Below are 109186 nucleotides of genomic sequence, written 5' to 3' on the forward strand. Positions count from 1 at the left end.
GGGCGCCGTCGTGGCCACCGCCGCCGTGGGCAGTTCCACCCACATCAGCGTGCCGTGGCCCGGCCCTTCGCTTTGCGCGCCGACGTCGCCGCCGTGCAGGTCCACCAGGTGCTTGACGATGGACAGGCCCAGGCCCAGGCCGCCGTGGCGGCGGTTGCCCGGCGAGTCGCTCTGGGTGAAGCGGTCGAACAGGTGCGGCAGGAAATCGGGCTTGATGCCGGCGCCGAAGTCGCGCACCGTGAGCCGCAGGCGATCGCCCCGGCGGTGCAGGCCGACCTGCACGACGGCGCCCTCGGTCGAGAACTTGATGGCGTTGGTCATCAGGTTCCAGAAGATCTGCTGGAAGCGGGCGGGATCCAGCCACGCCTCCTCGTGCGCCGACTCGACGTCGGTCTCCACGCGGATGCGCTTCTCGTCGGCCGCCAGGCCGAGCGCGCCGATCGAGCTCTTGACCAGGTCCGCCGGGTCGATCGCCTGGCGGTCCAGCTGCAGCTTGCCGGAGTTGATGCGCGAGACGTCCAGGATGTCGCTGATGATGCGCGCCTGCGTCTTGACGTTGCGCTCGATGGCGTCCAGCCCCTTCATGCCCTCGGGCGTGGTGCCGCGGCGCTTGAGGATGTGCACCCAGCCGATGATGGCGTTGAGCGGCGTGCGCAGCTCGTGCGACAGCACGGCGATGAAGTCGTCCTTGGTGCGGCTGTGGCGCTCGGCCTGGGCGCGCGCGGCCTGCTCGCGCTCGAGCACCTCGCGCCGGCGCTGGTCGAGCTGGTGCCGCTCCGAGACGTCGATGCCGGTGGCGATGCGCGTGCCGCGGCCCACCTGGGGCGACAGGCTCCACTGCATGTGGACGCTGCGGCCGTCGGCGGCCAGCAGCGGGAACTCGCCGCGCCACGCGTCCTGGGCGGGCGTCGCCAGCGCCGCGTCGACGCCCTCGCGCGCGTCCTCGGGCACCAGGTCGCGCAGCGGGCGGCCGATCACCTGGTCGCGCGGCACCCCCAGCATGTCCAGCATGGCGGGGTTGGCGTCGACGAAGCGGCCGAGCCCGTCGAGCACGGCGATGCCGCTGTGCGCCTGGTCGTAGATGGCGCGAAAGCGCTGCTCGCTGCGGCGCAGTTCGTCCTCCGCGGAGCGGGCGCGGATCAACGCCTGCAGCGTCGCCACCAGCACGGCCGGCTCGACGGGGTGGACCATGTAGCCGTCGGCCCCGGCGTTCAGGCCGGTGACATGGTCCTCGTTCTTCACGTAGGCGGCCGACAGGTGCACGATCGGCAGCAGCTGCGTGGACGGGTCGGCGCGCAGCCGGCGGCAGACCTCGAAGCCGTCGATGTCGGGCAGGTGCACGTCCAGCACGACGGCCGAGACGCCCTTGCGGCAGATCTCCAGCGCCTGGCCGCCGGTGCCGGCTTCCTCGGTGCGGAAGCCCGCGGCGCGGATCACGCGCGTGGTCGAATAGCGCGTGGCGGGGTTGTCGTCCACCACGAGCACGGTGTGGGCCGCGCGGTCGATCGTGCTGTGGATCGACGCGGCGCTACTCATCCGCGCTGCCCTCGACCCGCACGGGGATGGTCAGCGAGAACACCGAGCCCTTGCCGACTTCGCTTTGCACCTCGACGCTGCCGCCCAGCAGCGCCGAGAGGCGCTTGGACAGCGCCAGGCCCAGGCCGGTGCCGCGCACGCGCCGCTGCAGCGGAGTCTGCACCTGCGAGTAGTCCTCGAAGATCGCCTGGTGGTGCTCGGGCGGGATGCCGATGCCGGTGTCCGCCACCGAGAAGGTGATGCGGCTGCCCTCGCAGCGGGCGCTCACGCGCACCTCGCCCTCGGGGGTGAACTTCAGCGCGTTGGAGATGAAGTTGCGCAGGATCTGCGACAGCTTGCGGTCGTCGGTGTACAGCTTCGGGATGCCGTGCGGCTCCTCGAACACCAGGTTCACCTCGGGGTTCGTGAGCACCGGCTTGAACATGCCGCGCAGGGCCGAGAACAGGTCGACCATCTCGAACCAGGCGGGCGAGATCTCCACCCGGCCGGCTTCCACCTTGGCCAGGTCCAGCAGGTCGTCCACCATCTCCGCGAATTCGGCGGCGGTGGTCTGGATGAAGGCCACCTGGCGCTCCTGCTCGCCCGTGAGCGGGCCGTCCACGCGGTCCATCAGCAGCCGCGCGATGCTGCGGATCGCGTTGATCGGGGTGCGGAACTCGTGGCTCATGTAGGCGAGGAACCGGCTCTTGAGCTCGGTGGCCTCGCGCAGCTGCTCGGCCTGCGAGTCGAGCTCGGCGTACAGCGCGAGCACGCCGCGATTGGTTTCCTCCAGCTCCTCGCGCAGGCCCTGGGCCTCGCGGCGCGCGGCTTGCAGCGCCTGCGCCAGGTCGGCGGCGGAGGTGTTGCCGTCCATCTCTTTCATTCCTTTCGGCGCAGCACGGCGACGGTGGCGTCGTCGCGTCCACGGCAATGATCGCGCAATAGCAAGGCGGCGGCGATGGCGGGGTCACGGCCGAGCACGGGATGCAGCAGCTCCGGCTTCCAGCGGCTCTCCACGCCGTCGCTGAAGACGACCAGCAGCGCGTGCGGCGGCCAGTCGACCGTGGTTTCGGCCGGCGCGCGGATCGTCACGCCGACGGTGCCGTGCTGGCCCAGCAGGGTGCGGTCCTGCACGCCGGAGACGACGCGGCCCATCACGTTGCCGGCGCCGGCCAGGCGGATCGTGCCGCTGCCGGCGTCCGCCTGGACGAGCGTCAGCGCGGCCCCGCGCGTCATGCGCAGCCGCGCATGCGAGCGCTCGAGCAGCTGGCGCGGCGCGGCCAGCGGATCGTCCCGGAACACCGACACGGCTGCCTCCGCCGCCTCGGCGGCGTTCGGCCCGTGCCCCAGGCCGTCGGCCACCAGGACCGAGGCGCGGCCCTCATCGAGGGCGAACGCCCATGCGTCGCCGCAGACGTGCTCGCCGGGGGCGGCCAGCGACACCGCGCCGGTGCTCACCGCCACGGCGGCGCCGCGCGGCGCGGCGGCCGAACGCAGGCGGGCCAGCACGATGGTGCCGGCGGGCACCGAAGTGTGGATGTCGAAGTCGTGCGCGAGCCGGCGCACGGCGCCCAGGCCCGTGCCCGGCGTGCCGCCGGTCGAATAGCCGTCACCCAGGCAGCGGTCGAGGTCGGGGATGCCCGGGCCGCGGTCGAGGGCGATCACCTCGACTTCGCGCCGCGCCGGGCGGGCCGACAGGAGCAGGCGGCCGTCGCGCGCGTGGCGCAGCAGGTTGGTGCACAGCTCGGTGACGACGATGGCCAGCTGGCCGGCCTCGGTCTCGTCCAGCCCGCACTCCGCCGCCAGCTCGGCGGCGTGGCGGCGCGCCTCCCCGATGCGGCTGGCGTCGCCGATCGGGAAGTCGGCATGGAAGCGGCCGGTGATCACTTCCACCGGGTGATGCTCACGCAGGTGCCCTGCCCGGGCGTGGAGCGGACATCGAATTCGTGCACCAGGCGCTTGCTGCCCGGCAGGCCCAGGCCCATGCCGGTGCCGGACGTCCAGCCGTCGGTGAGGGCCAGGCCCAGGTCGGGGATGCCCGGGCCCTCGTCCTCGAAGTGCAGGCGCAGGCCGCGCCGCACGCCGTCCTCCAGGAGCTCCCAGCGCATCTGGCCGCCGCCGCCGTGGATCAGCGTGTTGCGCGACAGCTCGCTGGCCGCCGTGATCATCTTGGTCTGGTCCACCAGCGAGAACTTCAGCTGCTGGGTGAGGGCGCGCACCTTCTGGCGGCTGGCGACGATGTCCTCCTCGGAGCGCACCGGCACGCACCCTTGCTGTTCGTCAACGGACAAGCGCATTCTCCTTGCGGGTCTGCGCGAGCAGCTCCATGCCGCGTTCGACGTTCAGGGCGGTCCGCACGCCTTCCAGCGACAGGCCCAGTTCGACCAGCGTGATGGCGACGGCCGGCTGCATGCCGACGACGACGGTGGTGGCGTCCAGCACGCGCGAGATCCCGGAGATGCTCGCGAGCATGCGGCCCACGAACGAATCGACGATCTCCAGCGCGCTGATGTCGATCAGCACGCCCTTGGCGCCGCTGTCGGCGATCTTGTTGGCCAGGTCGTCCTGCAAGGCCAGGGCCATCTGGTCCTGCATGTCGACCTGGATGGTCACCAGCAGCGTCTGGCCCATCTGCAGGATGGGGATGCGGTACATCGTGTCAGGCCGCCCGCGTGATGGTGTAGCCGCGCTGGTGCAGCGCGAGCGCCAGGGCGTCGGCCAGGTTGGCCTTGGACGCGATGCTGCCCAGGTCGATGCCCAGGTGGACGATGGTCTGCGCGATCTGCGGCCGGATGCCGCTGATGATGCATTCGGCGCCCATCAGGCGGATGGCGCTGACGGTCTTGATCAGGTGCTGCGCCACCAGCGTGTCCACGGTGGGCACGCCGGTGATGTCGATGATGGCCAGCGTGGCGCCGGTCTCGACGATGCGCTGCAGCAGGGTCTCCATCACCACCTGCGTGCGGCTGGAATCCAGGGTGCCGATCATGGGCACCGCGAGCACGCCGTCCCACAGCTTGATCACCGGCGTCGACAGCTCCAGCAGGTCCTGCTGCTGGCGCCGGATGATGTCCTCGCGCGTCTGCTGGTAGGTCGTGACGGTCCACTGCGCCATCTTGTCCACCAGGGTCGACAGCGCCCACACCGTGGCCATCAGGGCCTGCGGGTCGGCCGTCGTGCGCTGCAGCACGTTGAACAGCGGGCGCTTGAGCGCGAGCACGAACACGCTGGTGTCGCCCGCGCTCTGCCCCTGCGCGGCGCGCGAGCGGGACAAGGCCTCGAGCACGTGGCGCACCGGCGCCCAGGCGGGGCCCTGGAAGGCCTCGGGGTCGGCGCCCGCGTGCAGCGCCTCGCGCAGTGCACGCAGCAGGTCGCTGCCCTCGCCCTGCATCGCCCGCCGGGCGGCGTCGCTCATGCGGCCGGACGCGGCGCCGGCTTCGTGCAGCCACTCGGAAACGATGTGCTCTTCATGCTGGGACAGCAGCCCCAGCATGGCTTGGCCTTGTTGTGTCATGGGAAAGGTGTGGGAGTGGGAGATCGCCCTGGAAAGGGCGTCGGCCATTCTAGGGACGAGCTTCACTGTCGGGTGTAGGACGGGTCTGACGTGCGGATTGCGCGGCGAGGCTCGATCGCTCTCTTGTCGCGCTCCCGAAACGCCGCCGGCCGCCGACAATCGCCGGTTGCCCTCCCGGTTGTGGCCCGGCCCTGCAAGTCCCGGCCTTCTCCCTTCCTTCGATGCAGTCCCTCCTTCCCGCCGGCCCGCTGGGGCCCGAAGCCCTCGCTGCCTATGACCTGCTGCCCGCCGGCGTGTGCATGGTGGCGCCCGACGGCCGCTTCCTGGGCGCCAACGCCTTCTTCTGCCGCTACGTCGGCTACCCGCTCGACGAACTGCGCGGCCTGCGCGTGCACGACATCACCCACCCCGACGACCGCGACCGGGAAGGCGCCGCCCTCGACCAGCTGATGCGAGGCGATGCGCCCGCCTACTCGGGGCAGAAGCGCTACGTCCATCGCGACGGCCACGTGCTGTGGCTGGACCTGTCCGTCACGCTGGTGCGCGATGCCGACGGCCAGGCGCTGCATGCGATCGCGGTGCTGCGCGACATCGCCGACCTCAAGGCCGCCCAGCGCGAGCTGGACAGCCACGAGGCGCGCTTTCGCACCATCACCGACGCGATGCCGCAGATGGTGTGGTCCACCCGCCCCGACGGCTTCCACGACTACTACAACCAGCAGTGGTACGACTTCACCGGCGTGCCGCAGGGGTCGACCGACGGCGAGGGCTGGAACGGCATGTTCCACCCCGACGACCAGGCGCGCGCCTGGGCCGCGTGGCGGCACAGCCTGGCCACGGGCGAGAGGTACGAGATCCGCTACCGCCTGCGGCATCGCAGCGGCGAGTACCGCTGGGTGCTGGGACGGGCGCTGCCCGTGCGCGATGCCGCCGGCCACGTCGAGCGCTGGATGGGCACCTGCACCGACATCCATGCGCAGAAGCTGGTGGAGGACGAACTGCGCAGCAGCGAGGCGCACCTGACGGCGCTGTTCGAGCAGAGCGCCGCGGGCGTCGCCGAGACCGACCTCGACGGGCGACTGCTGGTGGTGAACGACCGCTACTGCGAGATGACCGGCCGCACGCGCGAGGAACTGCTGGGCATCCCGGTTCGCGCGCTCACGCATCCGGACGACCTGCCGCGTAGCGAGGCGCTGCTCGACCGCGCCGCGCGGGACGGCAGCCAGTTCGAGATGGAAAAGCGCCTGCTGCGGCCCGACGGCACGTCCGTGTGGGTGAATGCGGCGGTCAGCGTGATCGTGCCCGAAGGTGGCGGCGAGCGCAGCATGCTGGCGATCCTGCTGGACATCAGCGAGCGCAAGCGGATCGAGGAGGCGCTGCAGAGCACCGACCGCAAGAAGGACGAGTTCCTGGCCATGCTGGCGCACGAGCTGCGCAATCCGCTGGCGCCGATCGGGGCGGCGGCGGCGCTGCTCAAGAGCGGCCGGCTCGACGAGCAGCGCACGGCGCACGTGAGCGAGGTGATCTCGCGCCAGGTGCAGCACATGACCGGGCTGGTCAACGATCTGCTGGACGTCTCGCGCGTCACGCGCGGCATCGCCACGCTGGAGATGGCAGCGGTGGACGCGCGCCGCGTCGTCGCCGACGCGGTCGACCAGGTGCGGCCGCTGATGGAGGCGCGCCGCCACGCGCTGCACGTGCAGGCGCCCAACACGCCCACGATGGTGCTGGGGGACCCCAAGCGCCTGGTGCAGGTGCTGGTCAACCTGCTGAACAACGCCGCCAAGTTCACCCGCGAGGGCGGCCGCATCCGCCTGGACATGGAGGTGCACGGCGGCCAGCTCGAGTGGGTCGTCTCGGACAACGGCATCGGCATGGACGGCGAGCTGGTGGTCCGGGCCTTCGAGCTGTTCGCGCAGGCCGAGCGCACCGCCGACCGCTCGCAGGGCGGGCTGGGCATCGGGCTGGCCCTGGTGAAGAGCCTGGTCGAGCTGCATGGCGGCGAGGTGCTCGCGCGCAGTGCCGGCCCGGGGCAGGGCAGCGAGTTCCGCGTGCGGCTGCCGCTGGCCGAGCCGCTGCCCACCCACGACCAGCCGCCCGCTGGCGAGGCGCCGGCGCAGCCGGACGCGGGCCTGCGGCTGCTGGTGGTGGACGACAACGTGGACGCCGGCATGCTGCTGGGCATGGTGCTGGAGGACCTGGGCCACGAGGTCATCGTCGAGCACGACTCGCATCGGGCGCTGCAGCGGGCCGTACTGGCGCGGCCGCAGGTGTGCCTGCTGGACATCGGCCTGCCGGACATCGACGGCAACGAGCTGGCCCGGCGCCTGCGCGCGATGCCCGAGACGCGCGAGGCGGTGCTGATCGCCGTGACCGGCTACGGCCAGGACCGGGACCGCGAGCAGAGCGCGGCGGCCGGCTTCGACCACCACTTCATGAAGCCGGTGGACCCGGCCGACATCGCCGCGGTGCTGGCGTCGATCGAGGCCGAGCGCGAAGGCGCCTGACCCCGCATTGCGTGCAGCCATCGCGGCTGCGATGGCTCACGGCTGCGCCTAGAATATCGGCCGTTTCCCGCCCGGGGCACCCGTGCCAGGGCGAGAACGCAGGGCAGCGGCGCTGGCCGGCCTGCCTCGTCCCGGTCAGCGCCGGCCTTCAATTTCCCCTGCCCGACCAGGCTCGTCGCGCACGATCAGCGCCAGCCGGACCGGACCGCGGGACCGGCCGCCACCGGGTTGCGGAACCGGTTGGAAGGACGGACATGGCCAAGGAAGAACTGATCGAAATGCGCGGGCGCGTCGAGGAAGTGCTGCCCGACTCGCGCTATCGCGTCGTGCTCGAGAACGGGCACACCCTCGTCGCCTACAGCGGCGGCAAGATGCGCAAGAACCACATCCGCATCATCGCCGGCGACTATGTGACGCTGGAGCTGTCGCCCTACGACCTGAACAAAGGCCGCATCATGTTCCGCCACCTGCCGCCCCGCGGCAGCGAAGGCAACCCGGCGCCGATGGGCGGCCAGCGGCGCTGAGGCGCTGCCCGGGCACGCGCAACGCGCGGTGGCGTGGGACAGCGGCCCCGGCGTGCCGAATCTGAATTCCGCAAGCGAGCGCAGTCGCTGCTTTGCTCCCTGGCGTCCAGGGCGAGGCTGCAGGGGGTGGGCGCCGGGGCGCATGCGCGGCGCCTCGTTGGCATCCGGGGTGGCGCGGCAGGCGGCGCCTTCCAGGGCCTCATGCAGGGCCGGTTCCGTGCTCCGGCCTGCGGCCTTTCGCACAGTCACAGCGCCCGCTTCCACGGGGCCGGCGCGCACGCGGTCGAACTCGCTGCGCCTGCGGCTCCGCTCAAACACCGCCCGCGAGTCAGAAGCTCAAACGGACTTCGCTCCCGCTGGTCGCTCGCTGCGCGCCGGCCCCGTTCGCGGTGCCGTCCCTGAAATCGGCCCCGGCAGGCACCGCCTGCCGCGCGGAACCGGCGGTGCGGGCCCGGGCACGCGCCCCGCTCTGACTCGTCATTCCCGCGAAGGCGGGAATCCAGTCCGCCGCGCGCAGCGCGGCTTCGTGCGAGCACAAGCTCAGAGTTCGTTTGCGGGAACGACACTGGTCGCGAGCGTGCGTCGAACGTGCGTCGGACGCACAAAGCTCGGTCAAACCCTGCCAGGGAGGCGCACTGCGTCCAAGGCTGCAGGGGGTGGGCGCCGGGGCCGATTTATTGAGGCCGAGTGACGCGCGCGGGTGCGCACCCCTGCGCGCAGCCGCAGGCTGCCAAGCTCGTCGTGAACCACTGACTCGCGGGCCGTGTTTGAGCGGAGCCGCAGGCGCAGCGAGTTGGACCGCGAGGGGTGCGCACCCGCCAAGCACAGCGCGACTGTGCGAAAGGGCTGCCAAGCCCGGAGCACGGAGAGGCCGGGCATGAGGCCCCGGCGCCCACCGCCTGCGGCCTCGCCCTGGACGCCAACGGGCAAAGACAGCCCGGCGAAGGATCGGCGCGGCGCTCAGCGCCCGGCCGCTTGCTCTGCCGGCGGCTGCGTCCAGCCGCCCCCCAGCGCCCGGTACAGCAGCACCTGGTTCTGCAGGCGCGCGAGCCGGGTCTGGACTTCGGCCTGCCGGGCGGTGAAGAACGAGCGCTGCGCATCCAGCAGGTCGAGCGAGCTGGACACGCCGGCGTCGTAGCGCATCTGCGAGAGCTTCAGCCGCACCGACTCCGCCTCGGCGACGCGGCCCTGGGCCTGCAGCTGGTCGGCCAGCGTGGCGCGGCCCGCGAGCGCATCCGAGACTTCCTTGAACGCCTGCTGGATCGATCGCTCGTACTGCGCGATGGCGACGTCGCGCGAGACGTTGGCCGATCGCAGGCCGGCCTCGTTGCGGCCGAAGTCGAAGATCGGCAGCAGCAGCGACGGCGCGACCGTGTAGGCCCACTTGCCGCCGCCGTCGAACAGGCCCGACAGCTGGCTGCTCGCGCGGCCCACGCTGGCGGTGAGCGAGATGCGCGGGAAGAACGCAGCGCGCGCGGCGCCGATGTTGGCGTTGGCGGCCTGCAGCAGCTGCTCGGCCTGGCGCACGTCGGGACGCGCGGCGAGCACCTCGGACGGCACGCCAGCGGGGACGTCGGGCAGCGTGATCGCAGCCAGCGTCGTGCCGGTGGTGAAGTCCGCCGGCACGGCCTGGCCGACCAGCAGGCCCAGCGTGTTCAGGTCCAGCGCGCGCTGGCGCTCCAGCTGCGCCAGCGAGGCGCGGGCCGACTCGGCCAGCGACTGCGCGAGGCGGAAATCCAGCTCGGAGGACACGCCCTGGTCGAAGCGCAGCTTGGTCAGGCGCAGCGACTCGTCGCGGGTGGCCAGCGTCTGGCGGGTGACCGCGAGCAGTTCCTCGTCGGCCACCACGCCCAGCCAGGCATTGGCCACCGACGCCACCAGCGAGACCTGGGCCGCCTTGCGGCCTTCCTCGGTGGCGAGGTACTGGTTGACGGCGGCTTCGCCCAGGCTGCGCAGGCGGCCGAAGAAGTCGATCTCCCAGGCACTGACGGCCAGGCCGGCCTGGAAGCTGTTGACCTGGTTGCCGTTGGACGGGTTGGGCGAGCGGCTGGCATTGAGGCCGACACCGACCGTGGGGAAGAGGTCGGCGCGCCGGATGTCGTAGGTGGCCCGTGCCTGCTCGATGTTGAGCATGGCGACGCGCAGGTCGCGGTTGTTGGCCAGCGCGGTCGCGATCAGCCCGCGCAGCTTCTCGTCGGCGAAGAAGGCCTGCCAGTCGACCGACGCGGCGGTCGCGCCCTCGGTGGCGGACGGGTACGCGAATGCCGCGGGCACGGGCGCGGCGGGTCGCTCGTAGGTGGGGATGAAGGAACAGCCGGCGAGGGCCGCGGCCGCGGCGCCCGCGATGGCGAGGTGGCGCAATGTCGTCATACCTGGTCCCCCCGCGTCGCGCCGGCCGGCAGTTCGCGTTCCAGTTCGTGGGCGTGCAGGCGGCGCTGCCGCTCGCTGCCCGGGAAGAGGCCGCGCACGACCACGAAGAAGATCGGCACGAAGAACACCGCCAGGCCGGTGCCGGTGAGCATGCCGCCCAGCACGCCGGTGCCGATGGCACGCTGGCTGGCCGAGCCGGCGCCGGAGGCGATCGCCAGCGGCAGCACGCCCAGGCCGAAGGCCATCGAGGTCATGACGATCGGGCGGAACCGCAGGTGCGCGGCGGCCAGCGCCGATTCGACCACGCCCTTGCCCTGCGCCTGCAGGTCCTTGGCGAACTCGATGATCAGGATGGCGTTCTTGGCCGACAGGCCGATGATGGTGATCAGGCCCACCTGGAAGTACACGTCGTTGGCGTAGCCGCGCAGCAGCGTGGCCAGCAGCACGCCCAGCACGCCCAGCGGCACCACCAGGATCACCGCCAGCGGGATCGACCAGCTCTCGTACAGGGCCGCCAGCGCCAGGAACACCGCCAGGATGGCGAACCCGTACAGGATCAGCGCCTGCGAGCCGGCGAGCTTCTCCTCGCGCGACTGGCCGGTCCACTCGAACGCGAAGCCGGGCGGCAGCTGCGCCGCCAGGCGCTCCATCTCGTCGAGCGCGGCGCCGGTGCTGGAGCCGGGCGCGGGCGCGCCGGAGATGCGCATGGCCGGATAGCCGTTGTAGCGCACGGTCTGCATGGCGCCGGTGACCCAGCGCGTGGTGGCGAACGCCGACAGCGGCACCGGCTTGCCCTGGCTGCTGACCACGTTCAGCCGCAGCAGGTCGTCCGGCTGCATGCGCGCGGGGGCGTCGGCCTGCACCACGACGCGTTGCAGGCGGCCGCGGTTGGGGAAGTCGTTGACGTAGGCCGAGCCCAGCGCGGTGCCCAGCGTGGCGTTGATCGACTCGAAGCCGACGCCCAGCGCCTGCGCCTTGTCGCGGTCGATGTCCACCTGCAGCTGCGGCGCGTCCTCCAGGCCGTCGGGGCGCACCTGCGACAGCAGCTTGCTCTGCGACGCCAGGCCCAGCAGCTGGTTGCGCGCGGCGACCAGCGCCTCGTGGCCGTGGCCGCCGCGGTCCTGCAGGCGGAAGGTGAAGCCCGAGGCCTGGCCCAGCTCGGGGATCGGCGGCGGGCTGAGCGGGAAGATGAAGGCGTCGCGCACGCCCATCAGCGCGCCGAACGCGCGACCGGCGATCGCCTGCGCCGAGTGCTGCTCACCCTTGCGCTCGTCCCAGGGCTTGAGCGTGACGAAGGCGAGGGCGGCGTTCTGGCCCTGGCCGGAGAACGAGAAGCCCAGCACGCCCACCATGCTCTGCACCTCGGGCTGCTTGAGGATGAAGGCCTCGACCTGCTCCATCACCTTGCCGGTGCGCTCCAGGGTCGCGCCCGGCGGCAGCTGCACGTTGACGATCAGGTAGCCCTGGTCCTCCTGCGGCAGGAACGAGGTCGGCAGGCGCGTGTAGAAGAAAGCGGCCGTCGCGGCGATCACCCCGTAGAGGATCAGCCAGCGAGCGGCGCGCCGCAGCAGGCGCGCCACCACGCCCTCGTAGCCGCCCGCGGTGCGCCGGAACCCCCGGTTGAAGGCGCCGAAGAAGCCGGCCTTCTCCACGTGGTGCCCGGCCTCGACCGGCTTGAGCAGCGTGGCGCACAGCGCCGGCGTGAGCGACAGGGCCATGAAGGCCGAGAACGCGATCGACGCGACCATCACCGCCGCGAACTGGCGGTAGATGTTGCCGGTGGAGCCGGCGAAGAAGGCCAGCGGCACGAACACCGAGATCAGCACCACCGTGACGCCGATGATGGCGCCCTGGATCTGGCCCATCGCCTTGCGCGTGGCCTCGCGCGGGGGCAGGCCCTCCTCGCTCATGATGCGCTCGACGTTCTCGACCACCACGATGGCGTCGTCCACCACGATGCCGATCACCAGCACCATGCCGAACATGGTCAGCACGTTGATCGAGAACCCCAGCGCCAGCAGCGCGCCGAACGTGCCCAGCAGGGCGACCGGCACCACGAGCGTCGGGATGATGGTGTAGCGCCAGTTCTGCAGGAACAGGAACATCACCAGGAACACCAGCGCCACGGCCTCCAGCAGCGTCTCGACCACCTGCTTGATCGAGATGCGCACGAAGCGCGAGCTGTCGTACGGGATGTCCCACTTCATGCCGCGCGGAAAGTAGGGCGCCAGCTCGCCCATGCGCTTGCGCACCGCGTCGGCGGTGGCCAGCGCATTGCCGCTGGGCGACAGCTGCACGCCGATGCCGGTGGAGGGCTTGCCGTTCAGGCGCGCGGAGCTGGCGAACGACTGCGCGTTCAGCTCGATGCGGGCCACGTCCTTCAGCCGCACGGTCGAGCCGTCGGTGTTGGCGCGCAGCACGATGTTGCCGAACTGCTCGGGCGTGGACAGCTGGCCGCGCACGACCACGGTGGCCGAGATCTGCTGGCCCGGCACGTTGGGCAGGTCGCCGATGGTGCCGGCGGACACCTGCGCGTTCTGCGCCCGGATGGCGCTGTTGACCTCGGCCACCGACAGGTTGAAGCCCACCAGCTTGTCCGGGTCGATCCAGATGCGCATGGCCGCCTCGGTGCCGAACAGCTGCGCCTGGCCGACGCCGGGCAGGCGCTGGATCTCGGGCAGCACGTTGCGCGAGGCGTAGTCGCCCAGGTCCACCGGCGTGTAGTTGGGGTCGTCCGAGGACAGGATGGTGAACAGCAGGAAGTTCGAGCGCGCCTTTTCCACGCGCACGCCCTGCTGCGTCACGGCCTGGGGCAGGCGCGGGGTGGCGCGGGCCAGCCGGTTCTGCACGTCCACCTGCGCCAGGTCGGCGTTGGTGCCCGGCTCGAAGCTGATGGTGATGGAGCCGACGCCGTTGGCCTGCGTCACGGACTCCATGTAGATCAGGCCGGGCGAGCCGTTGATCTCCTGCTCGATGACGGTGATGACGCTTTCTTCCAGCGTGCTGGCCGAGGCGCCGGGATAGACCGCGGTGACCACGATGGTCGGCGGGGCGACCGGCGGGTACTGCGCGATCGGCAGCTTGGTGATCGACACGCTGCCGACCACGATCAGGAACAGCGCGATGACCCACGCGAAGATGGGCCGGTCGATGAAGAACTTGGCCATGCGGCGTGGCCCCCGTCAGGACTTCTTGGCCGCGGACGCGCTCGCGCGCGGGGCCGAGGCGCCGCCGGCCGGGGCGCTGGCCGCCCCAGCGGCCGCCGGGGCGTTGCCGCTCCAGGGCACCGGCTTGACGGGCGCGCCGGGCCGCATCTTCTGGAAGCCGTCGACGATCACCTGCTCGCCGGCCTTGAGGCCGTCCAGCACCACCCACTTGCCGTCCTGCGAGCCGCTGATCTTGACCGGGCGCGGCTGCACCTGGCCGTCGGCGGCCACGACCATGACGCTGTCGCCCTGGCCCGAGCGCGTGACGGCCTGCTGCGGCAGCAGGATGGCGTTGCTGGCCTTGGCCTGCTCGAGCCGCACGCGCACGTACATGCCGGGCAGCAGCAGGCCCTGGCCGTTGGGGACCTCGGCGCGCAGCGAGACCTGGCCGCTGGTGGGATCGACCGTCAGGTCCGAGAACAGCAGGCGCGCGGGCTGCGGGTACTCGCTGCCGTCTTCCAGCAGCAGCTTGACCGCCGTGCCGTCCCGGCCGGCCTGCTTCAGGCGGCCCTGCGCCATCGCGCGGCGCAGGTTCAGCAGCTCGGTGGACGACTGCGTGATGTTCACGAACAGCGGGTTGATCTGCTGCACCACGGCCAGCGGCGTGGCCTCGCCCTGGCCCACCAGCGCGCCCTCGGTGACGAGCGCCCGGCCGATGCGGCCCGAGATGGGCGACGTCACCAGCGCGTAGTTCAGGTTGATCTGCGCGGTCTTCACCGCCGCCTGGCCGGCGGCGACCTCGGCCTCGGCGGCCTTCTCGGACGCCACGGCATTCGCGAATTCCTGCTTGCTGATCGCGTTGGCCTCGACCAGCGGCTTGTAGCGTTCGGCCAGCGCGCGCGCCTGGCCCAGGTTGGCCTGCGCCCGCGCGAGCGTGGCCTTGGCGGTGGCCTCGGCCGCCTGCAGCTGCGCCGGGTCGATGCGGAACAGCGGCTGCCCCGCCTTGACGTCGCTGCCTTCGCGGAACAGGCGCTCCTGCACGATGCCGGCGGCGCGCGCGCGCACCTGCGCGATGCGCGAGGCCTCGAGCCGGCCAGGCAATTCGGTGACCAGGCCCACGTCGCCCACCGACACCGTCACCACGCCGACTTCCGGTGGCGGCATGCCGCCGCCCGGGCCGCCTTGCGCCGCCGCGGCGTTGTCGGACTGCTTGCCGCAGGCGGCCAGCAGCAGGCTGGCGACGACGACGAGGAGGGGCAGGGGTGAGCGCGGGCGCAGGTCGGCCATGGTGCCTTGGACGGTGGGGGCAAAGCGCCGCAGTATACGAATCCGGTGCGTCTCGGGAGTGAGGAGGGACACTCACCGGAACGGGGCGCGCACGCTCTTCATTGGTGCCCGCTCACCGCGGTCTCGGCACCTGCGTGCCACAATCGCCCGCGCCCCGACCGGGGCCGACGCCGCCCCTCGCGTGGCGCGACGCACGCCGTCAGACCGGCGGCGCGGATCTCCGGCCGGCCGCGCAAGGAGCAGGAAGCATGAGCGACACGCTGCAGCGCGTGCTGTACGTCGAGGACGATGCGGACATCCGCACCATCGCGGGACTCGCGCTGGAAACCGTGGGCGGGCTCACGCTGCAGGCCTGCGCGTCCGGCGCCGAGGCGCTGTCGGTGGCCGAGCGGTTCGCGCCCGACCTGCTGCTGCTGGACGTGATGATGCCGGGCATGGACGGCCCGACGACGCTGCAGCGCCTGCGCGGGCTGCCGGCCATCGCGCAGGTGCCGGTGGTGTTCATGACGGCCAAGGTGCAGGCCGGCGAGGTCGAGCAGTACAAGGCGCTCGGCGCCATCGGCGTCATCACCAAGCCGTTCGACCCGATGACGCTGGCCAGCCAGGTGCAGGCGCTCTGGCGGCAACGCGCGGGCGGCCGCTAGGCCGCCCGGCCCATCACGATCACTCCTTCTTGGAGCCGTCCGACTTCTTGTAGTTGCCGTAGGCCTGGTCCATCCGCTTCTGGCGGTCCGTGCCGGCGACCGGCTTGTCGCTGTCGCTCGCGGCCGGGGCGCCCATGGCGCGGGTGTCGCGGTCCTTGTCGGTGTCGGTGCGGGCCTGGTCGGCCTTGTCCTTGGCCTTGTCGTCGCCGCGGTGGAAGGCGTTCTTGGTCGCCTCGCCCATGCGGTGGAAGGCGCTCTTGGCCTTGTCCACGAGCGAGGGGCCCGAGGATTGCTCGGTGGTGGTCGTGGTGGACGTCGTCTTGCCGGCATCCTGCTGTGCCAGGGCGCTGCCGCCGGCCAGGGCGAGGGCGCAGCCGAGTGCGATGAGGGATCGTTTCATGGAGGACTCCTTTCGTTGGTTCTGCCGATGCCCTGATCTGATCGCCTGCAGCCTCGCTGAGCTTGTCGGACACGGTTGGCAGTGTGCGTAGGGCGCACGGGGACGCCTGGCGCGTTCTGCGTTAAGGTGCGATGGCAACCACTGCCATAGCCCGCCCATGACCACTGCCTTCGACCTGTCCGAAGTTGTCCGCGGCCTGCGTGCCGCCCGCGACGACTGGCGCGCCGCCCACCACCGCCAGGGCGAGGTGCGCGGGCGCGAGCTGCCCTCGCCGCAAGCGGTGGAGTCGCTGGTCGAACAGCTCAAGGGCGCGCTGTTCCCGATGCGGCTGGGCCCGGCGCACCTGCGCCAGGACGGCGAGGACTTCTATGTCGGCCACACCCTGGACGCCGCGCTGCTGGCGCTGTTCGGCCAGGCCGTGCTGGAGCTGCGGCACGCGAGCCGCGACGCGCCGGCGGCCGCGACCGAGCGCGAGGCGAACGAGCAGGCCACGGCCGTGGTGCGCGATTTCGCCAACGGCCTGCCGGCGATCCGCCGCGTGCTCGACACCGACGTGCTGGCCGCCTGGCAGGGTGATCCGGCCGCGCGCAGCGTGGACGAAGTGCTCCTGTGCTACCCCGGCGTGCTGGCCCTGATCCACCACCGGCTCGCGCATGCGCTGTACCGGCTGGGGCTGCCGCTGCTGGCGCGCATCGTGGCCGAGATCGCGCACAGCCGCACGGGCATCGACATCCATCCGGGCGCCCGCATCGGCGCGGGGTTCTTCATCGACCACGGCACGGGCGTCGTCATCGGCGAGACCGCGGTGATCGGCGAGCGCGTGCGGCTGTACCAGAACGTCACGCTCGGCGCCAAGCGGTTCCCGGTCGCCGAGGACGGCACGCTCGCCAAGGGCCTGCCGCGTCACCCGATCCTGGAGGACGACGTCGTGATCTATGCCGGCGCCACGGTGCTCGGGCGCGTGACCATCGGCAAGGGCGCGACGATCGGCGGCAACGTCTGGCTCACGCACGACGTGCCGGCGGGCGGCAGCGTGTCGCAGGCCAGGACGAGCGAAGGGCAGGGCGTGGCCTGAGCCGCGCCGGCGTTCAGCGGCGTGGCCGCGCCGCCGCCCGCAGGCGGCTCGAGTGCATCAGCCGGATCTGGCACTTGCCCAGCACCGCCAGCAGCGCCTCCTTCGGGTCGTCGAAGGGCCCGGCCGAGACCTTGCGCAGCACCTCGCCCGCATCCCACACGGAGGCCGGGCGGTCCACGCAGACCTTGGCGTAGCCGAAGTGGCCATCGGACGTGGCGACGGTGTAGCAGGCGAGGTGGAAGCCGTGCACGGGGCCGATGATCTTCTCGACGTCGGTGGCGACGGGATTCATTCGAGGGGTCCCGGGCGGGTGTTGCGGCCTTGGCGCAGGTACGGGCCGATGCTGTCCGCACCCTCGCCGCTGCGCTCGCCGGGCGGCGGCAGGGGATCCGGGTCCGCCTTGCGGGTCTTGACCTTGCCCAGCAGTGTCCGGATCAGTGCACTCGGCGTCAGCCTGCTCATCGTCGCTGCCCGTTTGCCTCGCATTCGCTCTCCCCACGCTCCCACGTGTGTTCCGATTGGCTGAGCTTCGTGGCTTGGCCGGCCGCAATCAAGGCGGCAGGTGCAACACGCGTAACTCGGCCGTTACGGGGCGAGGGGAGACGGGGCGCGCGCGAGGCGCGTCGCGCGTCAGGCGCGGGCGCGCTGAACCCAGGTGGTGGTCGGCGCGTGGCGGCGGAAGGCCCAGCGCAGGCCGATGCGCAGCAGCCAGGCGAGCACCAGTGCCGTGCCGAGCGCCAGCGCGCTGTGCAGCATGCTGGCCATGCGGCGCTGGACGGGCGCGTCGCCGGCGGCGGGGGCGGCCCGGTCGGGGTGGATCGCTTCGGCGGCGGTGCAGGACTCGGCCACGACCGTCTGCAGCTGCCGGCCGGACAGGTCACGCACCGTGACGCGGCAGCCTGGCGGCTCGGCGGCGTCGCTGGCATGCAGCAGCGACAGCGCATAGTCCGGCGCCGTGCCGCTTGGCAGCCACGGCGCGATCGCGATGCGCAGCGCCACGACCAGCAGCACCAGCGTGCAGGCGGTCCAGGTGCCGGCGTAGGCGGCAAAGCCGCGCGGCGTCATGGCCTTGCGCGTCGTTCGCTGGGCGCGGCAGGTGCCGCACGCGGCCACCCCGGCCGCCACCGGCGAGTGGCAGATCGGGCAACGGAGCGCGCGGGTGTGGGGCACGGTTGGCGATCATGCAGCCTCCAACGGCCGAGTCAAGGCGCGGCGAACGCGACCGTGCGCGCGTGAGGCGCCGTCCTACACCCATCCGTGGCGCAGGGTGCGGACAATGCCCTGCATGAGAGACGGACGATGTGAACAGGGCGAGCAGGTCCAGCAGGACCGCGGCGGCGCCGTGATGCAGGTGGTGATCAGCGGCGCCACCCACGCGTACTGCGAGTGGTACGTGGGCGGCCGCAAGCAGCACAGCGTGTTCCGCCACGAGCAGCTGGTGCCCTACCGCCCCGTCGACCGCAGCCGCCGCGCCAGCGGCAGCGAGCGTCCCGCGAGCTAGGCCCCGCGGCCAGGGTCCCCGGCCGGCGCGTCGCGCGCCTCGTCCCCTTCTTCCACGTCGTCGGTGTCCTCCAGCTGCTGCAGCTGGTAGAGGCGCTGGTAGATGCCGCCGTCGATGGCCATCAGCGCATCGTGCGTTCCCAGTTCGGCGACGCGGCCGTGGTTGAGCACCACGATGCGATCCGCCTCGCGCACGGTGGACAGGCGGTGCGCGATGGCAACCACCGTCACCTTCCCGTGCAGGCCGGCCAGGGCGCGCTGGACGACCTGCTCGGTCTCCGAGTCGATGTGCGCCGTGGCCTCGTCGAGGAACAGGATGCGCGGGTCGCCGGCCAGCGCACGGGCGATGGCGACCAGCTGCTTCTGGCCGACGGACAGCCGCGCGCCGCCTTCGCCCAGCGGCGTGTCGTAGCCCTGCTCGAGCGCCACGATGAAGTCGTGCGCATGCGCGGCGCGCGCCGCCGCCTCGACCTGCGCGTGCGGGATCGTGCGCCCCATCGCGATGTTCTCGCGCGCGGTGGCGGCCAGCAGGAACGGCTCCTGCGGCACCAGGCCGACGCGGTCGCGCAGGTGGTCCTCGCCGATCTGCTCCAGCGGCGTGCCGTCGATGCGGATGCTGTTGGCCGGCGCGGGATAGAACCGCAGCAGCAGCGACAGCAGCGTGCTCTTGCCGCTGCCGGTGTGGCCCACGATGCCCCAGAAGCTGCCGGGGGCCACGTCCAGGTCGATGTCCTGCAGGACAGGCCGGCCGGGCTGGTAGGCGAACGACAGCTGCTCGATCCGGATGCCGCCCGCGCGCACCTCGCCGCGCGCCACGGCGTCGGGCGTTTCCGCCTCGCGCAGCAGCGCGTGCACGCGCGCGGCGCCCACCATGGCCTGCTGCAGCAGCGAGAACTGCATGGTGATCTGGGTGAGCGGTTCCACCACGCGGGCGATGTAGCTCACGAACGCGTACAGCACGCCGACCTCGACCGCCCCCAGCGCGCCGCCGTGGCTGCGCAGGCCGAACATGCCGATCACCGCCCCGAGCAGCACCACGTTGAGCAGGTCGAGCATCGGGCGCAGCAGCCAGGCGTTGGCGCGCAGCTCGGTCTGGCGCGACTCGTAGTGCTGCTGGTTCAGCGCCGCGAACCGCTCGCGAAAGCGCGCGCTGGCGTTGGCCGACTGCAGCACCGGCATGCCGGCGATCGACTCGGCCATCTGGGCATTGAGCTCGCTGCGCAGCTCGCGCGTGCGCGTCACCGCCGGCGCCGAGAGGCGCTGGTAGACGGCGACGATCAGGACCACGGCCGGCAGCAGCAGCGCCACCGCCAGCATCAGGCGCCAGTCCAGCCACAGCATGGCAATCGCGGCGCCCGCCAGCACGATCACGCTGTCGAGCATGACGAACAGCACCTGCACGTAAAGCGACTTGACCGCTTCGGTGTCGTTGGTCACCCGGCTCACGAGCTGGCCGGTGATGGCCCGGTCGAAGAACGCCATCGGCAGACGCAGCACGTGCGCGTAGACCTCCTCGCGCACCCGCTGCACCGAGCGCATGGCCAGCCCCGCCAGGCGCAGCAGCTGCCGGTAGCGCAGCCAGCTCGAGAGCATGCCGGCCGCGAGCGCGCCGGCGAGCAGCGCGCCGATCTCCACCAGCTGCGCATTGCGCGGCAGCAGGTAGTGGTCGATCAGGAACTTGCCGATCAGGGGGCCGCAGGCCTCGAGCGCCGCGGCGGCGACGAGCCAGGCGGTGGCCCACCAGAAGTGGCGGCTGTCGGGCCGCGCGGCGCGCACCAGCAGCCCGGCCGATTCGCCCAGCAGGTCGCGCCGGCTGGTCGAGCGGGGCTCGGGCAGGGAGGAGGAGGCGAGGGAATCAGCTGGCATCGAGGCTGGCCTGCAGTTGCTGGTAGCGCCACTGGCGCGCGTACCAGCCGTCGTGCGCGAGCAGGCTCGCGTGGTCGCCGTGCTCGGCGATGCGTCCGCCCTGCAGCACGATCGTGTGGTCGGCATCCGCGACGGCGCTCAGCCGGTGCCCGGCGATGAGGACCGTGCGGCCCACGCGCGCCTGCCGCAGGTGCGCCAGGATGCGCGCCTCGGTCTCGGTGTCCACCGCCGACAGCGCGTCGTCGAGCAGGAGCAGCGGCGCGTCGGCGAGCAGCGCCCGCGCGATCGCCACGCGCTGGCGCTGGCCGCCCGACAGCGTGACGCCGCGCTCGCCCACCGGCGTGTCGTAGCCGCGCGGCAGGCGCAGGATGTCGTCGTGCACGGCGGCCAGGCGGGCCGCCTCGACCACCTGCTCGCGGCTGGCGCCGGGCCGGGCCAGCGCGATGTTGTCGGCCACCGAGGCCGAAAAGAGGAAGGCCTCCTGCGGCACCCAGGCGATCGCGTCGCGCAGCGCGTCGAGCGTGTAGTCGCGCAGCTCGGTGCCGTTCCACGCGATGCCCCCGGTTTCGGGCGCGTGGTGGCGCAGCAGCATGCGCAGCAGCGTCGACTTGCCGGCGCCGGTGGGGCCGACCAGGCCCACGGTCTGCCCGGGCTCGATGCGCACCGTCACGTCGCGCAGCGCGGCGCGCTGCTGGCCGGGATAGTGGAACGACACGTTTTCCAGCTGCAGCGGCCCGGGCGTCACCGGCGGCTGCGCGCCGTGGTCGTCCACCGACAGCGGTGCGTCCAGCACCGGCTGCAGGCGGCTCCAGGCGGCGGTGCCGCGCTGCAGCAGCGAGAGCACCCAGCCGGCCGCGAACATCGGCCAGATCAGCTGGCCCAGGTACATGCTGAAGCTGGTGAGCTGGCCGACCGTGAGCTGGTCGTGCCACACCAGCCAGCCGCCCACGCCGAGCGTCAGCACCGTGGCGGCGCTGAGCGTGAAGCCCACGGCCGGCTCGTAGGCGGCCTCCCAGCGCTGCGCATCGAGGCTGGCCTCGGCGGCCCCGGACGCGAGCTGCGAGAAATGCGCCGTGCTGCGCGCCTGCAGGCCGAGCGCGCGCACGGTGCGCACGCCGGCGAGCGTTTCCTGCACATGGTCGTTCAGGTGGCCGAACCGCTCCAGCGACAGGCGCGAGGCTTCGTGCACGTGGCGCGAGATCCACCAGAAGGACAGTGCCATCAGCGGGAAGGGCAGCAGCGCGAAGGCGGCCAGGCGCGCATCGACGCCGAGCCACATGGCGGCCACCACCAGCACCAGCGTGAGCGTGCCGTCGAAGCCGGCCAGCATGGCCTCGCCCGCGGCCATCTCCACCGCGTCGATGTCGTTGGTGGCCAGCGCCATCAGGTTGCCGGTGCGGCTGGTCTGGAAGAACGCCGGCCCCTGCAGCGACAGGCGCGCATAGAGCCGCTGGCGCAGCTCCACGCCCAGCCGGTAGGCCGCCGCGTACAGCTGCAGCCGCCAGCCCACGCGCAGGAAGTACACGACCGCACCGGCCGCGACCAGCAGCAGCAGCTCGCGCGCGAGGGCCGCGCCGCCGAGCCGGCTGGCCGCCAGCTCGTCCACCATGTGGCCGACCTGGCGCGGGATCCACACCGTGAGCAGCGCGATGCCCGCGAGCATTCCCCCGGACGCGGCATAGGCGGTCCAGTGGCGGCGCAGGAACGAGCCGATCAGGCGGTACAGGGACATGGATGGAGCGGCGATTCGCGCGCGGGCGCCATGGCGCGGGGGCGCGTGCGCGTGCGCGAGGCGAAACGCGCGATTCTAAGGAGTCGGTGCCATCGGCGGGAGGCCGTTGTGCGCGAGTTGCGCGGGCGGGTCTGGGCGGCGTGGCTCGGGGCGCGGTTGGTTGGCCTGACTTGGAGGCGGCGGGCGACATCGCTTGGGGAGGGCGGGCTGCGGGGGCGGCGCGGCAGGCGGCGTCCGTCGGGGGCTCATGCCGTGGCGGTTCCGTGCTGCGCTGCGCTCGCACAGGAACATCGCGCGCCTTGCGTGGCCGGCCCGCAGCGGCCGAACTCGTTGCGCGCTGCGCGCGCCACTCAGACAAGCGGCCGCAAGCCAGTGGTTCATCAACGAGCTTCGCTCCTGCGTCGCTCGCAGCGGGCCGGCCACTGCGGCGTGCCGCCCCGGAAATCGCCCCCGCCAGACACCGCCTGCCGCGCTGGGCACCTTGTGCGCGATCGGGCAGGGCCTGGGTCAAGCCGCATTGTTTTCGCCGCCGCTGAGGGCGGAACGACGCTCGTGCGAAAGCGTGGATTCCCGCTTTCGCGGGAATGACAGGCGAGGGTGCATTGGCGTGGCCGGCCACGCATGTGCGTCCGGCGTGCGCGCCCAGGCATGTGCGCCAGGCATGGGTGCCACGCATGGGCGGGCCAGGCACGCGGCCTAGAGGGGCGCGCCCAAGAGTGGCGTGGCCAAGGCACCCGCAGGCGGCCCGGCCTGGTGGGGGGCTCCACCACTGCCCGCAGGCGGCAGGGCGATGCACGTCGGGGGCGATTTCTGGCCTGAGCGTTGCCGCAGGGGCGCGGGCCCTGGCGAGCTCCCGCAGGGAGCGCAGCTCGACATGAACCTCTGACTCGCGGCACGTGTTTGAGCGGAGCCGCAGGCGCAGCGAGTTGTGCCGCGTGGGCCCGCGCCCCGGAAGGCAACGCGCGACTGTGCGTGAGCCGCAGGCGAAGCACGGAGAGGCCAGCATGAGCCCCTGGCGGGCATCGCCCTGCCGCCCGCCCCAGGTGCCCACCCCGCCCCTCCCGAACCCAAGCCCCGAACCCGTCCCGAACCCGGCCCCGAACCCAGCGCAACCCCGGATGCCCGCCAAGGCCCTGCTCGGTTACGCTGCGCGCCACCCCCTGGAGGAGACACCCATGCGCTCACCGACCTTCGTCCCCCGCGCGGCCGTGTTGGCCGTTGTCCTTGCACTGGCCGGTTGCGCCACCGGCCCGGCGCCGCGCGAGGGGGCCGCGCGCCTGCAGCGCATCGGCCACGTGGTGGTGATCTACGCCGAGAACCACAGCTTCGACAACATGTACGGCCTGTTCCCCGGTGCCAACGGCATCGCGAACGCCAAGCCCGAGAACTACGTGCAGCGCGACCACGACGGCCAGCCGCTGCCCGAGCTGGTGGTGTTCGGGCCCGACGGCAAGCCGGATGCGCGCTTCCCGCGGCTGCCGAACAAGCCGTTCCGCATCGATGCGCCGCCGGTCAGCCGGCCGCCGACGACCATCGTGCCGAGCCCGATCCACGCCTTCTTCCACAACCAGGAACAGATCGACGGCGGGCGCAACGACAAGTTCGCCGCCATGTCCAACGTCGGCGGCTGGGTCATGGGCCACTACGACGGCAGCCAGTTCCGGATGTGGAAGTGGGCGCAGGAATACACCCTGGCGGACAACTTCTTCATGGGCGCGTTCGGGGGCTCGTACCTGAACCACCAGTACCTGGTCTGCGCCTGCGCGCCCCGGCACGACAACGCCCCGGCCTCGATGCGCGCGGCGCTCGACGACAGCGGCAAGCTGCAGAAGAAGCCCGGCTCGCCCTCGGCGCGCGAAGGCGCGGTGCAGGTGGTCAACGGCGGGCAGGTGACGCCGGACGGCTGGTCGGTCAACACCTCGCAGCCGCCCTGGCAGCCCAGCGGCGTGCCGCCGGCGCCCAACGGCCCGGCCACGCATGCCAATCCGGCCGGCACCGCCGCCCAGGGCGTGCCGGTGCCGCCGCAGACCGCGCGCACGATCGGCGACACGCTGTCGGCCAGGAACATCAGCTGGGCCTGGTACGCGGGCGGCTGGAAGCAGGCGCTGGCCGACGGCACGCAGCCGGCGAGCGTCAAGCGCAGCGTCATCTACACGCGCTCGGACAGCTCGCCCAACTTCCAGCCGCACCACCAGCCGTTCAACTACTTCGCCCGCTTCGCGCCCGGCACCGCCGACCGCGAGCTGCACCTGAAGGACGGCGCGGACTTCATGCAGGCCGTCGATGCCGGCACGCTGCCGGCGGTGAGCTTCTACAAGCCCGCGGGCGTGAACACGCAGCACCCCAGCTACACGGACATCATGACCGGCGACGAGCACATCGCCGGGCTGCTGGAGCGCCTGCGCCGAAGCCCGCAGTGGAAGGACATGCTGGTGATCGTCACCTACGACGAGAACGGCGGCTACTGGGACCACGTGCCGCCGCCCAGCGGCCCGGGCTGGGGCGACCGCTTCGGGCCGGGAACGCGCATCCCGACCCTGCTGGTCGGCCCGATGGTGAAGAAGGGCTTCGTGGATTCGACGCCCTACGACACCACGTCGATCCTGAAATTCCTCACCGAGCGCTTCGGCCTCGAGCCGCTGCCCGGCGTGCGCGAGAAGGTGGGCAACCTGGCCAACGCGCTGCAGTGAGGCGGGCGGCTCAGGCCGCCACCTGCAGCCACGGCCAGCGCGCGCGGTACGAGGCGACCTTGGCCTCGAACAGGGCCGCGTGCGGCGTCAGCGGGTTGGGACTCAGGCGACCGGCCGCCACGCCGTCCAGCCCGTGGGGCGCGTAGACGGCCCAGCCATCGGGCGCGGGCCGCACGGCGACGCAGGTCTCGCGCACCAGGAAGCGGTCGATCCCATCGCGCGCGTCGCGCAGCGCCGGATACGGATGGCCGAAATGGGACTCGTACCAGAGGTGCACGCGCGCCTGGTTCTTGGCTTCCGCGGTGATGCGCAGGTCCGCCAGCACGGTGTCCACCCGGCGCTGCACCGCCGCCTCGGCCGCCTCGCCCAGGTCGGTGGCGTCGAAGTAGAAGAGGTCGTAGTCGCGGATCCCGTCCTGCGGCGCGCGGCCGGCGCGCAGGTTCCACACGGTCTGGAACAGGCAGCCCGCCACCAGCCAGCCATCGGGCAGGGCCAGCGCGTCCCAGCGGGCCAGGATGGCGGCGACCGCCTCGTTGCGCAGCACCTGCGCGACGAAGCGGTCGGCGGAATCGTCCGGATCGGCAGGCTGCGGCAGCATCGCCGCAGTGTGCCTCAGGGGCGCAGGCGCTGCGCCATCACGTCCTGGTCGCCGGCCACGCTGGCGGTCCACGCGGCCAGGAGCGCGTTGCCCGCGACCGGCACCACCTGCGGCACCGCGCCCGCCGTGGCGGCCGCGAACTCGGTGCCGACCGCGGCGCCGTTGGCGTCGTAACGCTGCGCGGCCAGGTCGCCGCCGGCGGTGGTCGGCAGGAACACCACGTAGCCGCCATCGGGCAGCGCGCTCGCGGCGACCGGCATGGTGCGCAGCGAGGTGGCCGACGACTGGGCCTGGCCCGAAGCGGTGTACAGCTGCATGGCGCCATAGGTCTGCACCGGCGACAGCAGCACCATGTTGCCGCCCTGCAGCGCGACCAGCCTGCTGCCTTCGGCGATGCCGACGGCGCCGGTGGGCAGCTGCGGCGCGGTCGCACCGTCGAAGCCCTGGTAATGCAGCACCGTGCGGCCCATCACGCGTGTGGCGGTGCCCACGAGGTAGCCGCCGTTCGGCGCGGTGACGAGTTGCAGCGTGGTCTCGCTGGCGCCGCTGCCCACCTGCACGGGGGCGCCGGCCGCCGAGCCGGCGGTGTCGAATCGCTGGGTCCAGAACTGCGGCACCTTGCCGGTGGAGTCCTCCGTGACCAGCGCCCACGAGACGATGAAGCCGCCGGCGCTCCAGTGCGCGACGGCCGGCTGCGCCACGTAGCGCATCGCCGTGGCGTTGATGCGGTCCTGCTCCACGGCCGCCACTTCCTGGGCATTGCCCAGCGGCGCGCCGGCCGCGCTGTAGTGGCGCACGACCACCGAGGTGCGCGTGATCCACGGCTGCGCATCGGACAGCGGCGCGGACAGCACGGAGGCGACCACGATGCTGCCGTCCGGCAGGACGTCCACCGCGGTGGCGACCTGCGCCGGATCGAGGGCGATCACGACTTCCGCGCCGTCGCGGGCGCCTTGCGCGTCGAAGCTCTGGGCGTGCACGGTGGGCGCGGCGCCTTCGAGCTGCGACTGCCAGGCGACGGTGGAGCGGCCGTCGGCCAACGCGGCGGTCGCCGCGACGGTCTGCTGGCCGGCGCTGTCTGCGTTCACCCGCTCGGGCGACGTGCCCGACGACGGCTGGGTCGGCTGCGCGGCCACCGACGACGTGCTCGAAGCGGGCTGGGTCGGCTGTGCAGTCACGGTGGAACCGGTGGGCGTGGGAAGCGGGTCGGCGGCGACGGGCCCCGGGGCGCTGCTGCCGCCTCCACCGCCGCAGGCGGCGAGCGCGGCCGCGAGGACCGCGGACAGGGTGATTGTCCGGAAGGCGTGGACTGCCGGGGTGGGAGTACTGCTGATCGTCATGTCCGTTCCTGCAATGGATGAGGCCATGCTAGGAACGGCTGGGGTGCGCCGCTGTAGGACGCAAGCTCGGCAACCAGTCGGCCGAACTGTTGTGCTGGTAACGCCCGTGTAGCAGTTCAGCCAGCGGTCGCGGGGCGCGAGCGCGCGCCCGCGCCACCGCCATGGGCGGCGTCGCCGCGATCGAGCAGCAGCGTCACCAGCACCGCGGCGTCGGTGCGCGCCCGCAGCGAATGCTTCTCCGCCGCGGGCAGCAGCACCAGGTTGCCCGCGCGCAGCTGGCGCACGCCGGCGGGCGTGACCACTTCGACGACGCCCTCGAGGCAGTGGATCGTGCACTCGTCGCTCACGTGGTGCTCGGGCTGGTTCTCGTGCGCGCGCAGCACCAGGTGCATCAGCTGCATCCGGTCGGTCTTGATCAGGCTCGTGCTGACCGCCTGCGGCAGCGCGTCGGCCAGCGGCGCGACGCTGATGATGTCCAGGGGCTGGGCGTGGGGCAGGGCCATGGCTCGGGTCCTTGTCAGTGGTTGGTCGGCGGCCACATCCGCAGCCGCACGCGGTCCTCGGCGTCGTGCAGCGTGATCATGAGGCCCAGCTCGCTCAGTTCGAGCGCCAGCACGCGGCCCTGGGCATAGCTGCCCAGCTTCAGGGTGCCGGTGCCGGGGTGCCCGGGCTCGCGCGCGACCAGGGTCCAGTCCGTCCCTTTCTCCACCGGCCCCTCCGACCGGGAGCGCTGCATGGCCGCCGCGATGGCGGGAAGGCGTTCCAGCATGGCAAGAGCTTCCATGGCCACAGGGTAGGTCCACGGCCGACACCCTGGTGTAGTCCATCCCTGATGCCGTGCCGTCGCGTTCGTCCCGCAGGGCGCGGGGAGCGGCGCGTGGCCGGGAGTCGGCCCGCGGCGGCTGGGGACATCCCGGGCGCCGGGGCCTGGCCGGCCGGGCGACAATCGCAACCGATGAGCGACTTCTCCGAGGTGGTCCGGACCGCCTTCCTGCTCCTGGCCGGCGCCGAGCCCCAGCTGCTGGCCATCGTCGGCCGGTCCCTCGCGGTGAGCGCCACCGCCTGCGCGATCGGCTGCCTCGCCGGCGCCGTGCTGGGCGCCTGGCTGGGCGTCGCGCGCTTCGCCGGGCGCGGCGCGGCGCTGGCCGTGCTGCACACCCTGCTGGCCGTTCCCTCCGTGGTGGTGGGCCTGATCGTCTACCTGCTGCTGTCGCGCTCCGGCCCGTTCGGCTGGCTCGGCTGGCTGTTCTCCTTCCAGGCGATGGTCATCGCGCAGTCGCTGCTGGTCGCGCCCGTCGCCGCGGCGCTGACCCGGCAGCTGGTGGACGACGCGGAGCAGGCCCATGGCGAGCAGCTCGCCTCGCTCGGTGCGCGGGCCTGGCTGCGCGGCTTGCTGCTGGTGTGGGACGAGCGCTACGCCATGCTCACGGTGCTGCTGGCCTGCTTCGGCCGCGCGATCTCGGAAGTGGGCGCGGTGATGATCGTGGGCGGCAACATCGACGGCTTCACGCGCGTGATGACCACCGCCATCGCGCTGGAGACCAGCAAGGGCGACCTGCCGCTGGCCGTCGCGCTCGGGGTGGTGCTGCTCGCGATCGTGCTGGCGCTCAACGCCGTCGTCGCGCTGTTGCGGCGCTGGCGGCTGGCGCACGCCGACCTGTCCGGCGGGCTGCAGGGGGTGGCTTCTTGACCGCGCTGCTGCAACTGGAAGGCGCCGACGTCGCCATCGGCCCCGCGACCATCCTGCGCGGCATCACGCTGCAGGTGCAACGGGGCGAGCGGCTCGCGCTGATCGGCGCCAATGGCAGCGGCAAGAGCACGCTGCTGCGCGCGCTGCACGGCCTGCTGCCGCCGGCGCGCGGCCGCCTCGTGCGCGACGCGTCGGCACGACAGGCGATGGTGTTCCAACGGCCGTTCCTGCTGCGCAGCAGCGTGCAGCGCAACCTGGCGCTCGGCCTGTGGCTCGCGGGCGTGCCGTGGCGGCAGGCGCGCGAGCGCGCGCCGCAGGCGCTGGCGCGGGTGGGGCTGCAAGCCATCGCGGGCCGCAACGCGCGCCACCTGTCCGCGGGGCAGCAGCAGCGCGTGGCGTTCGCGCGCGCCTGGAGCCTGCAGCCCGACCTGCTGTTCCTCGACGAGCCCACCGCCAACCTCGATCCGCCCGCCAAGCGCGAGGTCGAGGCGCTCATGGCCGAGTTCGCCGCCGCCGGCGTCACCATGGTGTTCGCCAGCCACAACCTCGGCCAGGTCAAGCGCCTGGCCACGCGGGTCGTGTACCTGGAGCGCGGCCGGTTGCTCGCGGACCTGCCGGTCGGGGAATTCTTCGACCGCAACCGGCTCGCAGGCATGTCCCGCGAAGCCGACCTGTTCCTGCAAGGAGAGATGGCATGACCTTCCGCACCCTCCGGCGCGCGCTGTGCGTCGCCCTTCCGCTGGCGCTGTGCGCGCCGCTGGCGATGGCCCAGGCGACCTTCACGCTCGCCTCGACGACGTCCACCGAGCAGTCGGGGCTGTTCAAGCACCTGCTGCCGGCCTTCACCCAGGCCACCGGCATCGCCGTCAAGGTGGTGGCGGTGGGCACCGGGCAGGCCATCGACATGGGGCGCCGCGGCGACGCCGACGCGCTGCTGGTGCACGACAAGGTGGCCGAGGAGAAGTTCGTCGCCGAGGGCTTCGGGGTGCAGCGCTTTCCGGTGATGTACAACGACTTCGTGCTGATCGGCCCCAAGGCGGACCCGGCCGGCGTGCGCGGCCGCGACATCGTGGCCGCCCTGCGCAAGCTGGCGCAGGCCAACGCGCCGTTCATCTCGCGCGGCGACAAGAGCGGCACCCATGCTGCCGAGCTTCGCTACTGGAAGGATGCCGGCCTGTCGGACGCCAAGGGCAGCGGCTACCGCGAGTGCGGCTGCGGCATGGGCCCGGCGCTGAACATCGCCGCCTCCTCCAATGCGTACCTGCTGGCCGACCGCGGCACCTGGCTGAGCTTTCGCAACCGGGGCGACCTGGCCATCGTGGTCGAGGGCGACCAGCGGCTCTTCAATCAATATGGCGCCATCGCGGTCAATCCCGCCCGGCACCCGCACGTGAAGCAGGCCGAGGCGCAGAAGTTCGTCGACTGGATCACCTCGCCCGCCGGTCAGGCGGCGATCGCGGCGTACAAGATCGACGGCCAGCAGCTGTTCTTCCCGAACGCCAGCCGCTGAGGGTGGCGCGAATGGGAATTTGGCCCATCCGCAAGCAACGATTCGTAAGCGCCCCAAGGAAGGCCGACATTCGCCGAAGCATCGGTTACACGTTCTGACACCTCATCCGCATCCGCCCGCGACCATCCGGGCCTCCTTCACAGAACCAAAGGAACGTGATGCAGATCGGAACGAATGGGCGTGCCCTGCAAGTTTGGGGCGGCTGTGCCGCCGTGGCGCTGGCAGCCACCCTGGCCGCATGTGGCGGCGGCGGTGGCGGCGGCGACACCACCGCAACCGGTGTCGGTACCTTGCGCATGGCGATGACCGACGCTCCGGCGTGCGGCTATGACCATGTCTATGTGACGGTCTCCGGGGTGCGCGTGCACCAGAGCAGCACGGCGTCCGATTCGGATGCGGGCTGGAGCGAGATCACCCTGGCCACGCCCAAGCGCATCGACCTGCTGGAGCTGACCAACGGCGTGCTCGAGGAACTGGGCCAGACCCAGCTGGGCGCCGGCACGTACACCCAGGTGCGCCTGGTGCTGGTGGACAACGGCGGCAACAACCAGCTGGCCAACGCGGTGCAGCCCACCGGCGGCGCTCTCGTGGCCCTGACCACGCCGAGCGCCCAGCAAAGCGGCCTGAAGCTCAAGACCAACTTCGAGGTGCAGAGCGGCCAGACCGCCGACCTGCTGCTGGACTTCGATGCCTGCCGCTCCGTGGTCAGCGCGGGCAATTCCGGCAAGTACATCCTCAAGCCCGTCATGTCCGTCACGCCGCGCGTGGCCTCGGGCATCCAGGGCTACGTGAGCACCACGCTGACCCTGAACGGCACGCTGGTCACCGCCCAGCAAGGCGGCGCGGTCGTGCGCTCCACGGTGCCCGACGCCACCGGCAAGTTCGTGCTGCCCTCGCTGCCCGCCGGCAGCTACGACGTGGTCGTGACCTCCGATGGGCACAGCACCGCCGTGGTCCCGAGCGTGCCCGTGACGGCGACGCAGAGCGTGACGCTCAACGGCACCAGCACGGCGATCCTGCCGCCGACCTCCGCGATGCGCCAGATCACCGGCACCGCCTCGGTGGGAGCCACCGGTTCGACCACGACGACGCTGACGCTGGCCACGGATGCTTCCGTGCGTGCGGTGCAGGCGCTGACGGGCGGCCCGACGGTGGAGGTGACGCACCTGCCGGTGGACGCGACGACGGCGAACTACACGCTGAAGGTGCCCGCCGGCGCCCCGGTGAAGTCCACCTTCACCAGCGGCAGCGCGCTGACCTTCACGCCGGACGCCGCCGTGGCCGGCAAGTACAAGGTGGAGGCTTCGGCCGCCGGCCGCACGACGGTCCAGAAGGACACCGACGTGGGCACCGCGGACCAGAGCGTCAACCTGACCTTCTCGCCCTGACCTGGAGGGCCTGGCCTGCCTGCGGTCGATGCGCCGCAGGTCGGGTTTGAAGGGCGTGCACCGAGTGCACGCCCTTTTTTTATGGGCCGGCGGGCGCCGGCGTCAGGCCGGTGCGCTGGCCTTGGCCGCGTGGTCGGCGCAGACGAATCGCTTGGCGCCCAGCAACCGGCGAAAGCCCCCGAGTTGCCGCAGCGCGTGGCGCCCGCAGACCCAGCAGCTCATGGTGGCGCCGATCACCGCCGAGACGGTGGTGAACGGCGCGCCACCGACCTTGGACCGGTACCGCGTGCCGTCCTCCGAGACGACGGTGGTGGTGTCAGCCGGGTGGTACTGCATGGGGCGGGCTCCCTGGCGTTCAGATGATGTGGAACAGCCAGAGCAGCAGGACGAGGCCGAGCGGAACGCCGAGAAGCCAGAGGATGATGGGCATGTCGTATCTCCCGAAACGCATTGATGATGGTCGGGACGATAGGACCGGGGCCGGGCCGGCCATGCGGGGCGCCGCCGCCTGCTGAGGTCAGGGCCTGCCTACAGGTGTCGGGCTGCGCCGACCCGCGGTCAGGGACTGGAAAGCCAGTCCGCCGCTTCGCTCAGGTCGGTGAAGGTGCGCAGCGTCACGCCGGTCTTCTGCGCCGCCTTCTCGCTCGCGCCCGTGCGTTGCGAGGCCGGCACCACCGATGCCACGCGCTCGAGGTCCAGGCTCAGTCGGCCCAGGTGGGTGCCCAGTTGCAGGTGCTCGGTGAAGGACAGGTGCGGTCGCACCTCCAGCAGGTCGATCAGCGCGCGCCGGTAGCCGCGGCCGGCCGCGATGCTGCGGATGAAATCGGCCAGCGCGATGAATTCGGGCAGGCCCGCTTCGCCATGCGCCGTGACGCGCAGGCGGCCGGCTTCGTGGGAGACCGACATGCTGAAGGACATCCCCCGATGCTAATGCCCCGGCGGTGAATAATGGCCGCATGCAAGCCTATCTCGCAGCCGCCGTCCGCACCGCCGCGGGCCGCCGCAATGGCCGTCTCTCGGGCTGGCACCCCGCCGACCTCGCCGCCGAAGTGCTGGACGCGCTGGTGGCCCGCACCGGAATCGACCCCGCCGCGGTGGAGGACGTCCTGATGGGCTGCGTCAGCCAGGTCGGCGAGCAGTCCTCCAACATCGCGCGCAACGCGGTGCTGGCCAGCAGGCTGCCCGAGTCGGTGCCCGCCACGTCGATCGACCGCCAGTGCGGCTCGTCGCAGCAGGCCTTGCAGTTCGCCGCCCAGGCGGTGATGTCCGGCACCCAGGACGTCGTGATCGCCGCCGGCGTCGAGAGCATGAGCCGCGTGCCCATGTTCACTTCCAGCGAGCTGCCGCGCAGGAACGGGCTGGGCTTCTACATGAGCCCGCGCATCCAGCAGCGCTATCCCGGCATCGAGTTCAGCCAGTTCATGGGGGCGGAGATGCTGGCGCGAAAGTACGGGCTGGCGAAGGACGCGCTCGACGCCTACGCCCTGGAGAGCCACCGCCGCGCCCGCGCCGCCACCGAGGCCGGCGCCTTCGCGGCCGAGATCCTGCCGGTGCGCGCGCGCCGCGCGGGCGAGCAGGGTGAGGGCGAGGGCGGCGAGATGCACACCGTGGACGAGGGCATCCGCTTCGACGCGACGCTCGAGAGCATCGCGGGGGTGAAGCTGCTGCAGCCCGAAGGCGTGATCACCGCGGCCACCGCCAGCCAGATCGCCGACGGCGCCGCGGGCGTGATGGTGGTGAGCGAACGCGCGCTCAAGACCTTCGGCCTGCAGCCGATCGCGCGCATCCACCACCTCTCGGTGCTGGGCCACGACCCGGTCGTGATGCTGGAGGCGCCGATCCCGGCCACGCAGGCGGCGCTGAAGAAGGCCGGGCTGTCGATCGACGACATCGATGCGTTCGAGGTCAACGAGGCGTTCGCGCCGGTGCCGCTGGCCTGGCTGCAGGCGACTGGCGCCGACCCGGCCCGCCTGAACGTCCACGGCGGCGCCATCGCCCTGGGCCACCCGCTGGGCGCGTCCGGCGCCAAGCTGATGACGACGCTGCTGAACGTGCTGCAGCAGCGCAAGGGCCGCTACGGCCTGCAGACGATGTGCGAAGGCGGCGGCATGGCGAACGTGACGATCGTCGAGAGATTGACCTGATCTGGTGCCTGCGAGGGATGGGGCCGCTCTTTGCGGCCCTTTTCTTTTGGGGCCGGCGAGGAGGGAGGTGCGGCTGCGCGGATTGCGGATCGCGCATCGCGGATCGCGGATCGCGAGGGCGGGGGCGGGGGCGGGGGCGGGGGCGGGGACCGGGGCGGACCGGGCGTCCGGGGCGGGCGGCAGGGGACGCCCGCCAGGGGCTCATGCTGGCCCTCTCCGTGCTTCGCCTGCGGCTGCGCACAGTCGCGCGCCGCCTTCCGGGGCGCGGGCCCACGCGGCACAACTCGCTGCGCCTGCGGCTCCGCTCAGACACGTGCCGCGAGTCAGAGGTTCATGTCGAGCTGCGCTCCCTGCGGTCGCTCGCCAGGGCCCGCGCCCCTGCGGCGTCGCTCAGGCCAGAAATCGCCCCCGACGTGCATCACCTGCCGCCTGCGAGCAGCGGGGAGGGCCTCGTGACCGACGCCGGTGCCATTTCACGCAGCCGGCCATTCCCTGCCATTCCCACTCGGCGGCGCCCAGCCACCTCACCCCTGTCGTTCCCGCGAAAGCGGGAATCCAGGCCCGCCGCTGGAGCAATCCTGGCAGTGCCGCCATGGCTACAGCGCCAAAGCACGTTGGGCGAGGAACCTTGCGGTCCTCGCCCAACGAATCAAACCAGGATCAGGTCGCGCGATGCGATGCGATCAGGGCGTCCACCAGTTGCCCGACGCCACCAGCATCGGCAGCAGCTGCAGCTCGGCGTCGTAGTAGTTCAGGCTGAAGTTGCCGGCGTTGAACGCCCAGGTGGCGTTCAGGTAGGTCTGGTGGCTGGAGTCGACCATCGCGCCGCACAGCTGCGGGCCGATCATGCCCTTGGGCGTCCAGTTCGGGTACGGGCGCTGCATCGGGGTGCCGCTCAGCTCGTAGCCGATGGCCGTGCGCGCCGGGTCGCCGCCGGTGTCGGCCTTGAAGAACGCCATCATCTTGTTCAGCACGTTCTTCCAGCGCACGTCGCCCGACAGCACGTAGTCCGTGCCCCAGCGCCACGGGTTGCGCTGCGCGTTGGCGAAGTAGTGCATCTCGGTCGAGGTGAAGTCGCCCATGCCGCCCGGCGAGGGGTAGGGCGTGGACGTGTCGGTGGCGACGATGAAGTCCGGCATCAGGCCCGCCGACGGCGAGAACACCGTCTGCATGCGGTCGATCAGCGCGTAGCAGCGGTCGATGACCGTGGTGCTCCAGTACGCGTCGCCGGTCGCCTTCGCGAAGGCGCGGAAGTGGCCGATCATGTAGTCGGAGGTGCGGCTGACGTTGGGCGTGGCCATGCCCTTGGTCGTGCCGTCCGGCTTCATGTTGAACGCCTTCATGGCGTTGATCGTGTTGATGCCTTCCTGCTTGTAGTTCCACTTGCCGGTGGTCGAACCCCACTGGCGGTCGGCCATCAGCAGCGCCAGGGCGATGTCCAGGTCGCCGTCCATGGCGTTCCAGCCGCCGCCGGCGGCGTCGGTCGACGAGCCGTCGGCCGTCAGGCGCCAGTCCATCAGGTACGGGCCGCCGGAGGACGCCGGAATGCTGTAGGCCGGGCGGGCGCGCACGGTGGTCAGCAGCGCGTCGAAGGTCGCGCGGGCGTTGGCGTCGTAGCCGGCCATCACCACCGTGATCAGCATGGCGTAGCCCATCGCCTCGGAGACGGTGATGTAGGAGCCGCTGAAGCGCAGGGCCTTGCCGCCCGGGACGGTCGGCACGTCCACGATGCCGTTGGCCTTCCAGGCGTCGTACGAGGACTTGATCGACGCATCCATCTGTGCGTTGCTCACGTTGCTCGGCACGATGCCGGCCACGTAGGAGCTCAACCGCGAACCGAACGGGTAGCCGATGCCGGGGACCGTGCTCGTCTGCTGGGTCGTCGTGGACGAGGTGGTCGGGCTGGTGGTGGTCGTCGTCGTCGTGGTCGTGGTCGTGGTGGTCGAGCTGCCGGTGGTCGTGGTCGACTTCTTGTTGGCGTTCGCGTTGCGTGCCGCGAGCTCGTCCGCCGTCACGCCGGTGCTGGCATCGGCCATGGTGGTGTCGCCGCCACCGCCGCCGCCGCACGCTGCGAGCGTCGCGGCCACTGCTGCCGAACCGGAGTGAAGAAAGATGCGCCTTTTCATGAACAACCAGGTGTAAGAACCGCCGTCGCGGGAGAGGCAAAAGCGTGCCGCGGGGCGGAGTTGCACAAGCACCGAGGGCAGCCGGTGGGACGCGGTGAGCGGGCCGGGAGTGGGCCCTGTCGCGAGCCCGGGATCCCAGCCCAAACCTCAGCAGGAGGCGCGACTCTAGTAGGAGAAGTCCGACATGGCCACGGCCTGCCGTCCTAGAGAAGTAACGGCCGGGCGTGATGTGTTGCACGACCGGGGCCGGGATCAGCTCGGCTGTAGGCTCGAATGGCCGAGCTTGCGCGCCAATTCACGCTGCTGCGCGAATGGATGAGCCTTGCAGTTCTCGAACTGCCGAGCTGGCCGCTGCTCGGCTGTGAACTCGTTCGCACGCGTGTCGCACGGCCGGCCTGCAACACGACTTACGTTTTGACGCGAACTCCCAGGCGTGGAATCGGCGGCGACGGTCCCGTCGCGCCGCGGATGGGAGAACATCCCATGCAGTCTTCAGCGATGTGCGCGACGGCAGCACCGCATCAATCGCGCTTGTCCTACAAACCGGCTTCGACGTGGCGCGTTGACTGGAGGGGCCGGGTGCATTTCTCGGCCCGCATCAACCATCGACAGGAGAGATCTCTGATGAACAAGACCCTGATTGCGCTCGGCGCTGCCCTTTTCGTGGGCCTGGCTGGCGCACAGACCGCCACCGCTCCCAGCGCTGCCGCCAGCGCCAGCACGACCGCCCCGAGCACGAGCACCGCGCCCAGCGCGAGCGCCGGCACGATGGCCGCCACCGACAGCAAGGCCATGCAGAAGCAGGCCAAGGCCGACTACAAGGCCGCCAAGGCCAAGTGCAAGCCGCTCAAGGGCGACGAGGAAAAGGCCTGCAAGAAGGACGCCAAGGCTGCCTACGACAAGGCCGAAGCCGACGTCAAGCGCGCCAAGGCCGACGAGAAGGCCGCCAAGAAGACCACCAAGGCTTCCTGAGCGTCCGCTCGTTCGTGACACGAAAAAGCCCGGCTCGGCCGGGCTTTTTTTCTTGGGGGGCGCCGGATCAGCGCCGCAGTTCGGACTTGTTGGAGATGATGCGGCCCACCAGGCCGTAGTCGATCGCCTCCTCGGCCGACAGCCAGCGGTCGCGCTCGATGTCCTGCATCACGCTGTCCAGCGGCTTGCCGGTCTCCCGCGCGATGGTCTGGGCGATGCGTTCGCGCGCCTTGATGATTTCCTTGGCGTGGATGGCGATGTCGCTCGCCGGCCCGCCGGCGCCGCCGCTGGGCTGGTGGATCAGGAAGCGTGTGTTGGGCAGGCAGAAGCGGCGCTCGCGCGGCACGGCCAGGTACAGGTGGGTGGCGGCGCTGCCCACCCAGCCGGTGCCGATCATGTTCACCGGCGCGGCGATGAAGCGGATGATGTCGTGGATGGCATCGCCCGATTCCAGGTGGCCGCCGGGCGAGCTGACCAGCATGTCGATCGGCTTGTCCGATTCGGCATCCAGCGCGATCAGGCGCCGCGCGATGTCGGCGGCAGAGCGGTCGCTCACCTCGCCGAAGAGCAGCACGGTGCGCGACTTGAAGGCCTTCTCTTCGAGAAAGGCGTTGCGCGGCTCCGCGGTCGAAGGCGCCGCGCTCGGTTCGTCGTGTTCGTGGGGGGTTTCCATTCAGGACTCCTGTGAGCAATTCAGGCCGCCATCATGCACCGGCCGGCGGCCCATCGGCCGGCGGGCGCGCCGGTGGCCTCACAGCGTGCTGGCCAGCACGTTGATCGACAGGCCCAGCAGGGCGGTGTTGAAGAAAAACGCAAGCACGCAATGCAGCGTGCCCACGGGCCGCAGCGTCGAGCCGGTGAAGCTGACGTCCGCCGTCTGCGCCGAGGTGCCGATGACGCAGGCGAAGTAGAAGAAGTCGCCGTAGCCCGGCTCCGCGGTGCCGGGGAAGTCCAGCAGGTCGTCCTGGCCGCGGTGGCGCGCCAGGTAGAAGTCGTGCGCATAGTGCAGCGCGAACAGCACCTGGGTGAACAGCCAGGACGTCACGAAGGTCAGGGCGGCCAGCGCGAGGTGCCCGCCGCGCTCCAGCCCGTGCATGTCCTTGAACTGCGCCAGCTGCGAGCCCACGGCCAGCAGCACGGCGGCGGCCGCCAGCACCACCAGCGCCAGGATCGTCATGCGGCCCTCGTCCTGGCCCACCGAGCGGCTGCGGATCACTTCCACGGGCACGTGGCGCATCATTTCCCACGCCAGCGCCAGGTAGAGCAGGGCGCCGGCGTTCCACCCGATCAGCATGGCGGCGGCGAATTCCAGCGACGTGGCGTACCCGCACGCCACGCCTACGGCCAGGCCGAACAGGATGGAGCCGAGCAGCCGGGGCCGCGCCCGCAGCGCCGGCCAGAGCACCGCGTAGCCGCGCCGGCCCCGCGGGGCGGCTTCGGTGGGGGTCGTGTCGGCTGGCATCGCGGCGAATTGTCCCGCAGTTCCTACCGCCGCCTGCGGGCGGCGCCCACGCCGGGCCTGGCCCGTCGGAGCCATGCTGGCGGCATCGAACACGCAACCTCCAAGGACATTGCCATGAAGACCTCCCTGCTTGCCGCCGCCCTCGTGGCCTGCGTCGCCGCCACGCCCGTCGCCCATGCCAAGGGCTGCCTGAAGGGGGCCGCCGTCGGGGGCGTCGCCGGCCATGTGGCCGGCCACCACGGCGCGCTCGGCGCCGCTGCCGGCTGCGCCGTCGGCCACCACCGCGCGGCCAAGAAGGAGCGCGAGCAACAGGCGCAGCAGCAGCAACCGCAGGCCCAGCAGCCCCAGCAGCAGCCGGCCCCGGCGCGCACGCAGCCGTCGCGCACCTGACCGCGCGGCCGGGCCGCGCCGGCCGTCACGCGGTCCACATCTCCCGCAGCTGCCGCTTGAGCACCTTGCCGATGTCGCTGCGCGGCAGCTCGGGGAGGTAGCGCAGGCCGGCCAGCCGCTGGGTCTTGCCCAGGCGCTCGTTGGCCCACTGGCGCAGGGCTTCCGCCTCGGGCGCGGCCGCGCGCGGGACCACCCAGGCCACGGGCGACTCGCCCCATTCGGCCGAGGGAATGCCCACCACCGCGGCGTCGGCGACGGCGGGGTGCTCGCGCAGCACCGCCTCGAGGTCGCTCGGGTAGATGTTGAAGCCGCCGCTGATCACCATGTCCTTGCGGCGGTCCATCAGCGTGAGGAAGCCGTCGGCGTCGAAGCGCCCGACGTCGCCTGTGCGGATGAAGCGGGTGCCGTGCGTGTCGTACCACTCGGCCTCGCGCGTCTTGGCCGGCTGGTTGTGGTACCGGGTCATCATCGATGCCGAGCGGCCGACCACCTCGCCGATCTCGCCGGGCGGCAGCTCGCGCCCGGCTTCGTCGATCAGGCGGATGTCGTGCCCCTCGGCCGGCTTGCCCACGGTGTGCAGCTTGTTGGGGAACTCGTGCGCGGCCAGCATGCAGGTGCCGCCGCCCTCGGTCATGCCGTAGTACTCGATCAGCCCGCCCGGCCAGCGCCGCAGCACGTCGGCCTTCAGCGTCGCCGCGAACGGCGCGCTGGTGCAGAACTTCATGACGAACGAGGACAGGTCGAACGCGTCGAAGCGCGGATGCGCCATCAGCCGGTGGTACTGCACCGGCACCAGCATGGTGTGCGTGGCGCGCTCGCGCTCGGCCAGGCGCAGCCAGGCCTCGGGATCGAACCGGCCCTCGGACAGCACGACGGTGCCGCCGCGCGACAGCGCCGGGAAGAAGCACACCAGCGTGGTGTTGGAGCACAGGGAGGTGGCGAGCAGCGCCACCGAGGCCGGACCGTAGCCGCCGGCCTCGGCCCGCCCCACGTGGGCCCAGCGCATGGAATGCGGCTGCACGATGCCCTTGGGCGTGCCGGTGGTGCCGGACGAATAGATGATGTTGAAGGGCCAGTCGGGCTGCACGTCGACGGCTTTCGGCTTCGTGCCTTCTGGCGCCAGCCAGTCGCGAAGCGGGCGATGGCCCGGGCTGCCGTCCATGGCGATGCGCGGCACGTCCGGCGCCAGCGCCGGCACGGACGCATCGGCGAACAGCAGGCGCGCGCCGCTGTCGGCGACCATGCCGGCGAGCTGCTCGCGCGTGGCGCCGGTGGGCAGCGGCGCGACCGCCGCGCCGGCCCGCAGCGCGCCCAGGAACAGCGCGGCGTACTCGATGCTGTTGGCGCCGCTGATGGCGATCGCCTCGCGAGGCTGGATGCCGTCGCGCTGCAGCGAGGCGGCGATGCGGTCCACCAGCGCGTCCATCTCGCCCCAGGAAAGGCGTCTCGCGCCCTGCACCAGCGCGGTGTGCGCCGGGCGCGCGGCGGCATGCTCGCGCACGAGGTCGGTGATCTGGCGAAAGGGCGGCAGTGCGGAGGGGGCGGGAGATGCAGTCATGGCAGGCGTGGAGGAGGCTGGGCGCATTCTGCCCCGGCCGCGCCCTGCAGCCTCAGCCCGCGCGGGCCAGCACGCCGGCGACGATGCGGTCGCAGCGCTCGCCGTCGAAGTCGAACACGTCGTGCTCGGCCAGGTCCAGGTCCTGGGCGATCGACTCGCGCAGCAGGCTGCGGGCGCGGAAGTGGCGGCTGCGCACGGTGGCCTCCGGGATGCCCAGGCATTGCGCCGTTTCCTCCACGCTCAGCTCCTCGACCGAGCGCATCACGAAGACCGCGCGGAAGTCCTGCGGCAGCTCGTCGATGCGCCGCTCCAGCAGCTGGCGCAGCTCCGTGCGCACCAGGGCCCGGTCGGGCGTCTCCTCGTCGACCGCGGAGGGGGTCGCGGCCTGCTCGGTGTCGCCGTCGCCGGGCAGTGCGTGCGCCGGCGTGATGGGCACGATGTTGTCGCGCCGGGCGCGGCGCCGCAACCGGCCGAGGCACTCGTTCACCACGATGCGCGTCAGCCAGGTGGCGACCGAGGCCTCGCCTCGGTACGCGCCGAGCGAGCGGTAGGCGCACAGGTAGGCTTCCTGCAAGGCGTCCTCGGCGTCGGCGGCCTGGCGCAGGATCGAGCGGGCCACGCGATACAGCCGCCGGTTGTGGCGGCGCATCAGCAATTCGAACGCGGCCGGGTCACGCTCGCCGACGCGCCGCAGCAGCGCCGCATCGTCGACCGTGGCCGGGGTGCTCGAAGCGTGGACCTGCGTCATCGCACGGTCACCTCGCCCTGCATGCCGGGATGGAACGCGCACACGTAGCCGTACCGGCCCGGCTTGCCGGCCGTCCACCGCCAGGCCTTGCCGGCGGCGATCCCGCCGGAGTCGAAGCGGTTGGCCGAGGTGGCGGTGTGCGGCACCATGTCCGCGTTGCGCCAGACGACCGTGTCGCCGGTTCGCACCGTCAACGCGGCCGGCTGGAACTTCATGCCTTCGATGGTGACGACGTGCGTGCTGGCGGCGGCCAGGCCGGGCAGGGCGGCCAGGGCGAGCAGCAGTGTCGCGGCGGTCCGCATCTCACTTCCCCAGGGCGGCCTGCATGTGCTTGGCATGGTCCAGGTGCGCGACCAGCGCCGGGCGCACCTTCTCGAGCAGCGCCTTGAGCTCCTCGTTCTTCGCTGACGGGATCAGCGTCTTGTCCACCGCATCGATCACCGCCTGATGGTAGGCCACCTCGTGGTCGACGTAGGCCTTGTCGAACGCCTTGCCGCGCAGCTTGCGCAGCTGGGCCAGGTTCTCGTCGCCGCCCTTGCGCAGGGCGGCGCTGGTGTCGTTGGCCTCCGGCTTCACGTGCAGCTTGCGCACCAGGTCGGTGGCCGACTTGTTGACCGAGGTGTGGTCGGCCACCATCTGCTTGCCGAAGGCCCGCACGTCGCGGCCCTGGGCGCGTTGGGCCGCCACCTTGCCGGCGTCGATGTCGACCTGGTTGGCAGTGACGACGATGTGGGCGATCTGCGGATCGGTGGGGCCCTGCTGCTGGGCCTGGGCGGGAAGCCACGCCGCGGTGGCGGCGACGGCGATGGCGAGCAGCAACGAATCCTGGCGCATGGGAGTCTCCTTGGAGGGTGGTGCGGCAATGGATGTCACGACCCGCGCGCGCGTTCCCGGCGGGGCGGCCCGGCCGGGCAGGAATAATGCGTGCATGACCAGCGTCACCTACCTTTCGCCGCGGGGCGAGCCCGTGGCCGTCCTGGACGTGCGCGCCGGCCAGTCGCTGATGCGGGCCGCGATGGACGCGAACCTGCACGGCATCGAGGCCGAGTGCGGCGGCCTGCTGACCTGCGCCACCTGCCATGTGTACGTGAACGAGCGGCATCTCGCGCTGCTGCCGGCGGCGTCCGCCGACGAACTGGACATGCTCGGCTACGTGGCGGCCGAACGGCGCCCGACCAGCCGCCTGAGCTGCCAGTTGCTGGCGAGCGACGGCATCCCCGCCATCGAAGTGCAACTGCCCGAACGGCAGGTCTGATGCAAGGACGTTCGCCCGTGATCCTCGAAGTGGCACCCCTGCCCGTGCGCCCCGGCCAGGAGGCGGCGTTCGAGGCCGCCTTCCGGCAGGCACAGCGCCTCATTGCCGCCTCGCCCGGCTACGTGTCGCACGAGCTGCAGCGCTGCCTCGAGCGGCCCTCGGAGTACCTGCTGCTCGTGCGCTGGCGCACGCTGGAGGACCACGAGGTGGGCTTCCGGCAGTCGCCGGCCTACCAGGAGTGGAAGCGCCTGCTGCATCACTTCTACGATCCGTTCCCGATCGTCTCGCACTACCGCCCGGCCGACGGCGTCCCGCCGGCCTGAGGCGGCGGGGCCGGGCGGCGCGGCCCTCGGTCGCCGGCCTGTAGCGACGCGAAGCCCGCGTGGTGCATCAGCTCGCGCACGACGAGCACCCGGGCTGGCAGGCCGAAGTCGGCCGGCCAGCGCGACACGGATGGCGGCTGGCCGCCCGCGATGTCGGCCAGCGCACGGAACGCGGTCTCGACGTCGTCGACCGTGAGCGTGCTGCCGGGGGCGCGCCCCAGCCACCGCGCGAGCACGCCGGCCACCGCGTCGTCCGTGCGCAGCGAAGTGCCCGGGGGCACCTGGCGGGCCAGCGGCATCACGACCTCCTCGATGCGTTCGATCGCGGCCTCGAGTTCGGCCTCGGTCGGCAGCGCCGCGGCGAAGGGGCGGCCGGTCGGCCCCGGCCAGGCGAGATCGAGCACGAACGCGTGCCGCGGCCGGGCGTTGTCGCCGGCCAGCGCCAGCCGCGCCTGCCGCTCGCCGATCTGGAGATGGGCCGTGGTCATGGGAGCCCGCATGGTGACCGGTCCAGGGCAGGAGCGCCAGCACGGTCACCCGTGCCGGCGCGGGTGACATCCGGCAACGAGCCGCGGGCACCGATCGTTTCGTTGAGCCGCCGCGCGGGACTTGGGAAAAGGAAAGGGGCCCGCGAGGGGCCCCTGGAGCATGGACGCGCGGGACGTCACTTCTTGAACAGCTCGTCGATCTTCTTCTGTTCGTCCTCGGGCGAGGTCTTCTCGGGCTCGGGCGGCGTGGGAACGCCGGCGTCGCTGCCCGCAGCGGGGGCGCTGGCGGGCGGCTGCGCGCCGCCGGCCGACATGTCGGGAGCGCCGAAGTTCTCCTCGACGGGCATCTCGATCTTGACCTTGTCCAGGTCGATCTTCTCTTGCTTGTCGCGCGAGACGATGCCGGGGAAGGCGATGATCAGCGCCACCATCACGATCTGGATGATCACGAACGGCACCGCGCCCCAGTAGATCTGCATCGTGGTCACCGGCGCGATGGTCTTGCGCGTCAGCTTGTCGACGTACTCCTTCATCGGCGCGACGCTGCGCAGGTAGAACAGCGCGAAGCCGAACGGCGGGTGCATGAACGAGGTCTGCATGTTCACGCCCAGCAGCACGCCGAACCAGATCAGGTCGATGCCCAGCTTCTCGGCCACCGGCCCGATCAGCGGCACGATGATGAACGACAGCTCGAAGAAGTCGAGGAAGAACGCCAGGACGAAGATCAGGATGTTGACGACGATCAGGAAGCCCAGCTGGCCGCCGGGCAGGCTGGTGAGCAGGTGCTCCACCCAGCGCGGGCCGTCGACGCCCTGGAAGGTCAGGCTGAACATCGTCGAGCCGATCAGGATGAACACCACGAAGCAGGACAGCTTGGTGGTCGTGTTCAGCGCCTGCTTGAGCAGCGAGAAGCTCAGCCGGCCGCGGCTGACGGCCATGGCGATGGCGCCGATGGCGCCCATCGCGCCGCCTTCGGTCGGGGTGGCGATGCCCAGGAAGATGGTGCCGAGCACCAGGAAGATCAGCAGCAGCGGCGGGATCAGCACGAATGTCACGCGCTCGGCGATGCGCGAGAGCAGGCCCATGCCGGTGAACTTGTTCACCAGCGCGGCGATGAAGGCCAGGATGACGCCGGCGGCCATGGACACCACGATGGTCTCGTCGGTCGCCACCGTCACCGGGGTGTCGCTGCCGCGCCACCAGGCGACCACGTGCCCGTAGTACTCGCCGAGCACGAAGGCCGCGATCGCGCAGACCACCGTCAGCACGACCAGCGAGGGCAGGCCGCTCTTGCCGTTGTCCTCGCGGATCGAGCGCGCTTCCAGCGGCAGCGCCGGCGCCATCTGCGGCTTGAAGATCGCGACGCCGACCACGTACAGGATGTAGAACCCGGTGAGCACGAAGCCGGGGATGAACGCGCCCTTGTACATGTCGCCGACGCTGCGGCCCAGCTGGTCGGCCAGCACGATCAGCACCAGCGAGGGCGGAATGATCTGGGCCAGCGTGCCCGACGCGGCGATCACGCCGGAGGCGAGCCGGCGGTCATAGCCGTAGCGCAGCATGATGGGCAGCGAGATCAGGCCCATCGAGATCACCGAGGCCGCCACCACGCCGGTGGTGGCCGCGAGCAGGGCGCCCACCAGGATCACCGCGATGGCCAGGCCGCCGCGCAACGGGCCGAACAGCTGGCCGATCGTGTCCAGCAGGTCCTCCGCCATGCCGCTTCGCTCCAGGATCAGGCCCATGAGCGTGAAGAACGGGATCGCCAGCAGCGTGTCGTTCTGCATGATCCCGTAGATGCGCAGCGGCAGCGCCTGCAGCAGCGACTCGGGTAGCACGCCCAGCTCGATGCCGATGAAGCCGAAGAACAGCCCGCAGGCGCCCAGGCTGAAGGCCACCGGGAATCCCAGCAGCAGGAAGACGATGAGGCCCGCGAACATGATCGGGGCCAGGTTCTGGATGAAGAAGTCCATCGTGTTGTCCTCGTGCGCGGGCCGTCAGGCCTTGCCTTCCTGCTCCGCCAGGCGGCGGATCTCCTCGGCGAGCTCCTCCTCGGCCGACTTCTCGCCCTTCTTCAGGGTCGGATCCTCGATCAGGCCCATGCCGAAGGCGATGCGCTTGATCAGCTCGGACAGGCCCTGCAGCGTGAGCAGCGCGAAGCCCAGCGGCATCATCAGGTAGACCGGCCAGCGGATCAGGCCGCCGGCGTTGGAGGACATCTCGCCGGAGCGCAGGCCCTGCAGGAAGAACGGCGTGCCGAACCACAGCACGGCCGCGCACACGGGCAGCAGGAACACCAGGAAGCCGAAGATGTCGATCGCGTTCTGCGTCTTGCGCGACAGGCGCCCGTAGACGACGTCGATCTTCACGTGCTCGCCGTTGAGCAGCGTGTAGCCGGCCGCCAGCAGGAAGGCGGCGGCGAACAGGTACCACTGCACCTCGAGGTAGGCGTTGGAGCTGACGTTGAACGCCTTGCGGACCGCGGCGTTGAGGCCGCTGATCAGGGTGGAAGCCAGGATGAGCCAGATGACCCATCGGCCGACCAGCGCCGACATCCTGTCGATCGCCCGCGACAATTTCAGCAACGCCTGCATGTGCTGTCTCCGGAGTGTGGTGGGGAGCGCGCGCCGCAGCGTCGCCCACCCTGGGCGATCGCCCGCGCACTTTCGTTGTAGTGCGAAATTCTGAGCTGGACTATAAGTGCAAAGCTGACGACTTCTTGACGCGAAGCCGCCCGTGTTTATCCCTATCCTGCCCGGGATGCCATCCGAAGTTTCCACACGCCGCCAGGATGAGGACGTGCGCCGTGCCGGCGCCGATCGGCTGTCGCTCGCGCTGATGGACGCGCGCAACCGGACGCTGGCGCTGCTCTCGCAGCAGCGCGATGCACTGGCCGCGGCGAAGCTGCAGGTGCCCGCGCGGCCGGAGTTCGAACTGCTGCAATGGCTGGCCGGCCACATCGCGTGGTTCGCCGAGAGCTGGATCCTGCGCAACCCGCGCCGCGGGCTCGGGCGGGCGTGCCCGCCGGACGCGCCGCGATTGCCGTCGATCGAGCCGATGGCCGACCGTTGGTACCACCCCTTGCTGGCGGTGCACGCGAGCCGGTGGGACATGCCGCTGCCCGACCTGGACGAAGTGCGCGGCTACCTGCTGCAGACGCTGGAGCTGACGCTCGAACTGCTGGAGCGCGCCACCCCGGACGACGACGGCCTGTACTTCTTCCGCGCCGCGCTCTTCCACGAGGACCTGCGCGCCGAGCAGGTGGTGCGCCAGGCGCAGTCGCTCGGGCTCGCGGTGCCGCTGGCGTTGCCGCCGGTGGCGGCCGTGCGCGAGCCCTTGCACCTGCCGGCGACGCGCTGGACGCTGGGCTCGGTGGAGGGCGGCTTCTGCTTCGACGTCGAGCGCGGCCCGCACGAGGAGGCGGTGCCCGAGTTCGAGATCGATGCGCAGCCCGTGACCTGGGGCCAGTTCGTCGAGTTCGTGGACGACGGCGGCTACGACAACCAGGCCCTGTGGCAGCCGCAGGGCTGGGCCTGGCTGCAGGCGCAGGAGGGCGGGCGGCGCGCGCCGAGGCACGTCGAGCAGATCGGCGTGGCGAGCGGAGCGGTGATGCAGTCGCTGTTCGGCCGCCCGACGCGCATGGCCGCGCAGCAGGCCGTGATGCACGCGAGCTGGTGGGAGGCCGACGCGTGGGCGCGCTGGGCCGGGCGCCGCCTGCCCACCGAAGTCGAGTGGGAGATCGCCGCCCACCGGGCCGCATCGCGGGGCTTTCGCTGGGGCGAGGTGCACGAGTGGACGGCCGGCACGCTGCGGCCCTGGCCCGGCTTCGAGGCCGACCCCTGGGCGCGGCACGGCGACTTCGACCCCCAGCCGGCGTTCGGTCGGGCCCGCGTGCTGCGCGGGGCGTCGTTCGCGACGCCCGCGCGGTTGCGCTGGCCCACGCGGCGCGGGTTCGCGCTGCCCGGGCGTGACGACGGGTTCACGGGCTTTCGCAGCTGCGCCGTCTGACAGCGCGAGGGAGGCCGAGCCTACAGACCCGGCCGGCACGCCGCGCCTAAGGTGGGGCCATGAGCGCTCCGGCGAGCACCCGTGCGGTGTGGAAGGGTGCGATCAGCTTCGGGCTGGTGCACATCCCCGTCGTGCTGTACAGCGCGACGGCCGAGACGCGCCCGAAATTCAACCTCATCGACCCGGCCACCATGAGCCCGGTGGGCAACCGCCAGGTCAGCAAGACCACAGGCGAGGCCGTGCAGCGCGAGGAGCTGGTCAAGGGCATCCAGGTCGGGGAGGGGCAGTACGTCGTGCTGTCCAAGGAAGAGATCCGCAACGCGCTGCCCAGGTCGACCCAGACCATCGAGATCGAGGCCTTCGTCGACGCCGACGACATTCCGGCGCCGTACTTCAGCAAGCCGTACCACGTGGCGCCCGGCACCCGGGGGCTCAAGCCGTTCGCGTTGCTGCGCGACGTGCTGGAGCGCACCGGCAAGGCGGGCCTGGCCAGGGTGGTGATCTCCACCAAGCAGCACCTGGCCGCGCTGATGCCGTCGCCGCACGGCCTGGTGCTGGAGCTGCTGCGCTGGTCCGACGAGGTGCGCGAGGCGCCGGCTTCGACGCAGGGCGATGCGGCCGCCGCGGCGCCGAACGAGCGCGAGATCAAGATGGCCGAGCAGCTGGTCAACGACATGGCGGCCGCCTGGAGCCCGGACCTGTTCCACGACGAGTTCAAGGAGAAGCTGCAGCAGCTGGTGCAGGCCAAGGCCGCCGCCGGCGACGTCGCGACGCTGGAGCCGCTGCCGGGCGAGGAAACACCGTCGCCGACCGCGGAGATCATCGACCTGACGGAGCTGCTGCGCCGCAGCCTGCAATCGAAGGCTCCCGCCGCGGCGCGTGCGCCGGCGCCCGCGCCCGCGACGCCGCGGCGGCGCGCGGCCGCCAACGACGAGACCGCGACGCGCAAGCGCGCCGTCGCCGCGCAGGAGGACGAAGAACCCGCGCCGCGCAAGCGGGCCGCCGCGGGCAAGCCGGCCAAGGCGCGCACCAGCGTCAAGCCGGCCGCGCGCAAGTAGCCGCCTTCACCCGACCGCGCTCACTCCACGAGCGCGGCCGATTTCACCTGCGCCCACACGGGCAGCCCCGCCGCCAGCTGCAGCTGGTCGGCCGCGCGCGCGGTGATGCGCGCGAGCAGCGGCGCGCCGCCGCAATCGAGCCGCACGAGCACTTGCGACGGATGGTCGTCGCCGGCGATCGCCAGCACGCGCGCGGGCAGCACGTTCTGGATGCTGCTGGCGCCCGGGACCGGCTCCGAGCGCGCGATGCTCACGTCGCGTGCGAGCACCCGCACGCGCGCGCGATGCCCGACCGGCAGGTGCTGGTCGCGCACCCACAGCGACCCGCCCGCGAGCGCCACCTGCGCGAGGTGCCAGCGCTCGTCCAGCGCCGCGATCGTGCCCGGCAGGACGCTGCCGGCCTCGCCGCCGTGGGCGAGCGGCAGGTCCAGGCGGGCCTGCAGGTCGGCTGCCGGCCCAGCGGCGCTGACTTGGCCGCCGGCCAGCAGCACCACGTGGTCCGCCAGCCGCGCGAGTTCGTCGCCGGAGTGGGTGACGTACAGCATCGGGATGCGCAGATCGTCGCGCAGCTGCTCCAGCCACGGCAGCACGTCGCGCCGCCGCGCCGCATCGAGCGAGGCGAGCGGCTCGTCGAGCAGCAGCAGCCCGGGCCGCGTGGCGAGCGCGCGGGCGATGGCCACGCGCTGGCGCTCGCCGCCGGACAGGTCGCGCGTGGGCCTGTCCAGCAAATGCCCGATGCCCAGCAGCTCGATCAGCGCCGGCAGGTCGATCGGCGCGCCGCCCGCGGCCGCACGCCGGCGCGCGAACTGCAGGTTGCCGCGCACGTCCAGGTGCGGAAAGAGGGCGGCGTCCTGGAAGACATAGCCCACCGGGCGCCGCCATGCCGGCAGGAACACGCCACGCGCGTCGTCCTGCCAGTCGTGCCCGCCGATGCGCACCTGGCCGCGCGCGCGCTCGAGGCCGGCCACGCACCGCAACACCGTCGTCTTGCCGGAGCCCGACGGACCGTACAGCACGGTGATGCCCCGCGGCGGCAGCGCCAGGTCGAGCGCGAGGTGAAAGCCCGGCCGCTCGAGCGAGAGCGCGATGCGGTGGGCGGCGTCGTCGTTCACCACGCGCGCGGCTCCGCGCGCCGCAGCCGGTGGACCGCCAGCAGCACGGCCAGCGAGAAGACCACCATCGCCGCCGCCAGCGCGTGCGCCTGGCCGTACTGCAGCGCCTCGACGTGCCCGTAGATCTGCGTGGACACCACGCGCGTCTGGCCGGGGATGTTGCCGCCGATCATCAGCACGACGCCGAACTCCCCGACCGTGTGCGCGAAGGCCAGGATCCCCGCCGTCGCCAGTCCGGGGCGCGCCAGCGGCAAGGCGACCGTGAAGAACGCATCGAGCGGCGACGCGCGCAGGGTGGCCGCGGCCTCGAGCGGGCGGGCGCCGATGGCTTCGAAGGCGTGCTGCAGCGGCTGGACGGCAAAGGGCAGCGAGTAGGCCACCGAAGCCACAACCAGCCCGGGAAAGGTGAAGGGCAGCAGCCCCAGGCCGAGGGCCTGCGTGAGCTGCCCCAGCGGCCCGTGGGGACCGAACGCCACCAGCAGGTAGAAGCCCAGCACGGTCGGCGGCAGCACCAGCGGCAACGTCGCGACCGCGCCGACCAGCGCCGTCCAGCGCGAGCGGCTGCGGGCGAGCCACCAGGCAAGCGGCGTGGCCAGCAGCAGGAGCAGCACGGTCGTGACCGTGGCCAGCTCCAGCGTGAGCACGATCGCGCCGAGATCGTCGCCGGTCAGGCTCACGACGCGCCCACCTCGTAGCCATGGGCGCGGATGACCGCGCGTGCCGCGTCGCCGCGCAGGTAGGCGAGCAGGGCGATCGCCGCCGGCTGGTCCCGGCCGCGCGCGAGCAGCACCGCGTCCTGGCGCAGCGGCGCATGCAGTTGCTGCGGCACGACCCAGGCCGAGCCTGTCCGGATGCGGCCGTCCGCCAGCACCTGCGACAGGGCGACGAAGCCCAGCGGCGCGTTGCCGCTGGCGGTGAACTGGAAGGCCTGGCCGATGTTGTCGGCCTGCACCAGGTGCGGCTGCCAGCGCCCCAGCACGCCCAGCGCGCGCAGCGTCTCGACGGCCGCGGCGCCATAGGGCGCCAGCCGCGGGTCGGCGATCGCCAGCTTGCGGCCGCCGGGGTCCTGCAGCACCGCGCCCCGGTCGTCCACCACGCCTGCCTTCGCGCTCCACAGCGCCAGCCGCCCGGTGGCATAGGTGAAGCGCGTGCCCGCGACCGCGAGCCCGTCGCGCTCGAGCCGGGCGGGCGTGGCCTCGTCGGCCGACAGCAGCACCTGGAACGGCGCGCCGTGGCGCACCTGCGCCTCGAACCGGCCCGTCGAGCCGATCGACACCACGGCGCGGTGCCCGGTGTCACGCCGGAAGGCGTCGGCGATCTGCTGCATCGGGGCCGCGAAGTTCGCGGCCACGGCGACGCTCACGTCCGCCGCCTGGGCGCTGGCGGCGGCGAATGCGGCGATCAGGGTGACGACGAAGATGGCAACCGGGCGATGCATGGAGCGCTATTCCTGTTCGGAATAGCGGCCAGTGTAGCGGCGACGGCACAATCCGGCCATGCCAAGACGACTGCGGCTGGCCGGTGCGCTCGGCCACGAAGCGACGGACAAGCGCCTGGAGATCCTGCGGCGGGTGGGCGAATGCGGCTCGATCTCGCAGGCCGCGCGCGACGCCGGCGTGAGCTACAAGGCCGCGTGGCAGGCGCTGGACATGCTGTCCAACCTCGCCGGCGTGCCGCTGGTCGAGCGGGCCGTCGGCGGCGCCGGCGGTGGCGGGGCCCGCCTCACGCGCGATGCGACGCGACTGCTCGCGGCCGCGCAGGCCATGGCGCGCTCGCGCGAGCAGGTGCTGGCCGGATGGGCGCGCGGGGGCCCGGCAACGGCCGCGCTGGCGCTGCGCACCAGCATGCGCAACCAGGTGCCCTGCGTCGTGCAGTCGGTGCAGGCGCACGGCCCGCTGGTGCGGGTCGAGCTCGCCCTGCCGCACGGCGGCGTGCTCGCCTCGCGCATCACGGCCGAGAGCGCCGAGCTGCTCGGCCTGGCCCCGGGGCTGGAGGTGCTGGCGCTGTGCAAGGCCACGGCCGTGCGGGTGGAGCGGGCGGCCGGCGCGAAGGCGGCGCGGAGCACGAACCTGCTGGCCGGCAAGGCGACGCGCGTCTCGCGCGGGGACGCCGGCGACGAGGTCGGCGTGCAGGCGGGCGAGGGCGTGGCGCTGGTCGGCTTCGCCGCGCCGGGCAGCGGCCTGCGGTCGGGCAGTGCGGTCGTGCTGCGCTTCGACGAGGCCGCGGTGGTGCTCGCCCTGGCGGGTTGAGCCGCGTTCAGCGCGACCGCAGCTTGCGGTAGACCGTGGCGCGGCTGATGCCCAGCCGCTTGGCCGCCGCCATCACGTTGCCGCGCGCGTCCTGCACCGCGCTGCGGATCAGTTCGGCTTCCAGGTCGCGCAGGGGCAGCCGGTGGTCCGGCGCGGCCGGGCGCGGCTGCATCGCCTGGCCGGGCTGCTGCGCCAGCACCTGCAGCGTGAGCCCGGACCACAGCGGCACCTCGCCGGGCGCCTCGCGCCGCACCGCGTCGAACAGGCGCTCCCACGGCATGGCGAACAACTCGCTGGCGTGCACGCGCTGCGAGGGGGCGAGCGGCGCCAGCATCTGGCGCGCGACCGGGTTGGCCGCCGTCACCCAGCCGTCGGCATCCAGCCCGAGCAGGCCGTCGTGGTCGTCGGCGAAGGCGCGCCCCGGCCAGTTCAGCCGCAGCAGCAGCGCATGCGGCAGCGCGAGCGCCATGGCGTTCTCGATGCTGCGCGCCGACTGCGCCGCCAGGTGCTGCAGCTCGGGCCGCTCGGGCGCATCGATGCCCGTCAGGTCCAGCATGCCGGCGCAGCGCCCGTCGGGCCCGAACACCGGTGCGCCTGCGCAGCTGTAGGCGCTGGTGTCGCGGAAGAAGTGCTCGCCGCGGTGCAGCCACACGGGATGCAACTCGCGCAGCGCGGCGCCGATGGCCGTGGTGCCGACGGCCTGCTCGGAGAGATCGACGCCGATGCGCGTGATCAGGTGCGCGCGCGGGTCGCTGCGGTCGATCGGGCCGTCGACGCCGACCACGATGCCCTGGGCGTCGGTCAGCACCGCGAAGTAGCGGCTGTGGGCGATGGCCCGCCCCAGGCGCTCGAGCACCGGACGGGCCGCCGAGAGCAGGGCCTCGTTGGCCTCTTCCGTGCGCCGGCGCGCCTGGACGGGAATGACATCGAACGCCACGCGCTGGTCGGGACGCTGCCCCTGCGCGAGGCAGCGGCGCCAGGAGCGCTCGATCCAGGCCGGCGCCGACCAGCCGCCGGCGTGCACATCCGCGCCGGCGCGGCCCTCCTGCATCACGGCGCGGCGCGCGTGCTCGATCTGCTGCAGGCGGTGCTCGGCGGTGAGGGCGCTCATCGTGCTCGACAGTGCGTCATGCGGTGCGGAAGGCCCATTGTTCCATTTTGAGAATTTCCCGCCAGCCTCCCGGGGCCATCAGGGTTTCGCCTAGGAAGACCCGTTGGGGCGGCCCCAAGAATCGTTCGGCCATCCATGCAAGGAGACTCGCGATGCAGGTTGAATTCAAGGTCAATGGACGGGCCGAGCGCATCGACGTTCCGCCCAACACCCTGCTGGTCACGGCGCTGCGCGAGACGCTGCGGCTCACCGGCACGCACGTGGGTTGCGACACCGCCCAGTGCGGCGCCTGCACCGTCCTGGTCAACGGGCGCGCGATCAAGTCGTGCAACACGCTCGCGGCCCAGCACCAGGGCGCGGAGATCACCACCATCGAGGGGCTCGCGAATGCCGACGGCACGCTGCACCCGATGCAGGCGGCCTTCAAGGAGTGCCACGGCCTGCAGTGCGGCTTCTGCACGCCCGGCATGGTGATGAGCGCGGTGGACCTGTGCAAGCGGCACCCCAACGCCGACGAGGCCGAGATCCGCGAGCAGCTCGAAGGCAACATCTGCCGCTGCACGGGCTACCAGAACATCGTCAAGGCCGTGCAGCAGGGCATGGCCGCCACGGCCGCGGCCTGAAGGAGAAGCGACATGGGTGCCTCCGATTTCGCCAACCTGCCGCACATCGGCGAGTCCCTGCGGCGCAAGGAAGACCAGCGTTACCTCACCGGCGCCGGCCAGTACACCGACGACATCCAGCTGGCCAACCAGCGCTGCGCCGTGTTCGTGCGCTCGCCGCACGCGCATGCGGTGATCAAGGGCATCGACACCAGCCGCGCCGAGGCGATGCCGGGCGTGCGCCGCGTGTTCACCGGCAAGGACATGGAGGGCAAGGTCAACGGCCTGCCGTGCGGCTGGCTGATCACCAGCACCGACGGCACGCCGATGAAGGAGCCGCCGCATCCGGTGCTGGCGCTGGGCAAGGTGCGCTACGTGGGCGACCAGGTCGCGATGGTCGTCGCCGACACGCTGCAGCAGGCCAAGGACGCGGCCGAGGCGGTGGAGGTCGACTACGAGCCGCTGGCGGCGGTGGTCGACGTGCGCGATGCGAAGAACGGCCCGGCGCTGCACGAGGCGGCTCCGGACAATCATTGCTACAAGTGGGCGATCGGCGACAAGGCGCAGGTCGACGCGGCGTTCGCCAAGGCGGCGCACGTGACGACACTCACGCTCACCAACAACCGGCTGGTGCCCAACGCGATCGAGCCGCGCTCGGCCATCGGCGCCTACAACCGCGCGACCGACGACTACACGCTGTACGTGTCCAACCAGAACCCGCACGTCGAGCGGCTGCTGATGACCGCGTTCGTGCTCGGCCTGCCCGAGCACAAGGTGCGCGTGATCGCCCCCGACGTCGGCGGCGGCTTCGGCTCCAAGATCTTCCTGTACGCCGAGGACGTGGCCGTGACCTGGGCCGCGCGCCAGCTCAACTGCGCGGTGAAGTGGACGGCCGAGCGCAGCGAGTCCTTCCTCACCGACGCGCACGGGCGCGACCACGCCACGCGCGCCGAGATGGCGATGGACAAGGACGGCAAGTTCCTGGCGCTGCGCGTGCACACCGACGCCAACCTCGGCGCCTACCTGTCGACCTTCTCCACCGCGATCCCGACCATCCTGTACGCGACGCTGCTGGCGGGCCAGTACACCACGCCGCAGATCCACGTCGAGGTGGATGCCTGGTTCACCAACACCACGCCGGTGGACGCCTACCGCGGCGCCGGCCGGCCCGAGGCCACCTACATGCTCGAGCGGCTGGTCAGCCGCTGCGGCTGGGAGCTGGGCATCGGCCAGGACGAGATCCGCCGGCGCAACTTCATCACCAGCTTTCCGTACCAGACGCCGGTCGCGCTGCAGTACGACACGGGCGACTACGGCGCGTGCATGGACCAGGCGCAGAAGCTCGCCGAGGTCGGCGGCTTCGCCTCGCGCCGCAAGGAGAGCGAGGCCCGCGGCATGAAGCGCGGGATCGGCTACAGCAGCTACATCGAGGCCTGCGGCATCGCGCCGTCCAACATCGCCGGCGCGCTGGGCGCGCGCGCGGGCCTGTTCGAATGCGGCGAGATCCGGGTCCACCCGACCGGCAGCGTGACGGTGTTCACCGGCTCGCACAGCCACGGCCAGGGCCACGAGACCACGTTCGCGCAGGTCGTCGCGGCCCGGCTGGGCATCCCGGTGGAGAACGTCGACGTGGTGCACGGCGACACCGGCCGGGTGCCGTTCGGCATGGGCACCTACGGCTCGCGCTCCATCAGCGTCGGCGGCGCGGCGATCATGAAGGCGCTGGACAAGATCGAGGCCAAGGCCAAGAAGATCGCGGCCCACCTGATGGAGGCGAGCGACGCCGACATCGAGTTCGCCGGCGGCGAGTTCAAGGTCAAGGGAACGGACAAGAAGATCCCGTTCGCGCAGGTGGCCCTCACGGCCTACGTGCCGCACAACTATCCGCTGGACAAGCTCGAACCGGGTCTGGACGAGACGGCCTTCTACGACCCGACCAACTTCACGTTCCCCGCCGGCACGTACATCTGTGAAGTCGAGGTGGATCCGGCCACCGGGGTGGTGCGCATCGACCGCTTCACCGCGGTGGACGACTTCGGCACGATCATCAACCCGATGATCGTCGAGGGGCAGGTGCACGGCGGCCTGGCGCAGGGCATCGGCCAGGCGCTGATGGAGCAGTGCGTGTACGACCGCGAATCCGGCCAGCTGCTCACCGGCAGCTTCATGGACTACGCCATGCCGCGCGCCAACGACATTCCGCGCTTCCAGCTCGGCACCGTGTGCACGCCCTGCACGCACAACCCGCTGGGCACCAAGGGGTGCGGCGAGGCCGGCGCCATCGGCTCGCCGCCGGCGGTGATCAACGCGGTCCTGGACGCCCTGCACGACCTGGGCGTGCAGGACCTGGACATGCCCGCCACGCCCGACCGCGTGTGGCAGGCCATCGAGCGCGCCCGCGCCTGAGCCGGGAGCCAAGGAGACCACCATGTACGCATTCACCTTCGAACGCCCCGCCACCATGGCCGACGCGGCCCGCCTGCTGGGCGCCGGCGGCAAGCCGCTGGCCGGCGGACAGACGCTGCTCGCGTCGATGAAGCTGCGCCTGGCCAATCCGGAGACGCTGGTCGACCTGGGCGGCATCGCCGACCTCGCCGGCGTGCGCCGCGAGGGCAACAACCTCGTGATCGGCGCGATGGCCCGCCACGCCGAGGTGGCGGCCAACGCCGAGGTCAAGGCCTCCATCCCGGCGCTGGCCGACCTGGCCGCGCACATCGGCGACCGCCAGGTGCGCAACCTGGGCACCATGGGCGGCTCCGTCGCGAACAACGACCCGGCGGCCTGCTATCCGGCGGCGGTGCTGGCGCTGGACGCGACCGTGCAGACCACCAAGCGCAAGATCGCCGCGGCCGATTTCTTCACCGGCCTGTTCTCCACCGCGCTGGAGGAGGGCGAACTGATCACCGCGATCAGCTACCCGATCCCCAGGCGGGCCGCGTACATGAAGTTCCGGCAGCCCGCCTCGCGCTTCGCGCTGATCGGTGTCTTCGTCGCGCAGACCGACCAGGGCGCCCGGGTCGCGGTGACCGGCGGCGGCAACGGCGTCTTCCGGCACCCGGGGCTGGAGCAGGCCCTGACGCGCAGCTTCACGCCCGAGGCCGCGGCCGGCGTGCCGGTGTCGGCCGACGAGCTGTCGAGCGACCTGCACGCCACGGCGGCCTACCGCGCCAACCTGATCGGCGTGATGACGCAGCGCGCGGTGGCCAAGGCGCTCGCCTGATGCCGTCGCCATGCAGGAGCAGGGCGGGCGCTATCCTTTCGCCGTGATCCCCTCCACCATCGATGCGCTGCTGCAGGCGCTGCAGGCGGCCGGCTACTTCGCCGACCGGCGGCTCGCCACCGCGGTGTTCCTCGCCCTGAAGCTGCAGCGGCCGTTGCTGCTCGAGGGCGAGCCGGGCGTCGGCAAGACCGAGCTGGCCAAGGCGCTGGCCCAGGCGCTGCAGCGCGAGCTGCTGCGGCTGCAGTGCTACGACGGCCTGGAGCACCGCGACGCGCTCTACGAATGGAACTACGCCGCGCAGCTGCTGCACATGCGGGCCGTGGAGGGGCGCGAGTCCGCCGACGAGGTCGAGCGCGAGGTGTACCAGCCGCGCTACCTGATCCGCCGCCCGCTGCTGCAGGCGCTGCAGGCGCCGGCGCCGGGGGCCGTGCTGCTGGTGGACGAGGTGGACCGCGCCGACGAACCGTTCGAGGCCTTCCTGCTCGAGTACCTGGGCGAGTACCAGGTCAGCATCCCCGAGATCGGCACGGTGCGCGCGGTGGCCACGCCGGTGACCATCCTCACCAGCAACCGCACGCGTGAGTTGCACGACGCCGTCAAGCGCCGCTGCCTGTACCACTGGCTCGACTACCCGGACCGCGAGCGCGAGCTGGCCATCGTGCAGGCCCGCGTGCCGGGCCTGTCGGAAGCGCTGGCCCGCCAGGTGGCCGACTTCGTGGGCCGGCTGCGTTCGCAGCCGTTCGCCGACGCGTTCCAGCGCGCGCCGGGCATCGCCGAGAGCGTCGAGTGGGCGCGGGCGCTGGTGGCGCTGGACACGCTGGCGCTCGATCCGGAGATCGTCACCGACACCGCCGGCATCCTGTTCAAGCAGCGCGAGGACGTGGCGGCGCTGTCGCGCGAGCTGGCGGGCGAACTGCTCAAGCCGGCGGCCGCCTGAGCGCGGCGGGACGCGGCCATGCAACTGGGCGACGCGCGCACCGGCAAGCTGGCCGACAACCTGGCGGCGTTCGGCCGCGCCCTGCGCCGGGCGGGCGTGCAGGTCGACAGCGCCCGCATCGCGCTGGCCGGCGAGGCGGCCCTGGCCGTCGGAGTGGGCGCGCGGGCCGACCTGGCCGCCGCGCTCGAGGCCACGCTGGTGAGCCGGGCGCAGGACCGGGCGGTGTTCGCCGAGCTCTTCGACGCGTTCTTCCGTGACCCGGACGTGGCCGCCAAGCTGCTGGCGCAGATGCTGCCGGGCGCGGTCACGCCGGCCGAGGCGGATCGCAAGCGCCCCCGGGTGCGCGAGGCGCTGGCGCCGGCGCAGTCGCCCGCGCAGGCGAGCCGGCAGCGCGAGGACGACCGCGTCGACCTCGACGCGGCGATGACCGCCAGCGAGCAGGACCGCCTGCGCCACGCCGACTTCAATGCGCTGGGCGCGGCGGAATACCGGCTCGTCGAGCGGCTCGCGCGCACGATCTCGCTGGCGGTGCCGGCGATCGCGACCCGCCGCACCCTGGCCGGCGGGCGGGGCGCGCGGCCGCACTGGACGCGCACGCTGCGAGAGGCGGGCCGCAGCGGCGGCGAGATCGTGCGGCTGGTCGAGCGGCGCCGCCGCCGCGCGCGCCTGCCGCTGCTGGTGCTGGTCGACGTCTCCGGCTCGATGGAGCGCTACGCCCGCCTGCTGCTCGCCTTCCTGCATGCGGCCACCCGCGGGCTGCGCCGCGACGTGTTCGCGTTCGGCACGCACCTCACCGACCTCACGCCGGCCTTCCGGCTGGCCGACACCGACGACATGCTCGCGGCCGCGGGGCGGGCGATCGACGATTTTGCCGGCGGCACCCGCCTGGGCGAGTCGCTCGCCACGCTGCGCCGCGCGCACGGGCGCCGGTTGGTGGGGGGCCGCACCCTGGTGCTGCTGATCACCGACGGGCTGGACACGGGCGAGCCGGCCCAGCTGGCCGCCGAGCTCGACTGGCTGCGCCTGCACAGCCGGCGCCTGCTGTGGCTCAACCCGCTGCTGCGCTTCGACGGCTACCAGCCGCTGGCGCGCGGCGCGGCGGTGCTGCACCGGCGCGCGCATGGCATGCTGGCGGTCCACAACCTCGCCCGGCTCGAGGAACTGGCGGCGGCCATCGCCGCCGTCATGAAGCGATAAAAGGAACGACGACGATGGAGATGCAGGGAACCCGCCAGCTGGCCGTGACGCAGCAGCAAGCCTGGGACGCGCTGAACGATCCGCAGGTGCTGCAGGCCTGCATCCCCGGCTGCGAGAAGGTCGAGCGCACGGGCGACGATCGCTTCAGCGTGGCGATGGCGGTCAAGGTCGGCCCGGTCGCGGCCAAGTTCGCCGGCCGCATCACGCTGTCGGACGTGCAACCGCCCCAGAGCTACACGCTCACCTTCGACGGCCAGGGCGGCGCCGCCGGATTCGGCAAGGGCACGGCCAAGGTGCAGCTCGCGCCCAACGCGGGTGGCTGCGAGCTCGGCTACACCGTGCACGCGCAGGTCGGCGGCAAGATCGCGCAGGTCGGCCAGCGGCTGATCGACGGCGTGGCGCGCTCGATGGCCGAGGACTTCTTCAAGCGCTTCGAGGCCGAGATGGCGCGCCGCTACCCGGCCGCCGCCGCGCCGGCACCGGTGCCGGCCGCTGCGCCGGCCGCGCCGGCCATTCCCATGTGGGTCTGGATCGCCATCGCGGTCGTGGCGGCGGGCGTCCTCCTGTGGCTACGGCGATGAGGGCGCCTGCGGCGTTGCTCGCCTGCCTCACCGGCGCGGCCGGGGCGCAGGGCGTCGCGCCGCCGGAGACGGCCACCCTGCCGCCCGTCAGCGTGACCGTCAATCGCGGCACGGCGCTGCGCGTGTTCGACACGCCCGCGTCGGTCGACGTCATCGACGCGGCGGTACTGCGACAGGGGCAGGCGCAGGTCAACCTCTCGGAGACGCTGGCGCGCGTGCCGGGGCTGGTGGCGCAGAACCGCCAGAACTACGCGCAGGACCTGCAGATCTCCTCGCGCGGGTTCGGCGGCCGCTCCACCTTCGGGGTGCGCGGGCTGCGCCTGTACGTCGACGGCGTGCCGGCCAGCGGGCCCGACGGGCAGGGCCAGGTGTCGCACTTCGACCTGCCGTCGGCCGCGCGCGTCGAGGTGCTGCGCGGGCCGTTCTCGGCGCTGTACGGCAACTCCTCCGGCGGCGTGATCAGCGTGTTCACGGAGGACGGCGGTCCCGACACCGTCGCGACGGCTTCCACCGCCTTCGGCAGCGAGGGCGTGCAGCGGCACAACCTGCGCCTGTCGGGGCAGCTGCAGGCGGCGACGTACCAGCTGAGCGCGACGCGTTTTTCCACCGACGGCTGGCGCGAGCACAGCGCGGCCGAGCGCTCCACGTTCAACGGCAAGGTCAAGGTGGCGCTCGGCGCCGCGACGCACCTCACGCTGGTGGGCAACAGCCTCGAGCTGCCGCGGGCGCAGGACCCGCTTGGCCTGTCGCGCGCGGAGTTCACGGCCGATCCGCGGCGGGCCACGCCCTCCGCGCTGCTGTTCGACACCCGCAAGAGCGTGCGCCAGCGGCAGCTCGGCCTGGTGCTGGACCACCGCGTCACGGCGGACGACGACGTGCAGGTCGTGGTGTACGGCGGCGGGCGGTCCACCGTGCAGTTCCAGTCCATCCCGGTCGCGGTGCAGGCCGCGCCCAGCCACCCCGGCGGCGTGATCGATCTCGACCGCGCGTACGACGGGCTCGATGCACGCTGGGTGCATCGCAGCCGCTGGCTCGACCGGCCCGCCGTCGTCACGGCCGGCGTGTCGACCGACCGCGTGCGCGAGGACCGGCGCGGTTGGCGCAACTTCGTCGGCAGCACCCTGGGCGTGCAGGGCGCGCTGCGCCGCGACGAGGTCAACCGCGCGCGCAACGTCGACCAGTACGCGCAGCTGCAGTGGGAGGCGTCGGCGCGCTGGAGCGTGCTGGCCGGGCTGCGGCACTCCCGGGTGACGATGGATTCGCGCGACCGGTTCGTCGTGGCCGGCAACGGCGACGACAGCGGCTCGACCGCCTTCGCCGCCACCACGCCGGTGGCCGGCGTCGTGTTCCACGCCAGTGATTCGCTCAACCTCTATGCGGCCGCGGGCCGCGGGTTCGAGACGCCGACCCTGAACGAGGCTGCCTACCGGCCGGGCGGCCTGCCCGGCCTGAACGTCGGGCTGAAGGCGGCCACGAGCCGGCAGTGGGAACTCGGCGCCAAGTACGCCGCCGGCCGCAGCTGGGCGAACGTGGCGCTGTTCGAGGCGCGCACGGCCGACGAGATCGCGGTGCTGTCGAACACCGGCGGGCGCAGCGTGTTCCAGAACGCCGGCGCGACCCGGCGGCGCGGTGTCGAGCTCGCCGGCGCCACCCGCTGGGGCAGCGGCTGGTTCGCCCAGGGCGCCGCCACCGTGCTCGACGCCCGCTTCACCTCCGGCGCGACGGTGCCGGTGGGCAACCGGTTGCCGGGCGTGCCGCGCACCAGCCTGTTCGCCGAGCTCGGCTGGGGGCACGCGCCATGGGGCCTGCAGGCGGCGCTGGAGTGGCGCTACCTCGGCCGCATCTTCGTGGACGATGCCAACAGCGATGCGGCGGGCGCGGCGCGCACGCTGGGCGCGCGCGTGTCGCTGCAGCAGAAGGCCGGCCGCTGGACGGTCGATGAATTCGTCCGCATCGACAACCTCGCGGATGCGGCCTACGCTGGGTCGGTGATCGTGAACGAAGGCAACCGGCGCTTCTTCGAGCCGGCCCCGGGGCGCACCTGGCTGGCCGGCGTGACGGCGGCGTACCGGTTCTGAGCGCGAGTCCTGAACGCGAAAGGAAGCACGATGGAAAACCTCGACGTCCTGGTCCTGCGCACGCTGCGCGACTGGCGGCAGGCCGGCAAGCGCGCGCTGCTCGCGACCGTGGTGCGCACCTGGGGGTCGTCGCCGCGGCCGGTGGGCTCCATCATGGCCCTGGCCGAAGACGGATCGGTGGTCGGGTCGGTCTCGGGCGGCTGCATCGAGGACGACCTGATCTTTCGCTTCACGCAGGTCGATGCCGGCCGCGGCGAGGCGAAGACGATCCCCTCCGGGCCGCCGGCGTTCGTCAAGTACGGCATCACGGCCGACGAGGCGCATCGCTTCGGGCTGCCGTGCGGCGGCACACTGGAGCTCCTGCTGGAGTACGACCCCGATGCGGCGGCGCTGGCGCAGCTGGTCGAGGCGCTGGAGGCCGGACGCCTGATGCGGCGCGTCGTGCGGCTGGCCGACGGAGCGGTGTCGCAGGAGCCGGCGGACACGCCCTCGGACCTGGCGGTGGACGACACCCGCATGGCCAACACCTTCGGTCCCGAGTACCGCATGCTCCTCATCGGCGCCGGCCAGCTCACCGAATACCTGGCGACCATGGCCCTGTTCAGCGGCTTTGCCGTCACCGTGTGCGACCCGCGCGAGGAGTACCGCGGCGCCTTCCACGTGGCCGGCGCGACGCTGGTGACCGACATGCCCGACGACGTGGTGCAGGCGTTCCGCCCCGACCGGCGCAGCTGCGTCGTGGCGCTGACGCACGATCCCAAGCTGGACGACCTGGCGCTGCTGGAGGCGCTGGGCACCGACGCCTTCTATGTCGGTGCCATCGGCAGCCGCCGCAACAACGACGCGCGCCGCCAGCGCATGGTCGAGCACTTCGGCCAGACCGCAGCATCGCTCGCGCGGCTGCGTGGCCCGATCGGCATCTACATCGGCAGCAAGACGCCGCCGGAGATCGCGGTCAGCGTCATGGCCGAGATCCTCGCGGTCAAGAACGGCGTGCCGCTGCCGCGCGACATGGACGTGGCCGAGGCCAAGAACCGGCGCGCGGAGCGGGAGAACGATCCCGGCGCGATGGCCTGCGCCACGCCGGGCTGAACGCGCGGCCTGAACACGCGGGCTTGAACGCGCGGGCTTGAACACGCGGGCGTGTTCTTGCGCCGGCCCGCTCAGGTGCGCCAGGGCAGCGGCAGCTCGCTGCCGTCGGGCAGCGCCACCGGCACGGGCGTCGCGGCGAACACCGCGGTGGTCACCAGCGGCTCGTCGCCGGTGTTGAAGATCTGGTGCAGCACGTTGGGCGGCAGCACCAGGGTCTGATCGGCGCTGAACGAATGCCGCCGGCCCGCGATCTCCACCTCGCCGCGGCCGGCGACGCACATCACGATCTCCTCGCAGGCGTGCGAGTGCGGCGGCGTCGCGGCGCCGGGGTCCATGGACTGGTGCCACAGGCTCAGCGTGCGCAGGCCCTCCTGGGTGCCGGCCCAGGTGGCATGGCGCACGCCGGGAATGGGCGTGTCGGCGGGACGGGACTGGTCGATGACGTACATGTCGGTTTCCTTCGATGGCTGGGAGTGGATGGGCGCCTGCGCAGGACGTGCACGCAGTGTCGGGCGCCGCGGACGGCAGAACAAGGGGCGGCAGTGTCGTCACATTGACGGCAGAATGTCGGCAATCCGATGAACAGCCTGCAGCAGCTACTGGCCTTCGCCGACACCGCCAAGCACGGCAGCTTTGCCGCCGCCGCCCGCGAGACCGGCAGCGCGCCCTCGACGCTGGCCAAGGCCGTCGGCCGGCTGGAGGCGAGCCTCGGCGTGCGCCTGTTCCACCGCACCACGCGCCAGGTGAGCCTCACGCCCGACGGCGAGCGCCTGTTCGCGCGCTGCCAGCGGCTGCTCGAGGAAGTCGATGAACTGCGGGCCGAGGCCGCCGGCGTGCGCGCCGCGCCGACCGGGGTGCTGCGGGTCGACCTGCCCATCGTCTTCGGCCGCCGCGTCGTGCTGCCGGTGCTGGCCCGCCTGCTGCGCGAGCATCCGGGCCTGTCCGTGGATGTGCGGCTGGAGGACGGCTACGCCGACCTGGTGAAGGAGGGCATCGACCTGGCGGTGCGCGTGGGCGAGCTGAAGGACTCGACCCTGGTGGCGCGCCGGTTCACCACCCAGACGCTGCTGCTCGTCGCGAGCCCGGCCTACCTGCAGGCCCGCGGCACGCCGCGGCGGCTGGAGCAGCTGGCCCGGCACGACGCCATCGTGTTCCGCATGCCCACCACCGGCAAGCCGCGGCCCTGGCAGTTCCGCCGCAAGGGCGAGGCGGTCGACATGCATCCGCCGTCGGCGATCCGCCTGAACGACGGCGAGGCGCTGGTCGAGGCGGCGCGCATGGGCCTGGGCCTCGCGCAGGTGCCCGACTACTTCGTCGAGCACGAGCTCGCGCGCGGGGAACTGGTGGAGCTGCTGCCCGGCTTCCGGCCCGCCCCGATGCCGGTCTCGCTGGTCTACCCGGCGGCGCGCCTGGTGCCGCAGCGCGTGCGCGTGCTGGTGGATGCGCTGCTGGCGATCGGGCAGCGCTGAGCGGGCGGCAAAAAGAAAAGCGCCCCGCAGGGCGCCTTCCAGCAGTGCGGGGGCGCGCTCACATCTTGCGGTACGCGTCCACCAGCTGCTGGCCTTCGGGGCCGGCCTTGTCCAGCCATTCCTTGAGCATGGTGTCGCCGACCTTCTTCATGTCGGCCTTCAGCTGCGCGGACGGCTGCAGGATCTGCATGCCGCTGGCCTTGAGCTTCTCCAGCACTTCGGTGTTGGTCTTCTTGCTCAGCGCCCAGCCGCGCGCTTCCGCGTCGGCGGCGGCCTTGAGCAGGGCGTCCTGGGTCGGCTTGTCCAGCGCGCCGAACGCCGCCTTGTTGACGATGACCGCGTTCTTGGGCAGCCAGGCCTGGGTGTCGTACCAGTTCTTGATGTGCTCGTAGGTCTTGCTGTCGTAGCCGGTGGAGCCCGACGACATGTACGAGTCGACCACGCCGGTGGCCATGGCCTGCGACAGTTCGGCCGCCTGCACGGTGACCGGCTGCGCGCCCACGAGTTCGGCGATCCGGGCCGTGGCGGGGCTGTAGGCGCGCCACTTCAGGCCCTTCATGTCGGCGGCCGAATTGAGGGTGCGCTTGGTGTAGATGCCCTGCGGCGGCCAGGCCACCGCGTACAGCAGCATCATTCCCTGCTCGCCGAGCTTCTTGTCCAGGAACGGCTTCTGCGCCTTGTACAGCTTCATCGACGCGTCGTAGCTGTCGGCCAGGAAGGGAATGCCGTCCGCCCCGTAGACCTGCCACTCGTTCTGGAAGTTCACCAGCAGGATCTCGCCGATCTGGGCCTGGCCGCCCTGCACGGCGCGCTTGATCTCCGGCGCCTTGAACAGCGTGGCGTTCGGGTGGACCGTGATCTTGAGCTTGCCGCCGGTGGCCTTGTCCACGTCGCCGGCGAACTGCACCAGGTTCTCGGTGTGGAAGTTGGTGGCCGGGTAGGCAGCGGGCAGGTCCCACTTCGCCTGGGCCATCGCCTGGGAGGAGACGGCCAGCACGGCGGCGCCGAGCGCGAACTTGAGTTTCATGGACTCTCCGGGAGAATGGGGTAGTGAAGAACCGGGTCAGGATACGAGCAATTCCCGCGCCAGCGGATGCGGTCTTACCCCAAGCGGGCAGGGACCCGATCGGCGTGCTGATGCTCGACACGCGGTTCCCGCGCCTGCCTGGCGACGTCGGGCACCCCGCGGCCTTCGGCCAGCCCGTTGTCCACGCCGTGGTGGAAGGCGCGTGGCCGCGCAAGGTGGTCACGACGGCTCAGGACCTGCGGGCCGGTGGGCTCGCGCCGCTGTTCATCGAGGCCGCTGCACTGCTGGTGGACGAGGGCGTGCGCGCCATCACCACGAGCTGCGGCTTCCTGGTCCTGCTGCAGGCCGATCTGCAGGCCGCCTCGCCGGTGCCGGTGGTCACGTCCAGCCTGCTGCAGTTGCCCGCGCTGCTGGCGCAGGAGGCGCGGGTGGGGGTGCTGACGATCAGTGCCGCGCACCTCGGGCCCGAGCACCTGCGCGCGGCGGGCGTGCCCGAGGACCGGCTTGCCGACGTGGTGGTGCAGGGCATGGATCCGAAGGGTGCCTTCGCCCTCCCGATCCTGGGCAACGAGCCGCTGATGGATGTCGCGGCGGCGCAGGCCGACGTGGTCAATGCCGCGGTGCAGCTGCGCTCGCGCGAGCCCCGGCTGCGCTGTGCGGTGCTGGAATGCACCAACATGCCGCCGCACGCGAAGGCCGCCGCTCGGGCCAGCGGACTGCGTCTGTTCTCGCTGCTCGACGACCCGTTGCTGGCCCCCGGCTGAGCGGGGCCCTGGCTACATCTTCGAGGGCAGCCAGGTCGCGATCTGCGGGAACCACCAGAGCAGCAGCACCATCGCGCACATCAGGAAGAAGAACGGCATGGTCACGCGCGCGATCCAGGTGATCTCCTTGCCCGTCATCCCCTGCAGCACGAACAGGTTGAAGCCCACCGGCGGCGTGATCTGCGCCATCTCGACCACGATCACGATGAAGATGCCGAACCAGACGAGGTCCAGGCCCGCGGCCTGCACCGACGGCAGGATGACGCCGATCGTCAGCACCACCATCGAGATGCCGTCCAGGAAGCAGCCAAGGACGATGTAGAAGATCGCCAGCGCGATGATCAGCCCGAACGGCGTCAGCCCCATGGAGTTGACGAATTCGGCCAGGTGCCGCGGCAGTCCGATGTAGCCCATGGCGAGCGTCAGGAACGCGGCGCCCGAGAGGATCAGCGCGATCATGCAGTACAGGCGCGTCGCCCCGAGCAGCGACTCGCGGAAGGTCGCCCAGGTGAGCGAGCGCTGCACGGCCGACAGCAGCAGCGAGCCGACCACGCCGACGGCGGCCGCCTCCGTGGCGGTGGCGACGCCGGTGTAGATGGAGCCGAGCACGGCGGAGATCAGCAGCACCACCGGGATCAGGTGGCGCGACTCGAACAGGCGCTGCCGCAGCGTCATCACCGCATCCGGCGGCGGCACGCGGTCGCGGTGCATCGACGACCAGACGGCCAGGTAGCCGGAGAACAGGCCCGCCAGCAGGATGCCCGGCAGGATGCCGGCCACGAACAGGCGGGCGATCGAGACGTCGGCGGAGACGCCGTAGACGATCATGATGATCGAGGGCGGGATGAGCAGGCCCAGCGTGCCGGCGCCGGCGAGCGACCCGATGGTGATGTCTTCCGGGTAGCCGCGCCGCGACAGCTCGGGCAGCGTCATCTTGCCGATCGTCGCGCACGTGGCGGCCGAGGAGCCCGACACCGCGGCGAAGATGGTGCACCCGATCACGTTCGTGTGCAGCAGCCGCCCGGGCAGGCGGCTCACCCACGGCGCGAGCCCGCGGAACATGCTCTCGCTCAGCTTGGTGCGGAACAGGATCTCGCCCATCCAGATGAACAGGGGCAGCGCGGTGAGGGTCCAGCTCGATGCCGAGCCCCAGACGGTGACGGCCATCGCGTCGCCGGCGGGGCGCGAGGAGAACAGCTGCATCCCGATCCAGGCCACGCCGGCGAGCGTGAGCCCGATCCAGACGCCGCTGCCCAGCAGCGCGAACAGGGTGACGATCAGCAGGGTGGTGACGGCGACGTCATTCATTGTGCAGGGCCTCCTGGCTCTCGGTCGCCTGGCGCCGCCCGCGCAGCTCCAGCACCCACTCGTCGATGAAGGCCACCAGCAGGATCAGCGTGCCCAGGGCCATGGCGACCTGCGGGATCCACAACGGCGTGGCGTCGTTGCTGGTGGAGATGTCGTGGATCGCCCAGGACACGTACGCGAGCCGCACCGAGAAGAAGGCGAACAGGGCCGCCAGCAGCACGGCCGCCGTCAGTGCCCAGACCTCGAGGCCATGGCGGGCGCGGCCGGTGAGCCGGCCGAGGATGAGGGTCACCCGGATGTGCTCGTTGCGCTTGAGGGTGTGCGCCAGCGCGAGGAAGCCGGCCGCCGCCATCGCATAGCCGGCGTAGGCGTCGGTGCCCGGCACGTGGAAGTTCAGCTGGCGGCTGACGATGGACAGCAGCACCATCAGCAGCACGCCCACCATCGCGAGCGCCGCCAGCCACGCGGCGGCGTCGTAAAGCAAGTCCAGAAAGCGTCGCATCACAGTCCCCGTCCTCCGTCCGCGGCGCGCCGCGGGTCGCGGCATTCTCGCTCAAGGGGTCCGCGAGGCCCGGCCGGGCGGCGGCCGCTTGCCGCCCGCTGTTTCATCCTGGAGACAATGGCGTCCATGCAGACCGACAAGCAGGATGCGTTCCTGGAGAACTACCGCCGCCTGGCGCGCTACAACCGCTGGTTCAACGAGCGGCTGTACGACGCCTGCGAGCGACTGCCGGATGCCGAGCGCCGGCGCGATCGCGGCGCCTTCTTCGGCTCCATCCACGGCACCCTGAACCACCTGGTGTGGGGCGACAAGCTGTGGCTGCGCCGGTTCGCGGCGCAGGACGTGGCCTTTGCCGCGCTGCGGCCCGAGCTGCTGGCGCTGCCGGCAGGCGCCGTGCACGAGACGGTGCTGCACCACGACTGGCAGGCCCTGCGCACGGACCGGCGCACGCTGGACGCGGCGATCGAGGCATGGACGCTGGAGATGCCCGCAGGCTGGGCGGAACGCACGATCCGCTACGCGAACACGAAAGGCGTGGCACGCGAGCAGCCCGCCTGGCAGGCGCTGACGCACTTCTTCAACCACCAGGCCCACCATCGCGGCCAGGTCACCACGCTGCTGATGCAGGCGGGCGTGGACCCCGGCGTCACCGACCTGATCGCGATGCCCTAGGCCCGGACGCACGAAAGCCGGGCGGAGCCCGGCTTTCGTGGGGGATCGGAAAGCGGCTGGGGGCCGCTACGCTCACTTCCTGGCGCTGGCGGCGGGCTTGGCCGCGGCGGCGGTTTCCTTCTTCTCCGCCTTGGCCTCGGCCTTGGCTTCCTTGGCGTCGGCCTTGGCTTCCTTCTTCTCGGCCTTCGCTTCGGCCTTGGCTTCCTTCTTGTCGGCCTTGGCTTCCGCCTTGTCCATCTTGGCGTCGGCCTTGGCGTCCGCCTTCTTGTCGGCCGCCTTGGCATCGGCCTTCATGTCGGCCTTCTTCTCGTCCTTCTTTGCAGAGGCCGTGGCCGGCTTGTAGGAGCTGCCGCCGACGGTCAGGCCGGCTTCGGACAGGTGCTCGGCGCGCTTCTCGCCCACGCCCTTGACGCGGGTGATGAAGTCGTCCCAGCTCTTGAAGTCGCCCTTCTTGCGCTCGGTGATGATGAGCTTGCTGGTGCCGGGGCCGATGCCCTTGACGCCGTCGAGCTCGGCCTCGGAGGCCTTGTTGACGTCGACCGCGGCCATGGCGACGGCGGCGGACATCAGGAGGGCCAGGACGGCCAGGATCTTCTTGAACATGCGGGTCTCCATTGGGAAGATGGCAGGGACCTTCTCAACGCCCGCCGGCGAGCCCGGTTGACCGGGGCCGGGGAAACCCCTCAGGCCCCGTCCTTGCCAAGCTCTGCCATGTAGCGGGCGACCCCGGTCTGCACGTCGGCGAAGGCGTGGTCGCAACCGGCGGCGCGCAGCCTGGCCAGGTCGGCCTGCGTGTGGCATTGGTACTTGCCCCGCAACGCATCCGGGAAGGGGATGTACTCCAGCAGCCCGGCCGCCGCCGCCGACTCGGCGGTGTGGGCCCGGCCTGTCAGCGCGGAGACCACCGCCGTCGCGACGTCATTGAAGGGCTGCGCGCGGCCGCTGCCGAGGTTGAAGATGCCGCGCCGGTCGGCGTGGTCGAAGAACCAGAGGTTCACGGCCACCACGTCGTCGACGAACACGAAGTCGCGCTCCTGCTGGCCCGGGCCGTAGCCGCCGTACTCCCCGAAGAGCTTGACCTTGCCCTGCTCGCGGAACTGGTTGAACTGGTGGAACGCGACGCTGGCCATCCGGCCCTTGTGCTGCTCGCGCGGGCCGTAGACGTTGAAGTAGCGAAAGCCCACCACCTGGTGCGCGGCGCCGGCGAAGTCGGGGCCGAGCTCGCGCCGCAGGCGCTGGTCGAACAGCAGCTTGGACCAGCCGTAGACGTTCAGCGGCCGCTCGAACTCGGGCGACTCGGTGAAGCTTGCCGAGCCTCCGTACGTGGCCGCCGACGACGCGTACAGCAGCCGGGACCCCCGCTCCTGACAGGCGTGGAACAAGCCGCAGGACAACGTGTAGTTGTTGTCCATCATGTACTTGCCGTCGCTCTCCATCGTGTCGCTGCAGGCGCCTTCGTGGAAGACCGCCTCGACGGCGCCGAAGTGGCCGTCGGCGAACGCGTCGTAGAACAGGTCGGCGTCGATGTAGTCGGCGATGCGCAGGTCGGCCAGGTTCCTGAACTTGTCGCCCTGCGTGAGGTCGTCGACGGCGATGATGTCGTCGATGCCGCGCGCGTTGAGGCCCTTGACGATGTTGCTGCCGATGAACCCGGCGGCTCCGGTGACGACGACACGGGTCATGCGAACAGCTCCTCGTAGGAAACGGTGGCGGTGCCGAACTTGCCCACCACGATGCCGCCGGCGCGGTTGGCGATCGGGACCGCCTCGCGCAGGCCCAGGCCGGCCGCGGCCATCGCGGCCAGCGTCGCGATCACGGTGTCGCCGGCGCCGGTGACGTCGAACACCTCGCGCGCCTGCGCCTGCACGTGCAGCTCGCCCTGGGCGTCGAAGAGCGTCATGCCTTCCTCGCTGCGCGTGACCAGCAGCGCCTGCAGGTCCAGCTGCTCGCGCAGGCCGTGCGCCTTGGCGCGCAGTTCGTCCTCGGAGTGCCAGCGGCCCACCACGTCCTGCAGCTCGGCGCGGTTGGGCGTGATCACCGAGGCCCCGCGGTAGCGCGCGTAGTCGGAGCCCTTGGGATCGACCAGCACCACCTTGCCCAGCCGGCGGGCCAGGGCGATCATCGCCGGGATGTGGGCGAGGCCGCCCTTGCCGTAGTCGGAGAACAGCACGGCGTCGTGGTCGGGCACGAGCTGCGCGAACGCCTCGGTCTGCAGCGCCAGCACTTCGTGGTCGGGCTCGTTCTCGAAATCCATGCGCAGCAGCTGTTGTTGGCGGCCGATGACGCGCAGCTTCACCGTGGTCTTGAGGCCCGGGTCACGCTTGAGGTGGGTGGCGATGCCGGTCTCGCGCAGCAGCGTCTCGAGCCGGTGGCCGGGCTCGTCGTCGCCGACCACGCCCAGGAAGCTGGCCTGCGCGCCCAGCGTGGTGACGTTGTACGCCACGTTGGCCGCGGCGCCAATGCGTTCCTCCTCGCGGCTGACCTTGACGACGGGAACGGGCGCCTCGGGCGAGATGCGCTCGACCGCGCCGTGCCAGTAGCGGTCGAGCATCGCGTCGCCGACCACGAGCACGCGGGCCCGCGCGAGTTGTGACTTCGTTGGGTTGTTCATGGCTGGATCCTGTGCGCCTGGCCTCGGGTGCTGGCGCCCGGCAGGCCGCGGGCCGCTTCGTGGGGCGTCATAGTTCTTCCACGCGCCGCGGCGGGTAGCTGTCCCAGGCCTGGCAGCCGGGGCATTGCCAGAAGTGCTGGTTGGCCTCGAAGCCGCAGGCCGCGCAGCGGTAGCGCAGCAGGGGCCGGGCCGCGTGCTCCAGCGCCCGCTGCACCTGGGGATGGTGCTGCTCGTGCTCGAGCTTCTCGGTCGCGAGCCATTTGGTGGCGGCGACCAGGGACGGCTCGCGCTCGAGGTGGCGGGCGTACCACTGGCTCGCCTGGGCCTGCGGCTGCAGCGCGACGATCGCCTCCAGCACGTCGAGCGCGGGCGACTGCTCGTAGCTCGCCTGCAGCAGCGCCATGGCCTCGGCCTGGCGGCCGGCGGCGGCGGCATCCTGGGCCAGCGCGCGCGCCAGCAGCGGGATCGAGGCGGGGGAGTCCTGGGCCAGCCGCACGAGCGTGTCGAAGGCCTGCCGCGCATCGCCCGCCTTGCGCTGCAGCGCGGCCAGCTCGATCACGGGGCGGGCCGCGGTGGGCGCCAGCGCCATCGCGTCGCGCAGCAGGCCCTCGGCTTCGGCGCCCGCGGCCGGCGCGGCCAGCTCGCACAGGTAGTGCGCGCGGCGGCTGCTGAAGTTGCCCTGGCCGGCGCGCTCGAGCTTGGCGGCCACCTCGGCGGCCTGGGCCCAGTCGCGCGAGCGTTCGTAGATGGCCAGCAGGGCCAGCAGCGCCTGGCCTTCGTACGCCGAGCCCTCCAGCTTGCGCAGCGCCTCCTCGGCGCGGTCCAGCAGGCCGGCCTTGAGGTAGTCGAGGGCCAGCGCATGCTGCGCGCGATGGCGCTCGGCGCGGCTGAGGTCGCCGCGCGAGAGCAGGTGCTCGTGCACGCGCACGGCGCGCTCGTATTCGCCACGGCGGCGGAACAGGTTGCCCAGCGCGAAGTGCAGCTCCGAGGTGTCCGGGTCGCTGCGCACGGCCTCGATGAAGGCGTCGATGGCCTGGTCCTGCTGCTCGTTGAGCAGGAAGTTCAGGCCGCGGAAATAGGCCTTGGGCGCCTGGCGGTTCTCGACCCGCAGCTGGTGCAGGTCCAGCCGCGAGGCGACCCATCCCAGCACGAAGGCGATGGGCAGGCCCCACAGGACCCAGCTGAGGTCAAAGTCCATGCGAATCCGGCGTGCCGGCCTCGGGCTGCACTGCCGCCGGCGGCAGCCCGCGCTGCGCCGCCGAGCGCTGGCGCCACCAGCGCGGCACCATGCCCAGCGCGCCCACCGCCAGGCCGGCGGCGAACGTCGCCAGCACGACGAGCACCAGCGGTCCGCTCCACGACGTGCCGAAGAAAAAGTGCACGGTGGCCGGCTGCTGGTTGTTCAGCGCGAAGGCGAAGAGGGTAAAAAAAATGGCTGCCTTGAGCAGCCACATGAAGTATTTCATTGCGCTCCCCGGTCGGAGCAATTCTACGGTTGGGCAGGCTCAGCCCCGCTCCATCTCCTCGGTGCGCTTGTCCACCGCCTCGCGCAGGGCCTTGCCCGGCTTGAAGTGCGGCACGCGCTTTTCGGGGATCTGGACGCTCTCGCCGGACCGCGGATTGCGGCCCAGCCGGGGCGGCCGGCGGTTGATCGAGAAGCTGCCGAAGCCGCGGATCTCGATGCGGTGCCCGCGGACCAGGGCATCGCCCATCGCGTCGAGGATGGCCTTGACGGCGTACTCGGCGTCGCGATGGGTGAGCTGGCCGAAGCGGGAGGCCAGTTCCTCGACGAGGTCTGAACGGGTCATGCGCAAAGGACAGGGGTGCCGCCAGGGCACCCCTGCATTCCTCCGGTTAGCGTTCCAGCTTGGCCTTGAGCAGCGCGCCCAGGTTGGTCGTGCCCGCGTTCTCGCGCGACGACTGCTGGCTCAGGCTGGCCATGGCACCCTGCTCGTCGGCCATGTCCTTGGCCTTGACGGACAGCTGGATGTTGCGGGTCTTGCGATCCACGTTCACCACCACGGCGCTGACCTCGTCGCCTTCCTTGAGCACGTTGCGCGCGTCTTCCACGCGGTCACGGCTGATCTCGGAGGCGCGCAGGTAGCCCACGATGTCCTGGCCCAGGTCGATCTCGGCGCCCTTGGGGTCCACGGTCTTGACCTTGCCCGACACCACGGAACCCTTGTCGTTGACCGACACGAAGGTGGTGAAGGGATCCTGGTCCAGCTGCTTGATGCCCAGGCTGATGCGCTCGCGGTCGACGTCGACGGCCAGCACGATGGCCTCGACTTCCTGGCCCTTCTTGTAGTTGCGAACGGCGGCTTCGCCGGTTTCGTTCCACGAGAGGTCGGACAGGTGCACCAGGCCGTCGATGCCGGCAGCCAGGCCCACGAACACGCCGAAGTCGGTGATCGACTTGATCGGGCCCTTGACGCGGTCGCCGCGCTTGGTGTTCTGCGCGAACTCCTGCCACGGGTTGGCCTTGCACTGCTTCATGCCCAGGCTGATGCGGCGCTTGTCCTCGTCGATCTCCAGGACCATGACTTCCACCTCGTCGCCCAGGGAGACGATCTTGGAGGGAGCCACGTTCTTGTTGGTCCAGTCCATCTCGGACACGTGCACCAGGCCTTCGATGCCCGGCTCGAGCTCGACGAACGCGCCGTAGTCGGCGATGTTCGTGACCTTGCCGAACATGCGCGTGCCCTGCGGGTAGCGGCGCGAGACGCCCATCCAGGGGTCGTCGCCCATCTGCTTGAGGCCCAGCGAGACGCGGTTCTTCTCGGTGTCGAACTTGAGGATCTTGGCCGTGATCTCCTGGCCGGCCTGCACCACCTCGGACGGGTGGCGCACGCGGCGCCAGGCCATGTCGGTGATGTGCAGCAGGCCGTCGATGCCGCCGAGGTCGACGAACGCGCCGTACTCGGTGATGTTCTTGACCACGCCGCGGACGATGGAGCCTTCCTTGAGGGTTTCCATCAGCTTGGCGCGCTCTTCGCCCATCGAGGCTTCCACGACGGCGCGGCGGCTCAGCACCACGTTGTTGCGCTTGCGGTCGAGCTTGATGACCTTGAATTCCAGGGTCTTGTTCTCGTACGGCGTCAGGTCCTTGATCGGACGGGTGTCGATCAGCGAGCCGGGCAGGAACGCGCGGATGCCGTTGACCAGGACCGTCAGGCCGCCCTTGACCTTGCCGCTGGTGGTGCCGGTGACGAATTCGCCGGACTCGAGGGCCTTTTCCAGAGCCATCCAGGAGGCGAGGCGCTTGGCCTTGTCGCGCGACAGGATGGTGTCGCCGTAGCCGTTCTCGATGGCGTCGATGGCCACCGACACGAAGTCGCCGACCTGGACTTCGACTTCGCCCTTGTCGTTCTTGAACTCGTCGATCGGCACGTACGCTTCGGACTTCAGGCCGGCGTTGACGACGACGAAGTTGTGCTCGATGCGGACCACCTCGGCGGTGATCACCTCGCCGGCGCGCATTTCCGAGCGCGTCAGCGATTCCTCAAACAGGGCGGCAAAAGATTCAGACATTCAGGTTCCTTGCGCGTCGCCAGGTTTCCAACGGCACCATTGCCGATGTTTCTAGGACTGGGACGGCTCGCTTTTGCGGCTCGCGCCGCGGGTTGGTTGACGATCCGCACCGCCAATGCGCTGTCGCGCGAGGGGGGCGTTGCGGGCCCGGTGGCCTTGCGGCCTGACTGCGTGTGTCAGGCCGCCGAGAACGGCTGCCTGGCTTCCCACCATGCCAGCACCTGGGCGACCGAGTCAATGACCGATTGCTCCGAGTTGTCCAGCAGGAGGGCGTCCTGCGCCGGCTTCAGCGGGGCGACGGCCCGCTGGGAATCGCGGGCGTCGCGCGCTTCCAGGTCGGCGCGAAGGGTGTCGATTGTAACCGAAACCCCCTTTGAAATCAATTGCTTATGGCGCCTCTCGGCCCGGCGCGCGGCGCTGGCGGTGAGGAACACCTTGAGCGGGGCGTCGGGGAAGATCACCGTGCCCATGTCGCGGCCGTCGGCGACCAGGCCCGGCAGCCGGCGAAAGCCCTGCTGCAGGTCGACCAGGGCGGTGCGCACGGCCGGCAGGGCGGACACGCGCGAGGCGTTCATGCCGGCTTCCTCGGTGCGGATCGCATCGCTGACGTCCTCGCCGTCCAGCAGCACCTGGCCGTCGACGAAACGGATCGGCAGCGACTGCGCCAGGGCGGCGATGCGCTGCTCATGCGCCTCGTCCAGGGACAGGCCGGCGCGCAGGGCCGCCAGCCCTGTGATCCGGTACAGCGCGCCGGAGTCGAGGTAGTGGAAGCCGAGCTGCCGCGCCGTCTCGGCCGCCAGGGTCCCCTTGCCCGAGGCGGTGGGGCCGTCGACGCAGATGACCGGCACGCGCGGCGCCGGCACGCGCGTGACCGAGAACAGCGTCTCGAAGTAGTCGGGGAAGGTCTTGGCCACGCACTTGGGATCCTCGATGCGCACCGGCACCCCGTCGGGGTTGAAGGCGGCCAGCGAGAAGCACATCGCGATGCGGTGGTCGTCGTAGGTGTGGATGCGCGCCGCGCGCCACCGGGCGGGCGGGGTGACGCGCAGGAAGTCGGCGCCTTCCTCGGCCTGCGCGCCCAGCTTGCGCAGCTCGATCGCCATGGCGGCCAGGCGGTCGGTTTCCTTGACGCGCCAGCTCGCGATGTTGCGCAGCGTGCTGGGGCCGTCGGCGAAGAGGGCCATCACCGCGAGGGTCATCGCGGCGTCGGGGATGTGGTTGCAGTCGAGGTCGATCGCCTTCAGCGGCCACGCGCCGCGCGCCACCTCGATCCAGTTGGGGCCGCTGCCCACCCGCGCGCCCATGGCCTGCACGGCCTCGAGGAAGCGGATGTCGCCCTGGATGGAGTCGGCGCCCACGCCGCGGATGCGCATCCCGCGGCCGGGCACCGTGGGCGGCGCGATGGCGCCCAGGGCGGCGAAATAACTCGCCGACGAGGCGTCGGCCTCCACGTGCACCTGGCCCGGCGAACGGTAGCGGCTGCCGGCGCGGACCGTGAAGCGCTGCCAGCCCTCGCGCCCGACCTGCACGCCGAAGCGGGCCAGCAGGTTGAGCGTGATCTCCACATACGGCTTGGAGATCAACTCGCCCACGACCTCGATCACGACGTCGCGCCCCGGCGACGGGACGCCGGGCGCGGCAGCCCCGGACAGCCCGGCCGTGCCAGGCGCGGGGGCTGCTGGCCCCGCCACCAGCGGCAGGGCCATCAGCAGCGCGGTGAGGAACTGGCTCGAGACGTCGCCGCGCACGCGGATCGGCTGCTCGAGCCGCAGCGTGGGCGTGCCGATGCGAAGCGGCGGATAGCCGTCCTGGCCGAGATAGTCGATGCGGCAGCCCAGCGGGCGCAGCGCGTCCACCAGGTCGCCGATCGGACGCTCGTGCATGCGGGCGACGCCGCTGAGCTCGTAGTCGCCGCCCAGCACGGCCAGCGCGGCGGCCAGCGGCCGCATCGCGGTGCCGGCGTTGCCCAGGAACAGGCGCGCCTGCCGGACCGGGCCGGCAGCGCCGAACCCGGTGATCTCCACGCTGCCGGCGTCCAGCGGCCGGATGCCGCAGCCCAGGGCGCGCAGCGCGTCGAGCATCACGCGGGTGTCGTCGGAGTCGAGCAGGTCGTGCACGACCGTGGGGCCGTCGCACAGCGCGGCCAGCAGCAGCACGCGGTTGGAGATGCTCTTGGAGCCCGGCAGCGTGACCTCGCCCCCCACCGCCTCGAGCGCCGGGATGTCGAGGAAGGCGGTCGTGTACATCGCCGCGTCAGCCCCGCTTGGGGCCCATGCGCCAGTTGGCGCGCAGGTCGCTGGCCTGCGCGATGAAGCCCTCGAGCGCGTCGGCGTTGCCGGCCTCGATCATGGCTTCCATGGCCTTGAGCGTGCGCTGGAACACCTGCGACTGCTCGAGCAGTTCCTGCCGGTTGGCCAGCAGGATGTCGCGCCACATCTTGGGTTCGCTGGCCGCGATGCGGGTGAAGTCGCGAAAGCCCGGTCCCGCCAGGGCGAGGAAGTCCTCGGCCCGGGGCTGCGAAGCGATGCCGTTGACCAGCGCGAAGGCGATCAGGTGGGGCAGGTGGCTGACGGCGGCGAAGGCGGCATCGTGCGCTTCCGGCGCCATCTGCACGACGTTGCAGCCCAGCGCCTGCCAGACGTCCAGGGCGCGTTGCAACTGCGCCGTCAGCGTGCGCTCGATCGGCGTGACGATCACCTGCTTGCCCGCATACAGGTCCGGGTCGGCGTTCTCGACGCCCGAGACTTCCTTGCCCGCGATCGGATGGCAGGGCACGAACGAGCCGACGTTGTCGCGCAGCACGCGCCGCGCCGCATCGATGACGTCGCGCTTGGTCGAGCCGACGTCCATGATCAGCATGTCCTTGCTCACCAGGTGGCGGATCGCCTTCAGCGTGGCTTCGGTGGCGGCCACCGGCACCGCGAGCAGCACGATGTCGGCGCCCGACACGGCCAGCAGCGCGGAGGGCGCCTCGACGTCGATGACGCCCATCTGGCGCGCCCGCTCGGTGGTCGAGGGCGACTTGCTGTAGCCGACCACGCGCTTGACCAGGCCGGCGCGCTTGAGCGCGAGCGCGAACGAGCCGCCCATGAGGCCGCAGCCGATCAGACCCAACTGTTCAAACATGTTCGATTTCCAGCAGCTCGAGCGCGGCGCACGAAGTGACGGGCGTGGGGGCCATGATCAGTCCCCCGCAGGATACGTGCCCAGCACCTTGTAGAAGGCGCACAGGCGCTGCAGGTCCGCCAGCGCGGCGGCGACGTGCGGCTGCGAAGGATGGCCCTGCACGTCGATGAAGAAGAAGTATTCCCACTGGCCCGAGCGGGCGGGGCGCGACTCGAAGCGGGTCATCGACACGCCGTGCTGCTTGAGCGGCACCAGGATGTCGTGCACCGCGCCCGGCCGGTTGGGCACGGAGACCACCAGGCTCACGCAGTCCTTGCCCGACGCCTGCGGCGCCGCCAGCGTCTGCGGCAGGCAGACGATGGCGAACCGCGTGCGGTTGAAGGGCTCGTCCTGGATGGCGTGCGCGGCGATGTGCAGGCCGAACTCGCTGCCGGCGCGCTCGCCGGCGATGGCCGCCCACTCCGGGTGCAGCGCCGCCAGGCGCGCGCCCTCGGCATTGCTCGCCACGGCGCGGCGCTCCGCGTCTGGCAGGTGCTTGGACAGCCAGCCCTGGCACTGGGCAAGGGCCTGTGGGTGTGCCAGCACGGCCTGGATGCCGCCCAGCGACTTGTCCTTGCGCAGCAGGTGGTGCCGCACCAGCAGGCTGATCTCGCCGACGATGTGCAGGGGCGAGGCGAGCAGCAGGTCGAGCGAGCGGGTCACGACGCCCTCGGTGCTGTTTTCCACCGGGACGACGCCGAAATCGGCGGTGCCGGCCGTGGCGGCCTGGAACACCTCGTCGAAGCTCACGCAGGGCACGTGCTCGATGCTCGAACCGAAGAACTGCAGGGCTGCCTGCTCGCTGAACGTGCCGGCCGGGCCGAGGTAGGCCACGCGCTGCGGCGACTCCAGCGCGCGGCAGGCCGACATGATCTCGCGCCAGATGGTGGCGACGTTCTCGTTCTCGAGCGGGCCGGTGTTGCGCGCCTGCAGCCCGTTGATCACCTGCGCCTCGCGCTCGGGCCGGAACACCGGCGAGCCTTCGGCGCGCTTGATCTCGCCCACCTCGTTGGCGAGCGAGGCGCGCCGGTTCAGCAGGGCCAGCAGTTCACGGTCGACCGCATCGATCTCGGTGCGCAGCTGGGCCAGGTCCCGCGCCATCGCGATCAGCCTTCGCCGCCGGGCACGTCGACCGCATCGCCCTCGGCGCCCTCGGCGCCTTCGCCGCCCTGGGCGTCGTTCTCCACGATGCGCTGCAGGCCGCCGAGCTTGGAGCCTTCGTCCAGGCCGATCAGGGTGACGCCCTGGGTGGCGCGGCCGAGCTCGCGGATCTCGGCGACGCGGGTGCGCACCAGCACGCCCTTGTCGGTGATCAGCATGATCTCGTCGTCGGCATGCACCAGCGTGGCGGCGACGACCTTGCCGTTGCGCTCGCTCTGCTGGATGGCGATCATGCCCTTGGTGCCGCGGCCGTGGCGCGTGTACTCGCCGATCGGCGTGCGCTTGCCGTAGCCGTTCTCGGTGGCGGTGAGCACGCTCTGCTGCTCGTCCTCGGCCACCAGCATGGCGATCACGCTCTGGCCCACGTCCAGCGACATGCCGCGCACGCCGCGGGCCGCGCGGCCCAGGGGACGCACGTCCTCCTCGTGGAAGCGCACCGCCTTGCCGCCGTCGGAGAACAGCATGACGTCGTGCTTGCCGTCGGTGAGCGCCGCGCCGATCAGGTAGTCGCCCTCGTCGAGGTTGACGGCGATGATGCCGCCCTTGCGCGGGTTGTTGAACTCGTCCAGCGCCGTCTTCTTGACCGTGCCCATGGACGTGGCCATGAACACGTAGTGGTCGGCCGGGAAGCTGCGGAACTCGCCGGTGAGCGGCAGCACCACGTTGATCTTCTCGCCCTCGGCCAGCGGGAACATGTTGACGATCGGCCGCCCGCGCGAGCCGCGCGAGCCGGAGGGCACTTCCCAGACCTTGAGCCAGTACAGCCGGCCGCGGTTGGAGAAGCACAGCATCCAGTCGTGCGTGTTGGCGATGAAGAGCTGGTCGATCCAGTCGTCTTCCTTGGTCGCGGTGGCCTGCTTGCCGCGGCCGCCGCGCTTCTGGGCGCGGTACTCGGACAGCGGCTGGCTCTTGATGTAGCCCAGGTGCGAGAGCGTCACCACCATGTCGGTGGGCGTGATCAGGTCCTCGGTGCCGATGTCCTGCGCGTTGTGCTCGACCTGGCTGCGGCGCTCGCCGACCTTGGTCACGCCGAATTCCTGCCGCAGGGCGGTGAGTTCGTCGCCGATGATGACCGACACGCGCTCGGGCCGGGCCAGGATGTCGAGCAGGTCGTCGATCTCGGCCATCACGTCCTTGTACTCGGCGACGATCTTGTCCTGCTCCAGCCCGGTCAGGCGCTGCAGGCGCATCTGCAGGATTTCCTGGGCCTGCGTGTCCGACAGCCGGTACAGGCCGTCGCCCTGCATGCCGTAGCCGCGGTCCAGCCCCTCGGGCCGGTAGTCGTCGGCGTTGATGACGCTGCCGTCGGCCTTGGCGCGGGTGAGCATCTCGCGCACCAGCTGGCTGTCCCAGCTGCGGGTCATCAGCTCGGCCTTGGCGACCGGCGGGGTCGGGCTCTCGCGGATGATGCGGATGAACTCGTCGATGTTGGCCAGCGCGACGGCCAGGCCCTCCAGCACGTGGCCGCGTTCGCGGGCCTTGCGCAGGTTGAACACGGTCCTGCGGGTGACCACCTCGCGGCGGTGCTGCAGGAAGACCTGCACCAGGTCCTTCAGGTTGCACAGGCGGGGCTGGCCGTCGATCAGCGCCACCATGTTGATGCCGAAGGTGTCCTGCAGCTGCGTCTGCTTGTAGAGGTTGTTGAGGACGACCTCGGGCACCTCGCCGCGCTTGAGCTCGATGACCAGCCGCATGCCGGACTTGTCGCTCTCGTCCTGGATGTGGCTGATGCCCTCGATCTTCTTCTCGTGGACCAGCTCGGCCATGCGCTCCTGCAGCGTCTTCTTGTTGACCTGGTAGGGGAGCTCGTCGACGATGATCGCCTGGCGCTGGCCGCGATCGATGTCCTCGAAGTGGCACTTGGCCCGCATCACCACCTTGCCGCGGCCGGTGCGGTAGCCCTCCTTGACGCCGGAGATGCCGTAGATGATTCCGCCGGTGGGGAAGTCGGGCGCCGGCACGATCTCCATCAGCTCGTCGATGGACGCCTCGGGGTGCTTGAGCAGGTGCAGGCAGGCGTCGACGACCTCGTTGAGGTTGTGCGGCGGGATGTTGGTGGCCATGCCCACGGCGATGCCGCCGGAGCCGTTGACCAGCAGGTTGGGCAGCTTGCTGGGCAGGACCAGCGGCTCCTTCTCGCTGCCGTCGTAGTTGGGCCCGAAATCGACCGTCTCCTTGTCGATGTCGGCCAGCATCTCGTGCGCGATCTTCGCCAGCCGGATCTCGGTGTAGCGCATGGCCGCGGCGTTGTCGCCGTCCACGGAGCCGAAGTTGCCCTGGCCGTCCACGAGCATGTGGCGCATCGAGAAGTCCTGCGCCAGCCGCACGATGGTGTCGTAGACCGACTGGTCGCCGTGCGGGTGGTACTTGCCGATGACGTCGCCGACGATGCGGGCCGACTTCTTGTAGGGCCGGTTCCAGTCGTTGTTCAGCTCGTGCATCGCGTACAACACGCGTCGATGCACCGGCTTGAGGCCGTCGCGGGCATCCGGGAGCGCACGACCCACGATCACGCTCATCGCGTAGTCGAGGTAGCTCCGCCGCATCTCCTCCTCGAGGCTGACGGGCAGGGTTTCTTTGGCGAATTGGGTCATGCGGGAGGGGAGGGCGCGGCGCTGAAACCGCCGATTTTACCGTTCGCACAGTGCTGTCGCGAGCGAGCAACAAAGTGGGGGGAATGCGGCTCCGTCCTACGGACCCCTCTGGGGCCTCACATTGATTGTGTAAGGACGTGTGGCACAATCAAGCGGACGGTTTTGGTGAATGGTCACCTTAAACGTAGCTTTCTCGCAGCGCGGCTGCGGCTTTTTCCCCTCAAGAGGAGAACCATGAAGAAACTGAACAAAGTGGCGATGCTGTTTGCCGCTGCTGCGCTCTCGACGGCCGCCGGTGCCCAGACCACTGTGACCGCCGCCGACGGTGGCAACAAGGTGGACAACTGGAAGAACGGCACCGGCGAGCTCGTCTGGAAGAACGGCACCAACGAACTGTGCTGGCGCGATGCCAACTGGACCCCGGCGACCGCCGCCAAGGGTTGCGACGGCGCGCTGGTTCCCCCGCCGCCCCCGGCTCCGGCGCCTGTCGCCGCTCCGGCCCCGGCGCCCGCCCCGGTCGCCCCGGCCCCCGCTCCGCAGCCGCCGGCCGCCACCAAGGTGACCTACGCCGCCGACGCCTTCTTCGACTTCGACAAGGCTGTCCTCAAGCCCGAAGGCCGTGCGAAGCTGGACGACCTGGTCGGCAAGGTCAAGGACATCAACCTGGAAGTGATCATCGCCGTCGGCCACACCGACTCGGTCGGCTCCGATGCCTACAACCAGAAGCTGTCGGTCAAGCGCGCCGAAGCCGTGAAGTCCTACCTCGTGTCCAAGGGCATCGAGAAGAACCGCGTCTACACCGAAGGCAAGGGCGAGAAGCAGCCCGTGGCCGACAACAAGACCTCCGATGGCCGCGCGAAGAACCGCCGCGTGGAAATCGAAGTGGTCGGCACCCGCGCCAACAAGTAATCGCGCACCGCGATCGCTGCGACAAAGGCCCCGTTCGCGGGGCCTTTGTCATTTCCGGTCCACAATCCCTTCCCGCATGACAACCGAAGGCACGCTGAACGCCGATCCGGCCGAACTGGCCAAGTTCTCCGAACTGGCCCACCGCTGGTGGGACACTGAGAGCGAGTTCCGGCCCCTGCACCAGATCAACCCGCTGCGGCTCGGATGGATCGAGGCGCAGGCCCCGCTGGCCGGCAAGCGCGTGCTGGACGTCGGTTGCGGCGGCGGCATCCTGGCCGATGCGATGGCGCGGCGCGGGGCACAGGTGCTGGGCATCGACCTGGCGACCAGGTCGCTGCGGGTCGCCCAGCTGCACGCCCTGGAGGCGGCGACCCCGAACGTCGACTACCGCGAGGTGAGCGTCGAAGCCCTGGCGGCCGAGCAGCCGGGCCAGTTCGACGTGGTCACTTGCATGGAGATGCTCGAGCACGTGCCCGATCCGGCCTCGGTCGTGCGCGCGTGCGCCACGCTCGTCAAGCCCGGCGGCTGGGTGTTCTTCTCGACCATCCACCGCAACCCCAAGTCGTTCCTGTTCGCCATCGTTGGCGCCGAATACGTGCTGAACATGCTGCCGCGCGGAACGCACGAGTACCTGAAGTTCATCCGCCCCGCGGAACTGGCCGGCTTCTGCCGCGCCGCCGGGCTGGACTGGCAGGGCACGAAGGGGCTGCAGTACAACCCGTTCAGCCGCCGTTACTGGCTGAGCAGCGACACCTCGGTCAATTACCTCGTCGCGACCCGGAAGCCCTGATGTTCCAACAAGTGCAGGCGGTGCTGTTCGACCTGGACGGCACGCTGATCGACAGTGCGCCGGACCTCGGCGCGGCGGCGGACCAGATGCGCGTGCAGCGGGGCCTGCCCTCGTTGCCGCTCGATGCGTACCGGCCGATGGCGGGCGCAGGCGCGCGCGGGATGCTCGGCGTCGCGTTCGGCATCACGCCGGACCATGCGGACTTCGCGGCGCTGCGCGAGGAGTTCTTCCAGAACTACGAACGCCGGATGACGCACACCACCGAAGCCTTCGCGGGCGTGGCCGAACTGCTCGGCCTGCTGGTCGGGCGCGGACTGGCCTGGGGCGTGGTCACCAACAAGTCGATGCGCTTCACGGGGCCGCTCACCGCGGCCATGCCGCTGTTCTCGACCGCCGGCGCGATCGTCGGCGGCGACAGCACGCCGCACCCCAAGCCGCATCCGGCGCCGCTGCTCGAGGCCGCGCGGCTCCTTGGGCTGGACGCCGCTCGCTGCGTCTATGTCGGCGACGACGAGCGGGACATCGTCGCCGGCAAGGCGGCCGGCATGCCGACCATCGCCGCCACCTACGGCTACCTCGGCGGCACGCCGGACGTCGGGCGCTGGCAGGCCGATGCCCACATTGCCAGCCCGCTCGATCTGCTGCCGCTCTTGAAATCGGGCGCGGCGGCGTAAACTACGGGCTCTGGGGCTGCACTGGTTTCGACGTGGGTTCGGACACGCAGCAGGGCATGTCGAGGTTCAGTCACCTCGTAAAACAGCTGAAACCAAGTAACTGCAAACGACGAACGTTTCGCACTCGCCGCTTAAACACCGGTGAGCCTCACAACAGTTGGCCGATGGGCTGGGCAAGGGGCGCAAGCTCCCGGCTGTGAGGGAATCTACATGGGCTGGTCCTGATCCGGGTGCCTTGGGTCGGGACGAGACAATAGGGCACTGGCGGCCGGTGTAGCGTGCGTCTGCGCGACAACGGTGGCGAGATCCAAATCAGAGCGCTAAACATGTAGAACTGCGCGGAGAAGGCTTGCGGACGCGGGTTCAATTCCCGCCAGCTCCACCATACCCATCGAGGCCGACAGGTTCACCCTGTCGGCCTTTTCCTTTCCGGCCTTCCGGGCGAGGGTGCGACACCGCCGCTTGCATCCGCTGACAGCGGCCGGGCTGGGCTCCCAGGACAACGTGCGGACAAGTGCATGACGTTTGCCCGGTGCAGGCGGCCTGCGATCGGCATAGAACGACATGCTCCGGAGGTCCCATGAACGCGTCCCAGGTCGTCCCAGCCGCGCCGTCGGCGCGCGTGTCCAGCTCGCGGGCGGCTGCGCCCGCATGAGCTGGGCTGCGCCAGCGTTGCCGCCCATCCCCCGCCATGGCCGCCGCCGTGCTCCAGGAACCACCGCACGCGGGGGACGTCCCCGGCGGGCACGCGCTGCCGCTCGAGCCTCCGCTCGTCATCGACCTGGACGGCACGTTGCTGCGCTCCGACCTCCTGCTGGAGACCGGACTCGTCTTCCTGCGTGACCAGCCGCACCGGTGCCTCGTGCCGCTGCAGTGGCTGACACGCGGCAAGGCGGTGCTCAAGCACGAGCTCGCGCTCGCGGCGCAGCTGGACGTGTCCGTGCTGCCCTACGACCGGGACGTGATCGATCTCGTCCAGCGCGAACGCCAGCGCGGGCGCCGCGTGGTGCTGGCGACGGCCAGCCACCACCTGCTGGCCGAGCAGGTCGCCCGCCACCTGGCCCTGTTCGACGAGGTGATCGCCACCGAAGGAAGCCGCAACCTGTCGGCCGGCAGCAAGCGCGCTGCGCTGGTGCAGACCTACGGCGACCACGGATTCGACTACGCCGGCAATTCGCGCGACGACCTTCCCGTGTGGGCGTCCGCGCGGCAGGCCTACCTGGTGCACGCCTCGCCGGGTCTCGAACGGCGCGCGCGCAAGGTGGGCACCGTCGCCGGCGTGCTGGCGTCCGGCCATGCGTCCTGGCGGGACTGGGCCAAGGCGCTGCGGCTGCACCAGTGGCTGAAGAACCTGCTGGTCTTCGTGCCCCTGCTGGCGGCCCATCGCTCCACCGAGGTGCCGCTGCTGATCGATGCGGTGCTCGCCTTCTTCTGCTTCGGGCTGTGCGCGTCCAGCGTCTACATCCTGAACGACCTGCTGGACCTGCGCGACGACCGCCATCACGCGCGCAAGCGGCTGCGGCCGTTCGCCTCGGGACGGATTCCGATCCAGGCGGGACTGATCGTGTTCCCGCTGCTGCTGGCCGCCGCCTTCGGGCTCGGCGCCTGGCGGCTGCCCTGGGCGTTCGTGGCCGGCCTCGCGACCTACTATGGCTTGACGCTGGCCTATTCGCTGGTCCTCAAGCGCCTCATGGTGTTCGATGTCATCACCCTGGCGGCCCTGTACACGCTGCGGGTGGTGGTCGGCGCCATCGCCCTGGACATCCCGCTGAGCTTCTGGCTGCTGGCGTTCTCGATGTTCATGTTCCTCAGCCTCGCGATGGTCAAGCGCTACGCCGAGCTGTTCCATGCGCGCGCCGGGGGCAGCGAAGGCAAGGCCCGCGGGCGCGGCTACTTTCCGGGCGACTTGCAGATGCTCTCGTCGCTCGGCGCGGCCTCGGGCTACATGACCGTCATGGTGCTGGCCCTGTACATCAACGACAGCCATGTGACGCAGCTCTACCGGCACCAGGAATTCATCTGGCTCGCCTGTCCCTTGCTGCTCACCTGGGTGACGAGGGTGTGGATGCTGACCCAGCGCGGCGAGATGAACGAGGACCCGGTGATCTTCGCGGTGCGCGACCGGGTGAGCCTGGCGATCGGCGCGCTGCTGGCGCTTGTCTTCTGGGCGGCCACATGAGTGCCGCGCGCCTGCTGTCCTGGGGAAACCATCCCGCGTTCCCCCAGACCCCGATGGCCTGCCACTGGCGCGACGAACTGCCGGGACACCTCGCCCGGGCGCGGACGGAGCACGGCACGACGCTGCCGTTCGGCGCCGGGCTGAGCTACGGCGACAGCTGCCTGGCCGCCAGCGACCACGTGCTGCACTTGCGGCCCTTCGACCGCTTCATCGGCGCCGACTGGTCGACCGGACTGCTGACCGCGGAGGCGGGGGTGACGCTGGAGGCCATCCTGGCCGTGGCGATCCCGCGCGGCTGGTTCGTGCCGGTGACCCCTGGCACCCGCTACGTCACGCTGGGCGGCGCCATCGCCAACGACGTGCACGGCAAGAACCACCATCGGCGCGGCACCTTCGGCCGCCACGTGCGCCAGTTCGGGCTGGTGCGCTCCGACGCCGGGCGCCTGACCTGCGCCGCGGACCAGAACGCCGAGCTGTTCCGGGCCACCGTCGGCGGCCTGGGCCTGACCGGGGTGATCGAGTGGGCGCAGATCCAGCTGGTGCCGATCCGCGCCAGCCAGCTCCAGGTGGTCACCCAGCGGTTCGGCGATCTGGACGAGTTCTTCGCGCTCTCCGACGAGCTGGACGGCGCGCACGAGTTCTGCGTGTCCTGGATCGACTGTGCCGCCCGGGGCCGCGCCGCCGGCCGCGGCGTGTATTCGGCCGCCGACTTCGCCGCGGAGGGCACGCTTGACGTCGACAGTTCACGCCGGTTCACCGTGCCGGTGACCAGCCCGCTCTCGCTCGTCAACGGGCCGTCGCTGCGGACCTTCAACGAGGTCTACTGGCGCCGCGCGCCGCGGGAGCGCCGGTCCGCCCGGGTCGGCTACGGTCCGTTCTTCTACCCGCTCGACACGGTGCTGAAGTGGAACCGCCTCTATGGCCGGCGCGGTTTCCAGCAGTACCAGGCCGTGATTCCCGAGGCCGACGCCCGGCCGGCCATCCAGGCGCTGCTGGCGGCCACCGCCGAAGCCGGCACGGGCTCGTTCCTGGCGGTCCTCAAGCGTTGTGGCGACCTGCCGTCGCCGGGCCTGTTGTCGTTTCCCCTGCCGGGCACCACGCTGGCGCTCGACTTCCCGCAGACCGACCGGCTGGAGCCGTCGCTGTTCCGCACGCTCGATGCGATCGTGCGCGAGGCGGGCGGGCGCCTGTACCCGGCCAAGGACGCGCACATGAGCGGCGAGGACTTCCGCCGCGGCTACCCGGCGTGGGAGCAGGTGGAGGCCGTGCGCGACCCCGCGCTGATGTCGCGGTTCTGGGAACGCGTGACCCGATGAGGCGGGTCCTCGTCATCGGCGCCACCTCGGCGATCGCCACGGCCTGCATGCGCCTCTGGGCGGCGCAGGGTGCCGGCCTGTTCCTGGTCGGCCGCGATGCCGGCAAGCTCGATGCCCTGGCGGCGGACCTGTCCGTGCGCGGGGCTTCGCAAGTGCACCGGTTCCAGATGGACGCCAACGACGTTCCCGCCCACTCGCTCATGCTGCGGGCGGCCGTGCAGGCGCTGGGTGCGATCGACATCGCCTTGATCGCGCATGGGACGCTGCCCGACCAGCGGGCCTGCGAAGCCGATCCCGTCCTGGCGATGCGCGAATGGGGCACCAACGGCACGTCGGTCATGGCGCTGCTCACGGGGCTGGCGAACCAGTTCGAGGCCCAGGGGGGCGGTGCGCTGGCCGTCATCACGTCGGTGGCCGGCGATCGCGGGCGGGCCAGCAACTACGTGTACGGCAGTGCGAAGGCGGCGGTCTCCGTCTTCTGCGAGGGCTTGCGCGTGCGCCTGTCCCGCGTGGGCGTGTCGCTCACGGACGTCCGGCCGGGGTTCGTCGCCACCCCCATGACGCAGGGGCTGCGCCTGCCGGCCGCGCTGGTGGCGCAGCCCGACGCCGTGGCCAGGCGCATCGTCGATGGCATCGACCGCCGCGCCGACGTGCTGTACGTGCCGGCGTTCTGGTCTCTCATCATGCTGGTGATCCGGGCCATCCCGCGGCCGGTCTTCAAGCGGCTGCACCTATGAGCATGCAGGCACCCGGCGCCGAGGAAGCGGATCCGGCCGCCCTGTTGTCGGGCTGGCGTTATCGCGCGGTCCTGTGGTCGGTCTTGCTGGCCGCCCTGGGCTACCTGGCGTTTGCGCTCTGGAGCGGCTGGCGCCCGGTCGCCGTCGCCTTGGGCAAGGTCGGCATCGCGGGCGTCGGCGCCGCGCTGGGCCTGTCCCTCGTCAACTACGGCCTTCGGTTCGTCCGCTGGCAGCACTACCTGCGCGTGCTCGGCCATCCGGTTCCGTGGTGGCCCAGCCTGCAGATCTACCTGGCCGGCTTCGCACTGACCACGACGCCGGGCAAGGCGGGCGAAGCCCTGCGCGGGGTGCTGCTGCGGCGCTGGGGCGTGCCGTATCCGGCCAGCCTGGCGGCGTTCCTCAGCGAGCGGCTGACCGACCTGCTGGCCGTGGTGCTGCTCGCTCTGGTCGGCCTGGTGGCCTACCCGGCGGCGCGGCCCCTCGTCCTGGTCGGCGCCGCGGGGGTGGGCGCGGTGTTCCTCGCGCTGTCCAGCGAGCGCGGACTGCGCCGGCTGCGCGCCGCCGCGCGGGGCCGCAGCCGCGCCCGCACGCTCTTCGGCCGTGGCGTGGAAGTGCTGCTGCAGGCCCGCCGCTGCACCACCCCGCGCGTGCTGGCCGGCGCCACGGCGCTGAGCGTGCTGGCCTGGGCGGCCGAAGCCTGGGCGTTCCACCTGGTCGTGCGCTGGATCGGGCTGGACGTCACGCTGGACTTCTCCGCCTTCGTCTACGCCATCTCGCTGCTCGCCGGGGCCCTGACCTTCGTGCCGAGCGGCCTGGGCGGGTCCGAGGCGATGATGATGGCCCTGCTGATGTGGAAGGGCGGCACGGCGGCCGACAGCGTCGCCGCGACGCTGATCATCCGGCTGGCCACGCTGTGGTTCGCCGTCGCCATCGGTTGCGTGCTGCTGGCGGTGCAGACGCGCACTCGCCGCGGCGTTCCACCTCCCCGGATGCGGTGTCCCTGATGCGAATCCTGAACCTCGTCTCCGCCCATTTCGTGAAGCTGTCCCTCCTGTTCTGGGCGGTCGGGCTGCTGCAGTCGGTGCTGGTGGCCGTGCGTGACCACTCGCTGGGCAAGTTCCAGTCCTGGGTCGTGACCCAGTACTACATGAACTACCTCGAATTCGGGTTCGTGAAGCGGGGCCTGGTCGGCACCCTGCTGTATCCGGCGTTCCATCGCATCGGCGCCCACGTGGACGTGGCGAAATTCCTGATCCTGGGCCTGGACGCCATCCTGTTCGTCGTCCTCGTGCTGGCGTTCGACCGGGTGTGCAAGGCCTGGCTGCCCGAGGACGGGGCGCTGACCAGGCTCGTGCGAGCGGCCATCGTGCTCAGTCCGGTGGGGGTGATGCAGTACTCCTACGACACGGGGCGCTTCGACCACCTCAATTTCGCGCTCGCCGCGATCGCGATGGGGCTCATCCTGCGCCGCCGCCATCTCCTCGCCGGGGCCTTGGTGGGTGTCGCCATCCTGGTCCACGAGGCCGTGTTCGTCTACGGCGTGCCGCTGCTGGTGGCCATCGCGCTGGCCCCGGGCGACGGCACGCGGCCACTGCGCGACCGGTTGCGGGACGCGGCCCTGTTCGGGCTCGTCCCGGCCGCCGCGGCCGTCGCGGTGGCCCTCTTAGGAAACACCGACTTCGACCCCGCGTCGATCCTGCCCGCGGTGGCCGTCGAGGGCGCCAACGTCTGGCGGCGGGGGGTCTTCGAGCCGGCGACCGGCCTCGACGCGGTGCAGCTCGCGATCGTGCTGTTCTACGTGCTCGCGCCGTATGCCTTCCTGGTGCGGCTCTACCGGGCCAACGGCATGCGCATCGATCTCGTCTTCCTGGCCGCGCTGTCCCCGCTGGCACTGTTCGCACTCGGTCTCGACTACGCGCGCTGGTGCCAGCTCGCCTTCGTGGCGGTCCTGGGGGCCGTGTTCTTCCACGCCGGCCAGGGCCGAGGGCGCATCGGCACGCCGGCCTCGTGGCTGTCCCGGGCAGTGCTGGCGCTCTACCTGTTCCCGATCGGCCCGATCGGCGTGACGTATCCCTGGCCTTACGTGGAGAGCTTCGTCCGCAACGCGCTCAGGTCCTGAAGTGCGCGGGCGTGTTGCTCCCGCTCACGACCGTCCTACACGCCTTCGGCGCTGTCCTACACGCGACAGCGGCGGCTCTTCCTAGATTGCCGGTCGCGGCGCAAGCCGCCTCGCAAGACACACAGCCTCCAAGGACGAAGTCATGCACCAATCCCCGCAGAAGCAGCTCGACGGCCGGCGCGAGCGGAACACCGTCTATGCCGCATTCGAGCTGGCCGACGACGGCGCCGAACGGCGCCAGGGTCGCGGCGGCGGACAGCTCAAGACCCGCAAGCCGCACTGGCGCGACGAGGTGCAGCGCGAGGAACGCGCGGCACGCCAGCACCCGCGCGGCTGAACCGCGGCGCGGCACCGCCGCGCAGGCCGCGACAATGCGGCCCATGCAACTCCAGCAGATCCTCTACAGCCAGGGCTTCGGCACCCGGCGCGTGTGCGCCGGCCTGGTCGAGCAGGGCCACGTGGAGCTGGCCGGACGCACCTGCACCGATCCGTTCGAGGACGTCGAGCCCGACGGGCTGCGCTTTCGCGTGCAGGGCGTCGACTGGGCCTACCACGCCAAGGCCTACCTGATGCTGCACAAGCCGGCCGGCTTCGAGTGCTCCATGCGCCCGTCGGCCTGGCCCAGCATCTACACCCTGCTGCCCGCGCCGCTGCGCCAGCGGCCCAACCCGGGCGCCCAGGTCGGCGTGCAGGCGGTGGGGCGGCTGGACCAGGACACCACCGGGCTGCTGCTGCTCAGCGACGACGGCGCCTTCATCCACCGGATGAGCTCGCCCAAGCGCCATGTGCCCAAGGTCTACGAGGTCGCCACCCGCCATCCCGTGGACGACGCGGCCCTGCGGCGCCTGCTTGCCGGCGTGGTGCTGGATGACGACCCCAGGCCGGTGCGCGCGGCCGCGTGCGAGCGGACGGGAGAGCTGGGCCTGCGCCTGACGCTCACCGAGGGCAAGTACCACCAGGTCAAGCGCATGGTCGCCGCCGTGGGCAACCGGGTCGAGGCCCTGCACCGGTCGCGCATCGGCGACCTGTCGCTGCCTGCGGACCTGCCGCCTGGCGGCTGGCGCTGGCTCGGGGCCGGCGACCTGGCCGCGCTCGGTCAGTCCACCGTGGCGAGGAAGGCCTGAATGCGCGCGGTGACCAGCTCGGGCTGGTCGCGGTGCGGCGAGTGGCCGCAGCCGGCGATCGCCTCCAGCTCGAAGCGGCCGAGCGTCGGCGCGATCTCCTCGACCTGGCGCAGCGTGCCGTAGGGATCGTCGCGACCCTGCAGCGCCAGCACGGGCGCCGCGATGCGGCGGCAGTCGGGCCGGATGTCGAAGGCGCGGAACGCCTCGCTCAGCCAGACGTCGTTCCACTGCCAGAAGGCGCCGTCGACATCGCCGTGGTAGCGCGCCAGGCGCTCGCGCAATCCGGTCGCGAACGCGTCGCGCGCCTGCTCGATCGAGCGGACCGAGACATCCTCCACGATCACGTGGGGCGCCAGCACCACGCAGGCGGCCACCGGATGCTGGCTCGCGTGCAGCAGCGCGATGGTGCCGCCGTCCGAATGGCCCACGAGCACCGGGCGGGTGAGGCCCAGGCGGGAGAGCAGGGCGGGCAGCACGTCGAAGGCTTCCCGGTGCATGTAATCGGGCCCGAGCCGGCCGCGGCCGCGCACGTCCTCGATGGGGTCCGATCCACCGTAGCCGCGCCGGGAATAGACGATGCCGGCGCGGCCGGTCGCCGCGCACACGCGCGCCGGCCAGTCCCGCCACATCGCCACCGAGCCCAGTCCCTCGTGCAGGAAGACGATCGGCGCCCGGGCCGCGTCGCCGGCTGCGGGCAGCCGCTCGACCTCCAGGCGCACGCCATTGACCAAGATCATTTCCATCGCGGGGATGTTACGGGAGCGAACAGGTACCCCGACTACACTTGCGAGTTGCCCAGGAAGCCCTCGTGATTTCGTCCTTGCGTTCCCTCGCCTTCGCGGCATCGGCCTGGCTGGCCGTGTGCGCCGGGGCCGCGGCCCAGACCGCCCCCATCTTCGTCCTCAACTCGCTGGACGCCAACGTCAGCGTGATCGATCCCTCCACCTGGAAGGAGGTGCGGCGCATCCCGACCGGCAAGGAGCCGCACCACCTGTACCTGACGCCGGACGAGAAGTCGCTGATCGTCGCCAACTCGCTGAGCGACTCGCTCACCTTCATCGACCCGAAGACGGCGCAGGTCCAGCGCGTCGTGCGCGGCACGCTCGATCCGTACCAGCTGCGGTTCTCGCCCGACATGAAGTGGTTCGTCACGGCCGGCAACCGCCTGAACCACGTCGACATCTACCGCTGGGACGGCAGCAACCTGCAACTGGCCAGCCGCGTGCCCACCGGCAAGACGCCCAGCCACATCTGGATCGACAGCCGCAGCACCACCGCCTACGTCAGCATGCAGGACAGCGACGAACTGGTCGCCATCGACCTGGCGACGCAGGCCCTGAAGTGGCGCACCCGGACGGGGCCGATGCCGGCGGACGTGTTCGGCACGGCCGACGACCGGACGCTGCTGGTGGGCCTGACCGGCGGCGACGGCGTCGAGGTGTTCGACGTCAGCGGCCCGCAGCCGCGCTCGGTGCGCCGCGTCAAGACCGGCGACGGCGCGCATGCCTTTCGCGCCGCGGGCGACAAGCGCCACGTGTTCCTGAGCAACCGCGTGGGCGACACCATCAGCAAGCTGGACCTGCAGACGCTGCAGGTGGTCGAAAGCTACCCGGCGCCGGGCGGCCCGGACTGCATCGACGTCTTCGCCGGCGGCAAGATCATCATGGTGACGTCGCGCTGGGCGCGCAAGCTCACGGTCATCGACACCGAATCGCGCAAGGTGATCCGGCAGGTGCCGGTCGGCAAGTCTCCCCATGGCGTCTGGACCCTGGACCACGCGCCGCGCTGAGCGGCGCCGCTTCACGGCCGGCCTGCTCGGCGCCGCGCTGCTCCCGGCGGCGACGACGGCGAGGGCGGCCGACTGCGGCCGGCCGCTGTACCTGACGCTGGACACCGGCCACATGGAGGTCGCGCCGCTCGTCGCCGAGGTGCTCGCCCGCCACGGGGTGAAGGCCACGTTCTTCGCCGCCAACGAGCGCACCAAGGCGGGCGACGGCAGCCTGGGCGACCACTGGGCGCCGTGGTGGAAGGCCCGCGCGGCCGAGGGGCACGAGTTCGCCTCGCACACCTGGGCCCACGCCTACTGGCGCGGCGACCTGCCCGGCGACCCGCCGCGGTTCCGCATCCGACCGTCCGCCGGCCCCGACGAGGGGCGCGAGCAGGCCTGGACCGCCGAGCGCTATTGCGAGGACATCGCCCACGCCGCGCAGCGGCTGCGGGCCATCACCGGCAAGGCGCCCCTGCCGCTGTTCCGGGCGCCGGGCGGCAGGACGTCCCCGAAGCTGCTGGCCGCCGCGCGCGCCTGCGGCTGGGAGCACGTGGGCTGGTCGCCCGCCGGCTTCCTGGGCGATGAACTTCCCAGCGGATCCGTGTCCAATGACGAGTTGCTGGCGCGCGCGCTGCGCAACGTGCGGGCGGGCGACATCCTGCTGGCGCACCTGGGGATCTGGTCCCGCCGGGACCCCTGGGCGCCGGCGGTGCTCGATCCCCTCCTGGCGGGCCTGCGGCAACGGGGCTTCTGCTTCCGCACGCTGCGCGAGCATCCGCGGTACGCCGGCTGGATCGGGCAACACGCAGGGACACGATGAACTGGATCGAGAGTGCATTCGGCGCCGCGCAGCAGTGGCTGTTCGAGGCCGCCGTGCAGCCGCTGATGTTCATGCTGGGCATGGGCAACCTGTTGGAGGACGCCTATGCCGCCACCGGCTGGCTGCTCGTCGGCCTGGTGCAGATCGCGCTGATGCTGCTGGTGATCGCGCCGCTGCAGCGCTGGCGCCCGGTGGAGCCGGTCCATGACCGCGCGGCGGTCCGCACGGACGTGCTCTACACCCTGATCCACCGACTGGGCCTGTTCCGGGTCGCGCTCTTCTTCACGCTTCAGCCCGTGTTCGACGCGCTGTTCGGGCAGCTGCACGTGCTGGGCATCGGCGGCTTCCACCTGGACAGCCTGTGGCCCGGCCTGACCGACCAGCCGCTGGCCAGCTTCGCGCTGTACCTGGTGGCGTTCGACTTCGCCGACTACTGGATCCACCGCGGCCAGCACGGCTTTCGCTGGTGGTGGAGCCTGCATGCGGTGCACCACTCGCAGCGGCAGATGACCATGTGGAGCGACAACCGCAACCACCTGCTCGACGACGTGCTGCGCGACACCCTGCTGGTGGTGCTGGCCCAGGCCATCGGCGTCGCGCCAGGGCAGTTCGTCGCCATCGTGGCCTTCACCCAGCTCACCGAGAGCCTGCAGCACGCCAACCTGCGGCTGTCGTTCGGCCGCTGGGGCGAGCGCCTGTGGATCAGCCCGCGCTTCCATCGCGTGCACCACGGCGTCGGCATCGGCCATGAGTCGCCCGTGCGGGCCGGGGCTCGCGCGGGGGCCGTGCGGCTCGGCGGCCACAACTTCGGCGTGCTGCTGCCCTGGTGGGACATGCTGTTCGGCACTGCCGACTTCGACCACCACGGCACCACCACCGGCATCCGCGACCAGGTCGAGCAGGGCCGCGACTACGGTCGCGGCTTCTGGGCGCAGCAGTGGCTGGGTCTCAAGCGCCTGGCCGGCCGCTCCTGAGGCTGCTGCTAGGCTGCGGCCATGGGCCTGATCCTCGATTCGTTCTGGCGCGCCGTCGCCTACTGCCTGCATCCGCGCGTCATCGCGCTGTCCTTCCTGCCGCTGCTGGTGATGGTGGCGGCCGCGCTCGGCCTGGGCTACTTCTTCTGGGACGGCGCCGTCGACACGGTGTTCCGCTGGCTCGAGTCCTCGGCCCTGCTGTCGCAGGTGGGCGACTGGCTGGGCGGGCTGGGCATGGGCAGCCTGCGCACGGTGATCGCGCCGCTGGCGGTGATCGCGCTTGCGACGCCGGTGATCGTGCTCGCCTCGCTGCTGGTCGTCGCCGTGCTGCTCACGCCGTCCGTGGTGAGACTGGTGGCGGAGCGGCGCTTTCCGCACCTGGAACGCCGCCACGGCGGCTCCCTGCTGGCGAGCATCGCCTGGTCGCTCGGCTCCACGCTGCTCGCGCTGGTGGCATTGGTCGTCTCGGTGCCGCTGTGGCTGATCCCGCCGCTGGTGCTGCTGCTGCCGCCCCTGATCTGGGGCTGGCTCACCTACCGCGTGATGGCCTTCGATGCCTTGGCCGAGCACGCGAGCCGCGAGGAGCGGCAGGTGCTCTTCAAGCGCCACCGGCTGCCGCTGCTGGCGATCGGCATCTTCACCGGCCTGCTGGGCGCCGCGCCGAGCGTGGTCTGGGCGTCGGGCGCGCTGTTCGCCGCCGCGTTCGTGATCCTCGTGCCGGTGGCGATCTGGATCTACACGCTGGTGTTCGCGTTCTCCTCGCTCTGGTTCGGCCACTACTGCCTGGCCGCGCTGGAGCGCCTGCGGGCCGAGCGGGCCAATCCCCCGCCGCCGGCGCCGCCGCAGGCCGTCCCCTTAGCATTGCGGGATGTCCACACGTCCTGAATTCGGGCTCGTCATCGTCGGCGACGAGATCCTGTCCGGCAAGCGAACCGACAAGCACCTGCCCAAGGTGATCGAGCTGCTCGGCGCGCGCGGGCTGCAGCTGGCCTGGGCCGACTACGTGGGGGACGATCCGCAGCGCATCACCGGCACGCTGCGGCGCGCCTTCGACTCCGGCGCCGTGGTGTTCTCCTGCGGCGGCATCGGCGCGACGCCGGACGACCACACCCGCCAGTGCGCCGCGCGCGCGCTCGGCGTGGAGCTGCAGCTGCATCCGCAGGCCGAGCACCTGATCCGCGAGCGCATGCAGGACGTCGCGCGCGAGCAGGGCGTGTCCTACGAGCCCGACCGGCCGGACAACGTGCACCGGCTGAACATGGGCGTGTTCCCGGCCGGCGCCCGCGTCATCCCCAACCCGTACAACAAGATCCCCGGCTTCTCGGTCGGCGACGTGCACTTCGTCCCCGGCTTCCCGGTCATGGCCTGGCCGATGATGGAATGGGTGCTCGACCAGCACTACGCGCACCTGTTCCGGCGCGGGGCGTACGTCGAGCGGTCGGTGATCGTCTACGGCTCGATGGAAGCGACACTGACCCCGCTGATGGAGGAGGTCGAGCGCCTGCACCCGGCCGTCAAGGTCTTCAGCCTGCCCAGCGTCGACCATCCCGAATACGGCCGCCACATCGACCTGGGCGTCAAGGGCGATCCGGACGCGGTCGAGCCGGCCTACCGCCACCTCGTCCAGGGCCTGCAGGCGCTCGGGGCCCGGCTCGGCCCCGAACTGGTGCGTTCCCAGGGCGCACAATAGCGGTGCATCGGGAGGCGTGCACCTCGGCGGTGCGCGACTCATCCGCGCCTGCAAGCGTTCCGTCCGGAATCCGGCCCCGCATCGCTCACAATCGTGCGGCTTCGCGGGTCCCGCCATGCACCAGCTTTGGCATGGAACCTGCATCCTCTTCGCGCACAAGCTCTCAACCCCAACCATCCAACGGAGAAAACCTGATGGCAGCCAAGACCGTCGCTGACGTGATGAAGATGGTGAAGGACAACGAAGTCAAGTTCGTCGACTTCCGCTTCACCGACACCCGCGGCAAGGAACAGCACGTGACCGTGCCGATTTCCCACTTCGACGAGGACAAGTTCAGCTCGGGCCACGCGTTCGACGGTTCGTCCATCGCCGGCTGGAAGGGCATCGAGGCGTCCGACATGCTGCTGATGCCGGACCCGGCCACGGCCAACGTGGACCCGTTCTTCGAAGAGACCACGCTGATCCTGTCGTGCGACGTGCTGGAGCCGGGCGACGGCAAGGCCTACGACCGCGACCCGCGCTCGATCGCCAAGCGCGCCGAGGCGTACCTGAAGGCTTCCGGCCTGGGCGACACCGCCTTCTTCGGTCCCGAGCCCGAGTTCTTCATCTTCGACGACGTCCGCTGGGGCTCCGACATGTCCGGCTCGTTCGTCGAGATCGACGAGTACGAGGCGCCGTGGAACACGGGCAAGAAGCTCGAGGGCGGCAACAAGGGCCACCGCCCGACCGTCAAGGGCGGCTACTTCCCCGTGCCCCCGGTCGACAGCACGCAGGACATGCGCGCCGAGATGTCGCTGATCCTCGAGTCGCTGGGCATCCCGGTCGAGGTGTTCCACCACGAGGTGGCGGGCGCCGGCCAGAACGAGATCGGCACCAAGTTCAACACCCTGGTGGCGCGCGCCGACTGGAGCCAGCTGCAGAAGTACGTGATCCAGAACGTGGCCAACGCCTACGGCAAGACGGCCACCTTCATGCCCAAGCCCCTGGTCGGCGACAACGGCTCGGGCATGCACGTGCACCAGTCCGTCTGGAAGGACGGCAAGAACCTGTTCGCCGGCGACGGGTACGCGGGGCTGTCGGAGTTCGCGCTGTTCTACATCGGCGGCATCATCAAGCATGCCCGCGCGCTGAACGCGATCACCAACCCCGGCACCAACAGCTACAAGCGCCTGGTCCCCGGCTTCGAAGCCCCGGTCAAGCTGGCCTACTCGGCCCGCAACCGCTCCGCCTCGATCCGCATTCCCTACGTGGCCAACCCCAAGGGCCGCCGCATCGAGTGCCGCTTCCCGGACCCGCTGATGAACCCGTACCTGGGCTTCGCCGCCATGCTGATGGCCGGCCTGGACGGCGTGGAGAACAAGATCCACCCGGGCGAGGCCGCCACCAAGGACCTGTACCACCTGCCGCCGGAAGAGGACGCGAAGATCCCGACCGTGTGCCACAGCCTGGACCAGGCCCTCGACTACCTGGACAAGGACCGCGCCTTCCTGACCAAGGGCGGCGTGTTCACCGACAGCATGATCGACGCCTACATCGAGCTGAAGATGCAGGAAGTGCAGCGCTTCCGCATGACCACGCACCCGATCGAGTTCGACATGTACTACAGCCTCTGATGGCTGGCGCGGCCGCCCCGACGGGCCGGCCGGACACATGGAAAGGACGGCCCCGGCCGTCCTTTTTTCGTTGCAGGGCCCGGAACTTGTGGCGGTAAATCGCGGTTTTCCGTTCTAAATCATGGGGTTGCTTGGCTCCTTTGAAGAGTTACGCCATACTGGCAGGCCATCCTGCGCATCGAGCACGCAAGGAGCCCCACCCCATGAAGTACGCCCTCACCCCCCTCTTGCTGGTCCTGGCCGTGGCCGCCACCCAGGCGCAGGCCCAGACCCGCATCTGGCGCTGCGGGAACAGCTACACCAACAACGAGGCGGAGGCCAAGGCGCACGGCTGCAAGCCCGTCGAGGGCGGCAACGTCACGGTGGTGGAGGGCACCAAGGTCAACGGCGGCCACACGGTGCGCGTCGCGACGGCCGCGCCGGGCGCGTCCTCCGGCCCGCGGATCGACGCCGGCGACCAGAAGGCCCGCGACGCCGAGGCCCGCCTGATCCTGGAAGCCGAGCTGAAGAAGGCCGAGGCGCGCCAGGCCGAGCTGCGCAAGGAATACAACAACGGCGAGCCCGAGAAGCAGGGCGCCGAGGGCCGCAACTACCAGAAGTACCTCGATCGGGTCGAGGAGCTCAAGGCGAGCATCGCCCGCAACGACAACGACATCGCCGGCATCAAGCGCGAGCTGGCGCGCCTGGGCGGCCCGGCGACGGCCACCAAGTGACGGCTTGAGCCCCACCACCCCGGACCTCCCTTCCTCCCCGGCGCAGGCACGCTTCCAGGCGTTCGACCTGCTGGCCACGTTGGTGGCCGTGGTGGCGCTGGACGGCACGGTGCTGTTCGCCAATGCCGCGCTCGAGGATGCCCTCGGCACGTCGCGGCGCACCATCGAGGGGTCCGGCTTTCCCGCCTGCTTCACCGATCCGCAGTTGCTGCGCACGGCGCTGGAGGGCGCGGGCAGCAACGAGTTCGCGGCGCTGCGCTACGACGCGCGCCTGCTGCGCCACAACGCCGACCCGCTGCTGGTGCACGTGGTGGTGGCGCAGACCGACCGCCCGGGCGAGGTCGTCATCGAGCTGCTGCCGCTGGAGCAGCAGACGCGGCAGGAGCGCGAGGAGCGCCTGATCGACCAGGCGCAGGCCAACAAGGAGCTGATCCGCAACCTCGCGCACGAGATCAAGAACCCGCTGGGCGGCATCCGCGGGGCCGCGCAGCTGCTGGAGATGGAGATCCAGGGGCGCGACCTGAAGGAGTACACGCGCGTCATCATCCACGAGGCGGACCGCCTGCAGACGCTGGTGGACCGCCTGCTCGCGCCGCACCGCCGCCCGCACGTGGTGGGCGACGTCAACATCCACGAGGTGTGCGAGCGCGTGCGGTCGCTGATCCTGGCCGAGTTCCCGCGTGGACTGAAGGTCGTGCGCGACTACGACACCTCGCTGCCGGATTTCCGCGGCGACCGCGAGCAACTGATCCAGGCCGTGCTGAACATCGCGCACAACGCCTGCCAGGCGCTGGCCGAGCGCATCGCCGCGGGCGACGCGCAGCTCGTGTTCCGCACGCGCGTGGCGCGCCAGGTGACGTTCGGCAAGCAGCGCTACCGGCTGGCACTGGAATTGCATGTCATCGACAACGGGCCCGGCGTGCCCGACGCGATCAAGGACCGCATCTTCTACCCGCTGGTGTCGGGCAGGGAAGGCGGGTCCGGGTTGGGGCTGACGCTGGCACAGACCTTCGTTCAGCAGCATCATGGATTGATCGAGTGCGACAGCGTGCCGGGGAGGACGGATTTCAAGATCCTGATTCCATTGCCCTGACGCCGACGTCTGAACTCTCGAGGTGACAAGCAAGCCCATGAAGCCGATCTGGATCGTTGACGATGACCAATCCATCCGCTTCGTGCTGGAGAAGGCGCTGTTGCGCGAGGAGCTGCCCACCCGCAGCTTCACCAATGCCCGCGAGGTGCTGCAGGCGCTCGAGGGCGCCAGCGACGACCAGGGGCCGCAGATCCTGGTGAGCGACATCCGCATGCCGGGCGGCAGCGGCCTGGACCTGCTGTCCAAGGTGAAGGAGAAGCTCCCCGGCCTGCCGGTCATCATCATGACCGCGTTCTCCGACCTCGACAGCGCGGTGTCCGCGTTCCAGGGCGGCGCCTTCGAGTACCTGCCCAAGCCGTTCGACCTGCCCAAGGCCATCGAGTTGATCCGCCGGGCGGTCGAGGAGAGCCAGCGCGAGGAAGTCGCCGAGGAGCGCCTGGCCGGCACCCCCGAGATGCTGGGCCAGGCACCGGCGATGCAGGACGTGTTCCGCGCAATCGGCCGCCTGTCCCAGAGCAACGTCACGGTGATGATCACCGGCGAGTCCGGCACCGGCAAGGAGCTGGTCGCTCGCGCGCTGCACAAGCATTCGCCTCGCGCCAACGGCCCCTTCGTCGCCATCAACACGGCGGCGATCCCCAAGGACCTGCTGGAGAGCGAGCTGTTCGGCCACGAGCGCGGCGCCTTCACCGGCGCGCAGACCATGCGCCGGGGCCGCTTCGAGCAGGCCGAGGGCGGCACGCTGTTCCTGGACGAGATCGGCGACATGCCCTTCGACCTGCAGACGCGCCTGCTGCGCGTGCTGTCGGACGGCCACTTCTACCGCGTGGGCGGCCACAACGCCGTCAAGTCGAACGTGCGCGTGATCGCCGCGACCCACCAGGACCTGGAGCAGCGCGTCAAGGAAGGGGCGTTCCGCGAGGACCTGTTCCACCGCCTGAACGTCATCCGGCTGCGGCTGCCGGCGCTGCGCGAGCGGCGCGAGGACATCCCCATGCTGGCGCGCCACTTCCTGCAGCAGTCGGCCAAGCAGCTGGGCGTCGAGCCCAAGCGCATCTCCGATGCGGCGCTCGCGCGGCTGACGACGTTCGCCTTCCCCGGCAACGTGCGCCAGCTCGAGAACATCTGCCACTGGCTGACCGTGATGGCGCCCGCGCAGCTGATCGAACCCAAGGACCTGCCGCCCGAGGTGCTGGCGGCCATCGGCGACGCGCCCGTGGGCACCGCCGCCGCGATCGAGCCGCCCCGCGCGCAACAACCGGTCGAACCGGCGGCCACGGCGGTCTCCGCCATCCACCCCGCAGCCGGCCAGGCCGGGCCGGGCTGGGAGTCGGGCCTGGAGGCCGAGGCGATGGAATTGCTGCTGGCGGGCCGGCACGACGTCTGGGACGCACTGACCAGGCGCTTCGAATCGCGCCTGATCCTCACCGCGCTGGCCAGCACGCGCGGCCGCCGCATCGAGGCCGCGCAGAAGCTCGGCATCGGCCGCAACACCATCACGCGCAAGATCCAGGAGCTGGGCCTGGAGTGACGCCGCCATTCCGGCGCAAGCCGGAGTCCAGTGGCCGTTGCAGCGTGGTGCCGCCTGGATTGCGGGTCGAGCCCGCAATGACTGGCTCGCCGGCTGCTCAGATCTCGATCGTCACCGGCGCGTGATCGCTCGGCTGCTTCCACTTGCGCGGCACGCGGTCGATGGCGCACGACTTCACGTGCGGCCGCAGCGGCTCGCTCACCAGGATGTGGTCGATGCGCAGGCCGCGGTTCTTCTGGTAGCCCAACATCCGGTAGTCCCACCAGCTGAAGCTTTTCTCCGGCTGCTCGAACAGCCGGAAGCTGTCGCACAGGCCGAGGCCGAGCAGTTTCTGGAAGTGCTCGCGCTCCTCGCGCGTGTGGTGGATGGTGTCGCGCAGGCCTTCGGGGTCGTACGAGTCGCGGTCCTCCGGCGCGATGTTGAAGTCGCCCAGCAGCACCAGCCGCTCGTGGCGCCGCATCTCGTCGCACAGGTAGGCGTTCAACCCGCCCAGCCAGTTCATCTTGTACGAGAACTTCTCGGTGCCCGGCGCCTGCCCGTTGACGAAGTAGCCGTTCACCAGCCGCAGCGGGCCGAGCGGGCTGTCGACGGTGGCGGCGACCACGCGCGAGTGCTCGTCCTCGAAGCCCGCGATGTTCTTCGCGACGTCCTGCACCGGCGTGCGGCTGAGGATGGCCACGCCGTTGTACGTCTTCTGGCCGAACACCGCGCAGTGCGGGTAGCCGGCCTCGCGGATGGCGTCGAGCGGGAACTTGTCGTCGGTGAGCTTGAGCTCCTGCAGGCACAGCACGTCGACGGGGTTGGCCGCCACCCAGTCCAGCACGTGCTGCAGCCGCGCCGTGAGCGAGTTGACGTTCCAGGTGGTGATCTTCATCCGCGTGTCAGATGTGCAGCATCGCCAGGGCGCCGATCGCCACGCCGAGCCCGGCCACGCCGAACATGCCCCACTCGAGCCACTTCTTCCTCGTCAGCAGCGCGATGGCCGCCAGCGCGATGGACACCTGCAGCGCGGTGGTGGCCTGCGCCCAGCGGTGGTGCAGGTGCATCTGGTCGTCGCTCCTCCTGTCCCACTCGGTCGCCTCGGCCTCCAGCTTGTCGGCCGCGAGCTTGATCTCGGCCTTCTCCAGCTTGTAGCGCTCGACCTCCTTCTGGTAGGCCGGCTTGCGGTCGTCGGCGACGATCGCCACGGCCAGCTCCGAGAGGTTCTGCTTGCTGCTCTTGGCCTGGTAGAAGTTCCACTGGTTGGAAGCCTCGGTCTTCTTGATCGCGGCGTTGTTCTTGTACAGGCCGGCATTGGCCTGCGTGGCGCCGCCCATGTACGCGAAGATGGCGCCGACGGTGGCGATCACCGCGGTGAACATCGCGATCTGGTTGGTCATGCTGCCGCCGCCGACGCCGTGGTGGCCCTCGGCGGCATGCTGGGCGGCGTGCTCCAGCTCGTGGTCGTGCGGGCCGTGGACGTGGAATCCGGCTCCTGACATGGTGATCCTCCTTCGCGGATGCTGTTCTATCGTTCGAACGTGACGAAACTGTAGGGCAGGCCCGAGGCGGCGACGTGCCTCTCGCGGCCCACCTCGCGCCAGGCCGGGCCCAGGGTGGGGGCGAAGGCGTCGCCTTCGAAGTCCCGCTCGATCTCCGTCACCACCACCACGTGCGCCAGCGGCTCGGCCTGCCGGTAGATGTCGGCCCCGCCGATCACCCATGCCCGTGGCTCGCCCGCACAGCTTGCCATGGCCTGCTGGAGCGAGCCGGCCGGCTCGGCACCCTCGGCGCGCCAATCCGCTTGGCGCGTCACGACGATGTTGCGCCGGCCCGGCAGCGGCCGGAACCTCGGTGGCAGCGAATCCCAGGTCTTGCGGCCCATGATGACCGGCGCGCCCAGCGTCACCCGCTTGAAGTGCGCCAGGTCCTCCGGCAGGTGCCACGGCAAGCCGCCGTCCTTGCCGATGACGCCGTTCGCCGCGCGGGCGTAGATCAGGCCCAGCTGCATGGCGGCTACACCGCCACCGGGGCCTTGATGGCGCCGTGGCACTGGTAGTCCAGCACCTCGAAATCCTCGAAGCGGTACTCGAAGATGGACGCGGGCTTGCGCTTGATGTCCAGCACGGGGTAGGGGTAGGGCTGGCGCGACAGCTGCAGTTCCACCTGCTCGTGGTGGTTGCTGTAGATGTGGCAGTCGCCGCCGGTCCAGACGAAGTCGCCCACGCCGAGGTCGCATTGCTGCGCCATCATGTGCGTGAGCAGCGCGTAGCTGGCGATGTTGAACGGCACGCCCAGGAAGATGTCCGCGCTGCGCTGGTACAGCTGGCAAGAGAGCTTGCCGTCCGCCACGTAGAACTGGAAGAAGGCGTGGCAGGGTGCCAGCGCCATCTTCGGGATGTCGGCCACGTTCCACGCGCTGACGATGATGCGGCGCGAATCCGGGTTCGTCTTGATGGTCTTGACCGCCTCGGCGATCTGGTCGATGTGGCTGCCATCGGGCGCCGGCCAGCTGCGCCACTGCACGCCATAGATCGGGCCCAGGTCGCCGTCCTCGCGCGCCCACTCGTCCCAGATCGTGACGCCGCGCTCGCGCAGCTTGTTGTTGTCGCTCGACCCTTCGAGGAACCACAGCAGCTCGTGGATGATGGACTTCAGGTGCACCTTCTTGGTGGTCACCAGCGGGAAGCCCTCGTTCAGGTCGAACCGCATCTGGTAGCCGAACACGCTGCGCGTGCCGGTGCCCGTGCGGTCGGTCTTGGGCGTGCCATGCGTGAACACATGGCGCATGAAGTCTTCGTACTGGGAGCGGACGGGGCGCGCGGCGGTCATGGTGGCGTGATTTTGCGACAGGGCCCCTCGGCCCCTTGGTGCAGGTGCGACCGGATTATCACGCCCCGCCGGGGAGGCGGAAACCAGTGACCCATGGCCCTAGCGGTCCGCCAGCACCCGCCCCGGGTTGAGCAGGCCCCGCGGGTCCAGCGCGTGCTTGACCGCGCGCATCATCGACAGGGCCACCGGCGACTTGTAGTGCGGCAGCTTGGCCGCCTTCAGCTCGCCGATGCCGTGCTCGGCGGAGATGGAGCCGCCGAACTTGTGCACCTGGTCGTACACCAGCGTGTTGACCCGCTCCTCCTGCTCGCGCAGGAACGCGGCCATGTCGCCGCCCGCGGGCGCCTGCACGTTGTAGTGCAGGTTGCCGTCGCCCAGGTGGCCGAAGTTCACCAGCCGCACGCCGGCGATCTCGCGCGCCAGCAGGGCGTCGGTCTCGGCGCAGAACGCCGGGATGCGCGAGATCGGCACCGAGATGTCGTGCTTGATGTTCAGGCCCTCTTCGGCCTGCGCCAGCGGAATGCTCTCGCGCACGTGCCAGAGCTGGTGCGCTTGCGACAGGTTCTCGGCCACGACGGCGTCGGTGGCGCAGCCGTCCTCCAGCGCGGCTTCGAGCAGCGCCTCGAACTGTGCCCGGGCATGCTCCTGCGACTCGTGGTCGGAGTTCTCCAGCAGCACGGCGTACGGGCTGTCCTCGAGGAAGGGCACGCGCAGCTGCGGAAAGTGGCGGGCCACCAGCCGCAGCGCGAACTGCCCCATCACCTCGAAGCCGGTCAGCCCGGCCGCCAGCCGCTGCTGGGCGAGGGCCAGCAGCCGCACGGCGTGCTCCATCGACGGCACGGCGGCCCACGCCGTCAGCGTCGCGGCGGGTTTCGGGAACAGCTTCAGGGTCGCGGCCGTGATGATGCCCAGCGTGCCCTCGCTGCCGATGAACAGCTGGCGCAGGTCGTAGCCCGTGTTGTCCTTGCGCAGCCCGGCCAGGCCGTCCCACACCTCGCCCTGCGCGGTCACCACCTCCAGCCCCAGGCACAGCTCGCGCGCATTGCCGTAGCGCAGCACCTGGGTGCCGCCGGCGTTGGTCGAGAGGTTGCCGCCGATCGTGCAGCTGCCCTCGGCCGCCAGGCTGAGCGGAAAGAGCAGCCCCTCGCGGTCGGCGGCTTCCTGCACCGCCTGCAGCACGCAGCCGGCCTCGACGGTCATCGTGAGGTTGTCGCGGTCGATGCCGCGAACGGCCGTCATCCGCTGCAGCGACAGCACCACCTGGGTGCCGCTCGCGTCGGGCACGCCCCCGACCACCAGCCCCGTGTTGCCGCCCTGGGGCACGATCGACGTGCCGGCGGCCACGCAGGCGCGCACGACGGCCGCCACTTCGGCGGTGCTGCCGGGCCGCACGACGGCCAGGGCCTTGCCGCGCACGCGGCGGCGCCAGTCCTGCTCCCAGGCGGCGAGGTCGCCGCCGGTGAGCACGTTGGCGGCGCCGACGCAGCCGCGCAGGGTGTCGATCAGGTCGCTCATGGCGTCTCCTTGCGGGCGAGGCGGGTGCGCACGTGCAGCGCGCAGGCGGCGAACAGCACCAGGCACAGCACGATCTCCAGCAGCGCGAGCTGGCGCGACAGCCCCCGGTCGCTCCAGGCGCGCACCACGCCCTCGATGAAATACAGCCACACGAGCAGGCTCACCCAGCGATAGGTGTACATGCGGTGGCGCAGGAAGCCGGCCAGCGGAAAGCACAGGGGCAGCACCTTCAGCGCGACCCAGCTGCCGCCCGGGCGCAGCGGGGCCAGCACCAGTTCCCAGGCCAGCCCCAGGACGATCAGCGCCAGCAGGCTGCCGACGGCGACGGCGCGGATCGCCTGCAACTGCGGCGGCGCGGTCCGCGCGGGCGAAAAAAAAGGATCCATGGCCGATGGCATCATAGCGGCCGATGAAGCTGGCCCAGCTGCTCGCCGAGTTCTCGCACTTCCCGTGGCGGCCGGCGGCCCGCACGCTGCGCGAGCGCTTCCGCGAAGACCACCTCGGACTGACGGCGAGCAGCCTGACGTTCACGACGACCATCGCCCTCGTGCCGCTGGTCACGGTGGCCTTGGCCGTCTTCACCGCCTTCCCCATGTTCGGCAAGCTGCAGGGGCAGCTGCAGGCCTGGCTGGTCCAGAGCCTGGTACCCGATTCGATCGCGCGCCAGGTGCTCGGCTACCTCACCCAGTTCGCCGGCAAGGCCAGCCGCCTGGGCACGGCCGGCGTGGCGGCGCTGTTCTTCTCGGCCCTGGCGCTGGTGCTCACCATCGACCGCACGCTCAATGCGATCTGGCGCGTGCGCCGGCCGCGGCCGCTCGCGCAGCGGGTGCTGATCTACTGGGCCGTGATGACCCTGGGGCCGCTGTTGCTGGCGGTCAGCCTGACCGTCACGACGTACGCCCTGTCCGCCTCGCGCGGCCTGGTGAGCGGCATCCCGGGGGCGGTGAAGTTCGTCATCGACCTGGTCGAGTTCGCGGCGCTGGCCGCGGGCCTGGCCTGCCTGTACCGGTACGTGCCGAACACCCCGGTGCGGGCGGCGCATGCCGCGGCGGGTGGCGTCTTCGCGGCGCTGGGCATCGAGCTGGCCAAGCGGCTCCTCGCCTGGTACCTGGGCCTCGTGCCGACCTATTCGGTCGTCTACGGCGCGTTCGCGACCGTGCCGATCCTGCTGGTGTGGATCTACCTTGCCTGGCTGGTCGTGCTGCTGGGGGCCGTCATGGCGGCTTACCTACCCAGCCTGCTGGGCGCGGGCCGCCGCGTGGCCTCGGGCCATGGCTGGCAGTTCCGGCTCGCGCTGGAGGTGCTGCAGCAGCTGCATGCGGTGCGCGCGTCGGCCCGGCGCGGCCTGAGCATCGACGAACTGGTGGCGGCCGTGCAGGTGGACCCGCTGCAGCTGGAACCCGTGCTGGAGATCCTGGTGCAGCTGGACTGGGTGGGACGGCTGAACGAAGCCGACGACGACCGCGCCACGCGCTACGTGCTGCTGGCCGACGAGCAGTCCACCGCGCTGGAGCCGCTGCTGCGGCACCTGCTGCTGCCGCACACGGACACGACCGCGCGCCTGTGGTCCAGCGCGCGCTGGACCGGCCTGTACCTGAAGGACGTGGTCTAGAACGGGATCCGGCCCGTCCAGATGTCCTTGTACATGACCCAGTCGCCCATGAAGCTGTAGAGCGGGCGCTTGAAGCTGGCCGGCTTGTTCTTCTCGAAGCCGAAGTGGCCGATCCAGGCGAACGCGTAGCCCGCGACCAGGCCCGCCGGCAGCCACCACCAGTTGCCCGTCGCCAGCAGCAGGCCCAGGCAGGCCAGCCCGAGGCTGGAGCCGACGAAGTGCAGCCGGCGGCAGGTGCGGTTGCCGTGCTCGCTCAGGTAGAACGGGTAGAACTCGGCGAACGAGTGCAGCGTTCGGGGATCGACGGCCGACGTGGTGGCTTCCATGGAACTCTCCGGAGCGTGGGCGCTGCCAGTTTAGGCGACCGCGAACGGCGCGTGCAGGAAGCCGCGAAACCTCGCCCGCCCCCCGCGCACCGGCGCGCCGGTGAGCCGGTAGCCGGGAAAGCGCGCGAGGAAGCGCCCGATCGCCACGCGGCCCTCCAGCCGCGCCAGGCTGAGCCCGGCGCACTGGTGGATGCCGAAGCCGAATGCCAGGTGCCGGTTGTTGGCGCGGCCCAGGTCCAGCACGTCGGGCCGCTCGAACTGGGCCGGGTCGCGGTTGGCCGCGCCGATGCACAGCGTCATCAGCGCGCCTTCGGGCAGCTCGACGCCCCCGACCGTGACGGCGCGCACGGCGCGCCGATTGCCGAGCTGGTTGGACGACTCGAAGCGCAGCACCTCGTCCACCGCCAGCGAGAGCACGGGCTCGAGCGCGTCCCAGTCCGGTCGCGGGCCCAGCGCGGCGAGCAGCTTCTCCCGCTCCCCCGGCCACTCCTGCAGCGCGACGAGGGCGTTGCCGATCAGGTTGGTGGTGGTCTCGTGGCCGGCATTGAGGATGAAGATGCAGTTCTGCAGCAGTTCGTGCTCGCTGAGCTGGTCGCCGCCTTCGCCGACGATCAGCCGCGTGAGCACATCGTGCTCAGGGTCGCCGGGCTCCCGGCGCCGGCGCGCCACCAGCGCACGCAGGTAATCCAGCATCTCCCGCACGCTGCGGTTGCCCAGGGCCTCCTGCTCGGGCGTCAGGCGCGGCTCGAGCGCGCCCAGGATCGCCAGCGACCAGTCGCGCAGCGGCCCGCGCTCCTCGTGCGGCACGCCCAGCAGGTTGCCGATGATCTCCACCGGGATGGCGGCGGCGAAGTCGTCGACCAGGTCGCCGCCGCCGCGCGCGGCGATGCCGTCGAGCAGCCGGTCGACCAGGGCCACCAGGCCCGGCTCCATACCGGCGATCGCCCGCCGCGTCAGGGCGCCCATGATCAGCTTGCGCACGCGGGTGTGCAGCGGCGGATCGTTGAAGACCAGGCTGGTGGTGTGGTGCGCCAGCAGCGGCGAGCCCTCGCCGTATTTCGGCGTGAACTCGACCTTCTTGTCGGAGCTGAACACCTGCGCGTCGCGGTAGACGGCCACGAGGTCGGCATAGCGGGTGAGGAACCACGAACCGTCGGGCATGCGGCGCACCGGTTCGCGCTCGCGCAGGGCCGCGTAGACCGGGAACGGGTTGGCGTAGAAGTCCGCGGGCAGCGCGCGCAGGTCGAACGACGCCGCGATCTCCTGCGCGCGGCCGGGCGACATGGCCGGCGTGATGCGCGTCGTCATGGGGCCGGCGCCGCTCATGGCCGCACGAAGTCCTTCAGCGCCGCCAGCACGGCGTCGGGCGCCTCGGTCATCATCTGGTGGCCGCCCTCGACCACGGCGGTGCGGCCGTCGCGCGCCCGGGCCTGGAGCGACTGCGCCGCCCGCGGCGGCGTCATCGCGTCCTGGCGTCCCAGCACGAACAGCACCGGGCAGCGCACGCGCTCCATGGCCGCCTCGCCGCCGGCATAGCTGTCGCAGGCGACGAAGCCGCGGTGGAACACGTTGACCTTCGTGTTGCTCGCGAGCACGCGGCGCATCAGGGCGCGGGAGCCGCCGTACAGCCAGGTGCCGGGGCCGAGCGCGGAGGGCGGCGGCGCCAGCATCGAGTGCGAGAACACGTTGACCATGTCGATGGCCTTCATGGGATCGTGCTGCGAGCTTTCCAGCAGCGCGGCCGACACCTTCATGGGGAAGGCCACGCCCGCCAGCACCAGCCGGCTGACGCGATCCGGCGCGCGCGAGGCGGCCTCCAGCGCCACCAGCGCGCCGAAGCTGTGGCCCACCAGCACGGCGCGCTCGACGTGCGCGGCGTCCAGCAGCGCCAGCACGAACTGCGCCGCGTCCTCGACCGAGGCGGGCGGCTCGCCGGCGCTCTTGCAGTGGCCCGGCAGGTCCAGGGCGAGCACGTTCCAGCCGTGGTGCGCGAAATACCGGGTCTGCAGGATCCAGACGCTGTGGTCGTTGAGCACGCCGTGGATGAACACCACGGTCGGC

General features: G+C 71.2%; 109 protein-coding genes and 1 other RNA gene (2 of these 110 cut by a window edge). 50 read left to right on the forward strand and 60 right to left on the reverse strand.

Translation table 11 applies throughout. The features are described from left to right. The 6 genes in view from AC3ANR_RS07080 to AC3ANR_RS07105 are tightly spaced (at most 5 nt apart) and all read right to left on the reverse strand, a layout consistent with a single transcriptional unit that may run on beyond the window. A protein-coding gene (locus AC3ANR_RS07080) for a hybrid sensor histidine kinase/response regulator (RefSeq protein WP_488291175.1) crosses the window boundary here: on the reverse strand, positions 1-1536 show its 5' portion. 432 nt of this gene lie to the left of the window's left edge; the window shows 1536 of its 1968 coding nt (coding positions 1-1536); its start codon is at positions 1534-1536; its stop codon lies beyond the left edge, outside the window. Continuing rightward, a complete protein-coding gene (locus AC3ANR_RS07085) occupies positions 1529-2389 on the reverse strand; it encodes a sensor histidine kinase (protein ID WP_488291176.1) in 861 nt (286 codons plus the stop codon). The genes AC3ANR_RS07080 and AC3ANR_RS07085 overlap by 8 nt, the downstream gene beginning before the upstream one ends. A 5-nt stretch (positions 2390-2394) precedes the next feature. After that, positions 2395-3408, reverse strand: a complete 1014-nt coding sequence (locus AC3ANR_RS07090) for an ATP-binding protein (protein ID WP_488291177.1) — start codon at positions 3406-3408, stop codon at positions 2395-2397. Beyond that, the gene (locus AC3ANR_RS07095) at positions 3399-3806 is read right to left on the reverse strand and encodes an anti-sigma regulatory factor (RefSeq protein ID WP_488291178.1); all 408 of its coding nucleotides are present in this window, start codon (positions 3804-3806) and stop codon (positions 3399-3401) included. The genes AC3ANR_RS07090 and AC3ANR_RS07095 overlap by 10 nt, the downstream gene beginning before the upstream one ends. Next, positions 3796-4170: an STAS domain-containing protein gene (locus AC3ANR_RS07100; RefSeq protein ID WP_488291179.1), complete on the reverse strand. Its 375-nt coding sequence runs from the start codon at positions 4168-4170 to the stop codon at positions 3796-3798. The genes AC3ANR_RS07095 and AC3ANR_RS07100 overlap by 11 nt, the downstream gene beginning before the upstream one ends. 4 nt (positions 4171-4174) lie before the next feature. Further along, positions 4175-5029 carry an STAS domain-containing protein gene (locus AC3ANR_RS07105; protein ID WP_488291180.1) on the reverse strand — a complete coding sequence of 285 codons (855 nt, stop codon included), beginning with the start codon at positions 5027-5029 and terminating at the stop codon, positions 4175-4177. A gap of 221 nt (positions 5030-5250) precedes the next feature. Between AC3ANR_RS07105 and AC3ANR_RS07110 the strand changes: the two genes are divergently transcribed. Together AC3ANR_RS07110 and infA are read left to right on the forward strand one after the other, a co-directional pair. Then, entirely contained in the window at positions 5251-7536 is a 2286-nt protein-coding gene (locus AC3ANR_RS07110; protein ID WP_488291181.1) for a hybrid sensor histidine kinase/response regulator, read from the forward strand. 254 nt (positions 7537-7790) lie between these two features. Further along, positions 7791-8060, forward strand: a complete 270-nt coding sequence (infA, locus tag AC3ANR_RS07115) for a translation initiation factor IF-1 (RefSeq protein ID WP_488291182.1) — start codon at positions 7791-7793, stop codon at positions 8058-8060. 960 nt (positions 8061-9020) lie between these two features. On the opposite strand, the gene AC3ANR_RS07120 is transcribed toward infA, so the two are convergent. Genes AC3ANR_RS07120 through AC3ANR_RS07130 form a run of 3 tightly spaced genes read right to left on the reverse strand, consistent with a single transcriptional unit; the run spans position 9021 to position 14863 of the window. Beyond that, the gene (locus AC3ANR_RS07120; protein WP_488291183.1) at positions 9021-10430 is read right to left on the reverse strand and encodes an efflux transporter outer membrane subunit; all 1410 of its coding nucleotides are present in this window, start codon (positions 10428-10430) and stop codon (positions 9021-9023) included. After that, complete coding sequence (locus AC3ANR_RS07125; RefSeq protein WP_488291184.1) at positions 10427-13597, reverse strand: efflux RND transporter permease subunit; 3171 nt, start codon at positions 13595-13597, stop codon at positions 10427-10429. Before AC3ANR_RS07125 ends, AC3ANR_RS07120 begins: the two co-directional genes overlap by 4 nt. 15 nt (positions 13598-13612) lie before the next feature. Then, positions 13613-14863 carry an efflux RND transporter periplasmic adaptor subunit gene (locus AC3ANR_RS07130; RefSeq protein WP_488291185.1) on the reverse strand — a complete coding sequence of 417 codons (1251 nt, stop codon included), beginning with the start codon at positions 14861-14863 and terminating at the stop codon, positions 13613-13615. Positions 14864-15111: 248 nt separating this feature from the next. Between AC3ANR_RS07130 and AC3ANR_RS07135 the strand changes: the two genes are divergently transcribed. Further along, complete coding sequence (locus AC3ANR_RS07135; RefSeq protein WP_488291186.1) at positions 15112-15507, forward strand: response regulator; 396 nt, start codon at positions 15112-15114, stop codon at positions 15505-15507. Positions 15508-15526: 19 nt separating this feature from the next. Here AC3ANR_RS07135 and AC3ANR_RS07140 read toward each other — a convergent pair whose 3' ends face one another. Next, positions 15527-15907, reverse strand: a complete 381-nt coding sequence (locus AC3ANR_RS07140) for a hypothetical protein (RefSeq protein ID WP_488291187.1) — start codon at positions 15905-15907, stop codon at positions 15527-15529. A 157-nt stretch (positions 15908-16064) separates the two neighbouring features. Between AC3ANR_RS07140 and epsC the strand changes: the two genes are divergently transcribed. After that, positions 16065-16982 (forward strand): serine O-acetyltransferase EpsC, encoded by a 918-nt coding sequence (gene epsC, locus AC3ANR_RS07145; RefSeq protein WP_488291188.1) that lies wholly within the window; start codon positions 16065-16067, stop codon positions 16980-16982. Between the two features lie 13 nt (positions 16983-16995). On the opposite strand, the gene AC3ANR_RS07150 is transcribed toward epsC, so the two are convergent. The 3 genes from AC3ANR_RS07150 to AC3ANR_RS07160 form a co-directional block, all read right to left on the reverse strand. Beyond that, a complete protein-coding gene (locus AC3ANR_RS07150; protein ID WP_488291189.1) occupies positions 16996-17274 on the reverse strand; it encodes a hypothetical protein in 279 nt (92 codons plus the stop codon). Beyond that, the gene (locus tag AC3ANR_RS07155) at positions 17271-17444 is read right to left on the reverse strand and encodes a hypothetical protein (RefSeq protein ID WP_488291190.1); all 174 of its coding nucleotides are present in this window, start codon (positions 17442-17444) and stop codon (positions 17271-17273) included. Before AC3ANR_RS07155 ends, AC3ANR_RS07150 begins: the two co-directional genes overlap by 4 nt. Positions 17445-17612: 168 nt before the next feature. After that, a complete protein-coding gene (locus AC3ANR_RS07160; RefSeq protein ID WP_488291191.1) occupies positions 17613-18152 on the reverse strand; it encodes a hypothetical protein in 540 nt (179 codons plus the stop codon). A gap of 115 nt (positions 18153-18267) precedes the next feature. Here AC3ANR_RS07160 and AC3ANR_RS07165 point away from each other — a divergent pair, with 115 nt between their 5' ends. Beyond that, positions 18268-18483 (forward strand): hypothetical protein, encoded by a 216-nt coding sequence (locus AC3ANR_RS07165; protein WP_488291192.1) that lies wholly within the window; start codon positions 18268-18270, stop codon positions 18481-18483. Here the strand turns inward: AC3ANR_RS07165 and AC3ANR_RS07170 are convergent. Beyond that, a complete protein-coding gene (locus AC3ANR_RS07170; protein WP_488291193.1) occupies positions 18480-20348 on the reverse strand; it encodes an ABC transporter ATP-binding protein in 1869 nt (622 codons plus the stop codon). The genes AC3ANR_RS07165 and AC3ANR_RS07170 overlap by 4 nt on opposite strands. Further along, on the reverse strand, positions 20338-22080 hold the full coding sequence (locus AC3ANR_RS07175; protein ID WP_488291194.1) for an ABC transporter ATP-binding protein: 1743 nt from the start codon (positions 22078-22080) through the stop codon (positions 20338-20340). Before AC3ANR_RS07175 ends, AC3ANR_RS07170 begins: the two co-directional genes overlap by 11 nt. Positions 22081-23255: 1175 nt before the next feature. Between AC3ANR_RS07175 and acpA the strand changes: the two genes are divergently transcribed. Then, on the forward strand, positions 23256-24770 hold the full coding sequence (acpA, locus tag AC3ANR_RS07180; protein ID WP_488291195.1) for an acid phosphatase: 1515 nt from the start codon (positions 23256-23258) through the stop codon (positions 24768-24770). A 10-nt stretch (positions 24771-24780) separates the two neighbouring features. Here the strand turns inward: acpA and AC3ANR_RS07185 are convergent, their stop codons facing one another. From AC3ANR_RS07185 to AC3ANR_RS07200, 4 genes are all read right to left on the reverse strand, one after another. Beyond that, positions 24781-25368, reverse strand: coding sequence for a nucleotidyltransferase family protein (locus tag AC3ANR_RS07185; RefSeq protein ID WP_488291196.1), 588 nt, complete (start codon positions 25366-25368; stop codon positions 24781-24783). A gap of 14 nt (positions 25369-25382) precedes the next feature. Continuing rightward, the gene (locus AC3ANR_RS07190) at positions 25383-26708 is read right to left on the reverse strand and encodes a hypothetical protein (RefSeq protein WP_488291197.1); all 1326 of its coding nucleotides are present in this window, start codon (positions 26706-26708) and stop codon (positions 25383-25385) included. Between the two features lie 116 nt (positions 26709-26824). After that, positions 26825-27211, reverse strand: coding sequence for a cupin domain-containing protein (locus AC3ANR_RS07195; RefSeq protein WP_488291198.1), 387 nt, complete (start codon positions 27209-27211; stop codon positions 26825-26827). Between the two features lie 14 nt (positions 27212-27225). Beyond that, positions 27226-27492, reverse strand: coding sequence for a hypothetical protein (locus tag AC3ANR_RS07200; RefSeq protein WP_488291199.1), 267 nt, complete (start codon positions 27490-27492; stop codon positions 27226-27228). A gap of 171 nt (positions 27493-27663) precedes the next feature. On the opposite strand from AC3ANR_RS07200, the gene AC3ANR_RS07205 reads away from it, so the two are divergent. The 4 genes from AC3ANR_RS07205 (at position 27664) to AC3ANR_RS07220 (ending at position 31296) form a co-directional block, all read left to right on the forward strand. Continuing rightward, the gene (locus AC3ANR_RS07205) at positions 27664-28398 is read left to right on the forward strand and encodes an ABC transporter permease (protein WP_488291200.1); all 735 of its coding nucleotides are present in this window, start codon (positions 27664-27666) and stop codon (positions 28396-28398) included. Next, positions 28395-29096 (forward strand): ATP-binding cassette domain-containing protein, encoded by a 702-nt coding sequence (locus AC3ANR_RS07210; protein WP_488291201.1) that lies wholly within the window; start codon positions 28395-28397, stop codon positions 29094-29096. Before AC3ANR_RS07205 ends, AC3ANR_RS07210 begins: the two co-directional genes overlap by 4 nt. A 65-nt stretch (positions 29097-29161) precedes the next feature. After that, positions 29162-29908, forward strand: a complete 747-nt coding sequence (locus tag AC3ANR_RS07215; protein ID WP_488291763.1) for an ABC transporter substrate-binding protein — start codon at positions 29162-29164, stop codon at positions 29906-29908. Between the two features lie 302 nt (positions 29909-30210). Beyond that, complete coding sequence (locus AC3ANR_RS07220; protein WP_488291202.1) at positions 30211-31296, forward strand: DUF4382 domain-containing protein; 1086 nt, start codon at positions 30211-30213, stop codon at positions 31294-31296. 102 nt (positions 31297-31398) lie between these two features. Here the strand turns inward: AC3ANR_RS07220 and AC3ANR_RS07225 are convergent, their stop codons facing one another. Further along, complete coding sequence (locus tag AC3ANR_RS07225; RefSeq protein WP_488291203.1) at positions 31399-31632, reverse strand: hypothetical protein; 234 nt, start codon at positions 31630-31632, stop codon at positions 31399-31401. 222 nt (positions 31633-31854) lie between these two features. After that, positions 31855-32214 (reverse strand): hypothetical protein, encoded by a 360-nt coding sequence (locus AC3ANR_RS07230; RefSeq protein ID WP_488291204.1) that lies wholly within the window; start codon positions 32212-32214, stop codon positions 31855-31857. A gap of 38 nt (positions 32215-32252) precedes the next feature. On the opposite strand from AC3ANR_RS07230, the gene AC3ANR_RS07235 reads away from it, so the two are divergent. Beyond that, on the forward strand, positions 32253-33440 hold the full coding sequence (locus AC3ANR_RS07235; protein WP_488291205.1) for an acetyl-CoA C-acetyltransferase: 1188 nt from the start codon (positions 32253-32255) through the stop codon (positions 33438-33440). A 683-nt stretch (positions 33441-34123) separates the two neighbouring features. On the opposite strand, the gene AC3ANR_RS07240 is transcribed toward AC3ANR_RS07235, so the two are convergent. Then, positions 34124-35566, reverse strand: a complete 1443-nt coding sequence (locus AC3ANR_RS07240) for a family 8 glycosyl hydrolase (RefSeq protein ID WP_488291206.1) — start codon at positions 35564-35566, stop codon at positions 34124-34126. 624 nt (positions 35567-36190) lie between these two features. Here AC3ANR_RS07240 and AC3ANR_RS07245 point away from each other — a divergent pair. Next, a complete protein-coding gene (locus AC3ANR_RS07245) occupies positions 36191-36538 on the forward strand; it encodes a hypothetical protein (RefSeq protein ID WP_488291207.1) in 348 nt (115 codons plus the stop codon). A gap of 67 nt (positions 36539-36605) precedes the next feature. Here AC3ANR_RS07245 and AC3ANR_RS07250 read toward each other — a convergent pair whose 3' ends face one another. Together AC3ANR_RS07250 and AC3ANR_RS07255 are read right to left on the reverse strand one after the other, a co-directional pair. Continuing rightward, positions 36606-37211, reverse strand: coding sequence for an ATP-dependent Clp protease proteolytic subunit (locus tag AC3ANR_RS07250; RefSeq protein ID WP_488291208.1), 606 nt, complete (start codon positions 37209-37211; stop codon positions 36606-36608). Positions 37212-37289: 78 nt separating this feature from the next. Beyond that, positions 37290-38000 carry a DUF1345 domain-containing protein gene (locus AC3ANR_RS07255; RefSeq protein ID WP_488291209.1) on the reverse strand — a complete coding sequence of 237 codons (711 nt, stop codon included), beginning with the start codon at positions 37998-38000 and terminating at the stop codon, positions 37290-37292. A 114-nt stretch (positions 38001-38114) separates the two neighbouring features. Here AC3ANR_RS07255 and AC3ANR_RS07260 point away from each other — a divergent pair, with 114 nt between their 5' ends. Then, on the forward strand, positions 38115-38390 hold the full coding sequence (locus tag AC3ANR_RS07260) for a hypothetical protein (RefSeq protein ID WP_488291210.1): 276 nt from the start codon (positions 38115-38117) through the stop codon (positions 38388-38390). A 25-nt stretch (positions 38391-38415) separates the two neighbouring features. On the opposite strand, the gene AC3ANR_RS07265 is transcribed toward AC3ANR_RS07260, so the two are convergent. Genes AC3ANR_RS07265 through AC3ANR_RS07280 form a run of 4 tightly spaced genes read right to left on the reverse strand, consistent with a single transcriptional unit; the run spans position 38416 to position 41530 of the window. Further along, a complete protein-coding gene (locus AC3ANR_RS07265) occupies positions 38416-39948 on the reverse strand; it encodes a class I adenylate-forming enzyme family protein (protein WP_488291211.1) in 1533 nt (510 codons plus the stop codon). Between the two features lie 52 nt (positions 39949-40000). Next, positions 40001-40696, reverse strand: coding sequence for an RNA polymerase sigma factor (locus AC3ANR_RS07270; protein ID WP_488291212.1), 696 nt, complete (start codon positions 40694-40696; stop codon positions 40001-40003). Next, positions 40693-40998 carry a cupredoxin domain-containing protein gene (locus AC3ANR_RS07275; protein ID WP_488291213.1) on the reverse strand — a complete coding sequence of 102 codons (306 nt, stop codon included), beginning with the start codon at positions 40996-40998 and terminating at the stop codon, positions 40693-40695. The genes AC3ANR_RS07270 and AC3ANR_RS07275 overlap by 4 nt, the downstream gene beginning before the upstream one ends. A 1-nt stretch (position 40999) precedes the next feature. Continuing rightward, a complete protein-coding gene (locus AC3ANR_RS07280; protein ID WP_488291214.1) occupies positions 41000-41530 on the reverse strand; it encodes a DUF4142 domain-containing protein in 531 nt (176 codons plus the stop codon). A gap of 94 nt (positions 41531-41624) precedes the next feature. Here AC3ANR_RS07280 and AC3ANR_RS07285 point away from each other — a divergent pair, with 94 nt between their 5' ends. Beyond that, positions 41625-41951, forward strand: coding sequence for a 2Fe-2S iron-sulfur cluster-binding protein (locus AC3ANR_RS07285; RefSeq protein ID WP_488291215.1), 327 nt, complete (start codon positions 41625-41627; stop codon positions 41949-41951). Positions 41952-41968: 17 nt separating this feature from the next. Beyond that, positions 41969-42274 carry an antibiotic biosynthesis monooxygenase family protein gene (locus tag AC3ANR_RS07290; RefSeq protein WP_488291216.1) on the forward strand — a complete coding sequence of 102 codons (306 nt, stop codon included), beginning with the start codon at positions 41969-41971 and terminating at the stop codon, positions 42272-42274. Here AC3ANR_RS07290 and AC3ANR_RS07295 read toward each other — a convergent pair. The 3 genes from AC3ANR_RS07295 to AC3ANR_RS07305 form a co-directional block, all read right to left on the reverse strand. Next, a complete protein-coding gene (locus tag AC3ANR_RS07295; protein ID WP_488291217.1) occupies positions 42241-42762 on the reverse strand; it encodes a hypothetical protein in 522 nt (173 codons plus the stop codon). The genes AC3ANR_RS07290 and AC3ANR_RS07295 overlap by 34 nt on opposite strands. Positions 42763-42938: 176 nt before the next feature. Next, positions 42939-44735 (reverse strand): TRAP transporter large permease, encoded by a 1797-nt coding sequence (locus AC3ANR_RS07300; RefSeq protein ID WP_488291218.1) that lies wholly within the window; start codon positions 44733-44735, stop codon positions 42939-42941. A gap of 24 nt (positions 44736-44759) precedes the next feature. Continuing rightward, complete coding sequence (locus AC3ANR_RS07305) at positions 44760-45356, reverse strand: TRAP transporter small permease subunit (protein WP_488291219.1); 597 nt, start codon at positions 45354-45356, stop codon at positions 44760-44762. Between the two features lie 166 nt (positions 45357-45522). On the opposite strand from AC3ANR_RS07305, the gene AC3ANR_RS07310 reads away from it, so the two are divergent. Both AC3ANR_RS07310 and ku read left to right on the forward strand, forming a co-directional pair. After that, positions 45523-46770 carry an SUMF1/EgtB/PvdO family nonheme iron enzyme gene (locus AC3ANR_RS07310; RefSeq protein ID WP_488291220.1) on the forward strand — a complete coding sequence of 416 codons (1248 nt, stop codon included), beginning with the start codon at positions 45523-45525 and terminating at the stop codon, positions 46768-46770. Positions 46771-46829: 59 nt separating this feature from the next. Beyond that, positions 46830-47828, forward strand: coding sequence for a non-homologous end joining protein Ku (gene ku / locus AC3ANR_RS07315; protein WP_488291221.1), 999 nt, complete (start codon positions 46830-46832; stop codon positions 47826-47828). A gap of 20 nt (positions 47829-47848) precedes the next feature. Here ku and modC read toward each other — a convergent pair whose 3' ends face one another. From modC to modA, 3 genes are read right to left on the reverse strand one after another with little or no spacing between them, the layout of a single operon-like run. Then, a complete protein-coding gene (gene modC / locus AC3ANR_RS07320; RefSeq protein WP_488291222.1) occupies positions 47849-48940 on the reverse strand; it encodes a molybdenum ABC transporter ATP-binding protein in 1092 nt (363 codons plus the stop codon). Next, positions 48937-49617, reverse strand: coding sequence for a molybdate ABC transporter permease subunit (gene modB, locus AC3ANR_RS07325; protein WP_488291223.1), 681 nt, complete (start codon positions 49615-49617; stop codon positions 48937-48939). The genes modC and modB overlap by 4 nt, the downstream gene beginning before the upstream one ends. Then, complete coding sequence (modA, locus tag AC3ANR_RS07330; RefSeq protein WP_488291224.1) at positions 49614-50378, reverse strand: molybdate ABC transporter substrate-binding protein; 765 nt, start codon at positions 50376-50378, stop codon at positions 49614-49616. Before modA ends, modB begins: the two co-directional genes overlap by 4 nt. A 58-nt stretch (positions 50379-50436) precedes the next feature. On the opposite strand from modA, the gene AC3ANR_RS07335 reads away from it, so the two are divergent. Next, on the forward strand, positions 50437-51189 hold the full coding sequence (locus tag AC3ANR_RS07335; RefSeq protein WP_488291225.1) for a TOBE domain-containing protein: 753 nt from the start codon (positions 50437-50439) through the stop codon (positions 51187-51189). Between the two features lie 7 nt (positions 51190-51196). Here AC3ANR_RS07335 and AC3ANR_RS07340 read toward each other — a convergent pair whose 3' ends face one another. Further along, complete coding sequence (locus AC3ANR_RS07340) at positions 51197-52300, reverse strand: helix-turn-helix domain-containing protein (protein WP_488291226.1); 1104 nt, start codon at positions 52298-52300, stop codon at positions 51197-51199. A gap of 152 nt (positions 52301-52452) precedes the next feature. On the opposite strand from AC3ANR_RS07340, the gene AC3ANR_RS07345 reads away from it, so the two are divergent. From AC3ANR_RS07345 to AC3ANR_RS07380, 8 genes are read left to right on the forward strand one after another with little or no spacing between them, the layout of a single operon-like run. After that, the gene (locus tag AC3ANR_RS07345) at positions 52453-52923 is read left to right on the forward strand and encodes a (2Fe-2S)-binding protein (RefSeq protein ID WP_488291227.1); all 471 of its coding nucleotides are present in this window, start codon (positions 52453-52455) and stop codon (positions 52921-52923) included. A gap of 12 nt (positions 52924-52935) precedes the next feature. Beyond that, entirely contained in the window at positions 52936-55308 is a 2373-nt protein-coding gene (locus AC3ANR_RS07350) for a xanthine dehydrogenase family protein molybdopterin-binding subunit (RefSeq protein ID WP_488291228.1), read from the forward strand. 22 nt (positions 55309-55330) lie between these two features. Beyond that, positions 55331-56122: an FAD binding domain-containing protein gene (locus AC3ANR_RS07355; RefSeq protein WP_488291229.1), complete on the forward strand. Its 792-nt coding sequence runs from the start codon at positions 55331-55333 to the stop codon at positions 56120-56122. A gap of 10 nt (positions 56123-56132) precedes the next feature. Then, positions 56133-57059 carry an AAA family ATPase gene (locus AC3ANR_RS07360; protein WP_488291230.1) on the forward strand — a complete coding sequence of 309 codons (927 nt, stop codon included), beginning with the start codon at positions 56133-56135 and terminating at the stop codon, positions 57057-57059. 18 nt (positions 57060-57077) lie between these two features. Then, positions 57078-58256, forward strand: a complete 1179-nt coding sequence (locus AC3ANR_RS07365) for a vWA domain-containing protein (RefSeq protein WP_488291231.1) — start codon at positions 57078-57080, stop codon at positions 58254-58256. A 14-nt stretch (positions 58257-58270) separates the two neighbouring features. Beyond that, on the forward strand, positions 58271-58837 hold the full coding sequence (locus tag AC3ANR_RS07370) for an SRPBCC family protein (RefSeq protein WP_488291232.1): 567 nt from the start codon (positions 58271-58273) through the stop codon (positions 58835-58837). Then, positions 58834-60915, forward strand: coding sequence for a TonB-dependent receptor family protein (locus tag AC3ANR_RS07375; protein WP_488291233.1), 2082 nt, complete (start codon positions 58834-58836; stop codon positions 60913-60915). Before AC3ANR_RS07370 ends, AC3ANR_RS07375 begins: the two co-directional genes overlap by 4 nt. Positions 60916-60945: 30 nt before the next feature. Then, on the forward strand, positions 60946-62007 hold the full coding sequence (locus tag AC3ANR_RS07380; RefSeq protein ID WP_488291234.1) for an XdhC family protein: 1062 nt from the start codon (positions 60946-60948) through the stop codon (positions 62005-62007). 71 nt (positions 62008-62078) lie between these two features. On the opposite strand, the gene AC3ANR_RS07385 is transcribed toward AC3ANR_RS07380, so the two are convergent. Further along, positions 62079-62456, reverse strand: coding sequence for a cupin domain-containing protein (locus tag AC3ANR_RS07385; protein ID WP_488291235.1), 378 nt, complete (start codon positions 62454-62456; stop codon positions 62079-62081). Between the two features lie 129 nt (positions 62457-62585). Here AC3ANR_RS07385 and AC3ANR_RS07390 point away from each other — a divergent pair, with 129 nt between their 5' ends. Then, entirely contained in the window at positions 62586-63476 is an 891-nt protein-coding gene (locus AC3ANR_RS07390) for a LysR family transcriptional regulator (RefSeq protein WP_488291236.1), read from the forward strand. Positions 63477-63534: 58 nt separating this feature from the next. On the opposite strand, the gene AC3ANR_RS07395 is transcribed toward AC3ANR_RS07390, so the two are convergent. Beyond that, the gene (locus tag AC3ANR_RS07395) at positions 63535-64503 is read right to left on the reverse strand and encodes a TRAP transporter substrate-binding protein (protein WP_488291237.1); all 969 of its coding nucleotides are present in this window, start codon (positions 64501-64503) and stop codon (positions 63535-63537) included. 110 nt (positions 64504-64613) lie between these two features. On the opposite strand from AC3ANR_RS07395, the gene AC3ANR_RS07400 reads away from it, so the two are divergent. After that, positions 64614-65267, forward strand: a complete 654-nt coding sequence (locus AC3ANR_RS07400; protein ID WP_488291238.1) for an aspartate/glutamate racemase family protein — start codon at positions 64614-64616, stop codon at positions 65265-65267. A gap of 12 nt (positions 65268-65279) precedes the next feature. Here the strand turns inward: AC3ANR_RS07400 and AC3ANR_RS07405 are convergent, their stop codons facing one another. Both AC3ANR_RS07405 and AC3ANR_RS07410 read right to left on the reverse strand, forming a co-directional pair. Beyond that, positions 65280-66575 carry a TRAP transporter large permease gene (locus AC3ANR_RS07405; RefSeq protein ID WP_488291239.1) on the reverse strand — a complete coding sequence of 432 codons (1296 nt, stop codon included), beginning with the start codon at positions 66573-66575 and terminating at the stop codon, positions 65280-65282. After that, complete coding sequence (locus tag AC3ANR_RS07410) at positions 66568-67077, reverse strand: TRAP transporter small permease (protein WP_488291240.1); 510 nt, start codon at positions 67075-67077, stop codon at positions 66568-66570. The genes AC3ANR_RS07405 and AC3ANR_RS07410 overlap by 8 nt, the downstream gene beginning before the upstream one ends. Positions 67078-67203: 126 nt before the next feature. On the opposite strand from AC3ANR_RS07410, the gene AC3ANR_RS07415 reads away from it, so the two are divergent. After that, a complete protein-coding gene (locus AC3ANR_RS07415) occupies positions 67204-67749 on the forward strand; it encodes a DinB family protein (RefSeq protein ID WP_488291241.1) in 546 nt (181 codons plus the stop codon). Between the two features lie 72 nt (positions 67750-67821). On the opposite strand, the gene AC3ANR_RS07420 is transcribed toward AC3ANR_RS07415, so the two are convergent. The 11 genes from AC3ANR_RS07420 to gyrA form a co-directional block, all read right to left on the reverse strand. Continuing rightward, the gene (locus AC3ANR_RS07420; protein WP_488291242.1) at positions 67822-68352 is read right to left on the reverse strand and encodes a ComEA family DNA-binding protein; all 531 of its coding nucleotides are present in this window, start codon (positions 68350-68352) and stop codon (positions 67822-67824) included. 80 nt (positions 68353-68432) lie between these two features. Then, positions 68433-69431 (reverse strand): ADP-glyceromanno-heptose 6-epimerase, encoded by a 999-nt coding sequence (gene rfaD / locus AC3ANR_RS07425; RefSeq protein ID WP_488291243.1) that lies wholly within the window; start codon positions 69429-69431, stop codon positions 68433-68435. Next, positions 69428-70360 (reverse strand): D-glycero-beta-D-manno-heptose-7-phosphate kinase, encoded by a 933-nt coding sequence (gene rfaE1 / locus AC3ANR_RS07430; RefSeq protein WP_488291244.1) that lies wholly within the window; start codon positions 70358-70360, stop codon positions 69428-69430. Before rfaE1 ends, rfaD begins: the two co-directional genes overlap by 4 nt. Positions 70361-70427: 67 nt before the next feature. Further along, positions 70428-71558: a lipopolysaccharide assembly protein LapB gene (gene lapB / locus AC3ANR_RS07435; RefSeq protein WP_488291245.1), complete on the reverse strand. Its 1131-nt coding sequence runs from the start codon at positions 71556-71558 to the stop codon at positions 70428-70430. Continuing rightward, positions 71548-71826 carry a LapA family protein gene (locus AC3ANR_RS07440; protein WP_488291246.1) on the reverse strand — a complete coding sequence of 93 codons (279 nt, stop codon included), beginning with the start codon at positions 71824-71826 and terminating at the stop codon, positions 71548-71550. The genes lapB and AC3ANR_RS07440 overlap by 11 nt, the downstream gene beginning before the upstream one ends. A 39-nt stretch (positions 71827-71865) precedes the next feature. After that, complete coding sequence (locus tag AC3ANR_RS07445) at positions 71866-72168, reverse strand: integration host factor subunit beta (RefSeq protein WP_488291247.1); 303 nt, start codon at positions 72166-72168, stop codon at positions 71866-71868. Positions 72169-72214: 46 nt separating this feature from the next. Next, positions 72215-73891, reverse strand: coding sequence for a 30S ribosomal protein S1 (gene rpsA, locus AC3ANR_RS07450; RefSeq protein WP_488291248.1), 1677 nt, complete (start codon positions 73889-73891; stop codon positions 72215-72217). A gap of 176 nt (positions 73892-74067) precedes the next feature. Beyond that, complete coding sequence (locus AC3ANR_RS07455) at positions 74068-76137, reverse strand: bifunctional 3-phosphoshikimate 1-carboxyvinyltransferase/cytidylate kinase (protein ID WP_488291249.1); 2070 nt, start codon at positions 76135-76137, stop codon at positions 74068-74070. A 7-nt stretch (positions 76138-76144) separates the two neighbouring features. Then, positions 76145-77017 carry a prephenate dehydrogenase gene (locus AC3ANR_RS07460; protein WP_488291250.1) on the reverse strand — a complete coding sequence of 291 codons (873 nt, stop codon included), beginning with the start codon at positions 77015-77017 and terminating at the stop codon, positions 76145-76147. 57 nt (positions 77018-77074) lie between these two features. Beyond that, positions 77075-78157, reverse strand: coding sequence for a prephenate dehydratase (gene pheA / locus AC3ANR_RS07465; protein WP_488291251.1), 1083 nt, complete (start codon positions 78155-78157; stop codon positions 77075-77077). A 5-nt stretch (positions 78158-78162) separates the two neighbouring features. Further along, the gene (gene gyrA / locus AC3ANR_RS07470) at positions 78163-80811 is read right to left on the reverse strand and encodes a DNA gyrase subunit A (protein ID WP_488291252.1); all 2649 of its coding nucleotides are present in this window, start codon (positions 80809-80811) and stop codon (positions 78163-78165) included. A 234-nt stretch (positions 80812-81045) separates the two neighbouring features. Here gyrA and ompA point away from each other — a divergent pair, with 234 nt between their 5' ends. The 11 genes from ompA (at position 81046) to AC3ANR_RS07525 (ending at position 90659) form a co-directional block, all read left to right on the forward strand. Continuing rightward, positions 81046-81720 (forward strand): outer membrane protein OmpA, encoded by a 675-nt coding sequence (gene ompA / locus AC3ANR_RS07475; protein WP_488291253.1) that lies wholly within the window; start codon positions 81046-81048, stop codon positions 81718-81720. A gap of 76 nt (positions 81721-81796) precedes the next feature. Continuing rightward, positions 81797-82510, forward strand: a complete 714-nt coding sequence (gene ubiG / locus AC3ANR_RS07480) for a bifunctional 2-polyprenyl-6-hydroxyphenol methylase/3-demethylubiquinol 3-O-methyltransferase UbiG (protein WP_488291254.1) — start codon at positions 81797-81799, stop codon at positions 82508-82510. Further along, positions 82510-83184 carry an HAD-IA family hydrolase gene (locus AC3ANR_RS07485; RefSeq protein WP_488291255.1) on the forward strand — a complete coding sequence of 225 codons (675 nt, stop codon included), beginning with the start codon at positions 82510-82512 and terminating at the stop codon, positions 83182-83184. Before ubiG ends, AC3ANR_RS07485 begins: the two co-directional genes overlap by 1 nt. 12 nt (positions 83185-83196) lie before the next feature. Next, positions 83197-83569, forward strand: a transfer-messenger RNA (tmRNA) gene (gene ssrA / locus AC3ANR_RS07490). A gap of 306 nt (positions 83570-83875) precedes the next feature. Continuing rightward, the gene (locus tag AC3ANR_RS07495) at positions 83876-85363 is read left to right on the forward strand and encodes a UbiA family prenyltransferase (RefSeq protein WP_488291256.1); all 1488 of its coding nucleotides are present in this window, start codon (positions 83876-83878) and stop codon (positions 85361-85363) included. Beyond that, entirely contained in the window at positions 85360-86679 is a 1320-nt protein-coding gene (locus AC3ANR_RS07500) for an FAD-binding oxidoreductase (RefSeq protein WP_488291257.1), read from the forward strand. Before AC3ANR_RS07495 ends, AC3ANR_RS07500 begins: the two co-directional genes overlap by 4 nt. Then, positions 86676-87416, forward strand: a complete 741-nt coding sequence (locus tag AC3ANR_RS07505; protein WP_488291258.1) for an SDR family oxidoreductase — start codon at positions 86676-86678, stop codon at positions 87414-87416. The genes AC3ANR_RS07500 and AC3ANR_RS07505 overlap by 4 nt, the downstream gene beginning before the upstream one ends. A 2-nt stretch (positions 87417-87418) precedes the next feature. Further along, positions 87419-88420 carry a lysylphosphatidylglycerol synthase transmembrane domain-containing protein gene (locus tag AC3ANR_RS07510; protein ID WP_488291259.1) on the forward strand — a complete coding sequence of 334 codons (1002 nt, stop codon included), beginning with the start codon at positions 87419-87421 and terminating at the stop codon, positions 88418-88420. After that, positions 88420-89535 (forward strand): hypothetical protein, encoded by a 1116-nt coding sequence (locus tag AC3ANR_RS07515; RefSeq protein ID WP_488291260.1) that lies wholly within the window; start codon positions 88420-88422, stop codon positions 89533-89535. The genes AC3ANR_RS07510 and AC3ANR_RS07515 overlap by 1 nt, the downstream gene beginning before the upstream one ends. A 142-nt stretch (positions 89536-89677) precedes the next feature. Beyond that, positions 89678-89872: a hypothetical protein gene (locus AC3ANR_RS07520; RefSeq protein ID WP_488291261.1), complete on the forward strand. Its 195-nt coding sequence runs from the start codon at positions 89678-89680 to the stop codon at positions 89870-89872. Positions 89873-89915: 43 nt separating this feature from the next. Next, positions 89916-90659, forward strand: a complete 744-nt coding sequence (locus AC3ANR_RS07525) for a pseudouridine synthase (protein ID WP_488291262.1) — start codon at positions 89916-89918, stop codon at positions 90657-90659. Here the strand turns inward: AC3ANR_RS07525 and AC3ANR_RS07530 are convergent. Next, positions 90632-91402 (reverse strand): alpha/beta fold hydrolase, encoded by a 771-nt coding sequence (locus AC3ANR_RS07530; RefSeq protein WP_488291263.1) that lies wholly within the window; start codon positions 91400-91402, stop codon positions 90632-90634. The genes AC3ANR_RS07525 and AC3ANR_RS07530 overlap by 28 nt on opposite strands. Before the next feature lie 77 nt (positions 91403-91479). Here AC3ANR_RS07530 and AC3ANR_RS07535 point away from each other — a divergent pair, with 77 nt between their 5' ends. The 9 genes from AC3ANR_RS07535 (at position 91480) to ntrC (ending at position 100861) form a co-directional block, all read left to right on the forward strand. Continuing rightward, positions 91480-92448, forward strand: coding sequence for a YVTN family beta-propeller repeat protein (locus tag AC3ANR_RS07535; RefSeq protein WP_488291264.1), 969 nt, complete (start codon positions 91480-91482; stop codon positions 92446-92448). Next, a complete protein-coding gene (locus tag AC3ANR_RS07540; protein WP_488291265.1) occupies positions 92414-93247 on the forward strand; it encodes a polysaccharide deacetylase family protein in 834 nt (277 codons plus the stop codon). Before AC3ANR_RS07535 ends, AC3ANR_RS07540 begins: the two co-directional genes overlap by 35 nt. Continuing rightward, positions 93244-94221: a sterol desaturase family protein gene (locus AC3ANR_RS07545; protein WP_488291266.1), complete on the forward strand. Its 978-nt coding sequence runs from the start codon at positions 93244-93246 to the stop codon at positions 94219-94221. The genes AC3ANR_RS07540 and AC3ANR_RS07545 overlap by 4 nt, the downstream gene beginning before the upstream one ends. A 21-nt stretch (positions 94222-94242) precedes the next feature. Next, positions 94243-95106 carry an EI24 domain-containing protein gene (locus AC3ANR_RS07550; protein ID WP_488291267.1) on the forward strand — a complete coding sequence of 288 codons (864 nt, stop codon included), beginning with the start codon at positions 94243-94245 and terminating at the stop codon, positions 95104-95106. Continuing rightward, entirely contained in the window at positions 95090-95911 is an 822-nt protein-coding gene (locus tag AC3ANR_RS07555) for a competence/damage-inducible protein A (protein ID WP_488291268.1), read from the forward strand. Before AC3ANR_RS07550 ends, AC3ANR_RS07555 begins: the two co-directional genes overlap by 17 nt. Before the next feature lie 194 nt (positions 95912-96105). Then, on the forward strand, positions 96106-97524 hold the full coding sequence (glnA, locus tag AC3ANR_RS07560) for a type I glutamate--ammonia ligase (protein WP_488291269.1): 1419 nt from the start codon (positions 96106-96108) through the stop codon (positions 97522-97524). Between the two features lie 203 nt (positions 97525-97727). Beyond that, positions 97728-98237, forward strand: coding sequence for a hypothetical protein (locus AC3ANR_RS07565; RefSeq protein WP_488291270.1), 510 nt, complete (start codon positions 97728-97730; stop codon positions 98235-98237). A gap of 4 nt (positions 98238-98241) precedes the next feature. Beyond that, positions 98242-99330, forward strand: coding sequence for a nitrogen regulation protein NR(II) (gene glnL / locus AC3ANR_RS07570; protein ID WP_488291271.1), 1089 nt, complete (start codon positions 98242-98244; stop codon positions 99328-99330). Positions 99331-99367: 37 nt separating this feature from the next. After that, on the forward strand, positions 99368-100861 hold the full coding sequence (gene ntrC, locus AC3ANR_RS07575; RefSeq protein WP_488291272.1) for a nitrogen regulation protein NR(I): 1494 nt from the start codon (positions 99368-99370) through the stop codon (positions 100859-100861). A 97-nt stretch (positions 100862-100958) separates the two neighbouring features. Here ntrC and xth read toward each other — a convergent pair whose 3' ends face one another. From xth to AC3ANR_RS07605, 6 genes are all read right to left on the reverse strand, one after another. Next, positions 100959-101735 (reverse strand): exodeoxyribonuclease III, encoded by a 777-nt coding sequence (gene xth / locus AC3ANR_RS07580; RefSeq protein WP_488291273.1) that lies wholly within the window; start codon positions 101733-101735, stop codon positions 100959-100961. Positions 101736-101742: 7 nt separating this feature from the next. After that, the gene (locus AC3ANR_RS07585) at positions 101743-102342 is read right to left on the reverse strand and encodes a DUF4337 domain-containing protein (RefSeq protein ID WP_488291274.1); all 600 of its coding nucleotides are present in this window, start codon (positions 102340-102342) and stop codon (positions 101743-101745) included. A gap of 26 nt (positions 102343-102368) precedes the next feature. Further along, on the reverse strand, positions 102369-102851 hold the full coding sequence (locus tag AC3ANR_RS07590) for a dihydrofolate reductase (RefSeq protein WP_488291275.1): 483 nt from the start codon (positions 102849-102851) through the stop codon (positions 102369-102371). 5 nt (positions 102852-102856) lie between these two features. Further along, positions 102857-103672: a thymidylate synthase gene (locus AC3ANR_RS07595; protein ID WP_488291276.1), complete on the reverse strand. Its 816-nt coding sequence runs from the start codon at positions 103670-103672 to the stop codon at positions 102857-102859. A 99-nt stretch (positions 103673-103771) separates the two neighbouring features. After that, positions 103772-105187: an FAD-binding oxidoreductase gene (locus tag AC3ANR_RS07600; protein WP_488291277.1), complete on the reverse strand. Its 1416-nt coding sequence runs from the start codon at positions 105185-105187 to the stop codon at positions 103772-103774. Beyond that, a complete protein-coding gene (locus tag AC3ANR_RS07605; RefSeq protein ID WP_488291278.1) occupies positions 105184-105573 on the reverse strand; it encodes a DUF2069 domain-containing protein in 390 nt (129 codons plus the stop codon). Before AC3ANR_RS07605 ends, AC3ANR_RS07600 begins: the two co-directional genes overlap by 4 nt. A 23-nt stretch (positions 105574-105596) precedes the next feature. On the opposite strand from AC3ANR_RS07605, the gene AC3ANR_RS07610 reads away from it, so the two are divergent. Next, positions 105597-106799 carry a YihY family inner membrane protein gene (locus AC3ANR_RS07610; protein ID WP_488291279.1) on the forward strand — a complete coding sequence of 401 codons (1203 nt, stop codon included), beginning with the start codon at positions 105597-105599 and terminating at the stop codon, positions 106797-106799. Here AC3ANR_RS07610 and AC3ANR_RS07615 read toward each other — a convergent pair. The 3 genes in view from AC3ANR_RS07615 to AC3ANR_RS07625 are tightly spaced (at most 30 nt apart) and all read right to left on the reverse strand, a layout consistent with a single transcriptional unit that may run on beyond the window. After that, on the reverse strand, positions 106796-107125 hold the full coding sequence (locus tag AC3ANR_RS07615; protein ID WP_488291280.1) for an Mpo1-like protein: 330 nt from the start codon (positions 107123-107125) through the stop codon (positions 106796-106798). The genes AC3ANR_RS07610 and AC3ANR_RS07615 overlap by 4 nt on opposite strands. A gap of 30 nt (positions 107126-107155) precedes the next feature. After that, positions 107156-108433: a cytochrome P450 gene (locus tag AC3ANR_RS07620; protein ID WP_488291281.1), complete on the reverse strand. Its 1278-nt coding sequence runs from the start codon at positions 108431-108433 to the stop codon at positions 107156-107158. A 14-nt stretch (positions 108434-108447) separates the two neighbouring features. Beyond that, positions 108448-109186, reverse strand: the 3' portion of a protein-coding gene (locus AC3ANR_RS07625; RefSeq protein ID WP_488291282.1) for an alpha/beta fold hydrolase. The gene runs 68 nt beyond the window's last position; the window shows 739 of its 807 coding nt (coding positions 69-807); its start codon lies off the right edge, out of view; its stop codon occupies positions 108448-108450.

The sequence above is a fragment of the Ramlibacter sp. JJN2-2R genome, from assembly GCF_057747835.1.

Excerpts from the sequence above, each read along its gene's own strand:
- AC3ANR_RS07300 (WP_488291218.1), bottom strand. The coding sequence starts at position 44,735 with ATGGACTTCTTCATCCAGAACCTGGCCCCGATCATGTTCGCGGGCCTC.
- AC3ANR_RS07500 (WP_488291257.1), top strand. The coding sequence starts at position 85,360 with ATGAGTGCCGCGCGCCTGCTGTCCTGGGGAAACCATCCCGCGTTCCCC.
- AC3ANR_RS07195 (WP_488291198.1), bottom strand. The coding sequence starts at position 27,211 with ATGGCCCTGCCCCACGCCCAGCCCCTGGACATCATCAGCGTCGCGCCG.
- modA (WP_488291224.1), bottom strand. The coding sequence starts at position 50,378 with ATGCATCGCCCGGTTGCCATCTTCGTCGTCACCCTGATCGCCGCATTC.
- AC3ANR_RS07605 (WP_488291278.1), bottom strand. The coding sequence starts at position 105,573 with ATGGATCCTTTTTTTTCGCCCGCGCGGACCGCGCCGCCGCAGTTGCAG.
- AC3ANR_RS07100 (WP_488291179.1), bottom strand. The coding sequence starts at position 4,170 with ATGTACCGCATCCCCATCCTGCAGATGGGCCAGACGCTGCTGGTGACC.
- AC3ANR_RS07375 (WP_488291233.1), top strand. The coding sequence starts at position 58,834 with ATGAGGGCGCCTGCGGCGTTGCTCGCCTGCCTCACCGGCGCGGCCGGG.
- AC3ANR_RS07230 (WP_488291204.1), bottom strand. The coding sequence starts at position 32,214 with ATGTCCTTCAGCATGTCGGTCTCCCACGAAGCCGGCCGCCTGCGCGTC.
- AC3ANR_RS07460 (WP_488291250.1), bottom strand. The coding sequence starts at position 77,017 with ATGTTTGAACAGTTGGGTCTGATCGGCTGCGGCCTCATGGGCGGCTCG.
- AC3ANR_RS07130 (WP_488291185.1), bottom strand. The coding sequence starts at position 14,863 with ATGGCCGACCTGCGCCCGCGCTCACCCCTGCCCCTCCTCGTCGTCGTC.
- AC3ANR_RS07240 (WP_488291206.1), bottom strand. The coding sequence starts at position 35,566 with ATGAAAAGGCGCATCTTTCTTCACTCCGGTTCGGCAGCAGTGGCCGCG.
- rfaD (WP_488291243.1), bottom strand. The coding sequence starts at position 69,431 with ATGACCCGTGTCGTCGTCACCGGAGCCGCCGGGTTCATCGGCAGCAAC.
- AC3ANR_RS07310 (WP_488291220.1), top strand. The coding sequence starts at position 45,523 with ATGCCATCCGAAGTTTCCACACGCCGCCAGGATGAGGACGTGCGCCGT.
- AC3ANR_RS07510 (WP_488291259.1), top strand. The coding sequence starts at position 87,419 with ATGCAGGCACCCGGCGCCGAGGAAGCGGATCCGGCCGCCCTGTTGTCG.
- AC3ANR_RS07615 (WP_488291280.1), bottom strand. The coding sequence starts at position 107,125 with ATGGAAGCCACCACGTCGGCCGTCGATCCCCGAACGCTGCACTCGTTC.
- AC3ANR_RS07335 (WP_488291225.1), top strand. The coding sequence starts at position 50,437 with ATGCCAAGACGACTGCGGCTGGCCGGTGCGCTCGGCCACGAAGCGACG.
- AC3ANR_RS07355 (WP_488291229.1), top strand. The coding sequence starts at position 55,331 with ATGTACGCATTCACCTTCGAACGCCCCGCCACCATGGCCGACGCGGCC.
- AC3ANR_RS07390 (WP_488291236.1), top strand. The coding sequence starts at position 62,586 with ATGAACAGCCTGCAGCAGCTACTGGCCTTCGCCGACACCGCCAAGCAC.
- AC3ANR_RS07190 (WP_488291197.1), bottom strand. The coding sequence starts at position 26,708 with ATGACGATCAGCAGTACTCCCACCCCGGCAGTCCACGCCTTCCGGACA.
- AC3ANR_RS07485 (WP_488291255.1), top strand. The coding sequence starts at position 82,510 with ATGTTCCAACAAGTGCAGGCGGTGCTGTTCGACCTGGACGGCACGCTG.
- AC3ANR_RS07410 (WP_488291240.1), bottom strand. The coding sequence starts at position 67,077 with ATGCGACGCTTTCTGGACTTGCTTTACGACGCCGCCGCGTGGCTGGCG.
- AC3ANR_RS07550 (WP_488291267.1), top strand. The coding sequence starts at position 94,243 with ATGGGCCTGATCCTCGATTCGTTCTGGCGCGCCGTCGCCTACTGCCTG.
- AC3ANR_RS07620 (WP_488291281.1), bottom strand. The coding sequence starts at position 108,433 with ATGACGACGCGCATCACGCCGGCCATGTCGCCCGGCCGCGCGCAGGAG.
- lapB (WP_488291245.1), bottom strand. The coding sequence starts at position 71,558 with ATGGACTTTGACCTCAGCTGGGTCCTGTGGGGCCTGCCCATCGCCTTC.
- AC3ANR_RS07350 (WP_488291228.1), top strand. The coding sequence starts at position 52,936 with ATGGGTGCCTCCGATTTCGCCAACCTGCCGCACATCGGCGAGTCCCTG.
- AC3ANR_RS07305 (WP_488291219.1), bottom strand. The coding sequence starts at position 45,356 with ATGCAGGCGTTGCTGAAATTGTCGCGGGCGATCGACAGGATGTCGGCG.
- AC3ANR_RS07420 (WP_488291242.1), bottom strand. The coding sequence starts at position 68,352 with ATGTTCAAGAAGATCCTGGCCGTCCTGGCCCTCCTGATGTCCGCCGCC.
- AC3ANR_RS07585 (WP_488291274.1), bottom strand. The coding sequence starts at position 102,342 with ATGTCAGGAGCCGGATTCCACGTCCACGGCCCGCACGACCACGAGCTG.
- AC3ANR_RS07155 (WP_488291190.1), bottom strand. The coding sequence starts at position 17,444 with ATGAGCAGGCTGACGCCGAGTGCACTGATCCGGACACTGCTGGGCAAG.
- AC3ANR_RS07590 (WP_488291275.1), bottom strand. The coding sequence starts at position 102,851 with ATGCAGCTGGGCCTGATCTACGCCCGCGCGGCGAACGGCGTCATCGGC.
- AC3ANR_RS07280 (WP_488291214.1), bottom strand. The coding sequence starts at position 41,530 with ATGCGCCAGGATTCGTTGCTGCTCGCCATCGCCGTCGCCGCCACCGCG.
- AC3ANR_RS07415 (WP_488291241.1), top strand. The coding sequence starts at position 67,204 with ATGCAGACCGACAAGCAGGATGCGTTCCTGGAGAACTACCGCCGCCTG.
- AC3ANR_RS07235 (WP_488291205.1), top strand. The coding sequence starts at position 32,253 with ATGCAAGCCTATCTCGCAGCCGCCGTCCGCACCGCCGCGGGCCGCCGC.
- AC3ANR_RS07555 (WP_488291268.1), top strand. The coding sequence starts at position 95,090 with ATGTCCACACGTCCTGAATTCGGGCTCGTCATCGTCGGCGACGAGATC.
- AC3ANR_RS07170 (WP_488291193.1), bottom strand. The coding sequence starts at position 20,348 with ATGCCAGCTGATTCCCTCGCCTCCTCCTCCCTGCCCGAGCCCCGCTCG.
- ntrC (WP_488291272.1), top strand. The coding sequence starts at position 99,368 with ATGAAGCCGATCTGGATCGTTGACGATGACCAATCCATCCGCTTCGTG.
- glnA (WP_488291269.1), top strand. The coding sequence starts at position 96,106 with ATGGCAGCCAAGACCGTCGCTGACGTGATGAAGATGGTGAAGGACAAC.
- AC3ANR_RS07520 (WP_488291261.1), top strand. The coding sequence starts at position 89,678 with ATGCACCAATCCCCGCAGAAGCAGCTCGACGGCCGGCGCGAGCGGAAC.
- AC3ANR_RS07175 (WP_488291194.1), bottom strand. The coding sequence starts at position 22,080 with ATGTCCCTGTACCGCCTGATCGGCTCGTTCCTGCGCCGCCACTGGACC.
- AC3ANR_RS07265 (WP_488291211.1), bottom strand. The coding sequence starts at position 39,948 with ATGACTGCATCTCCCGCCCCCTCCGCACTGCCGCCCTTTCGCCAGATC.
- gyrA (WP_488291252.1), bottom strand. The coding sequence starts at position 80,811 with ATGACCCAATTCGCCAAAGAAACCCTGCCCGTCAGCCTCGAGGAGGAG.
- xth (WP_488291273.1), bottom strand. The coding sequence starts at position 101,735 with ATGAAGATCACCACCTGGAACGTCAACTCGCTCACGGCGCGGCTGCAG.
- AC3ANR_RS07395 (WP_488291237.1), bottom strand. The coding sequence starts at position 64,503 with ATGAAACTCAAGTTCGCGCTCGGCGCCGCCGTGCTGGCCGTCTCCTCC.
- AC3ANR_RS07295 (WP_488291217.1), bottom strand. The coding sequence starts at position 42,762 with ATGACCACGGCCCATCTCCAGATCGGCGAGCGGCAGGCGCGGCTGGCG.
- AC3ANR_RS07345 (WP_488291227.1), top strand. The coding sequence starts at position 52,453 with ATGCAGGTTGAATTCAAGGTCAATGGACGGGCCGAGCGCATCGACGTT.
- AC3ANR_RS07610 (WP_488291279.1), top strand. The coding sequence starts at position 105,597 with ATGAAGCTGGCCCAGCTGCTCGCCGAGTTCTCGCACTTCCCGTGGCGG.
- epsC (WP_488291188.1), top strand. The coding sequence starts at position 16,065 with ATGACCACTGCCTTCGACCTGTCCGAAGTTGTCCGCGGCCTGCGTGCC.
- AC3ANR_RS07340 (WP_488291226.1), bottom strand. The coding sequence starts at position 52,300 with ATGAGCGCCCTCACCGCCGAGCACCGCCTGCAGCAGATCGAGCACGCG.
- AC3ANR_RS07250 (WP_488291208.1), bottom strand. The coding sequence starts at position 37,211 with ATGGAAACCCCCCACGAACACGACGAACCGAGCGCGGCGCCTTCGACC.
- infA (WP_488291182.1), top strand. The coding sequence starts at position 7,791 with ATGGCCAAGGAAGAACTGATCGAAATGCGCGGGCGCGTCGAGGAAGTG.
- AC3ANR_RS07380 (WP_488291234.1), top strand. The coding sequence starts at position 60,946 with ATGGAAAACCTCGACGTCCTGGTCCTGCGCACGCTGCGCGACTGGCGG.
- AC3ANR_RS07505 (WP_488291258.1), top strand. The coding sequence starts at position 86,676 with ATGAGGCGGGTCCTCGTCATCGGCGCCACCTCGGCGATCGCCACGGCC.
- AC3ANR_RS07105 (WP_488291180.1), bottom strand. The coding sequence starts at position 5,029 with ATGACACAACAAGGCCAAGCCATGCTGGGGCTGCTGTCCCAGCATGAA.
- AC3ANR_RS07440 (WP_488291246.1), bottom strand. The coding sequence starts at position 71,826 with ATGAAATACTTCATGTGGCTGCTCAAGGCAGCCATTTTTTTTACCCTC.
- rpsA (WP_488291248.1), bottom strand. The coding sequence starts at position 73,891 with ATGTCTGAATCTTTTGCCGCCCTGTTTGAGGAATCGCTGACGCGCTCG.
- AC3ANR_RS07595 (WP_488291276.1), bottom strand. The coding sequence starts at position 103,672 with ATGACCGCCGCGCGCCCCGTCCGCTCCCAGTACGAAGACTTCATGCGC.
- ompA (WP_488291253.1), top strand. The coding sequence starts at position 81,046 with ATGAAGAAACTGAACAAAGTGGCGATGCTGTTTGCCGCTGCTGCGCTC.
- ubiG (WP_488291254.1), top strand. The coding sequence starts at position 81,797 with ATGACAACCGAAGGCACGCTGAACGCCGATCCGGCCGAACTGGCCAAG.
- AC3ANR_RS07110 (WP_488291181.1), top strand. The coding sequence starts at position 5,251 with ATGCAGTCCCTCCTTCCCGCCGGCCCGCTGGGGCCCGAAGCCCTCGCT.
- AC3ANR_RS07205 (WP_488291200.1), top strand. The coding sequence starts at position 27,664 with ATGAGCGACTTCTCCGAGGTGGTCCGGACCGCCTTCCTGCTCCTGGCC.
- AC3ANR_RS07495 (WP_488291256.1), top strand. The coding sequence starts at position 83,876 with ATGGCCGCCGCCGTGCTCCAGGAACCACCGCACGCGGGGGACGTCCCC.
- AC3ANR_RS07530 (WP_488291263.1), bottom strand. The coding sequence starts at position 91,402 with ATGGAAATGATCTTGGTCAATGGCGTGCGCCTGGAGGTCGAGCGGCTG.
- AC3ANR_RS07565 (WP_488291270.1), top strand. The coding sequence starts at position 97,728 with ATGAAGTACGCCCTCACCCCCCTCTTGCTGGTCCTGGCCGTGGCCGCC.
- rfaE1 (WP_488291244.1), bottom strand. The coding sequence starts at position 70,360 with ATGAACAACCCAACGAAGTCACAACTCGCGCGGGCCCGCGTGCTCGTG.
- AC3ANR_RS07385 (WP_488291235.1), bottom strand. The coding sequence starts at position 62,456 with ATGTACGTCATCGACCAGTCCCGTCCCGCCGACACGCCCATTCCCGGC.
- AC3ANR_RS07255 (WP_488291209.1), bottom strand. The coding sequence starts at position 38,000 with ATGCCAGCCGACACGACCCCCACCGAAGCCGCCCCGCGGGGCCGGCGC.
- AC3ANR_RS07285 (WP_488291215.1), top strand. The coding sequence starts at position 41,625 with ATGACCAGCGTCACCTACCTTTCGCCGCGGGGCGAGCCCGTGGCCGTC.
- AC3ANR_RS07600 (WP_488291277.1), bottom strand. The coding sequence starts at position 105,187 with ATGAGCGACCTGATCGACACCCTGCGCGGCTGCGTCGGCGCCGCCAAC.
- AC3ANR_RS07120 (WP_488291183.1), bottom strand. The coding sequence starts at position 10,430 with ATGACGACATTGCGCCACCTCGCCATCGCGGGCGCCGCGGCCGCGGCC.
- AC3ANR_RS07135 (WP_488291186.1), top strand. The coding sequence starts at position 15,112 with ATGAGCGACACGCTGCAGCGCGTGCTGTACGTCGAGGACGATGCGGAC.
- AC3ANR_RS07165 (WP_488291192.1), top strand. The coding sequence starts at position 18,268 with ATGAGAGACGGACGATGTGAACAGGGCGAGCAGGTCCAGCAGGACCGC.
- AC3ANR_RS07225 (WP_488291203.1), bottom strand. The coding sequence starts at position 31,632 with ATGCAGTACCACCCGGCTGACACCACCACCGTCGTCTCGGAGGACGGC.
- AC3ANR_RS07270 (WP_488291212.1), bottom strand. The coding sequence starts at position 40,696 with ATGACGCAGGTCCACGCTTCGAGCACCCCGGCCACGGTCGACGATGCG.
- AC3ANR_RS07540 (WP_488291265.1), top strand. The coding sequence starts at position 92,414 with ATGGCGTCTGGACCCTGGACCACGCGCCGCGCTGAGCGGCGCCGCTTC.
- AC3ANR_RS07515 (WP_488291260.1), top strand. The coding sequence starts at position 88,420 with ATGCGAATCCTGAACCTCGTCTCCGCCCATTTCGTGAAGCTGTCCCTC.
- ku (WP_488291221.1), top strand. The coding sequence starts at position 46,830 with ATGAGCGCTCCGGCGAGCACCCGTGCGGTGTGGAAGGGTGCGATCAGC.
- AC3ANR_RS07260 (WP_488291210.1), top strand. The coding sequence starts at position 38,115 with ATGAAGACCTCCCTGCTTGCCGCCGCCCTCGTGGCCTGCGTCGCCGCC.
- AC3ANR_RS07445 (WP_488291247.1), bottom strand. The coding sequence starts at position 72,168 with ATGACCCGTTCAGACCTCGTCGAGGAACTGGCCTCCCGCTTCGGCCAG.
- AC3ANR_RS07140 (WP_488291187.1), bottom strand. The coding sequence starts at position 15,907 with ATGAAACGATCCCTCATCGCACTCGGCTGCGCCCTCGCCCTGGCCGGC.
- AC3ANR_RS07455 (WP_488291249.1), bottom strand. The coding sequence starts at position 76,137 with ATGTACACGACCGCCTTCCTCGACATCCCGGCGCTCGAGGCGGTGGGG.
- AC3ANR_RS07085 (WP_488291176.1), bottom strand. The coding sequence starts at position 2,389 with ATGGACGGCAACACCTCCGCCGCCGACCTGGCGCAGGCGCTGCAAGCC.
- AC3ANR_RS07370 (WP_488291232.1), top strand. The coding sequence starts at position 58,271 with ATGGAGATGCAGGGAACCCGCCAGCTGGCCGTGACGCAGCAGCAAGCC.
- AC3ANR_RS07150 (WP_488291189.1), bottom strand. The coding sequence starts at position 17,274 with ATGAATCCCGTCGCCACCGACGTCGAGAAGATCATCGGCCCCGTGCAC.
- AC3ANR_RS07200 (WP_488291199.1), bottom strand. The coding sequence starts at position 27,492 with ATGGAAGCTCTTGCCATGCTGGAACGCCTTCCCGCCATCGCGGCGGCC.
- AC3ANR_RS07275 (WP_488291213.1), bottom strand. The coding sequence starts at position 40,998 with ATGCGGACCGCCGCGACACTGCTGCTCGCCCTGGCCGCCCTGCCCGGC.
- pheA (WP_488291251.1), bottom strand. The coding sequence starts at position 78,157 with ATGGCGCGGGACCTGGCCCAGCTGCGCACCGAGATCGATGCGGTCGAC.
- AC3ANR_RS07245 (WP_488291207.1), top strand. The coding sequence starts at position 36,191 with ATGAACAAGACCCTGATTGCGCTCGGCGCTGCCCTTTTCGTGGGCCTG.
- AC3ANR_RS07185 (WP_488291196.1), bottom strand. The coding sequence starts at position 25,368 with ATGCTGCCGCAGCCTGCCGATCCGGACGATTCCGCCGACCGCTTCGTC.
- AC3ANR_RS07360 (WP_488291230.1), top strand. The coding sequence starts at position 56,133 with ATGCAGGAGCAGGGCGGGCGCTATCCTTTCGCCGTGATCCCCTCCACC.
- AC3ANR_RS07215 (WP_488291763.1), top strand. The coding sequence starts at position 29,162 with ATGGCCCAGGCGACCTTCACGCTCGCCTCGACGACGTCCACCGAGCAG.
- AC3ANR_RS07125 (WP_488291184.1), bottom strand. The coding sequence starts at position 13,597 with ATGGCCAAGTTCTTCATCGACCGGCCCATCTTCGCGTGGGTCATCGCG.
- AC3ANR_RS07525 (WP_488291262.1), top strand. The coding sequence starts at position 89,916 with ATGCAACTCCAGCAGATCCTCTACAGCCAGGGCTTCGGCACCCGGCGC.
- acpA (WP_488291195.1), top strand. The coding sequence starts at position 23,256 with ATGCGCTCACCGACCTTCGTCCCCCGCGCGGCCGTGTTGGCCGTTGTC.
- AC3ANR_RS07220 (WP_488291202.1), top strand. The coding sequence starts at position 30,211 with ATGACCGACGCTCCGGCGTGCGGCTATGACCATGTCTATGTGACGGTC.
- AC3ANR_RS07405 (WP_488291239.1), bottom strand. The coding sequence starts at position 66,575 with ATGAATGACGTCGCCGTCACCACCCTGCTGATCGTCACCCTGTTCGCG.
- AC3ANR_RS07365 (WP_488291231.1), top strand. The coding sequence starts at position 57,078 with ATGCAACTGGGCGACGCGCGCACCGGCAAGCTGGCCGACAACCTGGCG.
- AC3ANR_RS07545 (WP_488291266.1), top strand. The coding sequence starts at position 93,244 with ATGAACTGGATCGAGAGTGCATTCGGCGCCGCGCAGCAGTGGCTGTTC.
- AC3ANR_RS07400 (WP_488291238.1), top strand. The coding sequence starts at position 64,614 with ATGCTCGACACGCGGTTCCCGCGCCTGCCTGGCGACGTCGGGCACCCC.